Origin of the sequence: Salinicola sp. MH3R3-1, assembly GCF_001937155.1 — a bacterium.
Lineage (GTDB): Bacteria > Pseudomonadota > Gammaproteobacteria > Pseudomonadales > Halomonadaceae > Salinicola > Salinicola halophyticus.
Genome location: NZ_MSDP01000008.1, coordinates 1 through 115343, shown reverse-complemented (window position 1 = coordinate 115343; position 115343 = coordinate 1). Strand labels below are relative to the sequence as shown.

The window sequence follows — 115343 nt, the reverse complement described above, 5'->3', positions numbered from 1 at the left end:
ATGATCGGCTTCCAGCACGATGGCGGTGCAAGCGTCACCGAAGATGAAATGGCTATCCCGATCACGAAAGTTGAGATGCGCGGAACAGATCTCGGGATTGACCACCAGCACCCGCTCCAGGCTGCCGGCACGAATGGCATTGGTCGCCATGTCGATGGCAAACGTCGCGCTGGAACAGGCCACGTTCATGTCGAAGGCGTAGCCGCCGGCACCGAGCGCCGCCTGCAGCTCGACGGCCACGGCCGGGTATGGCCGCTGCAGATTGGAACAGGCGACGATGATCAGGTCGAGCTGGTCGGCACGGACCCCGGCCTCGTCCAGCGCCTGACGGGCCGCTTCCATGCCCATTTCGGCCTGCACCGACAGCGTATCGTTGGCCCGCTCGGGAATCCGCGGGCGCATCCGTTCGGGGTCCAGAATGCCGCTGGCTTCCATCACGTAGCGACTTTCGATACCCGACGCCTTGACGATGAAGGCTTCACTGGAGTGCGCCAACGATTCGCGCTCGCCGCGTGCGATGGCTTCCGCCTGACGGGTATTTTCCGCATCGACCCAGGCATTGAAGCTGGCGACCAGCTCGGCGTTGCCAATCGAATCCGGCGGCGTGAACAGGCCAGTCGCGGTAATCACGGCTTGCGTCATTGACTCTCATCTCCCGCGGCCTCTGCCGCTATTACGGTTTACGTGTTCCCACTTGCGGTGGATGCACTGAAGCGAATCCGGCCGCTCACACGGTCTGCCCGGTGATCTCCTGCCAGCGGCGTGCCAGACGTTTTTCCGATACGGTTTCGAGCGTGCCCAACTGCTGCGCGAATAGCGAGACGCGCCACTCCTGCAGCCACCAGCCGAATTCGACCAGCTCGGCATCGACGATACCGTCGCGGTGCGTACTCTGGCGGCGGGCGTCGACCCGGGCTTCCCAGGCCTGGACCTGCTGCATCGACAACTGATCGCGACGCAGATCGCGGGGCGCCTTCTCGAGCCGGAGCTCTGCCGCCTCCAGATAGCGCGGATAGTGCGACAACCACGCACCGGCATCACGTACGAAACCGGGGTAGACGAGACGCTGCATCTGCGCCTTGAGGTCACTGTAGGTGAGGGCGAGCGATAGCGTGACATTGCCTTTCAATGCCTTGGTCACCGCCAGATGCGCCTTGAGCGCCTTGTCGATATCGTCCAACAGCGCTTCGGCGTAGGCCACCAGCTCACCGCGCCAGGCCTCGAGGCGAATCTCGAAAGCCTCGCGGGAGCGCGGCAACGGATCGGCGGCCACCGTCTGCGCCAGACACGCATCGATCAGGTCACGGGCAAGCTGTTCCCGAGTCCCAACCTTGGCGAACAGCAGCGCGCACTGCTTGAGCGCGGGCAACTCACGCTGGATGTAGCGCAGGGTATCGGGGAGCCGACGCCGCGCCAGCTGAACGATACCGTCGCGATGGGCGGCCTCGGCGCGTTGCGCATGATCGAACCAGGCGATCTGCAGCCCATCCCCTTCTGCGACCATGGCAGGATAGACCTCGACCTGAATGCCGGCCTGGCTGGTGGTGCGTGATGCCGGCAGCGCCTTCTCGGGAAAATCTTCGAGGCGTTCAGCGGTCTCTTTCGGGGTTTCCGCCATCGCCCTGGCCCCTTCCGCAGCAGCCTCGCCGAAACGCGTCTGCAGCGCGCGCAGGTCGCGCCCCTCGCCCAGCACCTTGCCATTGTGATCGACCACGCGCAGGTTCATCACCAGATGCGGATCGAGCTGATCGCGGCGCCAGGACGATGCTTCCAGGCGTGTGCCGGTCTTGATTCGCAGAAACTCCCCCAGCGCCTCCTCGACCGGACGCTGATCCGGTACCAGGGTCGCCAGCGCGGCATCGACCCAGTCCGGAATCGGCACCACCTGCCGGCGCATGGCCTTGGGCAGTGCCTTGAGCAGTGCAATGCACTTTTCCCGCAACAGCCCTGGCACCAGCCAGGACAAACGGCCTTCCGGTAATTGGGCGAGCATCACCGCCGGTACGGTCAGCGTGACGCCGTCATCGCTGGCCCCGGGCGCGAAGTGGTAACTCAACGGGTAACGGACGCCATTGAACGTCAGCTCATTGGGATACTGCTCGACGCTGACGTCGTCGGCCTCTCGCGCCATCAGCGCGGCCTTGTCCAGCTTCAGAATGTCCGGCGACTCGCGCTCGGCGAGCTTGCGCCAGTTCTCGAAGCTGCGTCCGCCAGCGATCCCCGCCGGCACCCGCTCGTCGTAAAACGCGAAGAGCGTTTCCTCGTCGATCAGGATGTCGCGCTTGCGGGCCCGGTCCTCGAGATTCTCGACCTCGGCGACCATCGCCCGGTTGTGCTCGAAAAACGCGGCCCTGGTCTGATAGTCCCCTTCCACCAGCGCGCGGCGCAGGAATATCTCGCGCGCTTCCTGTGGATTCACCTTGGCATAGTCGACCCGGCGACCGGTGACGATCGGCAGTCCGAACAGCGTGACCTGCTCCAGCGCCACGACCTGGGCGCGCTTGCGCTCCCAATGCGGTTCGCTGTAGGTACGCTTGATCAGATGCGCCGCCTGCGGCTCGATCCACTCCGGCTTGATTCTCGCCGCATCGCGAGCGTAAAGGCGGCTGGTTTCCACCATCTCCCCGGCCATGACCCATTTGGGCGGCTTGCGTGACAGCCCGGATGCCGGATGAATCAGAAAGCGTCGATTCCGCGCGCCCAGAAACTCGCGACTCTCCGGCTGCAACTGCCCCAGGTTGGAGAGCAGACCGGCGAGCAGCGCCTGGTGCAGGCGCTGGGTATCGACCTTGGGCAGGCCCTCGGGCTCGCCGTTCGCGGTGGCGCCAGCAGTCTCCGCGACGCCGTTCGCCGTCGTCGTATCGCCCTCGGGCGGGGACGCCGGTGCGTCCTCGCGAGGCTGCATGGCGGATGACAGCTCGAGTTTCATCTCGCGGGTCAGTTGACGCAGCTGGCGGTAGGTATCGTGCCACTCGCGCAGACGCAGATAGTTGAGATACTGGTCGCGACACCAGCGTCGCAGCTGGCTGCCGGAGAGCGTCTCGCGCATGGCATCGAAGCCGTGCCACAGATTGAGCCAGGCTACGAAATCGGAGTTGGGATCCTCCCACTGCTTGTGGCGCTGATCGGCGGCCTGGCGCTTGTCCGCCGGCCGCTCGCGAGGATCCTGGGCTGCCAGCGCGCTGACCACGATCAGTACCTCACGCAGACAGCCGAACTGTTCTCCCGCCAGCACCATCCGCGCCAGACGCGGGTCGATCGGCAGCCGCGCCAGCTGTCGCCCCAGGTCGGTGATACGTTCACCACCATCGACCGCGCCCAGCTCGAACAGCAGCCGATAGCCATCCTTGACGAAACGCGCATCCGGCGCATCGACGAACGGAAAATCGAATACATCGCCGAGCCTGAGCGACAGCATCGACAGGATCACCGAGGCCAGGTTGGTGCGCTGAATCTCGGGTTCGGTGAACTCGGGGCGCGAGAGAAAGTCCTCTTCGCTGTAGAGTCGCAGGCAGACGCCCTCGGCCACGCGCCCGCAGCGCCCCTTGCGCTGATTGGCACTGGCCTGGCTGACCGGCTCGATCGGCAGCCGCTGGACCTTGGCGCGCGCACTGTAACGGCTCATGCGGACCAGGCCCGGGTCGATGACGTAGCGTATCCCCGGTACTGTCAGCGACGTCTCGGCGACGTTGGTGGACAGCACGATGCGCCGCCCCGCGTGGGACTGGAACACCCGATTCTGCTCGGCGTTGGAGAGCCGCGCGTACAGCGGCAGAATTTCGGTGCTCTTGAGCTCGGCTCGGCGCAAAAGGTCCGCGGTCTCGCGGATGTCCCGCTCGCCGGGCAGGAAGATCAGAATGTCCCGCGGCCCGCCGTACCAGCGTTTCTCGCGCTCGATGCGTTCGATCTCGTCGACCGCCGCCAGAATCCCTTCCTGTAGCGTCAGATCCTCTTCTTCCCGCGATTCGCGCACCAGCGGGCGGTAGTGCACCTCCACCGGAAAGGCGCGGCCGGATACTTCCACCACCGGTGCCGGCCGGGTCTCGCCGCCGCGCTCGATGGCGAAATGACGCGACAGCCGGTCGACGTCGATGGTCGCCGAGGTGATGATCACCTTGAGATCGGGCCGCCGCGCCGTCAGGCGTTTGAGATAGCCGAGCAGGAAATCGATGTTGAGGCTGCGCTCGTGGGCCTCATCGATGATGATCGCCTCGTAGCGCATGAGATCCGGGTCGTGCTGCGTCTCGGCCAGCAGAATGCCGTCGGTCATCAGCTTGACCAGCGTGTCGTCGCTACTCTGGTCGGTGAAGCGCACCTGATAGCCGACCTGTTCGCCGAGCGGCACCCGAAGCTCCTCGGCCAGGCGCGAGGCCACCGAGCGCGCCGCCAGCCGGCGTGGCTGCGTGTGGCCGATCATCCCGCGCCGACCCAGCCCCAGCTCCAGGCAAAGCTTGGGTAGCTGGGTGGTCTTGCCGGAGCCGGTCTCGCCTGCCACGACCACGACCTGATGTTCGCGCAGCGCTTCGAGAATGGTCTCGCGCCTAGCGGCGACCGGCAGCGATTCAGGATATTCGAGCGTCACCGGTTGGCGCCGACGCCGCTCGACGGCCTCACTGGAAGCTGTCAGGCGTGCTTCGATCTCCTTCAGCGATCGATCGATCGGCTTGCCGTCACGGGCACGCCGAGCCAGGCGCTCGAGCCGCTGGCGCTGTTCATGGGCGTCGCGAAGCAGGCAGGCGTCCAGGCGAGTTTGCAGATCATTCAGGGCTTGCAGAGACGGGGAAGCGATAGCGCTCAAGAGATCCTCTACGTCGGCGAAACAACGGCGAAAACGGGTTCGTCACCAAAGGCGGTGACGAACCCGTCATTGTAGCGCCGTCAGCGGATCAACTCACGTCCGAAGAGGAATGACCCGTTTTCGCCGGCTTTTCATCGGGTGTTTCACCGGGCTTTTTATCGACCTTTGCACCGCTGTTTTCACCGGCCCTGTCATCAAGCTTGCCGGATCGCGGAGAGGCGCCGTTCGATGACGCGTCACGCAGCTCCCGCCGCAGCACCTTGCCGACGTTGCTCTTGGGCAGTTCATCGCGCAGTTCCACGAACTTGGGCACCTTGTAGCCGGTCATCTCCTTCTTGCACCACTGACGAAGCGCTTGAGGATCGAGGCTGTCATTGCGGGCGACCACGAACAGCTTGACCGCCTCGCCGGTCTCCTCGTCGGGCACCCCGACCGCGGCGACTTCGACGACATCGGGATGGCTCGCGACGACCTCCTCGATCTCGTTGGGGTAGACGTTGAAGCCGGAGACCAGAATCATGTCTTTCTTGCGATCGACGATCTTGACGTAGCCATCGTCGAGAATCTGGGCCATATCCCCGGTGCGCAGCCAGCCATCGGCGTCCAACGTCTTGGCGGTATCCTCCGGGCGGTTCCAGTAGCCCTTCATGACCTGCGGGCCCTTGACGCAAAGCTCGCCCTTCTCGCCACGCGGCAATGCGCGACCCTCGTCATCAATGACCTGAATCGCGGTGCCGGGCACCGGTTTGCCGATGGTGCCGATCTGCGGGGCTTCCGGCGGGTTGACCAACGCGATCGGCGAGGTTTCGGTCAAGCCGTAGCCTTCGACGATGCCCAGGCCGGTAGCCTGCTCCCAGCGCTGCGCCACGGTGGGCGTCAGGGCCATGCCTCCGGAAATCGTCAGCTTGAGGCGGGAAAAGTCGAGCGCCTTGAAGTCATCACGCTGACACAGCGCATTGAACAGGGTGTTGAGTCCGACGAACACGGTGAACGGCGTCTTGGACAGCGTCTTGACGAAGCCCTCGATATCGCGCGGATTGGGAATCAGAATGTTGTGATGCCCGGAAACCATCGCGAACAGGCAGTTCACCGTGAAGGTGTAGATGTGATAGCACGGCAGCGGCGCAATGATCGTTTCCTCTCCTTCGACCAGCGTCTTGCCCACTACCTGCTGGGTCTGCAGCATGTTGGCGATCAGATTGCGATGGGTCAGCATCGCGCCCTTGGCGACGCCGGTGGTCCCGCCAGTGTACTGCAGCGCCGCCACATCATCGCCGCGGCTGGCCACGACCTTGGCCGAATGTCGGCTGCCGGCGGAGAGCGCATCTCGAAAGCTCACCGCGGCGGGCAGCGAATAGGCCGGCACCAGTTTCTTGACATGGCGTACCACACCGTTGACCACCAATCGCTTGGGCCACGGATGTAGATCCGCCATTTCGGTCACGTAGACATGGCGAATGTCGGTCTGATCGAGCACCTTTTCCAGCTTGTGCGCCATGTTGGCCAGCACCAGCACGGCCTTGACGCCCGCGTCACGAAACTGGTGGCGCATCTCGCGCTCGGTGTAGAGCGGGTTGGTGTTGACTACCACGAGACCCGCGCGCAGGGCGCCGAATACCGCGACGGGGAACTGCAGGACGTTGGGCAGCTGTATCGCGATTCGATCGCCGGGCTCCAGGTCGGTCTCCCGTTGCAGCCAGGCGGCAAAGTGGCCCGAGAGCCGATCGATGTCACGATAGTGCAAGGTATGACCCAGACAGCTGAAGGCAGGCTTGTCCGCAAAGCGGCGGCACGCTTCGGCGATGATATCGTTGATCGACTCGAACGCCTCCATGCCCTCCAGCGGCGCTCCCGTTTCGATGCACGGGCTGACGCTATCGCTCATAGGATCTCCTTGATTCGTGACGGTTATCGTCCTTATAACAGGATCACGACGGCAAGGCGCTGCCACCAAGGTGGTAGGCGAGCGGCAGCGCTGCCTAGCGGAGCCCGATTCACATCGATCTTGCCATCAGGTCCGAGCTTCGATCGAGCTGGCGATGGGTGCTCGAGCCCGACGCTCAGATCGATGGCTCCGAGCGTCGAGCCAGCCGGCGGCGCTTGACCGCGCCCCGCCAGCGTAGCAGCACCCACAGCAGCAGGATGATCGCGATGACGATCCACGTTACCGGACGCTGCGCGTAGGTCTCCAGGTAAGGTTTGGCGATCCGCCACCCCTGCCGAGTCTTGTCGACCGCGATGTCGGCCATCTGCGAGGCGGTCAGGCCATCGAGAAAGGCGTCACTCTCCTCGTCGCCGCTGCCCACGCTATCGTCCTGCTGGCGAGATTCGCTGACGATACCGCGATCGAGATCCGCACCGCTCAGACCGACGGCGGCGTCGGGATTGAGCCGCACCACCGGCAGATCGAAGTGCAGCGTGCGACCCTCGACCTGCGCCTCCGCGACGATCTTGACAGGCAGTGACTCGTTGGGATCTGTCTGAGGCACGTCGATCGTCCACTCACGATCCCCGGTCTGGCGCACGTCGAGCGACCGGCCGGTGAGACTCGCGCTGAGCTGGGTGTTGTCGACGTTGAGATCCGGATGATTGGCGCGAACCACGATTTGGGTGCCATCCGGGCTCAGCACGGCACTCAAGGCCGCCACCACGTTGACCGTTTGCACCTGCTGGCGAATCATCTGGTCGCTGCGGGCGGTAATGGTCAGGCGCGCGTTGCCGAGCTGCTCGACGCCCGGCAGCTCTCCACGGAAATGATCATCGGACGCCGACAGCGGCGTCTCGGCGAGCGAGGCGCCATCGAGATCACGTAGCTCGGCGTTAACGCTCAGCCCCTCGGGACGCGCGTCGGCGTCGAGCGTCTTGCCGTCGGCTTCCAGCCATACCTCCAGCGGCGTCGAGAAACCGCGATACAGCGTTGCCGGGAGCTGGTCGCCACGCAGCACGGTGTCGGCCTGAATGCCGATACGGCTATCGGCACCGATATCGCCCTCGATCTGCCATTGGCCCGGCGTCGGGTCGGGTACGGTGATCAGGTCGTAGCGGTCGCTACTCTGCCACTCCACGGAACCCGGGTGATCATCGCGCGAGTAACGTCGACCGTCGGGACCGACCAACACCGGCGAATCCACGCCCGGCGCGTGAAACAGCAAGGCGTTGAACTCATCGATATCGTCATCGACGCTGAAGCGCTGCTGCTCGTCGAGGGGTATCTGATCACCGGGCAGAATCCGATCGAGCACATCGAGGAACGCCCGCAACAGCTCCTCGGGCGTATTGGCGACGGCTGCCAGCCCGCCGGTGGTCTGGGCGACCTGCTCGAGCAGCGGCAAGTCGACATTGTCGGAGAGCGCGATGGGATGAACGACGACGCCGCGCGACGCCAGTTCCGGCGACAGCTCGCGGATGATTCGCTGGCGCGACGCGTTGTCGTGGCCGGCCTTGTCGCTACCGGAAGCCGGCAGATCGACCATGCCATCGGTCAACAGGATCAGATGGCGATTGGCGCTATCCGGGCCGGCATCCGCTACCTGACGCAGCGCGCGTTCGATATCGGTGAACTGCTGATAGTCGGTCAGTTGCGGCGCCATGTCGCTGGCACGCTGACGCCAGGTATCGGCCACATCGCCGCTGGGCAGCGGATTGGAGACCGTCGTGCCGAACGTCCAGATCGACCCCCGGGCGCTCGGCGGCAGCAGCGTCGCGGCAAGCCCCAGGGCTTCGGCACGAAGATTGTGGGGGTCGTTGTGCTTCATGCTGCCGGATACGTCGACGACCATTCGCACGTCCGGCGCGGACTGCGCCGACGCCCAGGTGGGAAGAAGCCCTGCCATCAGAGTCACGATCAACAGCAACGCCCGCATTTCTCGCATCCTTGTCGAAACCCGTATCAGAACGCGACGAGAATCGCCCCGTCCGCTCATTCATCGTCTTGCGATCAGTTGACGACCGGCTCGCGCCGACCGGCCGACCTGCCTCGTCCCGCATCGCGCCGGCCGGGCGCGCGCTTCGCGTCTGTCCTGGCCCGCGCGTCGGCATGCCGGCGCTGTACCGGTTTGCGCCGACCGCCCGGGCCGGCGTCGCTATCGTCGTCATCGCGGCGGCGTAGCAGGCGCCACGCCAACAGCCCCAGCGCGCCGCCGATAACCGCGCCCGCCAGCAACAGAGGAGAGGCGCCGGCAACCTGCCCGCCGTCGTGCTGAACCACCCCTACCGCCATTACCACGATAGCCGGCGCCAGACCGGAGTAGGTTTGGCCCGGCTCGAGTAGCGGCAGCGAGAACGGTGCCACCATCCACAAGCTACCGGCGACGACGCCTACCAGCACCAGTCGCGGCAGCAGCGGCAACAGCCGTACGCCCAGATAACCGGTGACCAGAACGATCAGAGACAGTACGCCGTAACTCAGCCAGAGTTGCGGCAGGGAATCGGAAAACAGCATGGTAGTGACTCTCGATTCATACGATTTGTGCCATGGTACACTTCAGGCCGAAAAAGCACAGCTCAAGCCAGGAAGCACGGTCGCACAGGCGCCCCGCCCGGTCCTCGCGTCGACGCGCCGCCTCCCTGACCGGTGGTAAACTCCTGGCTGTCGTGAGGCAAAGCTTTCTTTCCGATCGATGCTTCGAACGTCATCGCGGCACGGGCTTGTCATCGCCCGAACTCATCGCCGTCCGAACTCTTTACACACGCCGGGTTCGCCGCACCCCGCTCGCAAGGATTCTGCCCGATCATGACCCGCTCGCAGACGACATCGACGCCTCCCGCGATTCACTTTCGTCGCAGTGACGACCCCGATTGGCACTGGCTGGAGTCGCGCGACGATCCTCAGGTCAAGGCTTTCCTCCGGGCTGCCAACCGTGAAAGCGATGTCTTTTTCGCGCCTCTGAAGGCCCTTGAAGAGGCGCTCTATGAAGGCCATCTGGCACGGCGCGAGCTTCAGGTCACCGGCTTGCCGACGGCGCTGGAACGCTTTCGCTACTGGAGCGAGATCGCCAGCGATGCCGATTATCCGCTGTGGTGGCGCCAGACGCTGGACAGCACCACCGCTCCCGAGCTGCTGCTCGATCTCGAGGCCCGCTCACAGGCCCACGATTTTCTCGAGCTCGGCGACATGGCGATCTCCTCGGACGAGGAGTGGCTGGCCTGGACCGAAGACGCCAGCGGCAACGAATATTTCGATCTCTACCTGAAGCGCTTGCCGGACGGCGAACCGCAACGACTGCGCCGACGCATCGGGCCGGACCTGGTATGGGCGGAAGACAATCGCACCCTGTTCTTCACGCGTTACGACGCCACCCAGCGTCCGGCCAGCGTGTGGCTGTTGCGCCCCGAGGACGATCACAGCGTGAAGATCTTTGAGGAGACCGACGTCGAATTCTGGGTCGGGCTGGGCAAGACCCGCTCGCGTCAGTGGCTGATGCTGGAGACCGCCTCGAAGGACACCGCCGAATGTCATCTGATCCCGGCCCATGCCCCGCTGACGCCGCCGGCATGCGTACGGCCGCGAGAGACCGGGGTCGAATATGCCCTCGAGCATCGTGCCGATACCTTCTATGTGCTGCACAACCGCGACGGCTCCCATTTCCGGCTGGACAGCGCGCCGGTCGCGCGTCCGGATGCCTGGACGCCGCTGATCCCGCACCGCGATGACGTCACGCTCGAAGGGGTCGACGCCTTCGGCTGGGGCCTGGTCGTCACCGAGCGCGACCATCACGAGGCACAGGTCTATCTGCGCGTGATCGAGCTCGCGCACGATGCCGAGCCCTCCAGTGAAGAGCCTGCCAGTGTCGCGCTGACGGCGAACGAAACGCCCGGTACGCGACTCCCTTTATTCGATGCGCCCTGCAGCCTGGCGCTCGGCGACACCCCGGATTTCCATACCCGCAAGCTGCTTCTGCGCGAGGAGTCCTTCACTCTGCCGGGGCGCTGGATCGAGCACGATCTCGACAGCGGCGAACAGCGCCTGCTCAAGGCTCAGCCTCTGCATGGCGACCTACGGCCAGAGGATCTGGCCTGTCGCCGGCTCTGGGCAGAGGGCCACGACGGCGAACGCATACCCGTTTCGGTGGTTGCAAGAGCCGACAGGCTCGGCCAGTCACCGATGCCGACGCTACTCTACGGCTATGGCGCCTATGGCGAAGTGCTGGATCCCTGGTTCTCGATTGCGCGTCTAGAATTGCTCTCACGCGGCGTCGCGTTCGCCGTCGCCCATGTCCGCGGTGGCGGTGATCGTGGCGAACCGTGGTATCTGGCGGGCAAACTCGAGCATAAGGAAAACAGCTTCAAGGACTTTCTGGCGGCACGCCATGCGCTGGTAGGAGAAGGGCTTTCCGACCCTGGTCGAATCGCGGCCTACGGCGCCAGTGCCGGCGGTCTGCTGGTCGGGGCGAGTCTCAATATCGAGCCGGAGGCATTCTGCGCGGCCGTACTCGACGTGCCGTTCGTCGATGTACTGCGCACCATGGAAAACCCCGATCTACCGCTGACCACCGCTGAGTACACCGAATGGGGCAACCCGGACGAGCCCGCCGCGCGGCGACGCATTCGCGACTATTCACCGCTCGACAATCTCACCGCCCAGCCCTACCCCAGCGTACTGCTGCAGGGGAGCTGGCACGATTCGCGCGTTCCGTACTGGGAGCCCGCCAAGCTCTACGCGCGCATGACCGAGCTTGGCAGCGCCAGGGGGCCGATCGTTCTACGAACCGACATGGCGGCCGGACACGGCGGCGCCTCGGGTCGATTCAAGGCGTGGCGGGATAACGCGCGTCAGGATGCTTTCGTGCTGTGGGCCCTGGGATTAGGGATTAGGGATTAGGGATTAGGGCAGAGACTGGATGCGGCATCGCCTGGCTCGCCCGAAAAGCCGGCCGCGATCGCCTAGCGGAACGATCGCTAACCCCATCATGGCCCGCGTGGCCGAGCGCAGGCGGTTTTCAGACAAAACCTAGGGCCGTTCGTCGAGCGGAATGATGTCGATAATATGCGCCTCGTAGTCGGCCTCATCGACCTCGGCCTCGCTGACGCCAAAGTGGCGCACGCTCATCTGACGTTCGTGCATGCGGCGATCATTGCCGCTGCGCAACGGATGCCAGCTCGCCAGCTTGCGTCCCTCGGCAAGACGTCGATAAGCGCAGCTGTGCGGTAGCCAGTGGAATTCATCGATATTATCGAGACTGAGCTGAGTGCACTCCGGCACCTTTTCAAATCGGTTGTCGTAGTCGCTGCAGCGACAGCTACCGATGTCCAGCAGTCGGCAAGCCACATTGAGCGTGGCGACATCGCCGGTATCCGCGTCTTCCATCTTGACCAGGCAGCACTTGCCGCAACCGTCGCAAAGCGCCTCCCATTCGGGTTGCGTCAGTTCCTCGAGAGAAAAGCGCTCCCAGAATCGTTCGCGCATATCGATTTCCTCACAGGGCTTGTGAACAGGGCTTGTGAACAGGGCTTGTGAACAGGGCTTGGAAACAGGGCTTGGGAACGGACCTTTGGCACCAGGCGTTGCAGTGAATCTGGGCCAGATCCCTCAGGATCACCCATCTCGCGGAGTGAACAGGTCCAGCATTACCGGATCCTTGGCCGGCGGCATCTGCAGATAGAAGCCCCGCTCGCGGATCGCCGCCAGCACGTGGACCACATCGACGCGAGCCAGCGGACGCTCGGGCCGCAGCAACATCGTCATTACGGCAATCGGCGGACCAAACTGCTCGCGCAACGCCGGTGGCACCGGCGTCATGCCCTGGGCCTTGTCGAGATAGAGATACATCTCGTCGCGTCTCGGGCTCTTGACCACCTCGCAGATCAATCGATCCGCGACGCTTGGGTCGACATTGGAGTCGTTGACGCCCGGGTGCGAGTCGCTCACGCCGTGGCCTGCTCGGCGAGCGCCTGCTGCCATGGCGCCGAAAGCTGCTCTCCGCGCCAGCCACTCGGCAACGGCAACGGTGCCTGGCTGATATGAGCGCCGACCAGCGCTTCCATTTCCGCCCGATTGGCGAGACGCTCCGGCGCTACACCCAGCGCCTCGGCGCGCGCCTGAACCACCTGTTTCAATGCCTTCAGTCGGCGCTTGAACGCAGAGGTGGTCGGCACCGGCAGCGGTTCGCCAAGATCGGATTCGTCACGATGATGAGCCGTCTTCACCAGCGCCAGCAGAGCGTCGCCCTCGCGCTTGATCAGACCAGGTGTCATGCCGTCGATGGCCGCCAGCTCATAACGATTCTGGGGCATCGCTTCGGCGATCGCGAACAGCAGATTGTCTTTGACCAGCCACCCGCGCGGCACGTCGCGACGCCGCACCTCAGCCTCGCGCCAGAGCGTGAGTTCGCGGTACGCTTCGACCTGGCGCGGCGTCAGGCGCCATAGCTGACGATGCCGGGTGTACCACTGCTCGTGAGCAGCCTCATCGCGACCCAGACTCAGCGCCGCGCACTCCTCTGCGAGCCAATCTTCGCGCCCCAGCTGAATCAGCGCCTGACGCTGCTGTTCCCAGATCGCCGGGAGAAACACCACATCGAGCGCGGCGTAATCGAGCTGGGCCGGCGTCAACGGCCTGTCGAGCCAGTTGGAACGCGTCTCTTCCTTGGGCAGATCGACATTGCAGCGCTGCGCTACCAGCCGTCGATAGCCCATTGCCGCATCGGTGCCCAGAAAAGATTCGGCAACCTGCGTATCCACCAGTGGCGCCAGCGTGACGCCCGCCCACAGCGACAGCACGTCGAGATCCTCGCTACACGCGTGAATCAGCTTCAGCGGCCCTCCGCTCAGCAGCTGCTGGAACGCCTCGCTGACCGCCACCGCCTGCGGATCGATCAGGTAGACCACGTCTCCCGCCGTCAGCTGAAGCAGCGCCGGCACTGGAAAGAAACTGGATTCACGGAAGAACTCGGTATCCAGCGCCACGACATCCGCCGTGATCAGTGCATCGTGAGCAGCCTGCAACCCTTCCGGGGTATCGACCCAATGTAGCGAATACTCAAAACTCATTCAGGTTCCTTGCGGCCACGCGCGCGACCCGTGGCAGGCCACGAGGTGGCCGGTCTCGGCAAAAGCGCGGGCATCGCGGCAATGTCTCATTCGTGGGAAAACGGCTGCCGACCCTGGAACGCTCGGCTCAAGGTGCCACCGTCGACGTACTCGAGCTCGCCACCCATGGGCACACCATAGGCCAGACGTGAAACGGTCGCTTCGCGACCCACCAGATGCTCGGAGATGTAGTGCGCGGTCGCTTCGCCCTCGATGGTCGGGTTGGTCGCCAAGATGATCTCGCTGACGGTTTCGTGGGAGAGGCGCAGCTCCAGCTGGTCCAGGCCGATATCGTCGGGCCCGATGCCGTCGAGCGGCGAAAGATGACCGTGCAGCACGAAATACTGGCCGCGATACCCTCCGGCCTGCTCGATCGCCAGCATGTCGGCCGGCGACTCGACGACGCAGAGCAGCGCCGAATCGCGACGCGGATCCTGGCAGACGCCACACAGCGTCTCTTCGGTCAACGTGCGACATCGTTCGCAATAGCCGACCCGTTCGATCGCCTGGGTCAGCGCCTCGGAAAGCCGCCGCCCACCGTCGCGATCGCGCTCCAGCAGATGCAGTGCCATGCGCTGAGCGGTCTTCGGTCCGACACCGGGCAGAACTCGCAGACTCTCCAGCAATTGCTCGACCAGCGGAGAAAAGCTCATCAGAACGGCAGCTTCATCCCGGCGGGCAGGTCGAGCCCGGACGAGACCTCTTCCATCCGTGCCTTGGACTGGGTCTCGACCTTGCGTGAGGCGTCGTTGACCGCCGCCGCCAGCAGATCCTCGAGCAGCTCCTTGTCTTCCTGCATCAGCGACGGATCGATCTCGACCCGGCTGACATCATGACGGCCGTTCATGGTGACCTTGATCATGCCGGCCCCGGCCTCACCCGACACTTCCATCTGGGCGATCTCTTCCTGAACCTGCTGCATCTTTTCCTGCATTTCCTGAGCCTGCTTCATCAGGTTGCCCATGCCACCCTTGAACATGACGAACTCCTTCGAGATTGAATCCATGGCTTGCGAGCGTCACACACGCGCGGTGGTGACGCTCTCTTCGATCAAACGGGCGCCGAAACGCGCCTCCAGTTCCTGAATATGCGGGTCACCCCGGAGCGCTTCAACGGCACGGAGATGGCGTTCGCGTGACTCGCGGTCGCGCTTGGCCTTGGCGGTCTCGCGAGCGCCATCCAGCTCGGCGACATCGATCTCGAGGCGGCGGACATAGCCGAGCCCCGCCAGGGCCTTGCGGATACGTTCGACATGAAGCTCCGACAGCATCGCCGACTGCCCCGGATCCAGCGTGATCTTGAGCAGGCTGCCATCGTCGCTGTCGACGACGCAGTGCGCAGCAAGATTGCGGGTCAGGCCGCCGATGTCGAGCTGATCGAACTGCGCCAGCCACCGCGCGTGATCGAGCGGCTCCGTCGCGGCGGCCGCAGCCGTCTGGGCGATCGGTTCGCGCTCGTCGACCGCCGATGCGAGTTGCGGCGTCGCTTCGACCTCACCATTCGACGTTGGCGGAGACGGCGCCAATTCGGTCTGTGGCGCAGGCGCAGTGTGCGACAGCGAATCCGCCCGCTCTGCCCAGGCGTAAGCATCGCTATCGACACTGGCGCCGTTATCGAAACTATCGCCGTCGTCGAAATTGGCGTTGCTGTCGAATTCGGTTTCGGTAGCGAAATCGCTCTCGGTCTTGATATTGCCGGCACCATCATCGTCGTGGTCGTCATCGACGCGATCCGCGGCATCGACGGAGTCACCGGATGGCGCGTCTGCCGACGTGGATTCCGGCCCCCGAGCCGCCGGGGAGACCGGCGTTTCCGGCGCTAACACCCCTTCTCGCCGCGCCTCGACGGGCTCGGCATCGGTCGCCCAGGGCGGCCGGTCATCCATCGCCGGCGGGCTGTCATTCGTCACCGACTGGGCCGGGGCGACACTCTGCTCGACCTGATCCTCCGCTTGAGCGGGTTCTTCACCCTGACCGGTCGCTGTCTCGATCTCCTCTCGTTGACCAGGCCGTGACTGGCCCGTTTCTGACGGACCGCCTTCTGAGCTAGCAATTTCTGACTTAGCACCTTCTGACTGATCTACCGCTGACGGTGCAACCTCAGGCCGATTCATCTCCTGATGGCCGGGCGCCGGCTGGCTCGCGGTTTGGCGCGCCACTTCGGGCTGCCCGCCGGCGTGCTGGCTGCCCCGCAGCGGCAGATCGGTCTGCGGCGGTGTCGGCACGCCCTGAGGCCGGAACGCCAGCATGCGCAGCAGCGTCATTTCCAGCGCCGAGCGGGTATCCGGGGCGTTGTCGATGTCTCCTCGCCCCTGCAGCGCGATCTGGTAATAGAGCTGAACGTCTTCCGCCGTGAAGCGTCCGGCCAGTGCCAGCAGTTCGTCGCGATCGCCGTGGCCATTGTCCAGGGCGCCGGGAACCATCTGCGCGATGGCCAGACGATGCATCAGCCCGGACAGTTCATCGAGCACACCGGCAAAATCGGGCCCCTGTTCTGCCAGCGCCGCGACCTCGGCCAGCAGCTGTTCGGCGTCGACATCCGCCAGCGCCTGGGCCAGCGCGATGAGATGCGCGTGGTCCAGCGTGCCGAGCATGGCGGCCACGTCTTCGCGCCGCACCTCGCCGTCACCAAAGGCGATGGCCTGATCGGTCAGGCTCATGGCATCGCGCATCGAGCCGTCGGCCGCCTTGCCGAGCAGCCACAACGCCTGGGGATCGAAAGCGACCTGCTCGGCTTCGAGAACACGGGTCAGATGCTCGACGACCCGTTCCGGCGGCATGTTCTTGAGCGTGAACTGCAGGCAGCGCGAAAGCACCGTCACCGGCAGCTTCTGCGGATCGGTGGTCGCCAGCAGAAATTTGACGTGGGGCGGCGGCTCTTCCAGCGTCTTGAGCAGCGCGTTGAAACTGTGCGTCGACAGCATGTGCACCTCATCGATGAGGTACACCTTGTAACGCCCCTGGGTCGGAGCGTACTGCACGTTGTCCAGCAGTTCGCGGGTATCTTCCACCTTGGTGCGCGAGGCGGCGTCGACCTCGATCAGATCGACGAAACGGCCGCTGTCGATATCGCGGCAGGTCTGGCACTGGCCACACGGCCTCGACGTTACGCCTTGCTCGCAGTTGAGACACTTGGCCAGAATTCGCGCCAGCGTCGTCTTGCCGACGCCGCGGGTACCGGTGAACAGATAGGCGTGATGCAATCGCCCCTGATCGAGCGCATTGACCAGCGCACGGCTGACATGCTCCTGACCGACCAGTTCGTGGAAGGTACGCGGGCGCCATTTACGGGCCAGAACCTGATAACTCATGCGGCGCGATACTCCTCGCTGATAGGCTCGCGGCTAGGCGTGATCGAAAGGAGTCGGCGCGGGCACGATCAAGGCTCATATCGAAACCACGGTCGAAACGTGCGTGCCCAGCGTCGATGATCCGGAAGATCCGACGGTGATCGGGCCATTCTAGCAGGGTCGGGAGAAAACTGACGAGGCGGGAGGCAGCGACTTGGTCGCCTGAATCAATCCATAGCGGGCCAAATTGCACAGAGGCTCAAAATGGAGGCGGCCCCGACCAGCCACATCCCGGCACACGCGACCACCACTACCGTTGCTCCCTTCCGGGCCTGGCGGGGTTTGCGGTTTTGCGTTGCGGGAGGACCGGTAAGGGCCACCATAGCTCGATTCATCTATGACCGATCTAGCAATGACATGGATGAGATCGAAAGCCGACAAAGCCTGTCTCTTCAAGACGTTGCCGAGCGGGGCGTACTATACCAGCGCGATTGCCGGCCGGCAACCGGTGACCGGGATAGCGCTAGTCGATTCGCGCGGATTTTGCCGACTCGATCCACACCTAGGCCGATCCCAGGCCGATCCCGGGCTGACGATGCCCGGCCTGACGATGCCCAGCTCATCGGATCGATGGCTTCACCCGCGGCAAAGGAGTGCTATGGTGAATGACGCCCAACATCCCTATTTCACCGGGAGCTTCAGCATGGAATATCGTCGTCTCGGCCGCACCGGCCTCAAGGTTTCTCCTTTATGTCTCGGCACCATGACCTACGGCACGCCCCAGTGGCGCGACTGGGTTCTGGACGACAGTCAGAGCCGCCCTTTCATCCAGCAGGCACTGGATGCCGGGATCAATTTCTTCGACACCGCCGACATGTATTCTGACGGCGAGTCGGAACGCGTCGTCGGCAAGGCACTGAAGGATTTCGCGCGGCGGGAAGAGGTCGTGCTGGCGACCAAGGTCTACAACCCGACCGGCAATAAATCTCCCAACGAGCGCGGGCTGTCGCGCAAGCACATCCACCACGCCATCGATGCCTCGCTCGAACGCCTGGGCATGGATTACGTCGATCTCTACCAGACCCATCGCTGGGATTACGACACGCCCATCGAAGAAACCATGGAAGCGCTCCATGAGGTCGTCAAGGCGGGCAAGGCACGCTACATCGGCGCATCCAGCATGCACGCCTGGCAGTTCGCCAAGGCTCAGCACGTTGCCGAGCGCAATGGCTGGACGAAGTTCGCGACGATGCAGCCGATGGTCAACCTGATCTACCGCGAGGAAGAGCGCGAGATGATTCCGCAGTGCCTCGACCAGGGCGTGGGTGTCATTCCCTGGAGCCCGCTGGCTCGCGGCATTCTCGCCGGCAGCAAGCCGGTAGGCAGCGAAGGCAGCACTACCCGCGCCAAGAGCGATGAGCAGATGCGCAATTGGAAGCTAGGCCTCGATCGCGACACCCCGGTGATCGAGGCGCTGCAGAAGGTCGCCGAGTCCCGCAACGTTTCGCCCGCGCAGATCGCGCTGGCCTGGGTGCTGCAAAAGCCCGGCATTACCGCACCGATCGTCGGCGCCAGCAAATCGCATCATCTGGATCAGGCGCTGGCCGCACTGGAGATCACGCTGACGGCGGACGAGGTCCGGCAGCTCGAGGCGCCCTACGTGCCGCACGAGGTCGTGGGATTCGAGTAAGTCGTGGGATTCGAGTAGTCGTCGGATCCGAGTAGTCCTGGGAATCGATAGCTGCGGGCTTCGAACAGCCGCGGCTTCGACCAGGCGTTCGCAGGCGCCGGCCCGGCCCGAGTGGCGGATCGCCATGGGCAGTGGCATCATGCCATGAGTTGTCAAAAGATCGTCATGGTCCCCAGAAACAGCGAGGTAGTGCACGCTAATGTTTGAGAAGATCGAGCGGGTTCCCGGAGACGCCATCCTTGGACTGATCGAAGCTTACAATCAGGATTCCAATCCGCAGAAGGTCGATCTCGGGGTCGGCGTCTATCGAGATCCCGATGGTCACACCCCGATCATGCGCGCGGTGAAACAGGCGGAGGCGCGCCTGCTGAAGAGCGAGACGACCAAGAGCTATATCGGCTCTCACGGTGATCCGCGCTACGGCAAGGCGATTCTGCCGCTGGTGCTGGGTGCCGGCTCACCGGTGCTGGCCGCCAACCGCGCCAGTGCCACCCAGTCACCGGGCGGCACTGGCGCGCTGCGTCTGGCGGCGGATTTCATCCGTACCCAGCTGCCGGGCAAGAGTGTGTGGCTCTCCAACCCGACCTGGCCCAATCATATCGGCATCTTCGAAGGCGCCGAGATTCCGATCCAGCGCTACCCCTACGTCGATGCCGATAATCGTCTCGATTTCGACGGCATGCTGGCGGCGCTCAAGCAGATCCCGCAGGGCGATGTCGTTCTGCTCCACGCCTGTTGCCACAACCCGTCCGGCTTCGATCTGAATCAGGATCAATGGCGTCAGGTGCTGGCCGTCGTCCAGGAGCGCGAGCTGCTGCCGCTGGTCGACTTCGCCTATCAGGGTTTCGGTGACGGTCTGGATGTCGACGCTTTCGGCGCCCGCCTGCTGGCCGACAATCTCGACGAGATGCTGATCACCAGCTCCTGCTCTAAGAACTTCGGTCTTTACCGCGAGCGCACCGGCTGCCTGATCGTGATTGCCAAGACCGCCGAGCAGATGGAGAACGTTCGCTCCCAGATGGCGATCGTCGCCCGCGAAAACTACTCCACGCCACCGTCTCACGGCGCTGCCATCGTGGTCGACATCCTCGAGTCAGAGGAACTGACCCAGCTCTGGAAAAGCGAACTGACCGAGATGTGCGATCGCATCAATACGCTGCGTCGCGATCTGGTCGATTCGCTCAAACCCTACGGGCTCGATCAGCGCTTCGCTCACGTGGCCGAGCAGCGCGGCATGTTCTCCTACACCGGCCTCTCCACCGAGCAGGTCAAGCGTCTGCGCGACGAGTTCAGCATCTATATGGTTGGCTCGGGCCGGGCCAACGTTGCCGGCTTCACTAGCGAGAACCTGCCCTACGTGGCCAAGGCGATCGCAGCGGTGGTCGACTGAACCTGATCCGGCGTGGAAATAACGTGGCAGATCGAAAAAATCCCGGCCTAGGCCGGGATTTTTGCGTCATGAAGCCATCGATGTCTCGTACGTTAACGGCATGACGTCGTGAGCGTGATGGCAGGCGAACATCATTCGGTCAGCGTATCGGTGCCCATCGCCTGCTCGAACCGCTCTCGCGTGACACCGCCCGCTGTGGAATCACCGAGCTGCTGAAACATCGTCTGCTGATTGGCGCTGACGGCTTCTTCCTCGTCGATCACGCCATCACCGTCGACATCGAGCTGGTCGAAGCTCAGCGCATTGGGTCGCTGATCGACCGGCGTCTGGGCGCCGCCATCGGTGAAGCCGGCATTCTCTCGCCCCACGCCCCCGGACTTCTCGATCGAGTCGTGATCGACCTGCGACGCATTGGCCGGTGCTTGAGGCTCGTCGCTATCCTGCTGAACGGCGATGCTGGAATCATTGGCACCGCCTCCACTTTCCTGTTCCTGCTCCTGATTCTGGCTCTGGGCCTGAGCCCAGACCGGCAATGTCAGGCCGCCGGCCAGCAAACCCACCCACAGGCAAGACGCCAGTCGCCTACCCATCGTTCGCGTACGCATCGCTATTCCTCTTGAGACGGTAACGCTCCTGAGACCCACGGAAGTGGCAAAAATTCAGGCGTCACTCATCCCATTTCGGTGCGAACGAAGGATTGGCCTGGCGGTCGCCCCGATCGAGACGGTCGATCTGCTCGATCTCGTCGTCGCTGAGACGAATGTCGATCGCCTCGAGGTTCGACTTCTGATTGGCCGGTTTGGTCGAGGACGGAATCACGATGATATCCCGCGCCGCGAGCCAGGCCAGGGCGATTTGCGCCGGAGAGGCGTCATGGGCCTCGGCGATGCGCTTGAGTACGGGATCGTCCATCACCTTGCCCACCGCCAGCGGCATGTAGGCGGTCACATCCAGGCCTTTCGCCTGACAGTGTTCGACCAGCTTTCGATTGGCCAGAAACGGATGCACCTCGATCTGGTTGGTAACGATGTTCTCGCCGCCCGGCAGGCCGAGGGCTTCATCGATCTGAGCAACGGTGAAGTTGGAAACACCGATATATCGGGTGAGGCCGCGGGCTCGGACAGCATCGAGCGCGGCGATGGTATCGGCCATCGGCACCTCGTCATCGGGTGACGGCCAGTGAATCAGGACCAGATCGAGCTGCTCGAGGCCGAAGTTCTCCAGGCTTTGTTCGACGGCGGCAGTCAACGCCTTCGGCTCGAGCTTGTCCCACCAGATCTTGGTCGTGATGAACAGCTCGTCCCGAGCAATGCCGCTTTGCCGAATCGCCTTGCCCACGGCGACTTCGTTTTCGTACATCTGAGCGCTGTCGAGGTGGCGATAGCCGAGCTCGAGCGCCGAGGTCACCGAATCGATCACCGCCTGTTCCTTGAGGCGATAGGTTCCCAGGCCGGGTTGCGGCAGAATATGACGTGCCATGAACATTCTCCTTGGATTCGAGATCGATGGGGCCGAACGACGACTGAAGAAGTGCAGACGAAAAACGACGTCTTCAAGCCCCACCCGCTCTCCATGCTAGACTGAAGTTCGACTTCCTGCCCGGATCGAGGCATGCCAGAAACTCAGCCGTCATCTACCGATCACCGCCGCTCGGCGCTTCCCGATAAAGATCGCTCCGCTCCGGGTCAATCCGGTACTCGGCAAGCCAACGTCGTACTCGTCGGCAACGGTGATTGCCATCTTCACATTGCCGCCCATGCCCAACGTCTCGCTCGGCAAGGCGCCAACGTGACACTGGTGACGCGGCAGGACTTCGCCTTCCCCGATTGGCTCGGCGGCATGCTCGGCGGCGAGTGGCAGCTCGATGATGTCCGCCTGCCCGCGGCTCGTATCGCCGTCCACGGTGGCACCCATCTTGTGGCGGAAGTGCTGGAAGTCGATCGGCAGCATCGCCGGATCACGCTCGATGATGGTCGTCAGCTCGACTATGACTGGCTATCGGTCGATCTCCCCCCGGTCGTCGACGAACATGCCATTCCCGGCTTCTACACCGCCAAGGGTGTATTCACCGCCTCGGCCGACGACCTGTGGTCGTTACGCCAGCGACTGGAAACGCAACTTGCCGATGCGGCAGCCGATCTGCCCAGCGTTGCGGTCATCGGTGACGGCCCGGCCGGTGTCGAACTCGCGGCCAACCTGCTGGCGCTGGGCGAGCGCTACGGCCGCCGGCTGCCGGTCACGCTGATCGACAACGACCGTCGCCCTATCCCCGGCGCCTGCCGACGCGCCAACCGCTGGTTGATGCAAAGACTCCTTCGTCGAGGGCTGCGTCTGGAGCTGGTAGCAACGGCGACCCGCTATGATCGCAATCAGTTGATTCTGGACGACGGCAGCGCGGTCGATGCCGACCTGCTGCTGGTGACCGATCATCTACGACCGTCGCCGGCGCTGGCATTGTTCAACCTGACCCGCGACGAGAGCGGCGGGTTTGCCGTCGATACGAGGCTGCGCAGCCAACAGGACCCATGCCTGTTTCTGGCGAGAGAGAATCCCGCCGGACTCGCCGAGATGCCGACGGCGCGAGAGCGTGCCGCCCTGCTGCTGGAATCACTGAGTCAGGCGATCAGCGGGGAAGCCCGCACGCTTCACTATGATCAGTTCGAACGCTGGAAGGCGCTTAATCTGGGTGACCTGCGCGATATCGCCTGGCGCGGTTCGCTGTGGTGTCGCGGTCGCTGGGTTCGGCGCTGGAAGCATCGCCGCGACCGCCGGGAAGTGACGCGTTATCTGGGTAACGCGTGAAGGCAGCGCTCGAAATGGGGATGGATATTCAGAATAAAGCCATCGAAGAATCGATGGCTAAGCCAGCGCTAATTACCCAACACATTGGTTGTCGCTTTCTTTGACGCTTTTGCAGCCTTCTTCTCTTTCGCTGTCAGTAGAGGTTTCTTCTTGGCGTTTTTCTTGCTGTCCTGTCCTTTACTCATGACCTATTCCTCACAAACCTACAGCCAATGTTGCCAACCCGACTGCTGGGCTACGAACTGATTCATCAGACGGTCAAGCTGACGCGACAACCAGTATGGCCCTATGCACGATCAATAGACAGAGATGGGAATACAGAGAAATAGCCCGCCGGCTGTCGACGTCCAGAAATGACAAAGCCCAGAAACGACAAAGCCCAGACACGACAAAGCCCCAGCGAAAACGCCAGAGCTTCGTCTGCAATCTGAATCCCGCCGTTGCGGCCTTTGCCCAGGTCAGTAACGGCTTGCCGAAGACCACGGGTCGAAGACGCCGGGTCGAACCCGAGCCGACAGCTACAGCAGCTTCAGACCCCGTTCGAGATCGGCCTTGAGATCATCCAGCGTTTCCAGCCCGACCGCGATGCGGATCAAGCCGTCACGGATACCGGCGGAGGCGCGCTGTTCGTCGGTGAGACGGCCATGGGTAGTCGTGCCGGGATGAGTGATCGTCGTCTTGACGTCGCCCAGATTGCCGGTAATCGACATCACGCGCGTATTGTCGATGACCTTCCATGCGGCCTCCTGGCCGCCCTTCACCTCGATGCCCATGACGGCGCCGAATCCCTTCTGCTGACGCTTGGCCAATGCGTGCTGGGGATGGCTCTCGAGGCCGCTGTAATAGACACGCTCGATGGCAGGTTGGGATTCGAGCCATTGGGCAAATGCCAGCGCATTGCGACTATGGGCATCCATGCGCAGGCTGAGCGTTTCCAGGCCCTTGAGAAATATCCAGGCGTTGAACGGACTCATGCACGGACCACAGGTGCGCACCACGCCGTAAAGCTGCTCGAGCTCGGCGTTGCGACCCACCACGGCGCCGCCGATCGCCCGCCCCTGACCATCGAGATACTTGGTGGCGGAGTGAATGACCAGATCGGCACCCAGATCCAGCGGCCGCTGCAAAACGGGGGTCAGGAAGCAGTTGTCGATCGCAAGCCAAGCGCCGTGTCGGTGCGCCAGCTCGGCCAGCGCCGCGACGTCGACCAGCTCGTTGAGCGGATTGGAAGGCGTCTCGGCGAACAGCAGCCGGGTATTGGGCGTGATCGCCGCTTCCCATTGCGCCAGATCGTTCAACTCGACATAGCGCGGCACGACGCCGAACTTGGCCAGATACTTGTCGAACAGGGCAATGGTCGAACCGAACACCGAACGCGAGACGATCACCTCGTCGCCGGCTTTCAGCAACGCCAACACGGTTGAGAGAATCGCCGCCATCCCCGAGCTGGTGGCAACGCAACGTTCGCCGCCCTCGAGGGCAGCCAGACGCTGTTCGAAGTTGCGCACTGTCGGGTTGGTGAAGCGGGAGTAGACGTTGCCGGGCTCCTCGCCCTTGAACTTGCGCGCCGCTTCCGCCGCGCTGCCGTAGACGAAGCTGGATGTCGGGAAGATCGGCTCGCCGTGCTCCTGCTCGTGAGTACGCTCATGCCCCGCGCGAATGGCCAGCGTCTCCAGGCCTAATGTTTCCGAGCCCGGCGTTTCCAACCCCGGCGTGAGATCGTCGTCAAAACTCATCCAGCAGCTCCCGAAAAGACAGGACCCGGTCAAGGTATCACCGGGCCGAAAGGTTCAATCGTCTGGGCTATCAGTCGTCTTCGCTATCATTATGCAGATCGACGACGGCGTTGAGGCTCTCGCGACCGGATTTGGCGGCGTCGTTTCGTGCCGCTTCCAGCGCCGCCAGATAGGCATCGTCGACATCGCCGGTGACGTAGTTGCCGTCGAACACCGAACAGTCGAAATCGTCGAGCGCCGGATTGACCTCGCGGCAGGCCGCCTTGAGATCCTCCAGATCCTGGTAGATCAGCCGATCAGCGCCGATCAGCTCACCGACTTCGGCATCGGTACGCCCGTGAGCGACCAGTTCGGTGGCCACCGGCATGTCGATACCATAGACGTTGGGATAGCGCACCGCCGGTGCCGCCGAGGCGAAATAGACCTTGTTGGCGCCGGCGTCCCGCGCCATCTGGATGATCTGCTTGCAGGTCGTCCCGCGCACGATCGAGTCGTCCACCAGCATCACGTTCTTGCCGGCGAATTCGCTGGCAATGGCGTTGAGCTTCTGGCGGACCGACTTCTTGCGCTGGGTCTGGCCCGGCATGATGAACGTCCGGCCGATATAGCGGTTCTTCATGAAGCCTTCGCGGAAGGTCACTCCGATGTGCTGGGCCAGTTCCAGCGCCGTGGTCCGCGAGGTATCGGGAATCGGGATCACCACGTCGATGTCGTGATCCGGCCATTCGCGCTGGATGCGATCGCCCAGCTTGCGGCCCATCTGCATCCGGGTGCCGTAAACATAGGCACCGTCGAGCATGGAATCGGGCCGCGCCAGATAGACGTGCTCGAAGATACACGGCGTCAGACGCGACTTCTCGGCACACAGCTGGGTATGGATATTGTTATCCATGTCGACGAAGATCGCCTCGCCCGGCGCCAGATCCCGCACCAGTTCGAAGCCGGCCACGTCGAGCGCCACCGATTCGGAGGCGATCATCACGTCCTGGCCCTCCGCGGTCTCACGGGTGCCGTAGACCACCGGGCGGATACCGTGCGGATCACGAAACGCCACCAGGCCAAAGCCGTTGATGATCGACACGGCAGCGTAGCCGCCACTGCAACGACGGTGGACGCGCCGAACGGCATCGAAGATGTCTTCCGGCGTCAATGTCACGCCCTGCTTGCCCAACTCGTGGGCAAACACGTTGAGCAGCACCTCGGAATCGGAGCTGGTGTTGATATGACGCAGGTCCGAGGAGAACAGCTCCTGCTTGAGCTGGTCGGAGTTGGTCAGATTGCCGTTGTGGGCCAACGTGATGCCATAGGGGGAATTGACGTAGAACGGCTGGGATTCGGCCTCGCTCGCCGTTCCGGCGGTCGGGTAGCGCACATGGCCGATACCCACATGGCCCTGCAGACGCTTCATGTGACGCGTATGAAACACGTCACGCACCAGCCCGTTGTTCTTGCGCAGCAGAAAGCGACCCTCATCCCAGGTCATCATGCCGGCGGCATCCTGTCCGCGGTGCTGCAAAACCGTCAACGCGTCATAGATCAACTGATTGACCGCTTCATTGGCCATGAGGCCTACGATACCGCACATGCCGCCTTACCTCGCTTGGTCGCGCCCCTTTCAGGGAGCCGGTTTCTCGGCCGGAACAGGAACGTCAATCGTCACTCCTTTCCCGTCCCGACTGTATGAAGAGCTGGATGAAGAGTTGTATGAAGATCTGTGTGAAGGTCTGGGTAAAGCGCTGTCGCTTCCCGGCAGCGTCATCGGCAACTGCCGCATGGCGTCCTCGGCGGCCGTGGCATCGACATCCCAACTCTGCAACTGCACGACCGCCCATTCGCGTAGCGATTCGAACGACGGTCGCAACTGCGCCTGTTGCCACGCTCCCAGCTGCGTCAGCGGTGTCAGCCCGATGACCACCGTGACGATAATCAGAATCGCCGCACCGCGAGCCAGACCGAAGATCGCCCCGGCCACGCGGTTGAAAAAGCCCATGCCGACCCATTCGATCGCCGCATTGAGCAGCCGGATGATGAAACCGCAGATCATCACCACGATGAAGATGACCAGCACGAACCCCAGTACCAGTCGCGCATCGGGATGCGAGATGTAGGGTTCCAGCAGATCGGCGATCGGTTTGGCGAAGACCCGTGCCGCGAGCAGCGCCACGATCCAGGCACCAAGTCCCAACGCCTCCCTCACCAGGCCGCGCATGAAACCTGCCAGCATCGATACCGTCAATACCAGCAGGAAGGCATAGTCGAGCCAGGTCAATGTCATCAGCTACCCGGTTTGCGGATCAGCAGCCCTTGGATGTTGGCCGCCTGCTTGAGCTCGGCGCGAGCTTTCTCGCCCGCGTCCGACGACTCGAAAGGCCCGACGTACACCGTGGTCAGATTATTGTCCCGGGGCTGCGAATAGGCCGTAAAGCCCTGATCCTTGAGCTTCGCCGCCAGTCGTGTGGCGTTGCCGGACTGGCCGAAACTGCCGACCTGTACCACCCAGCCGCCGTCGCTGCTCGCCGAAGTGCGTTCCGGCGTAGACGCCTGCTGCGTCGAAGGCTGCTGCGTCGAGGCCGGTTTGCTCGGTTCCGGTTCGGGCTGCGTCTGCTCGGCCTGCGAGATATCAGCGATCGGGTCGTCCGAACTACCGCTGCCGGTGGCAGCATTCCCCTTGCCGAACGAATCTTCGCTACCGGCATTCAACTGGCTGCGAGTATCCGGCTCGGGCACCGGGTTGCTGCCGACACGGTCATCGCTGGAATTCCTGCTGGCGCTGTCCGGATTACCAGAACCCTGGCTACCCGAACTCTGGCTACCCGAGCCTTGGCTACCACCGTCGGCGACCGAGGTCGGAGGCTGTGGCGACTCGATGATGCGCTGACGCGTTTCTCCGCCACCGACCGGCTGCTCGATGACCATGACGGGCCCGGGCTCCTGCTGACGCGGCTCGGGGTCATCGAACAGCATCGGCAGAAAAATGGCCCCCAATGCGACGAGTATGACCGCGCCGCTGATACGTTCACGCCATCCATATTTCATAGGACCTGGACCTCCTTGATAGCACCTGGAACTCCTTAGACAGGCTTCGACAGCCAGTGATCGACTTCACCGCAATTCGTCATCCCGTGGCGTCTGGAACGCTTCGAGCGCGCCAGCGACAGTCAGAAACGAACCGCATACTAACACTTCTTCATCGGGGGCAAGCCGAGATAGCAACCAGTCGACGGCCGCTGCCGGGGACGAGGCCGGTGACAACGCCTGCGCGCCCACGCAAGCGATGATTTCAGCCAGCTCCTCGCCTGAACGACCCCGCGGTCCCGGCAGTCCCACCGGCAGCCACACATCGATCACGGGTTGCAGTGCTTCGACCAGCGCTTCGGCGTCCTTGTCCTTGAGCACACCGAGCAGGCCGATACGCCGCGCAGGCTGCGGACGCCGCGCGAGGCGCGAGGCCACATATCGAGCTGCGTGAGGATTATGGGCCACGTCAAAGCACCAATCCCCTTGCCACTGCAGCCTGCCAGCCAGCCCAACATCGGACATCGCCATTCGGGACTCGGCAGTCCGCGGCGTCACACCGCAGAGGTCCAGCGTCTGAAGCGCGACGGCGGCATTGTCGAGCGGCAGGCCGGGATCGGGCAAGCTATCGAGGTGATAGCGATCGCCCGAACCCGCTCGGCCCTGCCAGCGCCACGTCCCATCGCCGCCCTCGACATGATCGAAATCCCGGCCGAGCCAGTAATCGTTCACGGCCAGCGCTTCGATCCGCTGCGAGATACTGGCGGGCAATTCACGGCTACCGAGCACCGCCGGCTTCGACTGCCGCAGGATGCCGGCTTTCTCGAAGCCGATCCCGTCGAGATCGGTGCCGAGAAAATCCGCATGATCCTGAGCAATGGTAGTGATGACGGCGACATCGCTGTCGATCACGTTGACCGCATCCAGGCGCCCGCCAAGTCCGACTTCGAGAATGGCGAGATCGGGACGGGCCTCACTGATCGCCACCAGCGCTGCCAGCGTGCCCGCTTCGAAATAGGTCAGACTGATGGGCTCGCCGGCCAGGCGTGCCGTCTCGACACGTTCGAAGCCGTCGATCAGGGTGGCGTCATCGGCCGCCACGCCGTCGAAACAGAGACGCTCGTTGTAGCGCAGCAGATGAGGCGAGGTATAGCTGGCCGTGGTCAGGCCGTGCGCCCGCGCCAGCCGTTCGAGCATGGCCACGGTGGAACCCTTGCCGTTGGTTCCGGCAACGGCCACCACGCGCTGCGCAATCGGCCGGTCGCTCAAACCCAGCCGGGCGGCGACGACCGCCACCCGATCGAGCCCCATATCGATGGCGACGGGATGCTGACGCTCAAGACGCGTCAGCCAGTCGTTGAGGGTGGCGCTCATTAATGAAGAGCCCTTAACGCGGTGCCTGGGAAGCTTTCGGTTCTTCGGTCAGCGGCGAGAAATCCGGCGATTCTTCTGCCGCCTGACCGATCGCCGGCTGATGCGTCAGCTTGCGCAGAATGCTGCCCAGCCGCTCACGCAGCTCGGTCCGCGAAACGATCATGTCGACGGTGCCGTGCTCGAGCAGAAATTCGCTGCGCTGGAAGCCTTCCGGCAACGTTTCGCGCACGGTCTGCTCGATGACGCGAGGACCGGCAAAACCGATCAGCGCGTTGGGTTCCGCCACGTTGAGATCGCCCAGCATCGCCAGCGAGGCCGAGACACCGCCGAAGACCGGATCCGTCAGCACGGAGATGTAGGGCACACCCGCCAGCTTGAGCTTCTCCAGCGCCGCGGAGGTCTTGGCCATCTGCATCAGCGAGAACAGCGCTTCCTGCATGCGCGCGCCACCGGAAGCGGCAAAGCAGACCAGCGGGATCTCGTTCTCGAGCGCCAGCGTAGCGGCTCGCACGAACTTCTCGCCGACCACGGCACCCATGGAGCCGCCCATGAACGAAAACTCGAACGCCACCGCCACCACGGGCAGGCCATCGAGCGTGCCGCGCATGGCGATCAGCGCATCGTTCTCGTCGGTCGCTTTCTGGGCCGACGTCAGGCGATCCTTGTACTTCTTGGAATCGCGGAACTTGAGTCGATCGTTCGGCTGAAGATCGCCCGCGATCTCTTCACGCCCTTCGGCATCGAGGAACCAGTTGAGGCGCTTGCGCGCTGTCAGCCGCAGATGATGCTGACACTTGGGGCAAACGTTCTGGTGCTTTTCCAGCTCGGGGAGATAGAGCACCGCTTCACAGTTCGGGCACTTGCGCCACAGGCCGTCCGGCACGCTGGCGCGGCGGTCGTTGCGCTGGGTGCGGCTCATCGACGGGACGATCTTGTCTAGCCAGCTCATGTCAGGAACGATTCCCTATTTGCCAAAAGAGAAAGTGGTAACCAAAGCCATCACGAAAACGGCTGTCACGCAGACTTCGAATACCGAATGATATCAAATCGACGGCGTCGCCTCATTGGGCCGCCTCACGGTCGAGCGCTTCGCGCATTTCGCCGAGAATCGACTTCAGCGCGGCGGGTATCGACGCCGGGTCATCGGCGCGCTCGGCGATACGGCCAACCAGCGCGCTACCCACGATCACACCGTCGGCAACCCGGCCGATGGCCGCCGCGGTAGCGCCGTCGCGAATGCCGAAACCGACGCATAGCGGCAGCTCGGTGACGCGACGAAGCTTTGCCAGCTGCTCGCCGACGGCGTCGGCATCCAGCGTGGCGGCTCCGGTCACACCCTTGAGCGATACGTAGTAGAGATAGCCTTCGCCATGCTCGCAGATCGCCTTGGCTCGCGCGTCGGAGGTCGTCGGCGCCAGCAGGAAAATCGACTGCAGCCCGTGTTCGGCGAACAGCGCGGCGTTGTCGCCAGCCTCTTCAGGCGGCATGTCGACCACCAGTACGCCGTCGACGCCGGAAGCCTGGGCCTGACGCGTGAAGACGTCGTAGCCCATCCGCTCGATGGGATTGAGATACCCCATCAGCACCACTGGCGTGTCATCGTCGCGCTGGCGAAACTCGGCGACCATCTCCAGCACGTGCTGCAGTCGCGTACCGTGCTTGAGCGCTCTCTCGCAGGCCTTCTGGATCACCGGGCCGTCGGCCATCGGATCGGAGAACGGTACGCCGAGCTCGATCACATCGGCACCGGCTTCCACGCAGGCGTGCATGAAATCGACCGTGTGCGCGGGCGCCGGGTCGCCAGCGGTGATATAGGGAATGAGCGCCGTGAGACCCTGGGCCTTGAGCGCCGCGAAACGCCGGTCGATGCGGTTGGATACGGTTCGATTCATGTCGACCCCAGTCAAAATTCGATGCCGTCGAGTTTGGCGACGGTGTGAATATCCTTGTCGCCACGGCCGGAAAGGTTGACGACGATATGCTGGTCCGGCGACATCTCCCCCGCCAGCTTCTTGGCGTGTGCCAGGGCATGCGCGGATTCCAGAGCCGGCATGATGCCCTCGACCAGCGTCAACTCGCGGAACGCCGCCAGCACCTCGTTGTCGTCCGCCGCCACGTAACGGACGCGGCCGACATCCTTCCACAGCGCATGCTCGGGACCCACGCCGGGGTAATCCAGGCCGGCGGAGATCGACTGCGTATCGGCGACCTGACCACCTTCGTCGGACATCAGGTAGGTCCGGTTGCCGTGCAGCACGCCGCGCGGCGCGTTGGCGGTCAACGGCGCGGCGTGGCGTCCGGTGGCAACGCCTTCACCGCCGGCCTCGACGCCATACATGATGACATCGTCATCCTCGACGAACGGGTAAAACAGCCCCATGGCGTTGGAACCGCCACCGACACAGGCAACCAGCGCGTCCGGCAGCCGGCCGATCTGTTCCAGCGATTGCTGGCGCGCTTCGCGGCCGACGATGGCGCTGAAGTCACGCACCAGCATCGGATACGGATGCGGCCCCGCCACTGTGCCGATGATATAGAAGGTGTCGTCGACGTTGGTCACCCAGTCACGCAGCGCTTCATTCATCGCGTCCTTAAGCGTGCGCGAGCCGGACTCCACCGGCACCACCTTGGCGCCCAGCAGATGCATGCGGTAGACGTTGAGCTTCTGACGCTCGACGTCTTCGGCGCCCATGTAGATTTCGCACTTGAGCCCCAGCCGCGCGGCGACCGTGGCCGTGGCGACGCCGTGCTGGCCGGCGCCGGTCTCGGCGATCACTCGGGGCTTGCCGGACTTCTTGGCCAGCAGGGCCTGACCGATGGTGTTGTTCACCTTGTGCGCGCCGGTGTGATTCAGATCTTCGCGCTTGAGCCAGATCTGGGCGCCGCCGATCTCGCGAGACCAGCGCTCGGCGTGATAGAGCGGCGACGGCCGGCCGACGTAATGCTTCAGATCACGGTCGAACTCGGCCTGGAATTCGGGATCGTCCTTGAGGCTCGCGTAGATGGTCTCGAGCTCTTCGAGGGCGAAACTCAGGGTCTCGGAAACGAAGCGGCCACCGTAAGGGCCGAAGTGGCCGCGAGCGTCCGGAAGTTGCGTCAAGTCGTGGAATCGGCTCACGAAGGGACCCTCATGATGTGGCGGATGAATGGGGAGCAAGGGAGTCGGCCGCGGACGGCGCCCCCACGAGCGAGGCGTTGACTGCCTGCACCCGTTCGCAGAAGGCGCGGACCCGCAGCGGGTCCTTGATGCCTTTCTGGGTTGTCGCGGCGTGAACGGCATCGTTGGCGTCGACCGCAGCGGTCACGTCATGGGGCTCTGCGGCACCCAGCGCCTCGACCCCGCCGGAAACATCGACCGCATAGGGTCGTACCTGCGCCACCGCGTCGGCAACGTTGTCCGGCGTCAACCCCCCAGCGAGGATAACAGGTTTTGCCAGATCGCCGGGGATGCGGCGCCAGTCGAACGTCTCGCCTGTGCCACCCGGAACGCCGGGACGATAGGCATCGAGCAACAGGGCACCGGCGCCGGCATAGGTTGCCGCCGCGGCGTGGAGATCTAGCTCGTCACGCATGCGTAGCGCCTTGATCCAGGGCTTGCCGAAGCGCGCGCAGAAATCTGGCGATTCGTCGCCATGAAACTGCAGCAGATCGAGATATGGTAGGCAGACCTCGACATCCGCAACGCTCGGGTCGACGAACAGACCCACACGCGTCACGAAGGGCGACACCGTAGCACTCAGTGCCGCCAGCGTATCGGTATCGATCGCCCGCGCGCTGCCGTCCCACATCACGAAACCCAGCGCATCGGCCCCGGCGGCGACGGTCACGGCGATGTCTTCGCGGCGGGTCATGCCGCATATCTTGATTCTGACCGGGTTCATGAAGAAACCTCCAGATCCGCCTGGGGATGGTGGTCGACGACCCGCCCCTGGTCATCGATCCACTTCGGCCACACCCGCCGGCGGCGCATCAGCGGGGTGTCGGGTATCTCGCCACGTTCGCCGGTCCACTCACCCAGGAAGGCCAGCAGATTCGGCCCCACCGGTTCTTCCGGCAGCTCGAAGCGCTCATCGTAGCGTACATCGACGAAATGCAGCCCGCAGGCCGGCGCGGTGACATCGCCATGCCTGCGATCCCGCAGCGCCAACAGGCGTGCCGGATAGTCCTCGTCCTGGTCGCCACGGCCGACCGCCACCAGCACGCCGGCAAGGTTGCGAATCATGTGGTGAAGAAATGCGTTGGCCTGGACGTCGATCATCACCAGCGGCCCGAAACGACGGACGTCGATGAAGTGTAGATGACGAATGGGAACGTTCGACTGACAGCTGGCCGCCCGGTAGCTCGAGAAATCGTGCTCGCCGATCAACGCCTGGGCGGCCCGATGCATGCGATCGGCATCCAGCGGCTCTCGACACCAGGTGACGTTGTGACGCTCCATGACCGGTCGCGTCGGCTGGTTGAGAATGACGTAGCGGTAACGCCTGGCCAGTGCCGAGAACCGCGAATGAAAGTCGTCGGCAATCGGGGTCAACCAGCGCACTGCGATATCCCGCGGCAATTTGGCATTGGCACCGTAGAGCCACGCTTTCTGGGACCGCAGCACCGGCGCATCGAAGTGAACGATCTGACGCGTGGCATGGACGCCGCTATCGGTTCGCCCGCTGCAGAGAACACGCACCGGCGCGTCGGCGATCTTGCTCAATGCGGTCTCGAGCGCGCCCTGCACCGAGGCGGCGTGGCGCAAGCGCTGCCAGCCGCAGTAATGCGTGCCATCGTACTCGACGCCAAGGGCCATGCGGCCGCTCAGTGGCTGGTTGTCGTCCTGCCGGGAGAAAAACGCCATCGAAACCTGTGCAGCCCAAAGTCGTTAGGGGCACTCATTATCCCGATGCGACGACTGGAATTCCAGCGCCTCAACGTCCCACTCTGCGGGAACGTTGCGCAGTCCACCCGAAGGCTTGTTGGTCGGAGGCCTCGAAACCGCCCCGTGCGCGCTGTGTGCGCCGCCGTCGCGACCCGCGTTCCAGGACGCGTGACCGTCGAGCGGTGCGGCTTGCGGGTCGTCGTCAACGCTCTCCATTTCAACGGGCTCGAGAGAGAGCGCCGAAAAATCGAGGGTCGACCGTGGCGGCGTCTCGTTCGCCACTGCGGATGACGCGTCCCGTGCGGGAGATGAACCGGAAGCAGATGGCAGTATTTCGTCGTCGGCGGTGACGTTCAACTCCAGCGTCGGCGCTTGGTAATCGATACTCGGAGCCGTCAACGACGTTTCCGCCATCTCCGGCGAGCCTGACCAGTCATCATCGAACAGCCCTGATACCGGCTCCTGTCGATTATCGCGGGCCGGAAGTCGAAAATCGGCGGCGTGCATCTCGGGTGACGCGGCCTGGGACTCGAACAGCGCATCGACGTCTCGCGCGTTGCCGCTCCAGACATGATGGTTGTCGAACTCGTTCCTGTTCGCGTTTTTGTCCTCGTCCGAGTTCTCGCCAGCGCGCCTCTCCTCGGCCTCAGCTTCGGCGTCGACTGCCGTCGCTTCCTGCCAGCTCTCCTCGACGTATCGCGCGCGGTAATCGTCGACCAACGCCTGCCCTTCGCGACGCTGCTCCGGCGAGGCGTCATCGCCAAAGCCGGCTAGCGTCTCATCCAACGCCTCCATCTCCCGCAGTTCGCCCAGCGCTCTCAGCAGCCCCAGACGGAGATGCGCATCTTCGGCCTGCGCCAGCTGCCGTCGAAGCCAGTCGCGCGCTTCCGCATGACGGCCGTAGGCCATATAGATATCGGCCTGACTGATCGAGGCGGAATCGGAATCGCCGGCGACGGGACGGCGCGACGCGGCTGCCGGCTTCGACAACGTCTCGGCCGGTGACGTCTTGGACGCTGGCGTCGCCGATGACAAGGACGACGATGATGTTTCGACGTGGCCGGCGCGTTGACGGCGGCGTTGCCAGGCCCATAGCCCCAGCAACAGGATCAATATCGCACCGCCGATCCAGTCGAGATTTTCCAGCAGACGCTGCGACCATGATGATGACGGCGGCGCCCCCGGGGTCGCCGCCGCGGCATCGGCAACGACTGCCGATGTCGCCACCTTGACCATCGTGTCCTTGACGCTTTGTCGATCAGAGGGCGACTCATCAGAGCCAGATCCACCGACGCCCGATTGGTCAGATCTTGCCACGTCGGCCGCCGCCGGTGGCGTACCGACGGCGGCCAGTGCGCCCTGCAGCGCGTCGCGCTCGGCCTGCAAGCTGGCGATCGTCGCGCGCTGACGCTCGGTTTCGGCGTCAAGGTCGGATACCTGCTGCTGCAGCGTCGCGAGCCGCGCCGAGAGCTGCGAGCCGGATGAGTCACCGGCCGCGGACGAGATCGCCGTGCCGGATGTCGCCGAAGTCGCCCTCTGACCCACGATGTCGATGAGCGGCCGGCCGTCTTCGGTTCTCGATAGCCCGGCGAGGGTCGCGGCGGCGTCGCGCCGAGACATTGCGGCGACGTCGTCGGACGCCGGCACGTCGAGACTGACCCCCACGCGCAGTCGATCGATGTCACCCTGAACGAAAGCCGCAGGGTTGGACTGGAACAGCGCCACCATCAGCGACTGACGGCTCACGCCGGGCTTCGGCAGCAGCGAGGCCGCCAACGTCGACAGCGAGTCTCCGGGGCGAACGATCACCTGCCCGGGCCAAGCCGACGATCCGCGCCGGGCCTGCCCTAGAGACCTATTCCCGGTAACGGCGACGGATACCGGCATGGCATCGGTCGCCGACGATGCTACCGCCTGGCGGCGTGGCGAGTGGCTGCGATCGCCCTCGATCAAGGGCGGAGTACTGGCGTAATCGACCGGGTCGAACAGCAGTGAAATCTCCCGCTGCCACTGTCCCGCCGGCCAGGTGACGACCATCAGCAGATCGAGAAAGGGCTCCTTGACGCGGCGTGGGCTTTCCAGCACCACGCTGAGCGCACTGCCTTCTCGCACGACCTTGGCCGACACCGTATCCGTCAACGCACTCCGGGTCAGCCCGGACTGGCGATAGGCGGCATCGTCGGCGATCGTCACCGATATCTGCGACGCTTCGATGCCGCTGCCATCGGTCAGCGGCAACACGACATACAATGGCCGGTTGAGCGGCGAAAGCTGTTGCGGTTCACCGACGCCGAGCGCGTGAACCGACGACGCCAGCGTCAAACAGAGCCAGCCAACCACGAATGTGAGCCATTGCCGCATGTCGTTTCCCGCCCTCGCAGTGGAGTCCTTATCGACTCCCTCATCGGCAAGCGCTCAGTAAACTTTAACATTGCGTAACAAGTTGGCGCGGTGGAGCAACTCGAACGCCAAGGGCCGGCATAAGCGCAAAAAGCCCTACCAGCTTTGCTGACAGGGCTTGGCGAAACTCGAATGATGCTCAGGCGCGTTCGCGCAGAATCTTGAGCATTCGCTTGAGCGGCTCGGCAGCGCCCCACAACAGCTGGTCGCCAACGCTGAACGCGGTCAGGTACTCACCGCCCATGGCGAGCTTGCGCAGACGCCCCACCGGGATGGTCAAGGTGCCGCTGACCGCCGCCGGGGTCAGCTGCTCGAGGGTCGCGTCCTTCTCGTTGGGCACGACCTGGACCCAGTCATTGTGCTTGGCCAGCCGGTCCTCGATCTCGTCGATCGGGACGTCCTGCCTGAGCTTGATGGTGAAGGCCTGACTGTGCGAGCGCATCGCGCCGATTCGCACGCAAAGCCCATCGATGGGGATCGGGTTGGCACCGGTGGCGAGAATCTTGTTGGTCTCGACGCCGCCTTTCCACTCTTCCTTGCTCTGGCCGTTGTCCATCGCCTTGTCGATCCACGGCAACAGGCTGCCGGCCAGCGGCGCGCCGAAGTTATCGACCGGGAACTGACTGCCGCGCATGTTGGCGGTGACATCGCGGTCGATATCCAGAATCGCGCTGGACGGCGTCGCCAGATCCTTGGCGACCGCCGAATGCAACGCGCCCATCTGTCCGATCAGTTCGCGCATGTGCTTGGCGCCGGAACCCGAAGCGGCCTGATAGGTCATCGAGGTCATCCACTCGATCATGTTGGCCTCGAACAACCCACCCAGGCCCATCAGCATCAGGCTGACAGTGCAGTTGCCGCCGACGAAAGTCCTGGCGCCCTTGGCCAACTGCGCGTCGATCACCTGACGGTTGACGGGGTCGAGCACGATGGTCGCCTCGTCCGCCATGCGCAGCGTGCTGGCCGCGTCGATCCAGTAGCCTTTCCAGCCGGCCTCGCGCAGCGGCTTGTAGACCGCGCCGGTGTAGTCGCCGCCCTGACAGGTGACGATCACGTCCATCGCCTTGAGCGACTCGATATCGTTGGCGTCCTTCAATGCCGGTACGTCGACGCCGATGCTCGGCCCGGCCTGGCCGGCCTGGGAGGTGGAGAAGAACACCGGCTCGATCCCGGCGAAATCGTTGTCGTCCAGCATGCGCTGCATCAGCACGGAACCGACCATCCCGCGCCAGCCGACGAATCCGACTTTCAACATAGTTGGCGTACCCCGAAGCGTTTTTGAATGTCCTGAATCGACACGACGACCCGTTCGAGTCGTCGCATCCTGTCAATCTTGAAAGCGCATTATAGCGCATCGGCGGCGAAGTTCCGTCCGATGGCGACGCGCTCAGGCCTCGGCGAATGCCGCCAGTACCGCATCCCCCATTTCGCTGGTGGAAACCTGGCGGGTGCCCGGATAGGCGATATCCGCCGTGCGCAGGCCCTGATCCAGCACCTGACCGACAGCGCGCTCGATGCGCTCGGCAAGCTGAGGCTCCCCCAGCGAATAGCGCAGCATCATCGCCACCGACAGAATCGTCGCCAGCGGATTGGCCAGGCCCTGACCGGCGATATCCGGCGCGCTACCGTGGCAGGGTTCGTACATGCCCTGCTGACGCTCGTTGAGCGACGCCGATGGCAGCATGCCGATCGAACCGGTGAGCATGGCGGCGGCGTCGGAGAGAATGTCGCCGAACATGTTGCCGGTGACCACCACGTCGAACTGCTTGGGCGCGCGCACCAGCTGCATGGCGGCGTTGTCGACGTACATGTGCGACAGCTCGACGTCGGGATATTCCGGCGCCAGGCGGTTCATCACTTCGCGCCACAGAATGGTGACTTCGAGCACATTGGCCTTGTCCACCGAGCAGAGCTTCTTGCCACGCTTCTGCGCCATCTCGAAGGCGACGCGGCCGATGCGCTCGATCTCGGACTCGGAATAGACGTAGGTGTTGAAACCGACGCGCTCGCCGTTACGCTCCTCGATGCCGCGCGGCTGGCCGAAGTAGATGCCGCCGGTGAGCTCGCGCACGATCATGATGTCGAGCCCGGAAACCACTTCCGGCTTCAGCGTCGAGGCTTCGGCCAACTGCGGATAGAGCAGCGCCGGGCGCAGATTGCCGAACAGATTGAGATTCTTGCGCAGTCCCAGCAGGCCCTTCTCGGGGCGCTTGCTCAAATCTTCCAGCGTGTCCCATTTCGGGCCGCCGACGGCGCCGAGCAGAATCGCGTCCGCCGCCTTGGCTTTGACTAGCGTCGACTCGGGCAGCGGATCGCCCTCGGCATCAAAGCCGGCACCGCCGACCAGCGCCTCTTCCAGTTCGGCGTCCAGCCCGGCTTCGCGGCAGGCATTCAGAATCTTGACCGCCTCGGCGGTAATTTCCGGGCCGATACCATCACCGGGCAACACCAGAATCTTCTTACTCATGCATTGTCCTCAAGCGTGTTCCTTGATTTGTCACTTCGTGGCCCACAGCACCAGCATATCCGTGGTGAAGGAGCCGTCATCGCTGATCTCGAAGGCATCGCGCACTTCCTGACCGACATCGCGCTGCAGGTGGCGAATGGCATCGCGCATCACATCCGGGGTACGCATCCGCGCAATCCAGGTCTCGAAATCCAGGCGCAGGCGCTGGCGCGAGCTGGACGTCATCACCAGCCCCGCTTCACCGACCATCTGCGCCCATTCGCTCGGGGCGTAGTCGCGCACATGACTGGTGTCGCGCAGCATCTCGACGGTCTGCAGGAAGCTATCGAACAGCGGCTGCTCGGACGCCGAGACGTCGATGAATGCCGCCAGCCCACCCGGCTTCAACACCCGTCTCGCTTCGCGCAGCGCCAGCCCGACGTCGCGCCAGTGGTGGGCGGAGAAGCGGCTGCAAACCACGTCGAAACTGTCGTCCGCGAACGGCAGCGACTCGGCGATACCCTGCACCGTGCGGATATTGGTGAATCCACGCTCGATGGCCGCCTCGCCGACCACCGCAAGCATTCGCGGCGACAGGTCGTAGGCCACGACCTCCGCCGCCAGATCCGAAAGTTGGAAGCTGACATGACCGGCACCGCAGCCGAGATCCAGCACGCGAGGCGCATCGACTGGCGCGTCGAGCTGGCCGATGCGTTCGCGAAGCTGCGCGAACTCTTCACCCTGGGCATGCACCTGACTCGACAGGTAAGCCGCAGCCTGGCCTCCGAACTGGCGCTCGACGACGGCGCTGTGGTCGCCGTGCCCTTTCACGTCAGGCATCCCGGAACAACCAGGGGTTCGCCGGACGATGGCGGCTCTCGAAATCGCGAATGGCCCCGGACTGCTCGAGGGTCAGGCCGATGTCGTCGAGCCCTTCCAGCAGGCAGTGCTTGCGGAACGCATCGACCTCGAACGGGATCGCCTCGCCGCTCGGTGTGGTGATCGTCTGCCCCTCGAGATCGATGTCGAGGCGATAGCCTTCCACGGCTTCGGTCTCCTGGAACAGCCGATCGACGGTGGCCTCGTCGAGAGCGATCAACAGGATCCCGTTCTTGAACGAGTTGTTGTAGAAGATGTCGGCAAAGCTCGGCGCGATCACCACGCGGAAACCGAAATCATCCAGCGCCCAGGGCGCGTGCTCGCGCGAGCTGCCGCAACCGAAATTGCGCCGCGCCAGCAGCACCTGCGCATCGCGATAGCGCGACTGGTTGAGCACGAAATCCGGATTGAGCGGACGGCCCGTGGCGTCCTGGCCCGGGTACCCTTCGTCGAGATAGCGCAGCTCATCGAACAGGTTGGGGCCGAAGCCGGTGCGCTTGATCGACTTCAGAAACTGTTTGGGAATGATCAAATCGGTATCGACATTGGCGCGATCGAGCGGTGCGACCAGGCCCTGCAGGCGTTCGAACTTTTTCATTGTCTGGCCTCCTCAGGCACTCATCGCGTCGGCGCGATCATAGTCATAGCTGCGAACATCCACGAAGTGGCCTTCGATGGCAGCTGCCGCCGCCATTGCCGGGCTCACCAGATGGGTGCGCCCACCGTAGCCCTGCCGTCCTTCGAAGTTGCGGTTGGACGTCGACGCGCAGCGCTCGCCGGCGCCCAGCTTGTCGGCGTTCATCGCCAGACACATCGAACAGCCCGGCTCGCGCCATTCGAAGCCCGCCTCGACAAAGATCCTGTCGAGCCCTTCGGCTTCGGCCAGACGTTTCACCAGTCCGGAGCCGGGCACCACCATCGCCAGCTGGATGTTGTCGGCAACCTTGCGCCCTCTCGCCACCTTGGCCGCCTCGCGCAGGTCCTCGATCCGCGAGTTGGTGCAGGAGCCGATGAACACCTTGTCGAGCTGGATATCGGTGATCTTCTGTCCGGCGCTCAACCCCATGTACTCCAGCGCGCGGGCCATGCCCTGGGTGACGGTTTCATCGGCGACGCTGGCCGGATCCGGCACTTCGGCGGAGACGTTGACGACCATTTCCGGGCTGGTGCCCCAGGTCACCTGCGGCTCGATCTCGGCGGCGTCGAGCTCGACGATCTTGTCGAAATGCGCGCCTTCGTCGGAAACCAGATCCCGCCACGCCTCGACCGCCGCCGACCACTGTTCGGCCGTCGGTGCATAGGGGCGGCCTTTGAGGTAGTCGATGGTGTTGTCGTCCACCGCCACCAGCCCGACGCGGGCGCCGGCCTCGATCGCCATGTTGCAGATCGTCATGCGACCTTCCATGGAGAGATCGCGGATCGCACTGCCGGCGAATTCGATGGCGTAGCCGGTGCCGCCAGCGGTACCGATGCGCCCGATGATCGCCAGCACGACATCCTTGGCGGTGACGCCGAGCCCCAGCTTGCCCTCGACGCGCACCTGCATGTTCTTCATCTTCTGGGCGATCAGACACTGCGTCGCCAGCACGTGCTCGACTTCGGAGGTGCCGATGCCGTGAGAGAGCGCGGCGAAGGCGCCGTGCGTTGCGGTGTGCGAGTCGCCGCAGACCACGGTCATGCCCGGCAGCGTGGCGCCCTGTTCCGGCCCGACCACGTGGACGATACCCTGGCGCTCGTCGTTGATCCGGAACTCCTCGATCTCGAAGCTCTCGCAGTTGGCATCCAGCGTTTCCACCTGAATTCGCGACACGTCGTCGAGAATCCCGGCGTTACCGGCGCTGCGCTCCTTGAGCGTGGTCGGCACGTTGTGGTCCGGCGTCGCCAGATTGGCATCGCGACGCCACGGCTTGCGCCCGGCCAGACGCAGTCCCTCGAACGCCTGGGGCGACGTGACTTCGTGCAGCAGGTGACGATCGATGTAGATCAGCGCGGAACCGTCATCGCGCTGGGTCACCAAATGCTGCGCCCACAGCTTGTCGTAGAGCGTCTGGCTTGCCATGTGTGTCATCTCCTCCGTCACGCTATCTCTCGCAACTTGTGTGACGTAACGCTTGCGAATCGAGACGTCATCTGACGCCGCGAATGATTGGATAGCCAAGATACGGCGCCTTCATTCATAAAATCAATTCATCTTGATTATGCTTTGGATTCCATAACAGAATTAACAAATTTATCAGTCGGGGATTGCTGCCATGGACACCCAGAGCCTGCAGGCTTTTATCGCGGTCGCCGATACGGCGTCGTTCTCGCTGGCCGGGGAGCAACTGCATCTGACCCAGCCAGCAATCAGCAAACGTATCGCCACGCTGGAACATCAGACCGGCGCCCGACTCTTCGATCGGATCAATCGGCGCGTCAGCCTGACCGAGGCCGGTCGGCTGCTGCTGCCCCGCGCACGGCAGATTCTGCAACTGGTCGAGGACAGTCGCCGGACGCTGAGCAATCTGAGCGGCAGCGTCGAGGGCAGTCTGACGCTCGCCACCAGCCACCACGTCGGCCTGCACCGGCTGCCACCGATCCTCAAGGCCTTTACCCAGCGCTACCCCGACGTCGATCTGGATCTGCGCTTTCTCGATTCCGAGCAGGCCTATCACGGCGTCGTCGCCGGCGAGATCGAGCTGGCCGTGGTGACGCTGTCACCGCACCCCAACCCGCAGGTCGAATCGGTCCCGGTGTGGATCGACCAGCTACGCTTCGTGGCGGCGCCCGAACACCCGCTGACGACGCGCGGCGAGCTGCCGCTATCGACACTGGTGAACTATCCGGCGGTACTGCCGGGGCCGCTCACGTTTACTCGCGACATCGTGGTGGGTTCGTTCAATCGGGCCGGGCTGGCAATCGATGTAGCACTCTCCACCAACTACCTGGAGACGCTGAAAATGATGGCGGGTATCGGTCTGGGCTGGAGCGTGCTGCCGGAGAGCATGATCGACGAGGAGATCGCGGTACTAGCGGTGTCGCATCCGCCGATCGAGCGTCGGCTGGGCTATCTGGTGCACAAGGGCCGCACGCTCTCCAATGCCGGACATGCGATGATCGCGGAACTGGAAAGCGCACGAACCCCAAAACCGACACCGAGCGACTACGCTTAGCCCCGCGTATTCAAGATACCGCCATTCAAGACGCATCCCTTCGAGATGCGCTCATTCAAGCAAAAGGAGTCGCCTCGCATGGCGCAGGACGAGCAGGACGCGCCCAGCCACTCGGCAGCGCAGGACGAGGCCGCCACCAAACCGCTGCGGCTGGGCCTGGTGCCGGCGCCGGAACTGCCGGAACGGGTTGCCAATCAAATCGCCGGAGAGCTACCTGACCTCCTCAAGCGCCACACCGACGACCGCCACGACTGGCAGGTCGAGTGCGTGACCGATGCGCTTGTCGGCGCTGATGACGGCGCTGCGGATGTGATCGAGCAGGCAGCGCAGCTCAAACGTGACAGGGACTGGCATTATGTGGTCTGCATTACCGACCTGCCGCTGTTTCTGAATGATCGACTAACGGTCGCCGAAGCCAGCGGAGACCGGGGCGTCAGCCTTATCTCCCAGCCAGCGCTGGGCGCCTCTCCGCTAAAGCGACGTTTGCGTGAAGCCATTCTCCAGCTGATCAATGAAATGCATCACGGTAGCGATGATGAGGATCGGGAGCGTCAGCAACAGCACCTGGACAGTAACGCCGAGGCGCGGAATCAGAGCGGCATTCGCAACAGTAGCTCGCGGCACTTGATGAGCTGGGGGCCGGCCGAATGGCTGGCACCAATCCAGCGCGAGACATCGAACGATAGCGGTGAAGACGGCTGCGAGGTGCGCTTCGTCAGCGCAGCTCGCTGGCGCGGCCATGCCAGACTGCTCTGCGGCATGATGAGAGCCAACCGCCCCTGGTCGATACTGCCTGCGTTCCGCCGAATCATCGCCGTGGCCTTCGCCACCGGCGCCTATGCCCTGATCTCGCCCGGCCTATGGCAACTCAGCGCAGCATACGGGTTCTCCCGCTCCGCCATTCTGATGGTCGCCGCCATCGCGGCCATGGTGGTCTGGTTGATCGTCGATCACGGGTTGTGGGAGCCGCAACAACATACCGCCTCGAGTCGGCTAACGCGGCTTTACAACCTGACCACGGTGCTGACCTTGGCGGCAGGGGTCAGCTGCTACTACGCGATACTGTTCTTGCTGTTTCTCGTCGCCGCCATTCTGCTCGTGCCGTCCAGCCTGTTTGAGTCGACGGTGAGCCAATCGATCAGTTGGCTCAGTTTCCCCGCTCTGGCGTGGTTCGCCACCTCGATTGCGACCGTCGGCGGCTCACTGGGCTCCAGCCTTGAGAGCGACGAAACGATCCGCAGCGCTACCTATGGCTACCGTCAGCAGTTGCGCCAGCGCAAGGTCAAGGAGCGACAAGCCGAGGACCAAGAGCAAGAGGCCCGGGAAAAAGACGAGCAAAAGAAAGGCGAGCAAAAGAAAGAAGAAGACACGCGGAATCAGGCAGAAAGGCAGGCCAGAGCATCGCGAAAACACCAACAGGATGACCAGTCGCCTTGATCACGACACCCGCCGGATGGCAGGCATCGTGCTACATCACACGGCGACTCTCGATCAGCGCTGGCCGAGGCGCGGCGTCTCGACGTGGACGTCGGCGTTCTGGGCGCGATGGCGCAGCAGGTGATCCATCAGCGTCAGCGCCATCATCGCCTCGGCGATCGGCGTGGCACGGATGCCGACACAAGGATCGTGACGCCCTTTGGTCACCACCTCCACCGGCTCGCCGTGCACGTCGATTGAGCGCCCCGGCTGGGTGATGCTGGAGGTCGGCTTCAGTGCCAGATGGGCGACGATCGGCTGGCCGCTGGAGATGCCGCCAAGCACCCCGCCTGCGTGATTGGAGAGGAAGCCTTGCGGGGTCATTTCATCGCGATGCTCGCTGCCGCGTTGGGCGACGACATCGAAGCCATCGCCGATCTCTACCCCTTTCACCGCATTGATGCTCATCAGCCCGTGAGCCAGATCGGCGTCCAGCCGATCGAAGACCGGTTCGCCCAGCCCCACCGGTACGCCCTCGGCGACGACCGTGATCTTTGCGCCCACCGAATCCTGATCGCGGCGTAGCTGGTCCATGTAGGCTTCGAGCTCGGGCAGCCTGTCCGGATCCGGACAGAAGAACGGATTGTCGTCCACGCCATCCCAGCTCTTGAAGTCGATCTCGATGGGGCCGAGCTGGCTCATGTAGCCGCGCACCTGAATGCCCTGCCCGGCCAGCCATGCCTTGGCGATGGCGCCGGCGGCCACGCGCATGGCGGTTTCGCGGGCGCTGGAGCGGCCGCCCCCGCGATAGTCGCGAATGCCGTACTTGTGGTGATAGGTGTAGTCGGCGTGTGCCGGACGAAACTGCTCGGCAATCTTGGAGTAGTCCTTGGAGCGCTGATCGGTGTTCTCGATCATCAGCCCGATCGGCGTACCCGTGGTTCGGCCCTCGAACACGCCGGACAGGATCTTGACCTGGTCCGGCTCGCGGCGCTGAGTGGTGTGGCGCGAGGAACCCGGCCGACGGCGATCCAGATCGTGCTGCAGGTCCGCCTCGCTGAGCTCGAGTCCCGGCGGGCAACCATCGACGATAGCGCCCAGCGCGGGGCCGTGGCTCTCACCGAAAGTGGTGACGGTGAACAGTTTGCCGAAGGTGTTGCCGGACATGCGCGATCCTCAGGAAAGAGATGAAAATATCGGTTCAGGCCGAGGGAGTGGCAGCGAACTGATCGGCGTAGCTATCGAGATCCTCGGCGCTGAGCGCGAAGACCCCTTCGCCGCCGCGCTCGAACTCCAGCCAAAGGAATGGTACCTCGGGGAAGGCCGCCTCCAGATGGCGCTGCGAGTTGCCCACCTCGACGATCAGCATGCCACCGTCGTTCAGATAGGTCCGGGCTTCACGCAGAATGCGCCGGACGATATCGAGCCCGTCGCGACCGGCACCCAGCGCCAGGCCCGGCTCATGGCGATACTCCGCCGGCATCGTCGCCAGATCGCGCGTATCGACATAAGGCGGGTTGCTGACGATCAGATCGTAATGCTGACCGGCCACACCCTCGAACAGATCGGAGGCCACCGCGCGAACGCGCCGACCGACATCATGCCGTACGATATTCGCCTTGGCGACCTCGAGTGCCTCGATGCTGATATCGACCAGATCCACTTCGCAGGTCGGCAGATGGAGCGCGGTGGCAATGCCCATGCAGCCGGAGCCGGTGCACAGATCGAGCACTCGTCCCGGAGGCGTCTCGTCGAACCAGGCCGCAAACCCCTGCTCGATCAATTCGGCGGTGGGCGAACGCGGAATCAGCACGCGCTCGTCGACCTCGAACGGGAAGCCGGCAAAAAAGGCCTCGCCGAGCAGGTATGGCAGCGGCCGGCGCGTTTCGATCCGGCTCCTCACTAGCGCGACGATACGTTGGCGCTCGACACCCAGCAGGCGCGCGTCGAGCACCGCTGGATCGATATCCCACGGCAGATGCAGCGCACCCAGCACCAGCGCCACCGCTTCGTCCCAGGCGCTGTCGGTGCCATGGCCGAAATGCAGTCGATGCGCGTGGAATTCGGTGGTGGCCCAGCGCAGGCAGTCGCGCACGCTGAACAGGTCTTCGACGATGGCTTCGTCGGCTAGCGTCAGGGTCGACTGCGGTGAGGACATCGGCAGGGCTCGCATCTGGCTGGAAAACGGACGACGATTGTACGCGCAAGGCTCACGCGTTCACAGTCGGCCATGCCCCGACGACCGGAATCGGGTACCCTTTTGCCCGCTGAACGACTCAAGCCATCGAGACCGCGATCCGCAGAGGCACGGCCATGACGAACTCCACCGGCGATGACGACCATCGCTTCGCCAATCACGACCGTCCCGACCGCCATGACAAGCCTGACAGCGCCTTTCGCGACGCGCTGGAAGCGGCCGGTATCCGGCGACTCAAGGTCAACCGGGCGCAGACCGGCCGGCCGCGGCGCAACGAACTCAATACCGGCGCCCGTCGCGAAGCGGCGGAACAGGCCCCGCCGCAGGTTCAGTCGAAGCTGTCGGACGGCGGCGTCGAAGCGGTCACGCCGCATCAGAGACTCGAGTTCTCGATTCCGGATCTGCCCCAGCGTACTTTTGCCCAGCTCAAGAAAGGCCACATCGCCTGGGAAGGTGGACTCGATCTGCACGGCTACACGCTCGACGAAGCCCGTGTCGAGCTCGAAAGCTTCATCAACGATGCCATCGCCGCCCGCGCTCGCTGCGTGCTGGTGGTTCACGGCAAGGCACGCGGCTATCGCGGCAGCGGTGCGGATTACCCAGTGATCAAGAGCCACGTCAACGGCTGGCTCAAGAACTGGTCGCGGGTGCTGGCGTTCTGTTCGGCGAACGAGGTCGACGGCGGCACCGGCGCGCTCTACGTACTGCTGCGCACCCGCGCCGATGCCAGTAGCTGAAAAAGCATTCAGACGGCGCTGATCAACCTGCCGAGCGAGATGGGCAAGATGGAGCGCAAGGCTCGCGCCGGCGGCCCTGCAGTGCTTCCGTCAACCGTGCCGCTTGGGCGACGACAATGGCAGCGGTAGCCGCCCCTGCGGATCGCCGCTGCTGGCAGGATGGCGGTGGTGATCGATCGGCTCGGCGGCAACGGCCGTGCAGTCCCGTCCTTGTTCGTGTCGATCCAGGGCCTGGGCGGTGAGATAGCGTCCGAGCTCGATCAGCGCCTCGGCGCGATGAAATTCGTAGGCACCGCAGACGCTCTTGGGCACCTCGATCAGAATGTCCGGCGGGTAGCCGGCGATCTTGTACTTGGCCAGCGCTGCCTGGGTAATGTCGAACGAGGCCAGCATCATGTCGAGCTTGCTCCAGGCGCGTTCGGTCTGACTCGACCAGCTGCCGTTGTCCGCCAACTCATCGTCGTCGCCGAATGAAAAAACCATGCCCTGCACACGTGTCCGCACGTTCTTCAGCCATCCGCTGAAACTCTTTCCTTCGGCTTGGCGCTCGATCTCGCGCGCCTGCTCCTGAGCCGCCTGATCGGCGGGCAACAATTCTTCCAGGGTGACTTGCCTCGGTGTCTGCGCCGTCGCGTTGACCGCCAGCACGATGTCCGCTTCGACGGAGACCGTGGGAATGATCGGGAGCGGATTCAGCAGACCACCGTCGACCAGCACATGGCCGTTCTCCTGAACCGGAGTAATGATCCCCGGCACCGCGATCGAGGCCCGAATCGCTCTCAACAGCGGGCCTTTCTGGAACCAGACCTCACGCTGACGGTTGAGGTCGGTCGCCACCGCGGTAAACGGCATCGGCAGATCTTCGATGCGGATATCCCCGACCAGCGATTCGAGCTTGGTCATCACCTTGCCGGCGCGCATGGCACCCATGGCGCTCCAGGTGATATCGACCAGACGCAGCACGTCGAAATAGTCCAGCCGACAGACCCAGTCCCGATACCCCTCGAGCTTGCCGGCGGCGTAGATGCCGCCGATCAAGGCGCCCATCGAGCAGCCGGAAATCGAGACGATTTCGTAGCCACGTGCCTCGAGCTCCTCGATCACGCCGATATGGGCATAGCCTCGCGCGCCTCCACTTCCCAGTACCAACGACACTCGAGGTTTCATGACAGGGACTCCCCGGTGATCGATTGATGCCAGCGTACGATTTCCGACGTCACTTGCGCTACTCTGACGCGCTCCAGATGCAGGTGATGCCCGCCGGAGACGATTCGCCGCTCGAGCCGGTCGATTCGTCGACACGCCTCGCCGAGATAGGGGCGCTCGTTCAATACGCCGCCGGTCGCCTGCAACAGCAGCACCGGCGCGCGAATGGCCGCAACCGTTGCCAGCATCTGCGCCGAGGTCCAACGCAACAGCGACGGCTGGACAAGACGGCGGTCGGTGCGCCAGTGATAGCGCCCATCTTCACAGCTGACCAGGTTACGCTCGACGATTGGCCGCGCGGTATCGGCATCGATCCGAGTGACTCCGCCCCGAACCCGCGCCGCCACGGCGTCGTCGATGCTCGCATAGCCGCCGCTGGCGCTACGTTCAGCGCTATCTCCAGCACGACGTCCAGCGCTACGTCCAGCGTTACGTCCAGCACTATGCGGCGGCGGCGGCCGCCGGCGCGCGCGCAATGCCGCCTGCAGCTGCGCCACCGTCTCGTCGGGTTCGCTGGTGGTCGAGGCCAGCCCGTCGATCAACACTAGCCGGCCGACCCGCTCCGGTGCGGCGGCCGCGATCAGAGTGGCCACGCCCGCGCCCATCGAGTGGCCGACAAGCGTTGTCGCGCGCAGATCCAGTACGTCCAGGGCATCGAGAACATCGGGCACGTAGCCCCACAGCGGATAGTCGGCCCGCGCGCCCCGGTGCGGGGAGTGGCCGTGCCCCGGCAGATCCAGCGCCACCAGCCGAATGCCCAGCGCCGTGACCAAGGCGGGCGCCAACCGGGAAAAGGTCGCCGCGTTGTCCAGCCAGCCATGCAGGGCCACCCAGGTAGGCGCGCCCTCCTCACCCCAGCTCAACGCTGCCAGCCGATCGTCTCCCAGCACCAGCGTCCGCGGCCTCATGCCGAGGCCTCGAGAATGCCATCGGCCGCGTCCAGAATCGCCTGGCGAGTGGCCTGAGGGTGCTCGAACGGAAACATGTGCCCACCCGGTACACAGCGGATTCGAACGCCCAGGCGCGTGAGCGTCCGCCGACGTTTGGGAGTCAGCAGATCGGAATCTTCACCGGCGATGACCGTCAATGGCACCTGGAGCTTGCGCAGCACCGAGGTGAGGTGATCCGGTAAATGGCGAAACACCGCCGCTTCCGTGCGGGGCGCGTAGAGCAGTCTGGCGGCACCGCTGTCGTCGTCGAGGGTCGTCGCGCCGGTGACATAGTCGTCCATCGCGGTCTCGGTGAAGCCCTGAAACAGCGAACGCCGGCGCAGCGACGCTGCCATGGCGTCGCGGCTGGGCCAGGTCTCGCGACGACGCAGCGTCTTGCCGGCCGGCGTGACGCGATCGACGAAACCTGCCAGTTTGGCGAATTTCAGCATCCAGGCGTCTCGCCCCAGCAGCAAAGGCGGATCCAGCGCAATGACGGCGCGAAAGTGCTGGGGCGCCTTGACGGCGGCCATGATCGACAGCACACCGCCCATGGAGTGGCCCACGGCGACGACCGGTTTCGCTAACGGCTCGATGGCCGAGAGATACTCTTCACGCAGCGCCAGCCAGTTGCGCCCGACCGGGAACGCCGGGTCATGCGCCAGGCGATCCAGCGGATGCAGCTCGAAGTGCGACGCCAACGGCTGCAACAGCGTCCGGTAACTGGCGCCGGTGAAACCATTGGCATGGGCGAAGACCAGTGGGTAACGCAGCATCGACATCTGAATTCCCTTAGACTATCGGCGATAAAAACAGTCGTCGATGAACCGATCGACTGTCATAACTGACGATTGTAAAAAATTAACGACTTCCGTCGAACGTCATTGCCGGGGTAGTGACGCTCCACCCGACTTCAACCAAGGATTGTACTGTGTCTCGCAAAGGAACCCATCGTGATACCCGTCTGCGTAACCGATTATTCTGGGCCGTGCTGGTCGCGGCACTGATCATCGGCTTCTGGCTAGTGCGCGGCGGAGACTGATTCATGGGGCTGCTCGCGGCTTTCACCCACACCCTGGAAATCACGCTCCCGGTATTTCTGATGGTGTTTCTCGGCCTGGGGCTCAAGCGCCTCGGCTGGATCGACTCGCACTTCATCACTACCGCATCGATGCTGGTGTTCAAGGTCACCATGCCGGCGCTGCTATTTCTGAGCATCGTCAAGGCCGACCTCAGCCGCGCCCTGCAGCCGGAGCTGATCGGCTACTTCATCGGCTACACCGTCATCAGTTTTCTACTGGCCTGGGCCTGGGCAGTCTGGCGACACCCGCGTGTCGAGCGCGGTATCTTCACTCAGGGCGCGTTTCGCGCCAACAACGGCATCGTCGGCCTCGCCCTGGCCGCCGGCCAGTACGGTGATTACGGACTCTCCGTCGGCGGCGTGCTGGCCGGCGCGGTCATCGTCATCTACAACGTCCTCTCGGTGTTCATCCTGTCGCTTTACAGCGATGACGTGGCCACGGATTTCCGAAGCCTGGTCAAGAACCTGGCCAGAAATCCGCTGATCCTGAGCGTCGTCTTCGCGATCCCGGTGGCACTATCCGGCCTCGAGCTGCCCGGCTGGATCATGACGTCGGGTGGCTATCTCGCCGGCATGTCACTGCCGTTGGGACTGATCTGCATCGGCGGCACGCTCTCGATCAGCGCGTTCAAGCGCAGCAGCACCATCGCCCTGGACGCCAGCCTGTGGAAGCTGGTGTGGGTACCGCTGTTCGGGGTGCTCGGTGCCCTCGCCGTGGGCATTCAGGGGCCGGCGCTGGGAATTCTCTTCCTCTACCTGGGCTGCCCCGGCGCCGCAGCCAGCTTCGTCATGGCCAAGGCGTTCAAGAGCAACGACAAACTGGCGGCCAACATCATCGTCATCACCACGTTCGCCTCGATGTTCACCCTGAGCCTGGGGCTGTTCGTGCTGAAGTGGCTAGGATTGACATAGGGCTTTGAAAGAGGGCTTTGAAAGAGGGCTTTGAAAGAGGGCTTTTAAAGAGGGCTTTTAAAGAGGGCTTTGAGACACCGATTGATACCGCAATAACGGCCACCGCTGCCGGACGAGCATGCCGTACAAAAAAGGGCCGCTCTCTCGAGCGGCCCTGGTCGTTTCGTCGTTGGCTGGAACCCGGCGATCGAGATCAGCCTTCGCGCTCGCCATCGAGCAGGCGGCGCAGCTTCAACGGATTGCCGTCGCGAATGGCTTCCGGCAGCAGCGCCTCGGGCAGATCCTGATAGCAGACCGGCCGCAGAAAGCGAAAGATCGCCGCCGTGCCGACCGATGTCGACCGAGCGTCGGAAGTCGCCGGAAACGGGCCACCATGAACCATCGCGTGGCTCACTTCGACACCGGTCGGCCAGCCGTTGGCCATCACCCGACCGGCCTTGCGCTCGAGCGTCGGTAGCAACCGCCTGGCGGTATCGACGTCCGCATCATCCATCTGCAACGTTGCGGTCAGTTGACCTTCCAGCGCCTCGGCAACGCGCTTGACCTCAGCCGAATCACGGCAGGCGACGATCAGCGAGGAAGCCCCGAAGATCTCGGCCTGCAGCGCCTCATCGCCGATCAGATCTTCGCCGGTCGCCATGAAGAGACCGCTCTGGCACTGATAGGCACCTTCGCCGATCCGGCCGCGCGCCAATTCACGCACCTTGGCATTGGCAGCCAGCGCCGAAACGCCGCGGCCGTAGGCCTCGTGAATGCCGGGCGTGAGCATCGTCTGGGCGGTGCTGTTTCTGACGGCCTCCGCCGCCGCCTCGACGAACGCGTCGAGATCCGGCCCCTCGATGGCGATCACCAGGCCCGGATTGGTGCAGAACTGGCCGGCGCCCATGTTGAGTGAGCCGACGAACGACTCGGCCAATGCCTTGCCGCGCGCCTTCAACGCCGCCGGCAGCAGGAAAACCGGATTGATGCTGCTCATCTCGGCGTAGAACGGAATCGGCTCCGGGCGACTCTGGGCGATCTCCAGCAGCGCCAATCCGCCCTTGCGCGATCCGGTAAACCCACCCGCCTTGATGCGCGGATCGGCAATCAGCGCCTGGCCGACTTCGAAGCTCGAATCGTGCAGCATCGAGAAGACTCCTTCCGGCAGGCCGCACTTGTTGACCGCCGCCTGCACGGCACGCCCGACCAGCTCGCAGGTGCCGGGGTGCGCCGGATGCGCCTTGACCACCACCGGGCAGCCCGCGGCCAGCGCCGATGCGGTATCACCACCGGCAACGGAGAACGCCAGCGGAAAGTTGCTGGCACCGAAGACGGCTACCGGACCCAGCGCGACATGACGCTGGCGCAGATCGACCCGCGGCATCGGTTGGCGATCCGGCAGCGCCGGATCGATGCGGACATCGAGCCATTCGCCGGCCCGCACGGTCTTGGCGAATAGACGCAGCTGGCCGCAGGTGCGGCCGCGCTCGCCTTGGATACGGCCCAGAGGCAGACCGGACTCGGCCACGGCCTGTTCGATCAACGCATCGCCGATCGCCTCGATTTCATCGGCGATCGTCTCGAGAAACGTGGCGCGATCCTCGAGCGACGATTCGCGATAGTTGTCGAATGCCGACCAGGCCAGTTCGCAGGCTCGTGCCACGTCTTCATGCGTGCCGCCGAAGAACTCGGTCGGCAAACGTTCGCCGGTGGCCGGGTTGATCGCCACGATCGGATCGCGACTGCCTTTGACGGTTTGCTGTCCAATCAGTAGTTCACCGGTCAGATTCACGTTACCTCCTAGCAGAATACTCGAATGAAGCATTGATGAAGCGAGAGCACGCTCGGGCGAGGGTTGCTGGAACATGACGATGCTCGATTCCAGCGATGCCGAACGTGGCGACGAAGACTGCGATGATGCCGCGAATGCGCAAAATCGGGTGTCGAGAGGCTTGCAGCAACAGGACACCGCCACCCTGAAGAATGGCAGTGCAATCCAACGGCACTTCGATCATGTCAGTTCGAATGATCATCCGAACCGGTGCAGCCTCACGCTTGCGGCCTGTCCTGGTACACAGCGTAGTTGTCATACGCCCGCTGAAGATGGCGATACATGGCATCACGGGCGGTTTCCGCCTCGCCGTTGACTATCGCCTGCAGAATATCGGCGTGCTCGCGAGCGACCCTTTCAAGATAGTAAGATACGGCTTCGGGGTCGAGCTCTACCGATAACAGCTTGGTGCGGGGGATGGCGCCTTCATTGAGCTGATCGTACAGCGAGACGAAGAACGGATTGTGCGTGGCTTCAACGATGGCCCGGTGAAAGACGTAGTCTTCATGACGCGCCTGACTACCCGAATCGCAGGCGGCCAGAAACTGTTCATGAGCCGCCTGCATCGCTGCCACGTTTTCCGGCGTGCGTCGTTCGGCAGCCAGCGACGCGGCCTGGGAATCCAGCGTCATGCGCAGTTCCAGCACGTGCAGAATATCTTCCACCGTGTTGGCGCTGATGCGCCTGGCCGGGAATTGATGCTCGGGGGCAGAACGCAGAACGCGCGTGCCGATACCCCGACGCGTCTCGACCAGCCCCATCGACTTGAGATGGGCAATCGCCTCGCGCACTGCGGTCCGGCTGACGCCGAACATGTCGCACAGTTGGCTCTCGGTCGGCAACTTATCCCCCACCGAGATGCGACCCTGAGTGATCAGAGCCTCCAACTGCCGGGCAATCTGGCGCGAAAGACTCTCCTGAGAGGAGATGCGCTTGATCTCCCAAGCCTGGGTCTGCTCCATCGTGCTGCCTACCTTATTGAATGTCTTGTCCGACACGGAATCTGTGATCGCCCTGCGCGGTCATTGCGGTAAAACGTTCGAGACAGCATACCAGTTTGATCCATCCAGGCACGGGATCACGTTTCGTCGTCGGGATGCCCCAGGGTCACGAACTTGCCGCCCTGATAGATGACGGCCGGGTCATCCGGATCCTGCGGGGACGCTGCCGCTTCGGCCTCGACTTCGGCTCGCCACGGCGCCGAGCTCTCCTGCGGCGCCCAGCCCAGAAACTGGGCATGACGGTTGTCCCACCATTGCTCGTCGTTGTCGGAGACGCCGTAGATCACGGTGTACCTCAGCTTGGGTGCCGTGAACGCACGCTCGAGTAGCGCGACGAAGTCCTGCACGCCCAGCCAGGTTGCCAGCATGCGGGTATCCTTGGGCTTGGGAAAGCAGGAGCCGATGCGCACGCTAAGCGTCTCGATCGCGAATTTATCGAAGTAGAGACTCGCCAGATCCTCGCCGAAGCACTTGGAGACGCCATAGAGCGAATCCGGCCGACGCGCTACCTGGGTATCGATTCTTGTCGTGCGCGGATAGTAGCCGATGGTGTGGTTCGAGCTGGCGAACACGATGCGCGGCTTGCCCTGCTTGCGCGCGGCCTCATAGAGGTTGTAGGCCCCGATGATATTGGCCTGCAGGATCCCTTCCCACGGTTTTTCCACCGAGATACCGCCGAGGTGAACGATACCGTCGCAGCCGCTGACGAGTTTTTCCACCGCCGACGCGTCGGCCAGATCGCAGCTGACGATCTCCTCGTGCGTCTCGGCATCATTGATCGCCTCGATGTCAGACAGGCGAACTTGATGGGCCAGCTTCGAGAGATACGGACGGATAGCCTGCCCCACGCCACCGGCGGCGCCGGTCACCAATAATCGATTCAGCATGTTTGGGTCTTCTCCTGATTGAGTGAGATGTCGAATGATCCAAAGGCCGGAGTGCCTTACCGAATCACTGCAGCAACTCGGGCAAGGTCAGCGAGATGGCCGGCACGTAGGTGACCAGCATCAACACCACGAACAACGCCAGATAGAACGGCCAGATGGTCTTCACTGTCTGTTCGATCTTGATGCCGCCGATCGCGCTACCGACGAACAGACACCCACCAACCGGCGGCGTGCACAGCCCGATGCCCAGATTCATCATCATCAGGATGCCGAACTGGATCGGGTCCATGCCGAACTGCTGCGCCACCGGCAGAAAGATCGGCGTGCAGATCAGAATCAGCGGCGCCATGTCCATGATCATGCCCAGCGCCAATAGCAGCAGATTGAGCATCAGCAACACGACAATGGGATTGTCGGAGAACGAGGTCAGCGCATTGGCCAGCATTTCCGGCACGTTATACAGCGCCAGCAGATACGAAAACGCCGAGGCACAGCCGACCAGAATCATCACCAGCGCGGTCGTCTTGACCGCCTGATAGACCGCCTTCTTGAATGAGGCCCAGCGAAGCTCGCGATAGACCAGCCCGGTGACGACGATGGCGTAGATGGCGCCGAACGCGCCGGATTCGGTCACCGTGAGGATCCCGGACAGTACACCCCCGACGATGATCACCGCGGTCAACAGCCCCGGCAAGGACGCGATAAAGCTGATCAACAGCGCGTACCACCCCGGGAAAGGTTCGCCCCCGTAGCCGCGTTTGACCGCTACCAGATAGGCCGCCACCGCCAGCGCCAGGCACATCAGAATACCGGGGACGATACCCGCGACGAAAAGCTGGGTGACCGAAATGCCGCCACCGGCTGCCACTGCGTAGAGAATCATGTTGTGGCTGGGCGGAATCACGACGCCGGCGATGGAAGACGTCACCGTCACGTTGACTGCGTAGTCGGTGTCGTAGCCTTTCTCCTTCATCACCGGAATCAGGATCGAGCCCAGCGCAGACGTATCGGCGACCGCGGATCCGGAGATGCCGCCGAACAGCATCGAAGAGGTCACGTTGACCATTCCCAGACCGCCGCGGACACGCCCGACGGCTGCCGAGGCGAAGCGCACCAGACGTGTCGAGATGCCGCCGTGCAACATCAGCTCGCCGGCAAAGATGAAGAACGGAATCGCCAGCAACGAGAACACCGAAATGCCGGAAACGATTCGCTGGAATCCCACGAATAGCGGCAATCCCTCGTAGAGGAACGTCACGATCGAAGCCAGCCCCACCGCAAACGCGATCGGTGCTCCTACGATCAGCCCGAGAAGAAAGACGCCGAAAAGAATGGCTAGTCCCATGATGTCAGCTCCCTGCCCGGCCGGTGCGCGTGATGCGTTGAATGAAATTGGCGCAGGTGAAGACCACCAGAAGCACGCCACAAGCGACCAGAGGCGCAGCACGCCAGCTCTCGGAAAGCCCGATCATCGGGATCGGTCGGCCTGCATTGCTCAGCATCATCAGCCACCCCTGCCAAGCCATGAACCCTCCGAAAAGCAGCACGAATCCGTCGGAAATGGCATGCATGATCACGCGCGGAATTCTGGGCGCGCCCTCGCGCAGAAAGTCGATACTCAGGTGGGAGTTGAATCGGACGCCGGCGCCTGCACCCAGGCAAGTGATGTAGCCCACAATCAACAGCGAGGACTGCTCGATCCAGGTCGGCGTGTCATTGAGCACGTAACGACCAAACACCAGCCATCCGAAAGAAAAAATCAAGAACACCAGTAATACGCCTGCAACGATCAGACACAACCGCGCCAGACCGTCCAGCAACCTGTCTGGCAACGCATCGGAATTGGCAGACGAATTCGGGACGTTATCCACGATGGGTTTCCCTGATTGATGTCGGAGACAAACAACGGACCCCCGAAGATCGGGGGTCCGTCACGATTGAAGCGTTTACTGGGTATTGCGAATGTCGTCGATCAGCGATTCGAGGTCGGGGTGCTTCTTGATGAATGCCTGATAAATCGGCTCCATGCGCTTCTGGAATGCCGCCTTGTCCTCTACCTCGTTGACCTTGACGCCAGCCGCCTCGACCTTCTCGCGGCTCTCCTTCGCCCCTTTCTCCCACAGTTCCCGCTGCTCTTTGGCCGCATTTTCCGCCGCCGTACGCACGATGGATTGATCCTCGTCAGACAGCTCTTCCCAGCTGGATTTTGCGACACACAGGCACTCGGGGATGATCAGGTGACCGGTCTCGGAGTAGTACTTGGCAACCTCGTAATGGTTGCTGGATTCGAATGACGGAAAATTGTTCTCGGCACCGTCGATGACGCCGGTCTTGAGCGATTGAAACACCTCGCCGTAGGACATCGGCGTGGCGTTGCCGCCCAGCGCATCGACCATGTCCACGTAGAGGTCATTGTTCATGACGCGCAGCTTGAGCCCTTTCACGTCATCCGGTTCATTGATGGCATGATCGGTATTATAAAAACTACGAGCACCGGAGCCGAACCACGACAGCGCAATCAGGTCCTTTTTCGCCAGGGCATCCGCAAAACGCTGGCCGATCTTTCCATCCATCACGCGATACATCTGGTCGACGCTGTTGAACAGAAAAGGCAGAGACAATACGTCGGTTTCGGGCACGATGGGACCCATCGGCCCCATATTGAAATTACCGAAATCCAGAGCGCCGCTACGGGCCTGATCGATCGCATCGGGCTGATCACCCAGTACCGCATTGTTGTAGATTCGGGGATTGATTCGTCCGTCGGTATTCTTGGAAACTTCCTCGTCGAACGATTTCAATGCCACAGAGTTGGGGTAGCCGTCAGGATGCACGTTCCACCCCCGCCAATCTTCCGCGTGCGCGGGAAAGGCCGCGACAGATAACGCCCCGGCGACAGCTACAGCAGGTAAGGAAGCGGAAATATTGTTCCAGAAACGTTGTGTCATCATATGACTCCCTCGCTTGATTCAAGCGAATTGTGATTATCGAAACGTAGGATGCCATACATCATACTTGCCCAATATTAGACTTTGGAATTGACGGCCAAGCCGTCGGGCATCAAAGCATGATAAGTATTAGTTTTTTCTTTAAATCATCTTAAAAACAACGAAATAGCGCCGACACCAACCAGCCTTTATCGACGCCGCACGTTGACGTCGGCCTACCCTGAAACGCGCTCGACGAGCAAAGAACAGAATCCCGAGATGCTGTCCTAACGTATCGACATTGGCCCATGACTCCCTGAACGGTTTTAACGCACCAGCGCCGGGCGCTTGGGATCGAACGACCAACCGTCGATCAGGTACTGCATGGCCATCGCGTCGTTACGGCTTCGTACATCCAGCGTTTTATAAAGCGCGTGTGCTTGCGTCACCTGGGCCATGTCGAGCTTGATCCCCAGCCCCGGCGCTTTCGGAACGCTCAGCTTGCCGCCGCGGATCTGATAAGGCTCTTCGGTCAGGCGCTGACCGTCCTGCCAGATCCAGTGGGTATCAATGGCCGTGATGTTACCGGGGCACGCCGCCGCCACGTGCGTCATCATCGCCAGTGAGACATCGAAGTGATTGTTGGAGTGCGAGCCCCAGGTCATCCCCCACTCGTCACACAGCTCACCGACCATCACCGCACCCTGCATGGTCCAGAAATGGCAGTCCGCCAGCGGAATATCGACGGCGTTGAGCGCCACCGCGTACTGCAGCTGCTTGAAATCGGTGGCGATCATGTTGGTTGCCGTCGGCAGCCCGGTCCGCTTCTTGAACTCGGCCATCACCTCACGCCCGGACCAGCTCTCTTCCTGGCCACAGGGATCCTCGGCATAGCTGAGAAGATGCTTGATCGGATCGAGAATCCTGACCGCCTCGTCGAGTTTCCACGCCCCATTGGGGTCCAGCGTCAACCGGGCTTCGGGGAAGGCGTCGTGCAGGGCTCGAATGCAATCGGCCTCCTCTTCGCCGCGCAGCACACCTCCCTTGAGCTTGAAGTCCTTGAAGCCGTAGCGTTCATAGGCCGCCTTGGCCAGGCTGGCTACCGAATCCGGGGTCAGCGCTTCCCGGCAACGAACCTCATCCCAGGCGTCGACCGGGTCTCGAGGCTTGGGATACGGCAGGTCGGTCTTGTCGGGATCCCCGAGCAGGAACAGATAGCCCAACGCCTCGACCTCGTCGCGCTGACGACCGAAGCGACCCAGCAGATCGGCGACCGGCTGACCCAGCGTCTGACCGTAAAGGTCGAACAGGGCCGATTCGATGGCAGTCAACACATGGACGGCGACGCGCAGATCGAAGGTCTGACGGCCCCTCTCCTCGCGGCCGTTACCGGCCAGCAGCAATCGCGAGCGATTGAGCGTCTGCTTGACCTCGTTGACTCTCGAGCCTTCGACCAGCGAACGACACTGTTCCAGGCCTTTGAGAATACCTTCGCTGGACGGAATCTCGCCGACGCCCTGGTTGCCGGCATCGTCTTCGAGAATCAGCAGACAGCGAATGAACCAAGGCGCATGGCCACCGCTCAGGTTGAGCAAAAAACTGTCGTACCCGGCGACCGGCATCACGGTCATCTTGGTCACTTTGGGGAAATTCATGTTCATGCTCCAGATGACTTAGGGATCAAGCTCGCTTGCCGAATTCGGCGCTATCGACCGTCCACTTGCGCGCCTGTTCGGTCAGCGTGATGCCCAGACCCGGGCGATCCGGCACCACCATGCGGCCGTCGCGCGTTTCCAGCCGCTCGTTGAACAGCGGCTCCAGCCAGTCGAAGTGCTCGACCCAAGGCTCGGCCGGATAGGCGGCGGCCAGGTGGAGATGGATTTCCATCGCGAAGTGCGGTGCCAACTGAAGGCCGGCGGCATCGGCCAGCGTCGCCAGCTTCAGGAACTGGGTAATCCCGCCGATACGCGGCGCATCCGGCTGAATGATATCGGCGCTGCGGTGCTTGATCAGCTCCATATGTTCGCCCACGCTCGCCAGCATCTCGCCGGTCGCGATCGGGGTGTCCAGCGCCGCGGCCAACGCGGCATGCCCCTCGACGTCGTAGGCATCCAGCGGCTCCTCGATCCACACCAGGTTGTACTGTTCCATGACGCGACCGAAGCGCAGCGCCGTCGCGCGGTCCCACTGCTGGTTGGCGTCGATCATCAGCGGCACATCGTCACCGAGATGCTTGCGCACGGCTTCGACACGCTGGAGATCGATCCGCATGTCGGGCTGGCCCACCTTGATCTTGACGCCCTTGATGCCGTTCTCCAGCGATCGCGTCGCGTTCTCCTTGACCTCTTCGATCGGCGTATGCAGGAAGCCGCCGGAAGTGTTGTAGCACTGCACGGAATCGCGATACGCGCCCAGCAGCTTGGCCAGTGGCAGACCCGCGCGCTTGGCCTTGAGATCCCACAAACCGACATCGACCGAGGCAATGGCCTGGGTCGACAGACCGCTACGCCCCACCGAGGCCCCGGCCCAGACCAGTTTCTGCCACAGCTTGCCGGTGTCGTTGGGATCTTCGCCCAGAATCGCCGGGGCAATTTCCTTGGCGTGGGCGAACTGGCCGTAGCCGCCGGCACGCTTGGAGTAGCTGAAACCGATGCCCTGATGACCATCACGTGTTTCGATCTCGGTGAACAAAAACGAGACTTCGGTCATCGGCTTCTGACGTCCGGTCAGCACCTTGGCATCACTGATGGGCGTCGCCAGCGGCAACAGCACGTGAGAGAAACGGATCCAGCTGATGGCATCGTTGGACATCGGACTACCTCATTGACGTGACTGAGAGGATGGCCTCCCGACTTGCCCGATAACGATGATGATTGCGCTATCACCGTGGCATCGAACATCTGATGGCTTGGAATGTTAGCGCAATCAATTTGTATGACAAAGCGCCTGCCAGTTAATTACGACCAAAGGATGACAATTTACTACCGCGCCATCGAAGGAGGCGCCGACGCGGCTCGGGCCGTCATTCAGGTAGTGTCTCGATCGACGATCTCGAATCCGATATCCAGCGTTTGCCCCGCCCGTTGGAACGTCGGTTGCGCCATGCGCTGCAGCAGATGTTCGGCCGCACGCAGGCCGATGGCAGCCCCGTCGATACGGACGGTACTCAACGCGGGAAAGCTGGCAGCGGCATAGCTGCTGTCGCCGAAGCCCATGATTGCCAACTCTCCCGGCACCGACAACCCGCGACTTTGCGCCTCCGCCAGAACGCCGAGGGCGAGGATATCCGAGCTGCAGACGATGGCGTCCAGCGAATGCTGATCGAGCAGTTCGGCGCTCTTTTCCCGCCCCCAGGGCATGCTCGAGGGCGTACCGACCTCTCGCAGCTGATACGCCCCTTCTCCTGCCCGTTCCAGTGCCGAGACGAAACCGGCGACACGCCGTCTGGCGCGAGAATCGTCGGCGCTGATGAGTCCGAAGCGACGACAGCCCCGCGACAGCAGATGCTCGGCCACGTCGCGGCCTACCGACTCGTGGGAGAAGCCGACCAGCATGTCCAACGGGTCATCGGTCATGTCCCAGATCTCGACCAGCGGTACCTGGGCCGACTGGAGGCGCTGACGGGTCAGCGGCGAGTGGCGACAGCCGGTGAGAACAATTCCGTCAGGGCGGCGGCTCAGCACCGTCTCGAGAATCGTCTCTTCCTGTTCCGGGGTATAGCCGACTAGGCCCAGCAGCACTTGGTAGCCCTGAGGCGACAGCGCGCCCATGACCGTCTGCACGACTTCGGCAAACAGTGAATGCGCGACCGTGGGCACTAGCAGCGCGACCAGCCGGCTTCGGCTCGAGGCCAGGGCACCGGCGACCCGATTGGGCACGTAGCCGGTCTCCAGCACCGCTTGCTGCACCCGCAGCCGCGTACTCTCGCTCACCAGTTCAGGCCGGTTGAGCGCACGCGACACCGTCATCGGCGCCACGCCCGCAACGCGCGCCACATCGGTCAAGCGCGCGCTACCGGTCGAACGCGACGAGCGATATGTCCCGCCGCTATCGTCCATAAAAATGATTACCCACTCGGCTATCCTTCGACTCGGCTATCCTGCGACTCGGCTGCTTTTCAACTCTATCCTTCAACTCGAAACCCAATTTGGCCGACCTCATGGCAGGCCTCGCCCAGCGGGGCCTGGTAGCGCCATCATTTAATCACGGCCCATCCCGCTTGAGATCCATAGGCTGCCCCATTCGATTCAACGATGGGGCGGAGAGACGAACACCTTCAGGCTTGCGCAACCTGCCGCCCAGACGTCGGCCTCAAGCAAGGCGATTCCCGCCGTCGGAAACCCCACGCCCGCGCTGGCCGAACCATCTACCAGCCGCCCCGTCAGAAGACCAACCAGCGGCATATGGCTGACGAGGATCAGTGGCCGCGAAACGTCCATCTGGGTCAGCCGTTCGACCAGCGCACCAACATCGTCATCCGGCGTCACGCCTTCGATCGTGTCGGTGTCGCCGTGCATGGCATCGGCGATGGCCTGCGCTGTCTGCTGGGCCCGGTGATAGGGACTCGACCAGATCGTCGCACCGGTGAGCGCTGGGCGTGATGCCAGCCAATGGCCGGCGCTCTGCGCTTCCTGCTCACCGCGTCGGGTCAGCCGCCGCTCGGAATCGGGGTTTCCCGGCGCCGCCTCTCCGTGTCTGACGATCGCGAGCCAGCCCATCACTCGACGTCCGGGCCCAGCTCATGGGCACGAGATACCGCTTCCCGAGACAGCATGAACTCGACGTCACTGCTCTGCTCGCTCACCATCAGCGCCTTGGCCATGTCCTTGGCCGGAACGCCGCCGAACATCACCTGATAGAGCCCCTGCGCCAACGGCATGTAGATGTCTTCCTGACGGGCCTTCTCGCACACCAGCTTGACCGTATTGACCCCTTCCGCCACCTGGCCAAGCACGTCGATGGCGGAATCGAGGTCATGCCCCTGACCCAGGGCGAAGCCGACGCGGTAATTGCGCGAGAGTTCCGAAGAGCAGGTGACGATCAGATCGCCGACGCCGGAGAGCCCCAGAAAGGTCATCGGATTGGCGCCGAGCGCGACCGCGAATCGGCTCATTTCCGCCAGCGCACGCGTCATCAACATGCTGCGCGTGTTCTCGCCCATACCCAGCGCGGCCGCCATGCCGGCGGCGATGGCATAGATGTTCTTGAGCGAGCCGCCGAGCTCCGCGCCATAGCGATCGTTGCCGGCATAGACGCGGAAATAGCTGCACCCCAGCGCTGCCTGAACGTAGGCGCGCGTGACCGGGTCGTCGCTGGCGATCACCGTCGCCGTGAGATGCTTCTGCGCGATCTCGGCCGCCAGATTCGGGCCGGAAAGCGCGCCGATATGCGAGGAGCCGGTCTCTTCTTCGATCACCTGGCTCATCAATTTGAAACCGTCGGCTTCGATGCCTTTGGTCGTGCTGACCAGAATCTGCTCGGGACGCAAATGAGGTCGTACCTGCTGAAGCACGGTGCGAAACGCCTTGGAAGGAATCGCGATGAACACCACGGCGGCTTCGGCGACCGTCAGGGCCAGATCGGTGGACGCCACCACCGCCGGATTGATCGAATAGTCGGGCAGATAGCGGCCGTTGCGATGCTCGCGGTTGATCTGTTCGACCAGGGCTTCATCGCGCAACCACTGGCGGACCTCGGCGCCGTTGTCGGCGGCGATACTGGCGATAGCGGTACCGAAGCTGCCCCCGCCGAGTACCGCGACCTGCATGCGTTGTTCTGATCCGTTTTTATCTGACCCGTTTGTATCTGACCTAGTTGTATCCGACATGGCCGTTCCATTGACGATGAGCGATACCCCATAGTGTAACGAAAAAACGCCCCGAAAACGGGGCGTTGATCATGGCGAGACGCTCGGTTCAGCGGTAGATGGACTTCGCTAGTCGATCATCCCCACCAGCGAATCGATACTGGACCGGGCGTCGCCGTAGAGCATGCGCGTGTTGTCCTTGAAGAACAGCGGATTCTCGATCCCCGAGTAGCCGGTGCCCTGCCCGCGTTTGCAGACAAAGACCTGCTTCGATTCCCAGACCTTCAGCACCGGCATGCCGGCGATCGGGCTCGCGGGATCTTCCTGCGCCGCGGGATTGACGATGTCGTTGGAGCCGATGACGATCACCACGTCAGTGCTGGCGAAATCATCGTTGATCTCGTCCATTTCCAGCACGATGTCGTATGGGACGCGCGCTTCCGCCAGCAGCACGTTCATGTGCCCTGGCAGGCGCCCGGCAACCGGATGGATGCCGAATCGCACCTCCTTCCCTGCCGCGCGCAGTTTGCGCACCAGATCGCTGACTGCGCTCTGCGCCTGAGCCACGGCCATGCCATAGCCCGGCACGATGATCACGCTATCGGCATCGTTCAAGGCGCTCGCCACGCCGCCGGCGTCGATCGCAATCTGCTCGCCCTCGATCTCGGCAGCGGGCCCCTGAGTGCCACCGAAGCCGCCCACGATGACGCTGACGAAATTGCGGTTCATCGCCTTGCACATGATGTAGGAGAGAATCGCCCCGGAAGACCCTACCAGCGCGCCGGTCACGATCAGCAGATCATTGGACAGCGTGAACCCGATCGCCGCAGCGGCCCACCCCGAGTAGCTGTTGAGCATCGAGACAACCACCGGCATGTCGGCCCCACCGATACCCATGATCAGATGCCAGCCGATGAAGAATGCCAGCGCCGCCAGTAGCACTAGCGTCCAGAAACCGGCGCCGTTGAAATAGGCGATGGCCAGCACCAGGCACAGCGCTACCGCGCCAGCGTTGAGCAGATGCCCGCCGGGCAGCTTTTGCGGCTTGCCGCCGATCTTGCCGGCCAGCTTGGCGAACGCCACCACCGAGCCGGTGAAGGTGACCGCGCCGATGAACACCCCCAGCACCACTTCGCCCTGCAGGAAAGAGAGCTCCGCCGGGGTCTTCTGGGCCAGGGTCGAGGCAAACGCCGACAGCCCGTCGAAGGATACGCCGGCCGTTTGCATCGCCACGACGCGGGCACGTTCAAGCTCGGCGTTCCAGCCGATGAAGACCGCGGCCAACCCGACGAAGCTATGCAGCGCTGCCACCAGTTGCGGCATCTCGGTCATCTCGACCTTACGCGACAGCCAGACCCCGATCAGACCGCCAATCAGCATCATCGGAATCAGCCAGCCGTAGCCGCCGACATTGGGCCCCAGCGCAGTGAAAACCACGGCGATCGCCATCCCGACGATGCCATACCATACCGCGCGCTTGGCCTTTTCCTGATTGCTCAACCCCCCCAGGGAGAGGATGAACAGCACACTCGCCGCGATCGCCGCGGCGGAAACGAACTCATGTTGCAACATATCGATTCTCCGCGGATCAGGATTTCTGGAACATGGCGAGCATACGGCGGGTCACCAGGAAGCCGCCGACAATATTGATCGAGGCGATCAGCACGGATATCCCGGCCAATAGCCCGACCAGCCAGCTTCCGGAGCCGATCTGCAACACGGCACCCAGAATCACGATCCCCGAGATCGCATTGGTCACCGCCATCAGCGGCGTATGCAGCGAATGGCTGACGTTCCAGATCACCTGAAACCCGACGAAACAGGCCAGCGCAAAGACGATGAAGTGCTGCATGAACGACGCCGGCGCCATCAGCCCCAGCAGCCACATCAGGACGCCGCCCGCGACCAGCATGCCGATCTGACGCCGGCTCTGGGCCAGGAACGAGGCATGCTCGGCCGCCTTCTTCTCTTCGGGCGTCGGCTCCTTGGTCTTCGGCTTGGGCTTGGCCGCCGCAATCGCCTTCACCTTGGGCGGCGGTGGCGGGAAGGTGATGTCACCGCCATGGGTCGCCGTGGCGCCGCGGATGACGTCGTCGTCCATGTCGTGAACGATCACGCCATCCTTTTCCGGCGTCAGATCGGTCAACATGTGGCGGATGTTGGTGGCGTAAAGCAGCGACGCCTGCGTCGCCATCCGCGAAGGGAAATCGGTATAGCCGACCACGATCACGCCGTTGCCGGTGACGACGCGCTCATCCATCACGGTCAGATCGCAGTTGCCGCCCTTCTCGGCAGCCAGATCGATGATCACGGAGCCGGGCTTCATCAGTGCAACCATGTCTTCGAGCCACAGTTTCGGCGCCGGCCGGCCCGGGATCAGCGCGGTGGTGATGACGATATCCACCTCCGGGGCCTGCTCGCGGAACAGCGCCAGCTGCTTTTCGCGAAACTCGGGGCTCGAAGGCGCCGCGTAGCCGCCGCTACCCGAGCCGTCCTGACTGTCCTCGAAATCGAGAAACAGGAACTCGGCGCCCATCGATTCGATCTGTTCCGCCACCTCCGGACGAACATCGAAGGCGCGAACCACCGCGCCCAGACTGGTTGCGGTGCCGATCGCCGCCAGTCCGGCAACGCCGGCACCGACGATCAGCACCTTGGCCGGCGGCACCTTGCCGGCCGCCGTCACCTGGCCGGTGAAGAAGCGCCCGAACTGGCTACCCGCTTCGATCACGGCACGATAACCGGCGATATTGGCGGTGCTGGAAAGCGCGTCCATCTTCTGGGCCCGCGAGATACGCGGGACCATGTCCATGGCGACAACCGTCGCGCCCTTGGCACGGCAGCGCTCGAGATTTTCCTCGTTCTGCGCCGGCCAGAAGAACGTGATCAGTGTCTGACCTTTCCGCAGCTGCTCGATCTCCGCTTCGACCGGCTCCCGAACCTTGATCACGACGTCCGCTTCGCTCCACAGTGCATTCGCGCCGTCAATGACGGTGACGCCGGCATCGCGATATGTCTCGTCGCTGAACCCGGCGAGCGCGCCGGCACCGCTCTCGATCAGGCACTCGTGCCCCAGCTTCTGGATCTGCTGCGCGCTTTCGGGCGTCAGCGCCACTCGCGCTTCTCCTTTGGCGAGCTCCTTGGGCGCTCCAATCTTCATTCGCTGCTCTCCCGATGGTCAGCCATGCATCGACACTCCTTGCTGTGCATCTCGATAACGCGCGGTTCCCTGCCCTCAAGGCGATAACGCCGTAGCGGGGAGAGATCGTCGTCAGTTAATCAACGCGATAGACAATCACTGCGATAGGTGATGACAGTTTTCCGGAGAACGACCAAGGGGATCAAGCGATTAGGAGGAAAACCAACCCGGCCAATAACTTATGGCAGGCATAATAAAAGCGTTATATTTAAATTCTTCGCCAACCCGTTGTTTTAAATATCAAAACCCGGACCCCTGATTTCCGTTATCCAACTTATAACGAATGACTTATCACTAAAAAATGCCGGCTCGAGAACCGGCACTATTCAATGATCGGGACGGTCGGAATCTTTACGACGAGCAGGAGAGGCAAACCGGCGGCGCGCTGGGAAGCGGCGCCTCGGCCCAGACATCCATCCCCGGGCGACGCGTGAAGGGTGACGAGAGCAACTCGCGGAATGTCTGCAGCGGGCGGGTATCGCCTTCCTGCGCGGCCTCGATCACCTGCTGGGCGAGATGGGTACGCAGGATGTAGAACGGATTGACCCGACGCATGGCCGCCAGCCGTTCCGTCTCTCCCCGAGACTCCTGCGCGAGACGCTGCCGGTAGCGCTCGAGCCAGGCATCTAGCGGACTATCCGGCCCTGCGCTTTCGATTTCCGCGGTCAGCGACAGGCCGCCGACGACGTCCTGGTCACTCAATGCGCGGAAACTCCGGTGGAAGTCGGCCCGCGAACTCTCGAGCAGCGACAGCCAATCCTCGATCAACGCCCCATCGGCCTCGTGCTCGGTCTCGAGCCCGAGACGCCCGCGCATCAGGATCGCGTACGCCGCCTGCAACGTGGGCTCGTAGCTGTCCAGTATCTCGCGCAGCCGTTCCACTTCGATCAAGGGCGTCAATGACTGGCCCAGCACGGTCAGATTCCACAACCCTACGCCGGGCTGCTGATCGAAGGCGTAGCGTCCGGTCGCATCGGTGTGGTTGGGCGTCAGATTGGATTCGAAGCGATCCATGAAGGCATAGGGACCGTAGTCCAGCGTCAAGCCCAGAATCGACATGTTGTCCGTGTTCATCACCGCATGAACGAAGCCGTAGGCTTGCCAACGGGCGATCAGTTCCGCGGTTCGCGTCACCACGTCCTGGAACAGCGCTTCCAGCGGGGCGGGCTCCTGCGCGAGATCGGGGCGATGGCGATCGATGACGTGGCGCATCAGGCGATCGATATCTTCGACGCGCTGCTGCTGATAAAGCCATTCGAAGTGGCCGAAACGTACGTGACTCTCGGCCAGTCGCAGCAGCGTGGCACCCGGCTCGACGCGCTCCCGCATGACTTTTTCGCCGTTGACGGCAACGGCCAGGGCCAGGGTGGTCGGGATCTTGAGCCCGGCCATCGCCTCGCCGGCGAGATATTCGCGTATCGAGGAGCGCAGCACCGCGCGGCCGTCGCCGAAGCGCGAATAAGGTGTCTGTCCCGCGCCCTTGAGATGCAGGTCGACAGGGCCCAGCGGCGGCGTCGCCTCGCCGAGCAGCAGGCCGCGACCGTCACCCAGCGCCGGATTATAGGTGCCGAACTGGTGGCCGGTATATTTCTGGGCCAGCGGATCCATGCCCTCCAGCAGCTGCTCGCCACTCATCAGCGCGGTCAACCGCTGGCGATCGATATCATCCACCTCCAGCCCAAGCCGCGTCGCGCCGAGCGGGCTGACATCGAGCAGCCGCGTATCGCGCCTCGGAGTGGGCATTACGCGAGTGAAAAAGTCGTCGGGGAAGCGGGACCAGACATTATCGAAGGTCAGTGCCTCGAGGGACGTTTCGCTGGCCATGATGGCCTCCTCGGGTTGGCAGAAAAGTCGCTGTAGTCTAGCTCAACTGGGCGAACACACACGAACGGCCAGTCACGATGGGCAACCGGCGCCGATCAGGCACGGGGTTGGTTAGGTCACGGGGTCGATTAGGCACAGGAGCCCCATAGCGGCCATAGCGGCCGCGCGGGGAGAAAACAATAGCCGGGAAAGCCGTCAGGCCGGGCTATCGGCCGCGAACGAGCTGTCGGCGCCATGGGTGCGTATCAACTCACCGTTGGTGCGCAGCAGCGACAACAGCTGACTTTGGTAGCCGGGTGACGTCGAGTAGTTGTGCAACGTGCCGATCAGCTTTTCGGCGGAGATCGACTTGCCGGTCGCGGCCAGCGCGGCCCGTTGTCCACGAAGCTGAGCATAGGCGCGGTGGGTATTCAGGTTATGCAGATAGGCGCCGACACCGTCGCGGACGCTATCGAATACCTGAAAGCGGCGTGACGTACCCTGCTGCGCGATACCGCAGCCGGCGCTGAAACAGCGCATGCCGAACAGGTTGTTGCTCTCCTTCGCCAGCCGTGAGGTTCCCCAGCCGGACTCTTCCACGGCCTGGATCACGACCATTTCCAGCGGTACGGTGTTGACCCTTGTCAGCAACGCCTGGCTGACCTTGCCGGGCGAGCACTGCACGCCATAGTCATCGCATAGCCGAGCCAGCCGCTGCTTCTCGTCCGCGGTCAGGGGATTGATGCGCGTATGTACGCCGACCAGCCAATTCCGATCGCGCTGAATACGCGCATTTTCCGCCTGCACCAGCGGTACCAGCATACTCAGGAAGGCAGCCTTGCGTTCAGGTCCGGCCTTGAGCTCGGCCAGATCCGGAAGCTCGGTGACCGGGTCCAGCGCGGGCGGCTGAACACGCGTATCCAGCGTCGCCACGGTCCGGGAGGAAGCCGGCACGGTTTCGGATATCGACTCGGCATGAGCGGCTATCGGAAACGTTGCCATAGTGACCACCAGACAGAGTCCCGCAACTCGCGTCGCGACACTGTGGCAGCGCTTTACGCCTGCCGCGTCGTGGCACCGATCTCGAGTCATGAAGCGTGCGAAGGGTGAAAAAGAGAGCCGGGTAAAAACCGGCAGGAAGGATCGCGACATACTCGCGCCTCCGTCGAGAAGAAGACGGCAGATTAACAACAAATAGCCGCCGGGTTGAGGAAAAAACGTGCAAGATGAGTATTTTCATCAACGAGACGGCCGGCCACGAGGGCCGGCCACGAGGGCCGGCCGTCAAGGTTCAGAAACGACTCAGATGAAGATGATCAAGCACTTAGCAGTGCGTTGAGGCGCTTGACGTAAGCCGCCGGATCATCAAGATGGCCGCCCTCGGCAATGACCGCCTGATCGAGAAGAATACGCGCCAGATCGTCGAAATTGCCCCCTTCTGTACCTTCGAGGCGCGATACCAGCGCATGATCGGGGTTGAGCTCGAGAATCGGCTTCACCTCCGGCAGCGGCTGCCCCGCCGCCTCCATCATGCGCCGCATCTGAAAGCCCATTTCATGCTCCGGCAGCACCACGCAGGCCGGCGAGTCGGTCAGGCGATGGGTCACCCGCACTTCCTGCACTTCCTCGCCGAGTGCCTCTCGTACACGTTTGACCAGGTCTTCCTTGGATTTGGCAGTTTCCTGCTGGGCCTGCTTCTCGGCTTCGTCGGCCATGTCGTCGAGTTCCAGGTCGCCCTTGGCCACGTCGGCAAAGGACTTGCCGTCGAACTCGGTGAGGTGGCTCATCAGCCACTCATCGACCCGATCATGCAGCAGCAGGACTTCGATGCCCTTCTTGCGGAATATCTCGAGGTGCGGGCTGTGGCTCGCGGCCTTGAACCCGTCGGCAACGATGTAATAGATCTTCTGCTGGCCTTCCTTCATGCGGCCGACATAGTCCGCAAGCGACTGATCCTGCGTCGTGCTGTCGGTATGCGTGGTCGAGAAGCGCAGCAGCCCGGAGATCTTGTCGCGATTGGCGTAGTCTTCCGCCGGTCCTTCCTTCAACACGTCGCCGAACGTGTTCCAGAAGGTCTGATACGCCTCGCTGTCTTTCGACAGCTTCTTGAGCATGTCCAGCCCGCGTTTGGTCAACGCGGACTTCATCGAGTCGACCTGCGGCGATTTCTGCAGCAGCTCGCGGGAAACGTTCAGCGGCAGGTCGCGGGAATCCAGCACGCCCTTGATGAAGCGCAGATAGAGCGGCAGGAACGCCTCGGCATCGTCCATGATGAAGACGCGCTGGACGTAGAGCTTGAGCCCGCGCACCCCGTCCCGCTGGTAGAGATCGAACGGTGCACGCTCGGGAACGTAGAGCAGGCTGGTGTACTCGAGCTTGCCTTCGACCTTGTTGTGACTCCAGATCAACGGATCGCTGAAGTCGTGCGAGATGTGCTTGTAGAAGGCCTTGTATTCGTCATCGCCGATCTCGGCCTTGGGACGCACCCACAGCGCCGTCGCCTCGTTGACGGTCTCCCAACTGACGGTCTCGCTGCCCTCGATCTCGTTGCCCTCTTCGTCGCGCGCCTTCTCGACCTTGGGCATGCGTACCGGCACATCGATATGATCGGAGTACTTGCGCACCAGGTTCTTGAGACGGAACTCGTCGGCGAACTCCTTGGCGTCGTCCTTCAGATGCAGCACGATCTCGGTGCCGCGCTGGGCATAGTCGACGTCGGCAATCGTGAATTCGCCCTCGCCCTTGGAGCGCCACTCGATGCCCTGATCGCTGTCGGCTCGACGAGTGCGCACCACCATCTCGTCGGCGACGATAAAGCCGGAATAGAACCCGACACCGAACTGACCGATCAGTTTGGCATCCTTCTGCTTTTCGCCGGAGAGCTGCTTGAGAAAGTCGGCGGTGCCGCTCTTGGCAATAGTACCCAGGTTCTGGATGACTTCGTCACGATTCATGCCGATACCGGTATCGCGAACGGTCACCGTGCCCGCTTCGGCATCGTGCTCGACCTCGACACGGAGTTCGGCATCGCCCGCGTAGAGCCCGTCATTCTCCAGCGCCTCGTAGCGCAGTTTGTCGCAGGCGTCCGCCGAATTGGAGATCAGCTCACGCAGGAAAATTTCCCGATTGGAATACAGGGAGTGAATCATCAAGTGGAGAAGCTGCTTGACTTCTGTCTGGAAGCCGAGCGTTTCTTCTTGAGTCGCGGTAGTCATTGACGAGCCTCTTGACGCTATTACGAAATTAAGACGGATCCGAAATTAAGACGGACAAAACAAGATGTTCAGCGATATGGGGCTGGCTTTTCCCATTTCAAGCCAGCCCGTCAATCCGCAACGACTTCCTCATCGTCGATGCCTTTCCAACGCCGATAATCGCCCATCGCGCGGTCGACCCGCGTCAACAGCCAGCCCACGATGAAAACATCGTCGACCAGCCCGATGATCATCAGGAAATCGGGAATCAGGTCCAGCGGCGACACCAGATAGATGAGTGCTGCAGCCATCCACCCGAAGGCGGCCCAGGGAATCGGGCGATAACGACCCCGAAAGACATCCATGCACATCGGCCCGAAAACCCGGAACGCGCGGCCGATACGGGCCAGGGCGCCACCGCGCTGCTTGAGGCGGGAAAACTGTGTCACAAAACGCCAGGGATTCATGGGAGAACCTCCGATCAGGATGTTGGGCGCAGAAGCACTCGATCGACGCCGGCCTGGAACTTAAATGGTCACGATCCGGTCAGGATTCAACATCGGCACCTCGAAAGACCGTGGAAGAGTGTGGAAGACCGTCCAGATCGCCGCGACGCCCCCCTGTCGTCTTCGATCGCCACGTATCGAGGCGCTGGCCCGAACAGAGATCGGCGATGACGTCTTGCAGCCGAATTCAAATCTTCGCCGTCAAACACTACCCAAGCCGGCCCCCATCGGCGACGATGGGCGCTGAGTCGACGTCGCTTCGATGCGCGTCGCGATGCCCCCTTCGTGACGCGGACTTGCCAGGAGCGCGACCCGTACAAGCACGCGCGTTGAAGAATAGCGCTTCGAGAAAGAGAGAGACCCAATGCCCGCATTGCCTATCCGCAGACGTTGGTTGAGCTGGTGCCTGGCCGGCGCCATGGGCGTCAGCGCCGTCGCCAACGGTGCCGTTTCGCCCACGGTGAACGCCAGCAGCGATCAGGCCATGAAGCAGGCGCTGGACGCCGCCCGCGACCGGCGCTGGAACGATATCGATGACGCCGCCATTCAGGATCACGTCCTGGCGGGCTATGTGGAATATCACCGCCTTCGTGCCCGGCTTTCCAGCGCTACGGCGGCTCAGGTCAACGATTTCATCGTGCGCTACGGTGACTCGCCGCTGGCCGACTGGATGCGCGGCTCGGCGCAGACACAATTTGGCAAGATGGGACGCTTCGACGATCTGCTGGCCATCAGCGATGGCGAACCCTCGGGCACCATCCGGCAATGCTACTACTACACCGCACTGCTCGATCGTGAACCGGCCAAGGCCGCCGCCGGCGGCGAAGCGCTATGGCATGTCGGCGCCTCCCAGCCCGCGGCCTGTGATTCGCTGTTCTCGACCCTCGAGGATCGCGGCGTGTTGACCGACGAGGACACCTGGGAGCGCATGATGCTGGCCTGGGAAAACGGCCAGAGCGGCCTGGTCACCTATCTCGGGCGAGATCTCGATGATTCCTGGCAGCGAGCGATCGATAGCTTCGATGACGTCCGCGGCAACTACGCCGACGTCACCCGGATTCCACTGGATCTCGGCCCCGATGGCCAGGCCAGCGGGGCACTGATTGCCGCGACGATGCATGGCCTGACCCGGGCCGACACCGAGGCTTCTCTGGAAGCGTGGCGCAAGATTTCCGCCCACGTTTCACTCAGCGAAGATCAGCGTGACCGGATCGAGCATGACCTGGCGTTCTATTCGATGGTTCGCGATGTCGGCAATAATCAGGGCTGGGTCGATACGACGCTGCCGCGCTTGGCGGATGCCGATCTGATCGAGCTGCGGATTCGCAATGCGGTCACCGAGGGCAATTGGGCCAACGTCGCCCGCTGGAGCGAAGCGCTGCCACCGGAGGTACGCGCCGAGGCTCATTGGCAGTACTGGCTCGGCCGCGCGAGCGAGGCGATGGGCGATGACGCCAAGGCGCACCAGGCCTACCAGTTGGCGGCACAGGATCGCAGCTTCTTCGGTTTCGCTGCCGCCGACCGCCTGGGGCAGCCCTATCAACTGCAGATGGCCAATACCGAGGTCACGACGCTTCAGCGAGAACTGACGAATATGCTGCCCGTCGTACAGCGCACGGAAGCGTTGATGCGAATCGGCGAAGACGGGCTGGCCCGCAGCGAATGGTACACCGCCGCCGCCAGAGACACGCCGGCTCAGGCCGAAGCGCTGGCCGATTACGCGATTCGCCAGGGTTGGTACGGCATGGCGATTCAGACCACTATCGCCGCCAAGCAGTGGGATGCGCTACCGTGGCGATTCCCGGCCGCCTATCGAGATTCGTTCCTGAAATGGGGCGAAACCAACCAGGTCGATCCCTACCTACTGATGGGCATTGCTCGCCGCGAGAGCGCGTTCAATCCGCTTGCCGCATCACCGGTCGGCGCGCGGGGCCTGATGCAACTGATGCCCGGCACCGCCGATCACGTCGCTCGCGAACTGGGGATCAGCGCGCCCAACACATCCGAGCTTTTCGAACCCCAGCTGAACATTCGTCTCGGCAGCACTTACATTCGCTCGATGCTGGAGCGCTACCGCGGCAATCGAATCGCCGCGACAGCCGCCTACAATGCCGGCCCCCAGCGAGTCGATCGTTGGCTGAACAGTGCACCGCCCGAGTTCGATCGTTTCGTCGAGAGCATTCCGTTCCGCGAAACTCGTGACTACGTACAGGCCGTGCTGGCGTATCGGGTGATATTCGAAAGCCTCGCCAAGCAGGGCAGCACTCAAGGCGTCGCCATGCTGTCCCCGGCCGAGAGTCAAGGCAACTACGACCCGACGCTGATCGCACGTAACTGAGGCCGGGCCTCTCCAGGCACCGTTCGACAGCGAAACGCCCCGACTGTCCACGAATCAGCTCAACGGCTGAGTCAAGGACAGCATCGGGGCGCTTTTTCGGCGGGACTCGAGAATAACGGGTCTATCGAGTCGATCTACACAAGCCAGATACCGATGCCGGCTCCGCCAGCTAGCGTGACGCCGAGCCCCATCAGCATCATCAGGCCGTCCCCCGCCGTCAGCCCCAACGCCATGATCGCGATCGCCAGCGCCGGTATGGCTGCCGCGAACGGCAGCAGTTCCAGCGGGATCATTCCCAATCCGAGTACGACCATCAGCAGCGCCAGCAGACGCTGGGTCATATCCCCCATCAGCCAGCGCAGTCTCGGCTGCAGGAAGCGATCGATACGTCGGGTCCAAGGCTTGGCACGCTGCGTGACGCGATGCCAGCGATCGTGACTGACGCCCCGCTCACCCAACGCCTTGGGCAGCCAAGGACTCTTGCGTCCGAACACCAGTTGAATCGCCATCAACGCAATGAAGGTACCGCAGACGCTGGGCACTCCCGGAACGCCGCCAGTGGGTAACAACGCAATCAGCGCCGGCAGCAGCACCACCGGGCCGAAACCTCTGGCGTTGAAGGTATCGATAATATCCTGCAGCGTGATGGTGTCGTCCTCGACCTGACGGTCGAGCGTTTCGAAAATAGCGGTCAGCTTCAGGCGCTCCGCCATGCGTCACCTCCTTGTGACATCGTCTGTAACACTGCTCCACGGGCCCGTTCCATCAAATCGCCCGCAACATTGATCCGCAATATCATCGCGCAAGATCAAAATATCGATTGGAACGGGTATCCGCGAGGCAGCCGTATCGGCTCCGACGGGCCTTAAAGCCCGCGGCGCGCATGCTTGAGCGAAATCTGATCGTTGAGCGTCCAGAAATCATAGAGTATGCCGATCAGGAACAACCCCCCGGTCAACAGATAGATCAGGCCGGTGATCCATTTGCCCATGTACATTCGATGAATGCCGAACAGACCCAGGAACGTCAGCAGGATCCAGCCCAGCGTGTAGCTTATCGGCCCGGATCGAAAGCGTAGATCGGCCTGCCGATCCATGCTCGGAATGAGGAACAGATCGATCAGCCAACCGATGCCGAACAACCCCAGCGTCAGAAACCATAGGGTCCCGGTGACCGGTTTGCCGTAGTAAAAACGATGGGCTCCCGTAAATCCGAAGATCCACAGCAGATAACCGATGATCTTGCTGTGCGTGTCGTTGAGACTGATTTCGCGTTGCACCACGCAGACTACTCCTGACTTTTTCGATGACTGAAAACAATTGGCCACAGCCATGATTGGCTGTCACGGCCCCTCCTCCTCGAGGTGAGCGACAGCTTACCCGAGACACCCGCCATGACGCATGCCCCGTTAGCACTTCAAAGCATCGATACCCACGGCCAATAGTGTCAGCGTGCCCGGGATCGTGCAGTGGCCTTCCCGCAACGCCGTCGAATATGACAGCGATATATCAATCTTCTTTAAAAGCGTTAATAAAACCATACCGCATGCCGCGATCAACTTGAAAAAACGGCCTGACCGACAGTAGACGCCAACAAAATTTCCCTCTATGGTTCAAAAGCGGGGCATGGAAAAGGTTCTATCAAAGTCAAGCCATTCGCGCTTGTCGAGGTATGGCCACCAATGCAACATCCGTTGCGTAGGTTTGCAGGCAGAATGTCGTCGGTTGTTAGTCGATCTCGTCCAACTCCTAGTGCGCATTCCCCTTGGTCGGACCACGCATTTCGGGCATCCCCCGGGAGGCTCGGTTACATCACTATGCAAGTTAAGGATATCGACAATGGCAACCGGCACTGTGAAGTGGTTCAACGACACCAAAGGCTACGGTTTCATCTCCCCCGACGATGGTGGTGATGACCTGTTCGCACACTTCTCCGAAATCCAGGCTGACGGCTTCAAGACGCTGCAGGACGGTCAGAAGGTCACCTTCGACGTCACGCAGGGAAAAAAGGGCCTTCAAGCCGCCAACATCAAGGTATCTGGTTAATCCCAGTCAAGGGTCACAGACGTGGAAGCTTCGGCCCATGGCCCGACCGCCTTGAACAAAGCCCACCTAACGGTGGGCTTTTTTGTTCACGATCCAGTGGCGCTCAAGCAGAGAGATGTTTGGCGGCCAGGCTCAGGGTTCGCCGATGTCCTCGTTCCAGACTGTCGGATAGGCCGCGATGAACTGCGTCATCATTTCGCGGCAGGCGGGGTCATCGAGAACTTCGATCTCGACGCCGCGTTCGCGCAGCAGCGCCTCTTCGCCCATGAAAGTACGGTTCTCGCCGATGACGACCCGAGGTATGCCGTATAAAAGGATCGCCCCGCTACACATCGAACAGGGGGACAGCGTCGTGTAGAGCACCGAATCACGGTAGACCGAGGCGGATCGCCGACCGGCGTTTTCCAGCGCGTCCATCTCCCCGTGCAAAATGGCGCTTCCCTTCTGTTGGCGCTGATTGTGCCCGCGACCGATGATCTCGCCCCGGTACACCAGCACGGAGCCGATCGGCACGCCGCCATTCTCGAGACCACGCTTCGCCTGGTCGATCGCTGCCTGCATGAAGTCGTCCATTCCGGCTCTCCTCTCTAATCGCTGGTCGATCAACACCTGCCTCTTGTGCCCATTGCATCGCGCTCCCCGCTTTGCATCCACGTCTCTGGGTGGACCTTTTGCGAGGTCTGCCGTCAGGCGGGAGGATGTAACAGGGGACAGTTCTCCGGGACCACCAACGGCAACGCATCACGGTCCAGCGAGGCGCGAAAGCGCTCGTAGCGCCGTGGTTCACCGTCGAGGTTCAGGGGAAAGGCGCCGTTACTGTCGAACTCGACCCAAGGCACACGCAGATAGCGCACGAACTCGCCGTCCTGAGGCAGATTCTCGAGTTCATCGATGATCCGTTTCAGATCGCCCAGCGAGTTGAAATGACGCACGAACAGCAACTCGAGCAGGCCGTCGTCCAGCCTGGCCGAAGGTGCCAGCCGTTGACCGCCGCCGGCCTGGGAGCCGTTACCGATCGCCAGCATGAACAGCGGAACTCGTGCCTCGCCGTCCGGCCAGCGCATATGCCCTTCATAGGGTTGGTAATTCCAGGCCTTCAGCATGCCCATCAACGAATAGGCGCCGCCACCCAGAAGCCGCTTCAGCCCTACCGGGGTCGAGGTGGTGATCTCCGCCCCGAAACCGCCGGAGGCGACATTGATGAAAGGCTCGTCATCGAGCTTGCCGACGTCAACCTGGCGGATGTCACCCGTCAGCGCCAACTCCAGCGCGTCTCGCGGCGCCATCGGCACGTTCAAACCAGTGGCGAAATCATTGGCGCTTCCCAATGGCAGGATGCCCAATGCTGGTCGCCGTTCGGGAGTCTGACGCATCAATCCCGCGACGATCTCATTGATCGAACCATCTCCGCCCCCGGCAACGATTCGCGTGGCCCCGGCTGCGACGGCATCATCGACCAGCCAGTTGCCATCACCGCCTTCCCAGGTCACTCGAACCCGAAGCTCGTGCCCCTCTCGACGCAGAGACTCGACCGTCTCCCGAATCTCCGGCTGTTGCGCGGATTTACCGTTAAGAATCAACCATGTGCTGTCCTTGCCATGACTGGCCATACCAATCGCTTCCTTTCCCGGGGCCGACCGATCACCGTCGTCGTGCCATCATCTTTCGCGGCTTCGCTGCCGCCAATTGCTTCATTCTAGCGTGTTCCGCTCATATCGTTGTCGGACTCGTTAAACCACACTCCAACGCAGCACTAGGTTACCCGACGTGCCGACGAACGACCGGCGGTCGTGCATGGCGTGTGGCGTACCGCAAGCAACGCGGCTGTGACAGTGCCTATTAAGAATCTTTCCGTCTACAAGGCCTCACTCGCTGGAATTGGCATTTTCCGTTACTCGCTTTGCCAACACCCACAGGACGATCCCGCCTCCGCTGCAAATCAATGCCAACGATACCTGCGGTGCCAATGGCGTCATCAGCAATAGCGTTGCCAGCGTCGCACCGCCGCCCAGCTGAATCGAGCCCAACAGCGCCGCTGCCGTCCCCGCACGTTCGGGAAACGGCTCCAACGCCAGGCTCGCCGCGGCACCCAAGACCATCGAAAAGCCTATCGAAAGCAACGCTATGGGCCCCATGAAGGTCACGACCGATACCGGCACGCTTCCATACAGACAGCCGATCAGGACACCGCCACCAACGACGACGATCAGCCCCCGCTGCACGGTCGACTTCCTTCCCCAGCGCACCATCAATCGGGGCACGATGAAAAACGCCACCGTACTCACCAGTGCGTTGCCCCCGAACCACAGGCTGAAGACCCACTCCGGTTGGCGCAAACGGTCCATCATCACCACCGGCGCGGCCGAGACGTAGACCAGAATGGCCGCCATCATCGTGCTGACGAGAATGGCGTAATAGAGGAATCGCCGGTTGAAAAGCACCGGTCGATAACGTGACCAACGATAGAGGCGCTTTTCGATAAGCGTCCCGGGCGGCCGGGTCTCGCCGAAGCGCCAATAGGCGCTGAGCCACAACAGCCCTGCGAAGCCGGTCATGAACGCGAAGTTACTGCGCCATCCCAGTGCGACGGTCAGCGCCCCGCCCATCACCGGTGCCAGTGACGGTACCAGCGTGAGTGAACCATTAAGATAGCTGTAAAGCTTGGCGCCCTCGGTCGGCGTATAGCCGTCACGGACGGCGGCGAAGGCCACGGTGACGGAAGCGCAGGCGCCCAGTCCCTGAAGTATTCGCGAGAAGTACAGCATCTCGATCGAGATCGCGGTCATCCCGATCAGCGCCGCCACCATATAGATGGCGACGCCGCCCAGCAGCACCGGGCGCCGCCCGAAACGGTCGGTCAGCGGACCAACCAGCAGTTGCCCAACGCCGACGCTCATCAGGAATAGCGTGATGGTCAACTGCAGCGCCGCGTAGGAACGCTCGAACTCACCGGCCATGGCGGTCAATGCCGGCAGATAGATATCAATCGCCAAGGGCGACAGCATCACCGCGCCCATCAGTATCCAGAAAGCCGGACGCTTCTCGCGTGCCTGCATCATTACCTCGCCGCCATGTCAGGAGCGCCTACTCTATCGGCTGGCAAGGGAATGACAACCATTCTCGACATCAATCTCCGGTGGGCGAAAGCTGAAACTCCAGCAGGCGATCATGGTCGCGCAGATCGGCGGCCAGCGGCGGGATATACTTGCGATCGTGGGTTCTCAGCATCATGCGGTATTCGAACTGGCGGCCGTCGTCGCGCGTGCGATAGCTCAGGCTTTCGATCTTGAATCGGTGCGACGCCATCAGATCGTGAATCTGCGTTTCAGCCATCACCGCCTGACTGTCGAATCGCAACACGCAGCGGGCGAATATCCGGCTGGGCATCCGCGCCTCCACCATCCGGAACAGGGAGAGCGTCAACAGCGTTACTACCGTCGCCAATACCGCCGGAAACAGAAACCCGATGCCATAAAGAATACCCAGCGCCGACGTTATCCAGATCGAGGCGGCGGTCGTCAGCCCTCGGACCGTCAAACCCTCCTTGAAAATCACCCCGGCGCCCAGGAACCCGATCCCGGTCATGATGCCCTGTGCCATGCGTGTAGGGTCCGTACGGATCGTGGCTTCCGGCACCGCTGTACCCAACCACTGCCACTGATACATCGTGACCATCATCAGCAGCGCCGAGGAGACGCAGACCAGCGCATGGGTACGGAACCCCGCCGGGCGCCCATGAAAGGTGCGCTCCAGCCCGATCAGGCTGCCGGCCAGCCAGGCCATTCCCAAATGCGTCAGCATCGTCCACGATTCCGGCGACATGCTTGGCTATCTCCTTGTCTCGTTTACGACTATCGTTTCGTTCAAGACTATCGTCTCGTTCATGACTGTCGTTTCAGCATAGTGCTTGCCGCCAGCCGTCGCAGCCTACCCTGACGGTAATGCGCGCTGCCGACGCGACCTTTTACCTCGCTACGAAGGAATGCAAGCTTGAGTAAACACCACAGCCTCACCCCGCCCAGCCGTGTCAGAGAGGAAGAGGACGAACACGATCTCCAGCTCAATGGCGAAGATCTACCCTCGAAAGCGGCGGCCGTACACGAATCCATTCGCGAGGAAGGCGAAAAGGAGTTGAGCCGCACCGTATCGGCACTGCTCTGGTCTGCCATCGCCGCCGGCCTATCGATGAGCTTTTCGATGCTGGCGAAAGGCCTGCTGCATGCGCGTCTACCGGATAGCGATATCGGGTTTCTGGTCGAATCACTGGGCTACACGGTAGGCTTTCTGGTGGTGATCATGGCCCGTCAGCAGCTCTTTACCGAGAACACTGTTACCGCGGTATTACCCGTAATGAGCCAACCGCGGTTCGGTAAATTCGTCTGCCTGCTTCGCCTGTGGGGGGTAGTGCTGATCGGCAACCTGGTCGGCGTCGCGGTTTCCGCATGGGCGATTCTGGCCCTGCCGATCTTCTCGATGCAGACCCACGAGGCATTTCTCTCTCTGGGCGAACACATCCTCGAGAACACGCCGATGCAGATGTTCTCGAAGGGTATCGTGGCCGGCTGGATGATCGCGACCATGGTCTGGCTGCTGCCGAGCGCGGGCAGCGCCAAGATCTGGGTGATTCTGATCGTGACCTACCTCGTCGCCATCGGCGGATTCACGCATATCATCGTCGGCTCGACCGAAGTGATGTATCTGGTCTTCTCCGGTCACGCGAGCTGGGCGGAATATCTGTTCCGATTCGGCCTGCCGACGCTACTCGGCAACCTCGTCGGCGGCACTTTCATCTTCGCCCTGATCAGCCACGCCCAGATCCGCAGCGATAGCGACAACTGATTGCCGTTGGTCGACGACAATGACAGAGGGAAAACGCAGACGGGGCGCCCAATGGGCGCCCCGTCTGCATTTCCGGCAAGCCTGATGAGCCGTTACAGCGCTCGCGCCGCTTCGCGTGCCTCGCTCAGCTCGGCAGTCGTCGCCAAGTTGATCCCGGCAATCAGCGCCTTCAGCGAGGCACTGACGGTGTCACTGTCCTCGGCCACGGCGCACACACGCTGCCCGTCGACGTTGAGCTGGACGAAGGCGATGGCATTGGCCTCGCTGTCACCTCCCAGTGAATGCTCTGCGTAGTCGACGATACCGACGCTGATGCCGGAATGCTTCTGCCACGCATCGGTAAACGACGACATCGCGCCATTACCCTTGCCCGAGAGCCGCAGCGTCTCGGCGCCTTGCCAAAGGGTTACTTCGATCCCCTCGTCCTGGCCCTTGGACAGGCGATAGTCGGCCAGCGACAACGGCGCTTCACAGGTGAAGTGATCGAACATCACCTGGCGAATCATCTCGCTGGAAAGCTCGCTGGCCCGCGTCTCGCTTTCCTGCTGCACGTAAGGTGCCAGCGCCAGCATCATCCAGCGCGGCAGGCTGATGCCGTAATCGCGCTCGAGCAGGAATGCCATGCCGCCCTTGCCGGACTGACTGTTGACCCGAATGACCGCCTGATAGTCGCGACCGATGTCGTGCGGATCGATGGGCAGGTAGGCGACCTGCCAGGGTTCGTCCGGCTGCTGATGCTTGAGCGACTTGCGAATCGCATCCTGATGGCTGCCCGAAAAAGCGGTGTAGACCATCTCGCCGACCCACGGGTGGCGCGGATGAATCGGAATGCTGGTGCACTCATTGACCACTTCGATGATCTCGTCCGGCCGCGACAGATCGAGCTCCGGATCGATGCCCTGGCTATAGAGGTTCATCGCCAGCGTGACGATATCCATGTTGCCGGTACGCTCGCCGTTGCCCAGCAGCGTGCCCTCGACGCGCTCCGCACCGGCCAGCAGCGCCAGTTCCGCGGAGGCCACCGCACCGCCACGATCATTGTGGGTATGGATCGAGATGATGACGCTGTCGCGATTCTTGATGTGCTGGCAGAAGTATTCGATCTGATCGGCGTGATGATGCGGCCCCGCCACCTCCACCGTGGTCGGCAGGTTGAGGATGCACTTGTTGGTCGGTGTCGGCTGCCATACGTCCATGACCGCTTCGCAGATCCGCAACGAGAAGTCGATTTCGGTGCTGGAGAAGCTCTCGGGGGTATATTCGAAGCGCCACTCCACCTCCGGATAACGCTCGGAATAGGTCTTGACCCAGGTCGCGCCCTGTACCGCGATATCGACGATGCCGTCGCGGTCCATCTCGAACACCCGTTCGCGCTGTACGGTCGAAGTGGAGTTGTAGAGATGAACGATGGCACGCTTGGCGCCGACCAGCGATTCGAAGGTCTTTTCGATCAGGTGTTCGCGGCACTGCACCAGTACGGCGATGGTGACGTCGTCGGGGATCTGGCCATCATCGATCAGCCAACGCACGAAGTCATAATCGGGCTGGCTCGCCGACGGGAACCCGACCATCACCTCCTTGATCCCGACCTTGACGATCTGGTGCCAGAAGCGCTTCTTCTGCTCCACGCTCATCGGCTCCAGTAGCGCCTGGTTGCCATCGCGCAGGTCTTCGCTGACCCAGATCGGTGCGTGATCGAGATCACGGTCCGGCCATTGGCGATCGAAGGCGGGTACGCGGGGCGCTGGACGGTATTTTCTATGATCAAAGGCGCGATGATCGGAAGCAGACATGGTGAAATTCCTGAAGGTGAAGAATTCGGCGCGTTTCGACCGCTAATGGCAGTCCGGTCGTCGTGCCGCAAGGGGGATATCCCTGCGGGCGGCTCCGCTGCTCGTGGCGGCGGCTCTGGACGACAGCCACAGTGTAAAACGTTTCCTGCGGCAGTTTATTGCGAAAGAAAGCGCTAACCGAAGCATATTGGCATAAAATTGCCGAGAATATTCAAATTCAGGTAGAAATCACCCATGAGCCCGCCGGCGCCGCTAGCCCTGGATCGATACGATCGACGCATACTCGAACTCCTCCAGCAGGAGGGGCGTATCAGCAATCAGGAACTGGCCGACCGTATCGGCCTTTCGCCCTCCCCCTGCCTGCGACGCGTCAGGGCGCTGGAAGAGAATGGCCTGATCGTGCGATATCGCGCCGATGTCGACGCGCGTCATCTGGGTTACCAGCTGATGGCGCTACTGCATATTTCGATGGATCTTCACACCCCGGAGCGCTTCGACAACTTCGAGCGCCACATTCGAGAAGTGCCCAACGTCATCGAGTGCCTGATCATCACCGGTCAGGCGGCGGACTTCCAGCTCAAGATTCTGGTGCGCGACATGGACGACTACCAGCATCTACTTCTGCACGTCATCAACCGCATCGAGGGCGTCACCGGCGCCCATACCAGTTTCGTCCTGCGGCGCGTGTTCGAGAATCGCGGCGTGCCGGTGGAGCTCTGACCCCGTATCTGCCCCTGAGCCCCTGAATGGCAGAAGTGCCCCGCGCCGCGCGAATTAGGCCATACTCATGCATGACGACGCCCGACCGATCACAACACAGGAAAATGCAATGTCTCTTCGCCGTACCCTGCTCGCCTCGCTGCTGCCGCTGGCCGCCGCCATCCTGACGCCGGCACAGGCTCAGCAGTCGAGCGAACCACAGGTCGATACCGAGCAGTTCCAGTCCTGGGAAGTGCGCTGCCCCAAGGGCGGTGAGCGCCAGAGCTGCGTGATGAGCCAGATGGTCAGCAACCCGGACAGCGACGACTCGCTGATGCGCGCCATGGTCGGCCTTCCGGCTCAGGCCGACGGTCCGGTCATGGTCTTCCTGCTACCGCTGGGCGTGCGTCTGGCACCGGGTATCCAGCTTCAGGTGGACAACAACGAGCCGGTGGGCATGCCCTATCAGGTCTGCCTGCAACAAGGCTGCCGCGCCAATCTGGCGCTGTCGCCGCAGTTGCTCGCTCAGCTGCGCGGCGGCAACAAGGCCACCGTCAGCGTCATCGCCCCCGACGGCAAGCGGCTCGACATGGACCTGTCGCTGATGGGCTTCACCAGCGCCAGCCAGCGAATCGCCTCGCAGTAAAGGGCCCCGCTTCCGCATGCGAGATGTCAGGCCCGGCGCCCTGCGCTGGGCCGCATCGGCGGGCCCATCCCGACGGCGTACTGTCGGCGCTGTTCGCCAGCTCCCATTAGACGATTGCGCAATTGTCGGGCCGTGATGTCTGAGTTAAGACTTTGCATGCAAAGTTCATCTTGAAGACTCACTTTCAAAGACAAGCATGCCCAGCGAGGTCATCATGAAACGATCCAGCGCGCCCCGTCATCTCAGCCTGCTGTTGTCCGCCGCCGTTCTGGCCTCGCCACTGGCATGGGCGGATTATCCCGAAAAGCCGATCACCCTGATCGTGCCCTGGGCGGCAGGCGGCGGTACCGATGCAACCGCCCGCATCATCGCCTCCTCGCTGGAGGAGCAGCTCGGCCAGACGATCAACGTCCAGAACCGAACCGGTGGCAGTGGCGTCGTCGGCCATACCGCGATTGCCAACGCCAAACCGGACGGTTACACCCTGGGCCTGGCGACCGTCGAAGTCGCGATGATGCACTGGCAAGGGCTGACCGACCTGACCTATCAGGATTTCACGCCGATCGCGCAGATCAACTTCGACTCCGCCAGTCTCTCGGTCGCTGACGACTCGGCGTTCAAGGGTCTCGAAGACTTCGTGACCAAGGTCAAGGACAACCCGCAAGGCACCTATACGGCATCCGGTACCGGCCTGGGCGGCATCTGGCACGTGGCACTCAACGGTTTTCTGATGGATCAGGACATTGCCGCCGGGAAGATTACCTGGATTCCCAGCCAGGGTTCGGCGCCGGCCATGACCGAGCTGGCGTCCGACAGTATTGACCTGGTGGCATCTTCACTGCCGGAAGCCAGATCGATGATCGACGCCGGAGAACTTCACAGCCTCGGCGTCATGACCCCTGAAAGACTCGAAGGCTTTCCCGATATCCCCACCTTCAAGGAGCAGATCGGGAGTGATTTCACGCTCGGCGCCTGGCGTGGCATTGTCGGACCCAAAGGGATGGATGAAGACGTGGTGGCAACGCTGGAAGACGCCCTCAAGAAAGCCTACGACAGCGACGCCTATCAGAACTTCATGGCCAAACAGGGTTACGGCGTGGTGTGGCGAGACGCCGATGACTTCGCGCAGTTGATGGCCGAAGACGACGAGAAGTTCGGCAAGATCATGGGCGAGATGGGACTGACGAACTAGATCGCTACCGCGACATGGGCATGAGTGAACCGACAACCCTAGAATAGGGTTCTTCTCGAGGATAGGGTTTATCCTCAGGATAATGTCTGTTCCATCCGGGCCGGCGCAGCAAATGCCCGGTCCGTCTTGTTTCTTTTCCCCAGCCACGACAGGAAGCCGTAGCCATGCAACTGCCAGAGAATCCATTCAAACGCTCGCTCGATGGCAATACACGCTATGGCTGCTGGGCCGGGTTCGGTACCGGCTACGCGACCGAGATTCTTGCCACTACCGGCTTTGACTGGCTGCTGATCGACGGCGAACATGCGCCCAATACGGTGCCCTCCGTACTGGCCCAGTTGCAGGCTATCGCTCCCTATGCGATCGCCCCCGATACCATCACCCCTAATACCATCACCCCCAATACCATCATGACCTATGCCTGCGCCCCGGTGGTGCGAACCGTCAACCACGACCCGGCCCTGATCAAGCAGCTACTCGATATCGGCGCCCAGACGTTGATGATTCCCATGGTCGACACGGCCGAGCAGGCGGCGAAGCTGGTGGCGGCGACCCGCTATCCGCCTCACGGTTTCCGGGGTGTCGGGGGCGGTCTGACCCGGGCGACGCGCTGGGACAGCGTCGAGGATTACCTGGCACGCGCCCATGAAGAACTCTGTCTGGTGGTGCAGGTGGAATCTCAGAGCGGCGTCGATAACGCCGAAGCGATCGCGGCCACCGAGGGTGTCGATGCCGTCTTCGTCGGCCCGGTGGATCTCTCCACCGGTGTCGGTCACGCCGGCAACCCCAACCATCCGGACGTGCAAAAGATGATTCGTCACACGCTCGAGGTCACCCATGCCGCCGGCAAGGCGGCCGGCATCCTCGCGCCTGCCGAGGCGGATGCCAAACGGTATGCCGAATGGGGGTTCGATTTCATCGCCGTCGGCATCGATATCAGCCTGCTGCACCAGGCCGCCATCGAAACGATTTCCCGCTACAAGCCGGACACGCCCAAACCCAGGTCGAGCCTGGGATATTGAAGCAGCGAGAGGCATGATCGCCCGGTGACGTCGGATAAAAAACGCGCTCCGTGGAGCGCGTTCGCTATCCGCCTTATCAACCGATCAACCCTCACGCATAGGTGTTGATCTGCGTTCCCACACTACCGGACGAGGCCAGCTCGGCTGTCGGTGCCACGGAAGACATCAGCTGCTCGATGTGCGAGGCCTGCCCATCGAGAGACTTCTTCAGCAGGCTGTTCTGCGCTTCCTGGCCCTGATTGAAATTCTGCAGCGCCAACGCTGTGCCGACGGCGGCATTGACTGCGGTATCCATCGCAAACTCCTTGATCTGAAGGAAGGTGATGCGTCCACCTGTCTTACGGTTTTGTCGATCTTTCGGTCCATCCACTCGGGTATCGGCCGATCCGGGCATCAACTTTAGCCATCGACGATCGACATGATCCGATAGACGACGGCCGCCGCACCGGAAACGCGCTGACCTATCGGCTACGCTTGCCCGTGGGATTTCACACCAAGGAAAGTTCGATGCTCAAGCTCCTGCCCACGACCGCGCTCGCCTTGTTGACCGTCACCGCCTTGAGCGCCTGCCAGCAACACGACTCCCCGACTCGGGATGACGGCGTCTCCACCCAGGCATTCCACACCGCGGATTATCCGCTGAGCGTGACATATGACACCGAATTGACGCGTGTCGATGGCGAGGCGTCCAGCTACTTCGACAACGGTGGCTGGCAACTCGAAGATGACGCACCCGGTGATCGATTGATCCTGTTGAAGCTGCCCGAGTCCGACGAGATCACCACGGCGCTATGGCGCCTCGGGGCGAGCGATGACGCGAGCGCCGTCGACCATTGCCTGACCGTGCCGGCCAACGCCCAGGCGATGTCGTCGAAAACGACCATCGGCGGGAAAGCCTTCAGTGGATTCACCCTCGGCGACGCGGGCATGAGTCATTTCCAGAACGCCGAGGGCTATCGCGCCATGATCGATGGCCGCTGCTACGCCATCGACCTGATCGTCCAGGGCACCAACGGCGAAGTCTACGACCCGCCGCGCAAGGCTCCGTTTTCCGTGGATGACGCCATGAGTCGGCTGCGCTCGATCAATGACGGGGTTTCGTTCGACCGCGAATGAGGCTCAGGCGGGACCGGATGTCGCGTTTAGCCGGCCTGGCGCAGCCGCGGGGCATCGCCATGAAGCGGCTGGTAAACTGCGAGCGCTCGTTCCAAGGATTGAATCACCCATGAAGACCATCGGAGCCCACGTCAGCGCCGCAGGCGGTGTCGATCAGGCAGTGAGTCGCGCCACCAAAATCGGTGCCAACGCCTTTGCCCTGTTCACCAAGAATCAGCGCCAATGGAACGCCAAGCCGTTGGAAGAGACCACGATAGAGGCGTTCAAGACGGCCTGTCGCGAGCAGGGATTCGGCCCGGACCAGATCCTTCCTCACGACAGTTACCTGATCAACCTGGGTCATCCGGAAGCCGACGGGCTGGCCAAGTCTCGGGCTGCATTCCTCGATGAGTGCCAGCGCTGCGAACAGCTGGGACTGACACTGCTCAACTTCCATCCAGGCAGTCATCTCAAGAAAATCAGCGAACGCGACTGCCTGGCGCGAATCGCGGAGTCGATCAACGAGGCGCACGCGGCCACTCATTCCGTCGTCGCCGTGATCGAAAACACGGCCGGGCAAGGCTCCAATCTCGGTTTTCGCTTCGAACAGCTGGCCGAGATCATCGAACAGGTGGACGACAAGAATCGCGTCGGCGCCTGCATCGATACCTGCCACGCCTTCGCCGCCGGCTACGATCTGCGCACCGAAGACGCCGCCGTCGCCATGCTCGATGAATTCGAGCATATCGTCGGCATCCGATATCTGCGTGGCATGCACCTCAACGACGCCAAGAGCGAATTCGGCAGTCGCGTCGATCGTCATCACAGCCTGGGCAAGGGCAATATCGGGCTCCCCGGATTCACCGCCTTGATGCGCGACAGCCGCACCGACGGCATCCCGCTGATTCTCGAAACCGTCGAGCCGGCCATCTGGCCCCAGGAGATCCAGTGGCTGCGCGATCAGCAGCACACCGTCTGAGCGTGCCCTATCTGATTCCCAAACCCGAGTCTCGAACTCGCTTTCCAGGCCTGGCCCGCGAAAGCTGGCTCTGACACCACTTAGCTCCAAGGAACTGCTCGACATGGATGGATTCTTCAACTGGCTCGGCGAAGCGATCGGTAACGTGATTCGCACCGTGGTCAATGGCCTGCATGCCGTCTTCGGCAATCTATGGCAGGCAATCGACGGTTTCGTCGACGGTTTGACCGGTTCGCTCGGCATCAACGACTCGATCTTCAGCATCGTCGTGCTGGTGATTGGCGTTTTGCTGCTGCTCAACGGCATCCGGTCGCTGATTCGGGGCGGCGTCGTCGGCGGTATCGTCTGGCTGCTGCTCGGCCTGCTGATACTCAGCTGGCTGATCCGCTGAGCTGAATATCCGCGACTCGCGAGCTATTGCCCATTCCTGTTTGATCGGCGATCCAAACTTGTCATCGCTGGCCTCGTCTACCACCTTGAAGTCGCAGGGCCGCATTGATTAGCGGCCTATCGACGGCAAGTCCTGCCGTCCTTCCTCTCGAGGAAACAGGCCAAGGAGGCAAAATCGATGAGTCAGTCACTCAAATCGCAGCAAAACGGCGTCGACGTTTACAATCAGTTCATTGGCGGCCAGTGGCTTACCGGCGACGGCGAGCTGCTGGACGTGCTCAACCCGGCGACCGGCGACGTCATCGCCCGCGCCCAGCTGGCCGATGAAAAACTCGCGGATCAGGCCCTCCAGGCCGCCCAGAAGGCGTTTCCGGCCTGGTCGCGCAAGACCGCCGTCGAGCGCGCCGATTATCTTTATCGCCTGGTCGAACTGCTTCAGGAAAACCGCGAGCGTCTGGCTCGCCTGATCACCACCGAACAGGGCAAGCCGCTGTCGGAGGCGGATGCCGACGTCGGGATGTGCTGCGATCTGATCCGCTTCGCGGCGGAGAACACCCGGCGGCTCGAGGGCGACATCATCCCCGCGGACGATCCCGACGAGCAGATCTGGATCCAGAAAGTGCCGCATGGCGTGGTCGTGGGGATCACAGCCTGGAACTTCCCCGCGGCGCTGATCGGGCGCAAGCTCGGGCCGGCGCTGGCGGCGGGCAACACCATCGTGCTCAAGCCGTCCGAAGAGACGCCGCTGACGGCGCTGGAGATCGTCGAGCTGGCGCGCCAGGCAGGCATTCCCGATGGCGTGGTCAATCTGGTCAACGGCCGCGGACGCGAGATCGGCAATCACCTGATCACAAGCCCGATCACCCAACTGGTGAGCATGACCGGTAGCGTGCGCGGTGGCCGCGAGATCAACAAGGCCGCCGCCGAGCATCTCAAGATTGTAAGGCTCGAGCTGGGCGGCAAGGCGCCGTTCATCGTTATGGACGACGCCGATCTCGACCCGGCCGTCGATGCCGCCATCGCCTCGCGCTACAACAACTGCGGACAGGTCTGTACCTGCAACGAACGCATGTACGTGCAGTCAGGCATCTACGATCGCTTCCTGGAGCGTTTCAAGCAGCGTGTCGAGGCGCTCAAGGTCGGCAACCCGTTGACCGACAATGACGTCGACATGGGGCCGAAGATCAACGCCGCCGAACTCGACAAGATCCACGACATGGTCGAGCACGCCCAGAGCCAGGGCGCGACGCTGTTGACCGGCGGCAAACGTCTGACCGGCGGCGACTACGACAAGGGCAACTACTATGCCCCGACGATCCTCACCAATGTCGACAACGACATGGATATCATGAAAGACGAGATCTTCGGTCCGGTCGCACCAATCATGAAAGTGGACAGTTTCGAGCAGGCAATGGAGTACGCCAACGCTTCGGAATACGGCCTATCCGCCTATGTGTTCACCCAGAACGTAACGCAGCTGATGGCGCTGACCCGCGAGCTCGACTTCGGCGAAATCTACGTCAACCGTGGCGGCGGCGAGTCGGTTCAGGGTTTCCACAAGGGCTACCGCAACAGCGGGCTGGGCGGCGAAGACGGCAAGTACGGCCTCGAAGCCTACGTCAAGAGCAAGACGATGTACGTGCACTATTCATAACGTCCACGTCCACCACGTACGACGCATCATGCACTATGCTGCGTGACAGTCTGGTTCAGCTTCACGTTCCAGCCATGCAACGGGCCGCCAATGGCGGCCCGTTGTCGTTGGCGGCTATTGCTGATTCCACGACAGCAGCACGTGGTCACGATAACACCACACGATGAGCACACCGGCGACGAGCATGACGAGCGCCACCGCCAGAAGTATCGATCCCGTCGCCCAAAAACCGGCCGTCACGCTCACGATCAGCCCACCGAGCGGCTGGGTAAGATTGTTGAGCATTACCACCAAACCGGTCGTCTTGCCGAAGTCTTCCGGCGGAATGACCCGACGGCGCAGGCTGCGAATCGACACGCTGAACATCTTGTCGAAGCCCACCACCAGCAGGAATCCCAGCGCGTAGAGCCAGGACATGGCGGTCACGCTTACCATCAGCCCGCCCAGCGCCATCGCCGTATACGCCACCAGCCCCAGCCGATCCGCCGGAATCAGCGATCTTGCAGTGAACAGCAGCACCAGGACAGTGGCCAGCGCGCCGCCGGCCTGCAAGGCACCGTAGTAGATTTCGCCATGGCCCTGAATGCCGGTGACTATCGCCGGCGCCGTTGCCAGCAGCGTCCCCAGCAGCAGATTGACGGCCATCGCCAGCCCGATCGATGCCGGCAAAGCGGGACTGGTTCTCAGGTGACGGCCAGCGATCAACAGCGCCCGATACCCGTTGGGCGAAGCCGATCGTGGTACCGGAAGCTCGGGCCGGGCCACACGTTGCCATCGCCACACCGTGATATCGCTCAGCAAAAACCCGAGCGCGATGACCACTACCACCACTTCCCATTCAAGTTGGGCCAACAGCGCTGCCGCGAACACCGGGCCAAGTACCGTGCCCAATTGATCGAACAGCTGGGCGTGGGAGATCAGCCTTTCGTAGCGCGCCGAACCGAACGCCTGCACCAGTAGCATTTCTCGCGCCATCACGCCCTGGGTCGACAGCACGCCGACCACGGCCGACAGTCCGATCAGCCACGCCACATGGGGCAGTGCCAGATATCCCAGGATCGCGAACACGCAGGTGGCCATGCGCCAGCGCTGACTCAGCCGCAGCAGAAGATCGTTACGATGGCGATCGCAAAGCTGGCCGCACAGCGGAAATGCCACGAAGCGCGGCAGGGTCTCGAAGAAGAACGCCAGACCCGACCAGGCGACGCTGCCGGTGAGCTGATAGATCACCAGCGGCACCAGGAACAGCAGCATCTGGTCGGCCAGTCGCGATAGCAGCAGCGACACGAAGAAGTGGTGGTTGGAAGATATCATCTGTCCCGCAGCCTCGCCTAAATGACCGGAAATGTCGAGAGTTCCTCGGTCATCGGCCCAGACCCGCCCCTGACAGATGGCTCAGGAACTGACTGAACGCCGGCGTCTCATAACCTTTGCGCCAGGCCAGCTGAGTCTTCACGCGGCACAGGGGCGTCACATCGAGCGTCTCGGGTATCTTCATGGTGTCGAGAACGCTCTCCGGCAGCACCGTCACGCAACGGCCGGTGCTGGCGAGGGCCACCATCACGTGATACGAGGATGTCTCCTGGACCGTCCAGTCATCGCTTTCCGGCAAATTCAAGGTCTCTTCCGCGATACGCCGGTAGGTGCAACCCGGTGGAAATGCCGCCAGCGTTCTCAACGTAGAATCCTGCAGGTCGGCAATCCCCTTCGGCGACAGCAACAACAGCGACTCCTCCCAGGCGTCCTGGAACACGAGATCGAGAACCTCCAACCGATCCGACCATTCACTGCCGAGAAACGACGGCGGGATCGCCAGGAATGCGCAGTCGATTCGCCCCGAACGAACATCGTCCATCAGCGTCATCGAGGGTCCGGTCCGGAGCTCCAGGCGCACCTCGGGGAATGCCGCATCGAAGCTCGCCAGGCAGTCCGGCAGGCGACTGGCGGCAGTCGCTTCCATGCTTCCGATACGGATCGTGCCCGGGGCTCGACCGCCGGTCACCACGTGCATCGATTCGGCCCGCAGCGCGAGCAGCTTCTCGGCATAGTCGAGAAACATCTCACCCGAGTGCGACAGCGAGATCCGCTTGCCAGTGCGTACCAGCAGATCGATACCGAGGCTCGCCTCCAGCTTCTGCAGCTTGGTCGTCACGTTCGAGGGGCTCTTGCCCAGACGCCTCGCGGCACCGGTCACGCTCAGCTCCCTGGCGACGCAGACGAAAATCCTGAGCGATTCGAAATCATCCATGTCGCCTGCCTCGCCGGGCCGAGTATCGATGCCCGCCCGTCATGTCAGCGCGGCCTTGACGTCCTCGAGAGAGACTTCCGTTCTCATCTTCAGCGTATCCGGCGCCAGCTCTTTCTCCGACAGACTGTTCAGCCAGGCCCGCCTCGGCGTGGCGCGATAGAAACGCTTGATTCCATCGCCCAGAAAGCTCGTCAGATCGACCGTGTCATCGGGGTACAGCAGGCGGAACGCCTTCTCGGCCTCGTCGATATCCGCGACCTCGCCGGCCTCACACTGCAGATAGATGCCGCGCAGGTTATTCGTCCCTCTGGTGCGGGTCGAGTCGTAGAACGTGAGAAAAGCCCGGGGATTGGCCGCAATGTTGTGTGAATGCACGGCCTCCTTCCATGAGGACCAGTAGAACGTCAACGCCGAGTCGGGTATGGCCGTCACCGGGGTGTTCCAGGGCACATCGTCCCGGGAGGTCGCGATATTGGCGTAGAGACAATTCGCCAGTAAGTCGGCGCTGCGTTCAGCAAGATCAATGGACATCACGTCACCTGTATTTTCATATCGAGAACGAAAACAATAATTCATTCTCAATAAGAGAACAATAGGGGCGCGCGTGAACGCGAACCGATCATCGAAAGCGTTGCCAGACGATTCGTGTATATCGTTCGTGCGCCGCTCATTCCCCGCTCATGCCTCCGGATACAGGCTGCTCGAAGGCACGAAAAGGCCGCTACGGATAGCGGCCTGGATTCCAGCGAGAGAGCCCTGTCAGACCGTTACACGGAACGGCCCCATGAAACGGTTTCGTAAAGCGGTTCCATAAATGCCCTGTGCGCTACCGCACCATCAGGCATCCGCCAGCGCGCGCTCGACCATTTCGAACACATTGGGCGACAGTTTCTCGGCGCGGATACGCTCGAGTTCGGCTTTCATCAACGCCTGACGCGTCTCGTCGAAACGCTGCCAGCGGGTCAGCGGCGTGATGATGCGTGCGGCAATCTCCGGATTGAGGCGATTGAGCTCGATCACGACATCTGCCAGCAGTTTGTAACCTTCGCCATCGAGGCGATGGAAATTGATCCGGTTCTGGGCAAAGGCACCGACCAGCGCGCGCACCTTGTTGGGATTCTTCATCGAGAACAGCGGATGTCCCATCAGGAAGCGAACGCGTTCGAGCACATCGGCCTGCGGGCGAGTGACCTGGATCGTGAACCACTGATCCATGACCAGCGGATCGTGGGCCCACTTCTCGCCGAACGCCTTGAGCGCCGGTTCGGCCAGATCGGTGCGATCGCTGTGCGCCAGCAAGGTAAGCGCGGCACGCACATCGGTCATGTTGGCACTCTGCTCCAGCTGTTGCTGCGTCAGGCTGACGGCCTCGTCGTTCTCGATGCTCATCAGATAGGCGAGTGCGACGTTCTTGAGACGCCGCTGAGCGATCTGCTCCGGTGTGGGCGCGTAGGGCTCTTCGCTCAGATTGTCACGATAGACGGCGAGGAAATCGTCGCGCAGCTGCCAGGCCAGCGACTGACGCACGAACTCCCGCGCGGCGTGAATCGCATCGACATCGACCATCGGCTGCTGTTCGGCGATATACGCTGCCGACGGCAGCGTCAGCATCTCCGCCAGCACCGCCTTGTCGTCGCCAGGTTCGTTGAGCAGGCTGCGATAGGCCTCGATCAGGCGACTGTCCATCACCTTCTCGACGCCGTTACGGTGCGCCGCGATCAGATCGTCCAGCGCCAGCAGGGTCAGACGCTGACCGGCGTCCCAGCGGTTGAAACCATCGGTGTCGTGGGTCAGCAGGAACGCCAGCTCCTCCCGCGAATACGGGTAGCGAAGCTTCACCGGCGCGGAGAAACCGCGCAGCAACGACGGCACCGGCGCCTCCTCGACATCGGTGAACACGAAGGTCTGCTCCGCTTCACGCAGATGGATGACCGCGTCCTTGCCCAGTTTCTCGCTCTCGCCGTCTTCACCGCTCAGCGTCAAGGTCAGATCGTGGCCGGATTTGGTCCCGACCAGACCCAGCCGCACCGGAATGTGCAGTGGCAGCTTTTCGTGCTGGCCCGGGGTTGCCGGCGTGCGCTGAGACAGGCGCAGGTGATAGTTGCCCGTGGCGTAATCGTATTCGCCATGGGCATCGATCTCCGGCGTTCCCGCCTGGGAATACCAGCGCATGAACTGATCGAGATCCAGCCCGGATACCTCTGCCATGCAGCCGACGAAATCCTCGATCGTCACTGCCTGACCGTCGAAGCGTTCGAAGTAGAGATCGCTGCCACGCCGGAAGTCTTCCCAGCCCAGCAGGTGTCGCAACATGCGCACCACCTCGGCACCCTTCTCGTAGATGGTCAGGGTGTAGAAATTGGAGATCTCGATGTAGTGATCGGGCCGGATTGGGTGGGCAGTCGGGCCGGCGTCTTCGGCGAACTGCGCGGTGCGGAAGAACGAGACGTCCTCGATCCGCTTGACCGGCGCCGAGTTGACGTCGGCGGAGAAAGTCTGGTCGCGGAAGACGGTGAAGCCTTCCTTCAACGACAGTTGAAACCAGTCTCGGCAGGTGACGCGGTTGCCCGACCAGTTATGAAAATACTCGTGGGCGACGATACCCTCGACCCGCTGGAAGGTCGCATCGGTGGCGGTCTGCGGATGGGTCAGCACCGCCGCCGAGTTGAAGATGTTGAGCCCCTTGTTCTCCATCGCGCCCATGTTGAAGTCGTTGACGGCGACGATCATGAAGCGGTCGAGATCGTACTCGCGGCCGTAGGTCTCTTCGTCCCACTGCATCGAACGCTTGAGCGACGCCATGGCGTGCTCGGTCTTGTCGAGATTCTCCGCCTCGACCCAGATCTGCAGCAAGACGTCGCGACCACTCATCGTGGTGTAGTGGTCCTCGACTTTTTCCAGGCTGCCTGCAACCAGCGCGAACAGATAGCTGGGCTTGGGGTGCGGATCTTCCCAAGTCACGAAATGACGACCGTTGGGCAGCTCGCCCTGCTCCACCGGGTTGCCGTTGGAAAGCAGCACCGGCATCGACTCGCGATCGCCGATCAGCGTGGTCGAGAACGTCGCCATCACGTCCGGCCGATCGGGATAGAACGTGATTCGGCGAAAGCCTTCCGGCTCGCACTGGGTACAGAACATGCCGTTGGAGCGGTACAGGCCTTCCAGCGCGGTGTTGGCGTCGGGGTCGATCTCGACTTCGGTATCGAGCAGAAAGCGCTCCGGCACCGTGGGGATGGTCAGCGTCTCGTCGCCGACCGTGAACTCGTCGGCGTCCAGCATCTGGCCGTCGATCGCGACGCTGATCAGTTTGATCTGCTCACCCGCCAGCTCCAGCGGCAGGCCGGCCCCATTCTCGTTTGGCTCGCGACCAGGGTGACGTTCCACGTGCAAGCGTGCCTTGACCCGGGTGGCAGACGGCTCGAGATCGAAGCTGAGCTCGGTGTGCGTGACGCGGTACGCCGGCGGCAGATAATCCTTGAGATAGGTCGCTTGCATCTCAGACATGGCAACGCTCCTTGCAGAAATGGGTAGGTCGAATCGGCGGAGCGCATCAGAGAACCGAACCCGGATCACGGGATCGAGTCCGTCGTAATTCATCGATGCCCCTGCCGATCGACGATCGGACACCATTCTACCCGCGTGGCCGGCGCAATATCGAATCGCTGACGTGGCTATGGATAGTCAAGGCTCTGGGTAGCCGTGGCTAGAATGCCAGGAAGGGAAACAGCGGCAGCCGTCGAGGGGTCAACGTCGCTCGGAGGCATCTTCCGACCAGACGCCGCGCACCGGGCACTGCAGGCTAGGTAGCGGGCGCGTCACGATCCAGACCGCGAGCCCGGCAAGACCCACGATCAGGCCGATCTTGAGCGGCCAGTGGGAAACGGTAAAAGCGATGATCGCACACGACACGCTGAGCATGACCACGGCCATGATCTTGGCGTGCTTGGGGATGGCGCGCTCCCGCTCCCAGGACTGGATCGGCGGACCGAAGCGCGGGTGATTGCGAATCCAGTTGGCGAACCGGGGAGAGCCTCGGGAAGCCAGCCAGACCGCCGCCAGCATGAAACACGTGGTCGGCATCACCGGCAGAAAGAGACCGATCACGCCCAGCGCGAAGCTGATGGCGGCCAAGGTGACATAAATGGCATTACGCATGCCGGACATCCCCACTCCGGTGTGTCGATAGCGCCACCCGAGAGCGACGCCAGAACAGGTAGTGTAAACCAGCCCCGGTCACCCGCTCCAATGTCCAGCCATGGAAAAGGCCAATGTCGGCGGTAGAAAGACCGACCATTCACATGGCGGCGGTTAGTATCGCCCGGCCATCCGGTCTGGGCACGCTGGGGCTGAATAGCGAGACAGCTGCTGCCGCACTCCGCCCATGCTTTCACGCTTCATGCCCCGCTTCAGGGTGAGTAATTATCCATGACGCGCTGATACTGACTCGGCGCCGCACCGATGTGACGACGAAAGAAACGGGTAAAATGCCCCTGCTCGGAGAAGCCCAGCTCCTGAGCCAGATTGCCTAGAGAGCCTTGGCGGTTATCGGCCAGCCACTGAAACGCCGAACTCATGCGCCCCATGTTGGCCAGCATCTGAGGGGTCATCCCCGTGGTTTTTTTGAACAGCGAGAAGAAATGCGCGCGTGATAGTCCACACTGTCGAGCAATCAGATCGAGATCCAGCTCGCCCGGCGCGGATTCGAGAATGAGCCCGATGCCTCGTCGTATACGGACGTCGTAGAAATCGCCCGCAGTACCCGCCTTCAATCTGGCCAGATGATGCCAATCGGAGTGCTTTTCGACGATCGATATCAAGAGATCGAACAGCAGGCTCTCCATTTTTTCCCGGGGCATCGGCCCAAACCCGAGCATCTCGCCGATCAGGATATCTGCCTGACGACGCATGCGAGGGGTCAGTTCGATACACGGCTGTGCGAAAAAATCGGGGCGAGCGCTGGTCGAGAGATCCGTTTGAAGCGCTGCGAGCCAGCGTGGTTCGATATACAGTGCCAGAATCACACTTTCGGATACGCCGGCCTGGTGGTCGTAATAGTGAGGTTCCCAGGCGTTGACGAGCACGGCGGTGTCATCGGTGAGCGGTAGTCGACGCCCGCGCACCGAGAAATAGGTGTTCTGCCCGGTGGCCTTGATGAGGACGTGACACTCAGAATGGGCATGAGGCACCAGCGGCTCGTCCATATCCAACAAGGCGATTCGTCCGAACCCCCCATGAAAGATTCGATAAGCATTCGACATAGTGCCTCTCGGTCATCCCGATTATGTTGATGGCCAACGCCCCACAATATCATTCCGAAGCCGATCCAACGGTGGCATTGGACCAAAGATGAAACCGCTCACGAAGCGATGATTAGCTGACGTCACGCCATCCCGATCTCGCCAGGCACCACCGCGCCTGCCTTTCACCGATGCACCGCCTAGACCCGGCTGCCGTCGACAGGAGCGTTCTCGCTCGGCGTTGCCGATACGCCGTCGACGGGGGCCTCGCGCAATATGGCCGATACTGCGATGCCAGCGACCAACGCCCAGAATGGTGAACTGATTCCCAACAGACTCAATTTGCTCATCGCCACTACCAGGGCCACGAAGGCCCCGATTTGATAACCGGACTGTTTGTTGAAGGCTTGCTGGAAAGCCGCCAGCAGCACACCGATCATCGCCACACCGGCAACACTGGCAATCAACGCCTTGGGCAGCGCCATGATCAGCGGCACCGCACCGCCCGCGAACAACCCGAAGGCGCAAAACAGCACGCCATTGACCAGCGTCGCGCCATAACGCTTTTCACGGTCGGCGCCGGCTTGATCGGAGGCGCAGATCGCCGTCATCGGTCCGGCAATGTTGGCGTTGTGCCCGCCGAGCAGCCCGGCCACAATGCCGCCGATGCCGCTGATGATCGTCATCGCGTTGACCGGCGGCCGATATCCCTCGGCCAGCAAGACGCCCGTCGCCTGGGCGTTTTCCGCCCCAAGCACCAGCGCTGCCAGCGGGATCGATATTGCCACGAAGGCATCGAACGAGAAATTCGGCCAGGTGAACTGTGGCGCCACCATCGCGATATCCACGCCGCCGGTCTGGATGGCACCCGTGAAATAGGCCATCAGAAAGCCCACTACCGCAGCGACCAGTACCGGCGGAACGGACTTCAAAAAGCGTGATGTCAGAAAGAAGGCAACGAGCGCCATTCCGGCAATCAGCGGCGCGGCGCCCACCGAGTCGACGGCCCCGACGCCGAAGCGAATCAACGCCCCGGCGATCATCGCCATGACGATCGGCATGGGCAGCCAGCGCATGATGCGCCCTACCCAGCCGCTGAGGCCCAGCAGAAGCACGATGAGGCCACTCAAGATGAACGCCCCGACCGCCTCGGCGAACGGTACCGTTACCAGTGCGGCGCTCATGATCGCCGCCCCCGGGATGGAATAGGCTCCCGTGATGGGTTGGCGATATCTAAGCGCCATGATCAAGCTGATTAGACCGCCGAGAAAATAGACCGCAAATAGCCACGCCACCGTCTGCCCATTGGTCAGATGTCCCGCGTTCGCCGCACTGATCACGATCAGCGCGGGTCCCGAGCAACCGAACAGCGCTGCAACGATTCCGGTACTGATGGACTTGAAGGAAAGAGCCGAACGCAGGTCTTTCCCCCAATGGATACGGTCTCCTCCCGGCAACGCAGCCCGGGTATCTTTTTGAGACATGGCGTGACTCCTCGTTATCGTTTTCTAGTTATCGTGTCGTTGCTGGTGAGCATTCAGCGGTCGCCGAATTTACTCCCCGCGGAACACCGCCTTGCGTTTGGCATGAAAGGCTTCGACCCCTTCGCGGAAGTCATTCGAGCTGCGCAGACGGCTGTAGCAGTGGCCTTCCATCTCGATGGCAACCGACAGCGGCGAGTCTTCGTTGTCGTTGATCAGCTTCTTGGCGGTGCGCTGTGCCAGCGGCGAAAAGCGACGCAACTCCTCGACCAGCGAGCGGGTGGCGGCTTCCAACTGATCATCCGGCACGCATTCGGTAGCGATACCCCACTCCAGAGCCTGCACCCCAGTAATGCGCTTGGCGCGCATGACCATGTGCTTGGTGCGGGTGATGCCGATGATCTTCTGCAGTCGAGCGGAGCCGCCGGATCCCGGAATCTGGCCCAGGTTCTGCTCGGGCAGGGCGTAGCGTGTGGTTTCGGAGGCGATGCGGAAATCACACGCCAGCGAAAGTTCGAAGCCGACGCCGAAGGTGTAACCGCGATTGGCGACGATGACCGGCTTCTCGCACCGTGCCGGTGCCGCCACGTTCCACGCCAGCTTGGAGACATGTTCCGGCGAAGCCTCCAGAAACCCCTTGATGTCACCGCCGCTGGAGAAATGCTCTCCTTCGGCACGCAACACGATGACTCGCACATCGTCGTGGCCGTCGAGCGCCTCGAATACCTGCCGCAGCACCTCCCGCTGCGACATGGCGATCACGTTGAGCGGCGGACGATTGAGAACAATATCGGCCCGCTCGTGATCGGCATCGACTTGCACCTCGAAGCCGTCGAACTCGGAAGCCAGAAAATCCTTGATCGCGGGTTGAGTCATGACAGTTCCTTGATTGGGTTGAATCGTGAGCGGGTCGTGGATCGGATCGAACGTGAATCGGACGCGAACCGGCAGTTAGTCGGTGGCCAGGGAGTCGGCGCGGTCATCGAGGAGCACGCGACGCAGGACCTTGCCAACGGCGGATTTGGGAATGTCTTCGACGAAGATGTAGCGGCGCGGGCGTTTGAAGCGTGTGAGGCCAGCTTCGTTGCAGTGCTCGCTCAGAGCGTTTTCGTCCACCGCGCCACGCACCTTGACGAACGCCGTGACGATTTGGCCCCACTGCTCGTCGGGCAGCCCGGCGACCACCACTTCCTCGACCTGCGGATGCAGCGAGAGCACGTTCTCGATCTCGGCGGGGCTGACGTTCTCGCCGCCGGTGATGATCAGGTCGTCGACACGGCCGGTGACGAAAAGATCGCCGTCCTCGTCCAGATAGCCCATGTCGCTGGTGAAGTACCATCCATCGCGGAGCGACTTCTGGTCGGCTTCGGGGCGCCGCCAATATCCCGAAAAAGCCTCGTCTCCGGCCAGATCGGCGATGATTTCACCCTCCTGTCCCGCCGGCAGGACTTCGTCGGGGGATGCCGCATCGACCGGCACCACCCGGATGCGTTGATTGAGCGAGGCGCGACCGGAGGAGCCCGGCTTGCGGTTGGCTCGTTGATCGATGGTGAACGTGTATATCTCTGAGCAGCCGTAGTGATTGACGAACAGACTCGGCTCAAAGGCGGCTTCGACGCGGGCCATCAGTCCAGCGCTCATCGCCGCCCCGGCGAAACCGATCTTGTCGACGCTGGCCACACGCTCGGCACGGAAGGTCGGATGCTCGATCAGCATGTGATAGAGCGTGGGAACGAGATAGAGGTTGGTCACCCGATCGCGCTCGATCGCTTCCAATGTGGCTTCCGGGTCGAAGCGCGGCACGCAGACGAAGGCGCCATCGATCAGCGCCATCGACAACAGCGAACGTACCCCCATGGTGTGATAGAGGGGCATGACGCCTAGCGTGCGTTCGTCGTGGCGATAAAGATTCTGGGCCACGTGCGCCATCGCCGCAGCGCGCTCCGCTTGATGCGTTCGCGGTACGCCCTTGGGCCTTCCGCTCGTGCCCGAGGTATAGAGCATCAGCGAGATATCTTCGGGTCGAGCGCGACACAGCGTCTCGCCCTGCCCGCCGAGCAGCGACTCGAATGCCACCGCCGCGTCGTCGCCGCAGCCGCCCACCGCGATACGAGAAATGGCGTAGGCTTCCTCGCAGGCCAGAACTGCCTCGGCGCCTGCGGCATCGAACGCGACGCCACGGGCCTCGGCGTCTTCCAGACAGTAGCGCACGTCCCGGTCCGTCGAGCGCCAGTTGATCGGGGTGACGATAATGCCGGCAAACTGACAGGCCCAATGCAGCGTTGCCATCTGCCAACGGTTTTGCATTACCACGATCAGATGGTCTCCACGGCCCAGCCCCAATGCTTCCAGCCCGCGTGCCACGCTCTGGATATCCTCGAGCCATTCGGCGTAGCTGCGCCGGAACTCACCATCCGTGATCGCTATCGACCGCGGACGTCGTTCTACCGTTGCGAGAAAACTGCGGCCAAGGTCGAACATTAGGGTGCCTCCTGTCGGTTGTTCTGTCTGGCCCGGGCCACTGCCAGCACGGCCTGGACGATGCCGGTGTAACCGGTACAGCGGCAGAGATGACCCGACAGCATGTCGCGCACCTCGGCTTCGCTCGGGTCCGTCACGCGGCCTAGAAATTCGTGGCAGGACATCAGTATCCCCGCCGTGCAGAATCCGCATTGCAGAGCGTGATGTTCCCGAAACGCGTGCTGCAGATCGTTGAGCTCGCCCTCTTTTGCCAACGACTCGATCGTTTCCACACGACGGCCTTCGACTTGTACGGCGAGCATCAGGCACGATCGTGTGGCGCGTCCGTCGACCATCACGGTGCAGGCGCCACATACGCCATGCTCACATCCGACGTGTGTCCCGGTAGCGCCGAGCGAGTGCCGCAGGAAGTCACACAGCTGCGTGCGCGGTTCGGCATAGGCACTGCGCTCGCGACCATTGAGCGTTAGCGTGACGCGATAGCGTTCATCGAGCCGGACGTACATCGGCGGTCTCCTCCTGGACGATCTCTTCGGTCATCAGTCGCCGTCCCATTTCTCGTACCAGGTGACGGCGGTAAGTGGCAGAGGCGTGAATGTCGTCCTGCGCCTCGAGAGACCAGGCCAACGTGTTGAGGGCGTCGTCGAGGTCGATGTCGCGGGGAATGCGTCGCACCACGGGCCGGTCAGCAACGCCGCCCACGCCGAGGCGGTATTCGGTTTCGCCGATGTCGACAGCCAAGGCGACGATGGCGAAATCACCATGGCGCATGGCGACCTCCTGGAAGCGATAGCGGTGCCCTGCCTTGCTGAGCGGAAAGCGCACTTCGGTGATCAATTCTTGGGGACGTCGAGCGGTGGTCAAGACCCCCTGAAAGAAGTCCTCCCCGGTCACGCGACGCGGTTTACCACGCTTCGTCTCCAGCACCACTTCACCGCCCAGCGTGGCGAGGCATAGCGGCAGCTCGGCACTGGGGTCGGCATGCGCGATGGATCCGCAGACGGTGCCGCGATTGCGGGTCTGGAAATGGCCGATCCAGGGCAGCATCTGTGCCAGCAGCGGCACTTCGTCAGCGAGTGCGGCGTACTCCGCCAGTTCGGCCTGGGTGGTGGCAGCACCTACCGCAAGATAACCGTCGCGTCGCTCGATATAACGCAGCTCGTCGACGGCACTGATGTCGATCAGCACCCGGGGCTGACTCAGGCGCATGTTGAGTACGGCCATCAGCGATTGGCCGCCGGCGATGATTCGAGCATCTTCCCCGCGTTCGACCAGTTGCTCGATGGCCTCGCGCCGGGTCGTGGGTCGGTAGTAATCGAAGGCAGCTGGTTTCATTGGTCACCTCCGCGCTTGCCGGTCAGAGCGCGCAATCGTTGCCATAGCGATCCTTTGCTCGTGCTGCCACTCAACCGTTGCGAGAGCCGCGAGAAGATCTGACCGATGAGCATCTTCGAGGCGCTGGAGAGCATGCGTCCGCCCACCGAAGCGATCTTGCCGCCCACCGTCACCTCGTAGTCGTAGTCCAGGCGGGTCTTTCCGCCTTCGATTTCGCTGAATCGAATTTTTGCCGCCCCAGCGGCATCGCCCATCCCGCTCTTGCCAGCACCGGAGAGACGCAGCGAGTGCGGTGGCTCGAGTTCGGTCAATTCGACCCGGGCGTCGAAGCGGGCCCGGATCATGCCGACACCGACGGTGACGTCGGCGCGATAAGTGTTGTCGCCGGTCAGTTCCAGAGAATGGCAGCCTGGAATCATGGCTTTCAGTGTGTCGGGGTCGAGAATGCTGTCGAAAACGTGCTGCGGCGACGCGGGAATTTCGACACTGTCACTGGCGCTCAGCTTGGAACCTCCACCCGTCGACGCCTGCGCGCTCTCTTCAGCCACACCTTCCGGCCTTGGCGGTTCCTCGATCCCCATCAGCATGCGGACTTTCGATGGCGTCAACGGCAGCTCGATGGCCCCCGGTTCGACCGCGTCACCCAGCGCATCTGCTACCGCGTTGGCAATGCACACCGGCGTACTCATGTTGTTGCCTTCACCGACGCCTTTCGCCCCAAGCGGCGTGAATGGGGAGGGCGTTTCCATGTGCAGAATGGTCGGATCCGGCACTTCAACGGTCGTGGGGATCAGGTAATCGGCCAGCGTGCCCGAGGCAAAGCTGCCATCCTCGTTGTAATGGAAGGCTTCGTAGAGCGCGGCACCTACCGCCTGAGCGAAAGCGCCGCGCACCTGCCCGTCCACCAGCTGCGGATTGAGCATGCGTCCGGCGTCATGCAGCGTGACGTAGCGGTCGATTGTCACGCGACCGGTAAGCGAATCGAGCTCCACGCCGCAATAATCGAAAATGAAGCCGTAGCAGAGCGAGCTGTTGATACGCTCGTCGTCATCGGGCGCCGTCAGTTCGGCCGGCGTCCAGAAGGCGGTTTCGCGCAACCCGCCCGTTTCACCTTCAGGCAGCGTTCCCGGCGCCCAGTGAGTCGCGCCGGCGAGACGCTGAAATGACGTGGAGTGGACACCGTCGGCGGTATAGATTCGCCCATAGCCGAAGCGGATGTCCTCGACCGACACCTGCCACTGTTGCGCGGCGATGGCGTCCAGACGCGCACGAATCTTGAGCGCCGCGTTATGGACGGCGCCAGCCACCGCACCGGCAAAACGACTGGAATAGTTGCCCGAGGCGATCGACCAGGCATCCTTGCCGGTATCGAGCTCTACATCGACACGGATGCTTTCGAGGGAAATTCCCAACACGTCGGCGACCACCTGGGCCGCGACGGTTCGATGCCCCTGACCTTGGGGCGTGGAAGAGACGTGGACGCTGACGCTACCCAGCGGGTCGACACTGATGGTGGCGGTACTCACCGCTCCGTTCTTGGGCCCGGCACGACGACGCTCCTCCGGCATCTGCGCCATGGTGATGTAACCCATGTTGGAGATCGACGGCTCCACGGCCACCGTATAGCCGATTCCGTAATGGCGACCTTCGCGACGGGCAGACTCCCGACGCTGGCGCAACTCTTCGAGGCCGCCCTGCTCGACACCAAGTTCGATACCGCGTCGATAATCACCGGAATCCAGTAGCGCCCCGGCGGCGCAGCGATAGGGAAAAGCCTCGGTGGGCACCAAGTTGCGACGAATCACATCGAGCGGGTCAAGATCCAGCGTCACGGCAATACGCTGCATCAGTCGCTCCAGTGCAAAGTAGACCTGAGGCCCGCCGAACCCACGATTGAGGCCGGTCGGCATCTTGTTGGTCATGACGATACGGTTGCGAACCTGAAGGTGATGAATGTCGTAAGCGCCAGTGAGATTGCCGTGCATTCGATAGGTGGTGGCAGGCTCCGGGGCCCGTAGATAGGCACCGCAATCATCGAGCTGATCGAAACGCAAGGCCGAGACACGCCCGTCGCTCGCAAAGGCCGCTTCAATCGTGGTGACTCGGTTGGTGGCCGACGATGCGCCCTGCAAATGCTCGTGCCGATCCTCGACCCACTTTACCGGCGCCCCGACCTTGCGTGCCGCCAGCCCCATCATCACGACATAAGGAAAGACGCCCTGCTTGATCCCGAAGCTGCCGCCGGAATCCGGCGGCGTACGCAGTCGAAGACGATTGGCGGGCACCTGCAGGGCACGCGCCATCACCGAATGAATCGCGTAGGGCCCCTGGAAATTGGCCATGACGTCGTAGCCACCCTCCGCGGGATCGTACTGACCCAGAACGACGTAGCACTCGATCGGCGTGCAGGCACTACGGGGGTAGCGCACCTTGAGGGAAAGTCTGTGCGCTGCCTGCTCGAAAGCGGTATCCGCATCGCCATAATTGAAATAACGATCATTGACGACGTTACTGCCGACGGCCTCGTGCAGTACGCTGGCGTCATCGTTAGTGGCCATTTCGGGATCGATGGAGACGCCAAGAACGTCGTATTCGACCTCGACGGATTCGAGGGCGTCCTCGGCTAGATAACGGTCCTCGGCGATGATCACCGCCACCGGTTCACCGACGTAGCGAACCTTATCGACCGCCAGACACCAGTGCTCCATGGGCTGACGTACCCCCACGGGAAACGGTGCCGCCCAGCGTTTGACGTCCTCGCCAGTCAGCACACCTCGCACGCCCGGTATCTGCAAGGCAGCCTCTATCACGACTCGCTGGATTCTGGCGTGCGCATGGGGCGACCGAACGACCGCCGCATGCAGTGTTCCCGGCGGGACGGCGAGATCGTCAGCGTAGCGCCCCAATCCTCGCAACAACGCCTCGTCCTCGACGCGCGGCTGGCGCTTGCCGACGTAGGAGTGCGGCTGCTGATGATGAAGCAGTGTTGCTGAATTCATCGACGACTCCTCGATGGGCGTGAAGCTGTGCCGAGGAGTCTATGATCGCGGACGATTTCGATGCATTGCCGATCGATACGGAGTTTATCCGCAGAGTCGGATCGTTTGCCGCCGAGTCTGATTTCAAGACTAAAGTCTGACGCTACCGATCATCGGAGATCGACGAGCGACTTCGACTCGGGTACGACGACGAGAACAAAGGACAGCATGGAAAGCGCAAAATAGAAGGCGAGGCGACAAGGAGGCGAAGAAAGACAAGGATGGAAAAACGGGCCAGCCAGTCGAGAGCGGGCCCGAGGGGCTGGAAAATCAGTCACGAAAGTTATCGTATTGAAGCGGAAGGTCCGGGCCGTCCTCTCCCTTGAGCAGCGCGATGGCCTGTTGCAGGTCGTCGCGCTTCTTGCCGCTGACGCGGACCTTGTCACCCTGGATCGCGGGCTGCACCTTGAGTTTCGAATCTTTCAACAGCTTGACGATCGCCTTGGCGTCCGGCTGCTCGAGCCCCTGCTTGAGCTTGACCTGCTGGCGCGCCTTGACGCCGGAAGTCTGGGCATCCTCGATTTCCATGCAGCGCGGATCGATGCCTCGCGCGATCAGCTTGTTGCGCAGCACATCGATCATCTGCTGCAGCTGGAACTCGGCGTCCGCCTCGAGCGAGACGGTCTCGCCTTCCAGCGCAAAGCTGGCATCGACGCCGCGAAAGTCGAAACGGGTCTGAATCTCCCGGTTCGCCTGATCGACGGCATTGGTCGCTTCGTGACGATCGAATTCGGAAACGATGTCGAAAGATGGCATGTCAATCCTCCTTGAAAAAGGGCCTGTGTGCGGCCGAAGTCAGTCTTCAAGCGCCGCAGCCGGTATTTCGGCCGACTCGAGTCGCTTGTCCATCTGCCAGGCGGCGCAGCCGTCGGCATAGTAGTCGTCCAGCCAGCGGCGCGCGTTGAATCCCATCCGCCGGTAGAGCCCCATCGCCACGCGATTGTCGGCACGGACCTCCAGCAAGAGGCGTTGGCTGCCCCGCTCGCGGGCGGCATCTTCGAGCGCCTGGAGTAGCTCCCGGCCGAGCCCGGTACCGCGAGCGACGGGGTCGACGCAGAAAGAGTAAAGTCTGGCCGTCACGCTGTTGCGCCGAAACAGCAGCGTGCCATAGCCAACGACGCGCTGATCGTCGCTGACCGCCAGCAGATTGACGGCGTTGGCACGGGTCAACAGATGCGCGAGTTGGCGGCGGCTAAAACGGTCGTCGTCAAAGCAACGCTCTTCCAATTGATACAGGGCGTCGCAATCGGCGGGCAGGCCGGGACGAAGCGTGCGGCGCAGGCGTGCGCTCTCATCTGGGATTTCGGTGGCGGGCGGCCCTTCGGCGGCATTCATTCGACGAACTCTCTCGACGTGCTTTTTTTGACTTGCGCTTTCGTCATGCCATCCCGGCATGCTGTCTCGACGGCGCTGACCAATCGAGCCGAAATTATTTCATGCCGGCAACGGCTTGTCGTCGACTTCGCATCACTGCAAGCTGTTTTCCCTTGCAGTTCCGGCTGCATTTTCGTATCAACGCCGAATACTCTCGGGCAACGTCGAAAAAGGAGTCACCCATTCATGTCTCGCCTGCGTATCGTCGTTGACCGCATCACCGACTGGCAACCTTATTACCCTTCCGAGGACCTGACCGCCGCCGACGACTTTCTGGCCCTGGCGGGTTCGGCCGCGACCGATGATGCCACTCACGTCATCAATCTGTGCGCCAACCTCGACTATCTGGAAACCGGCTATTACGTCTCGCTGCTGGCGCAGGCCCGCGATCAACGTGTTCTACCCAGCGTCGAAACGCTCAACCAGTTGTCACGCAAGGCGCTGATCGACATGCAACTGGCAGCGATCGACCCGTTGCTGATGGAGCTGGACAAGCGCGGCGTACTCGCGGGAGACACCTTCACGCTGCGCGTCTTCTTCGGCGAATGCCTCGCGCCTGAGCTGCAACGCCTGGCGCGCCGCCTGTTCGAGCGCCTGCCTCATCCACTGCTGGAGGCCCGTTTCGAGAAGCGCCAGAGCGTCTGGCGCCTGACGCGTCTCAAGCCTCTGGCGCTGACGGCGTTGCAGCCCGAGGAGGAAGATCGATTCGCGACGGCGTTGAACCGTCACTCCACCCGGGTCTGGCGAACACCGCGAGCGCGGCGTCGTTATCGCTTCGATCTGGCGATACTGATCGATCCGCAGGAGGCTTTGCCGCCCAGCAACCGAGGCGCGATCAAGCGCTTCATTCGTGCCGGACGACGCCTGGGTATCGATGTCAGCCTGATCACCCACCGCGACGCCGGCCGGCTGGCCGAATTCGATGCCCTGTTCATCCGCGAGACGACCCGGCTAGATCATCACACCTATCGCATGGCCAAGAAGGCCGAACATGAAGGCCTGGTCGTGATCGACGATCCGCAGTCGATCCTGCGCTGCACCAACAAGATTTTCCTCCACGAGCTGCTGGGCACCCACAAGATCCCCGCGCCTCGGGGCCAGCTGCTGTATCGCGGCGACATGAAACGGCTCGACGAAAAACTCGCACACCTGGAGTACCCACTGGTACTGAAAGTGCCGGACGGCGCCTTTTCCAAGGGCGTGGTCAAGATTCGCTCGCGGGAGGAGCTGGTCGCCGAGGCGCCCAAGCTGTTCGAGTCGTCCGCCCTGCTGCTGCTGCAGGAGTGGCTGCCCACCGATTTCGACTGGCGCATCGGGGTGCTGGACGGCCAGATGCTGTTCGCCAGTCGCTATTACATGGCGCGGGGCCACTGGCAGATCTACGACCACTCCAGCGGCAAGACCCGTAGCGGCGGATTCACCACCCACGATCTTTCCGAAGTACCGCCACCGGTGGTCAAGGCGGCGCTGCGGGCGACCAAGCTGATCGGCAACGGCCTTTACGGTGTCGATCTCAAGCAGATCGGCGACCGCGTGGTGGTCATCGAGGTCAACGACAACCCCAACCTGGATGCCGGCGTGGAGGATCTCGTACTGAAGGACGCGCTCTACGAGCAGGTCATGGCGGTATTCCTGAAACGCATGGAGCGTCAGCTCGAGCACAAACCGCGCTGACGGGCCTGCCGGCTCGGGCTAGGCCACTTCGGGCTAGATCACCCGGGGCTAGTTCACCCGGGGCTAGTTCACCCGGGGCTAGTTCACCTCGGACTATGTCAGCCCCGGGGCATTCAGCTCGAAGCGCTCCAGCTCAGGCCGCTTCCGCGCTCGCGGACACCTGATAGCCGGCGAATTTGCGCAGGTTGATGACGCCGGTATCGAGAATCAGGTACTGCCCCTTGAGGCCCAGCAAGGTGCCCTCGATCGACGGTGTCTTGTCGAAATTCAATGACACGATCTTGCGCGGCCATTCGAGAACGGGATAGTCGATCGCCAGCGGCGCGACGTCGTCGACCGTCTGGATCGCCTCTTCACCGAAACGCCGGCGCAAGGCTGCGAGCCCCGGCGCAAGCTCGGTCAGCAGGCGATCGCGCTCGGCCAGCAGATCGAGCGGTTCGACCTCGCCCTTGAGCATCGCTCGCCAGTTGGTGCGATCGGAGACATGCGACTTGAACAGCGTTTCCACCATGCCCGACTGCTGGCGCGTATCGACATCGAGAATCGGCAACGCCTGGATCGCGCCCTGATCCAGCCAGCGCGTCGGCATGTTGGTACCCCGCGTAATGCCGACCTTGAGGCCCGAAGCATTGGCCAGGTAGACGGTGTGGGGGCGGAAACAGTGGCGTTCGCCCCAGGCCGGGTCGCGACAGGTGCCCTGGAAATAGTGACAGGTCTCCGGGCGCATCATGCACAGATCGCAATGCGCCAGCGAGGTAAAACAGGGATAACAATGGCCCTGACCGAAGCTCTTGCGCGTGGCTCGCCCGCACTCGACGCAGTGAATCTGGCCGCTGGAATGCAAGCGAATACGCTGCCCCACCCAGCCGTTGATCGCCACACGCTGTTCGCCGGTGCGCAGATGATAGTCGGCTCGGCCAGTCTCCGTCGGCAGCCGGATATCGAGCTTGCGCAGCTGGCCGCTGGCGGCCTGGCCCTCGTGTCGTGAATCGGGCCGACCCAGAATCAGTTGATCCATTTGACCGCGGCTTCCTCGGCCGACGAATGGCTGCCGGAAGCACACTCGTTGCGCTCCAGGTATCCCACGCGCTGGTCCGCAGGCACGTCATGGATCATTTCATACTTGATCACCGCTTCCAGGCAGAGCTCGGTCTGCTCGGGGCTCAAGCGGCGACCATCGGGCCATTTCCGCAGCTGGATGGCCTGCTTGAAGTTCTCGTACATCTCTACCGTCATCTGCGCGACCATGCGGTCGAAATTCATCTCGCTCACTGATTGTCTCCTGAAGAGCTCTCTCCTGAAACGTCGTGGCCGCCGCCCGACGCGTTGCGGCTGGCGAACCAACCCATCACCAGCCCGACCAGCAATCCGCCCAGATGCGCCTCGTTGGCGACGTTGCCAAAGCCGACCGCATCCCCCAGCCCCGTCATGGTGAAGACCATCCAGCCCAGCATGAAGACCATCAACATCTGCGGCACGAAAAATCCGCTGCCCGGCCGGCGGCGAGATAGCAGCCACACGTAACCCAGCAGCGCATAGTCGACCCCTGACATGCCCCCGAACAGCACGGTGCCGGTGAAATATTGCGCGAGGTTGGAAAACAGTGCCGCGACCAGAACGATAACGCCGAGCCGACGCCAGCCCTGGACCGACTCGACCTGGCGGCCGAAATACCACACCCACAGCATGTTGAAGATCAGATGCATCCAGCCGAAGTGCAAAAGCGCTGGCGTGAACAGCCGCCATATCTGTCCACCGGCCAAGGTATCGGTGACCAGATCGCCCGGCACGATTCGCTGACCCACCACGTCCAGCGGAACGATGACAAGCGCACGGACGATGGCGTCGCCGGCGAATGTCATGGCGAGAAAAATCGCCACGCAGACGGCAATCAGGCCGGCGGCAAACGGCGCCTGGCCGAACGCCTGCCCGGTGACGCTGGGCCGACGCCGAGGCGCGGCACGGGTCGCTGACGCGTCCAGCTCGCCGCGATGCCAGAGTTCGATCAGCCGGGCGGCCTCATCGCGCTGCTCGGGATCGGCCAGCCACAATACCTGCTGATTTTCCTGCTGGGTAAAACGATGCCCGATATGGTGTGCCCATAGCGCCTGCCGCAACGGACGCGTATCCAGGTCACCAGGCAGCTCGAGAAGTTTGTACATGAAAGAGATCCGACTCACTTGCCGAGAGAATAGCGAAACATCGACTCCGGAAACGCTCGTGACGTTTGACCACGAACGCGAGCATCGATGCCGGCAGGCATCCATACCAAAACGAATCCGAGCGGCCATTCTACAGAGCCGACAAAGAAAAATCCGGCGGTAGGCCGCCGGATAAGAGCAAGGGATCATTCAAGGGAACACTGACTTTGAGGACCTCGGGTGGCGGTAGTTCCCGGAAGGCTCGAAAAAATTCCGATTCTTTCTCCCTCTCGATCGAGTTTTTCCCAAAAGTATCTTCGAATCAAAAACCTGCAGCCGTGTAAAAAAATGCAAAACTCAGGATCGCGAAGACGTCAGTCCCGAATGCCCTCCTTCGATACATCGACCCAGACGAAACGATTGGCATCGAGCCGCTGCTCCCCTTCCCAACGGTAAGCCACCAACCGGCCGTGCTTCACCGCGCTGTAATCGAGGCAGGCGATGTTGGCCCGCGGCAGCGCCGGCACGCCCTGGCACCAGTAATGACCGACGAACAGCGGCGGCGCCGATTCCGGATAGAAAGCCAGCCGCTCTCGCTCTGCAGCGCTCAGCGGCCTATCTTCGAGCGCCGGCGGCAGGTTGTCGGGTTGAAATACCACATCGCCATAGGTGTGCGGGTTTCGGCACCAGAAATGCGCTCGAAACGAGCGCCGCGTGAAGCCATCGCGGGACCGAATCTCGACCCCGGGTGGCAGTGGCATCTGCGTGCCGCGGGTCAGCCGATCCATGACCCGATGGGCAAAACTGCCGGGGGACGTCGACTCGGTCAGAAAAGCGCGGTCGATACGGGCGTCGGGGCGGCGTGCGAGAAAAGCGTCGACCAAGGGCTCGTCCCAGCAAGCGTGAACCACCCGCAGCCCTTCCAGGTCGAGACACAGCGGCAGCGTCATGAACCAGGCAAGACAGGTTTCCCACTCCATCGGAAAGGCGTGAAACTGTTCCAGCGTCCGCTCGATGATGCGGTGGTTGCGCGGCGTATGCTCGCGCAGCCAGTCGCGTTCGCTATCGCTGGGTGCCTGGTGGCAGTAGGCCAGGGCGTTGTACTCGTGGTTGCCCATCACGATGTGCGCCTCGCCAGCGTCGACCATCCCCTTGGCGATGGAAACTGCAAGCCGGATGTTGGGGCCACGATCGATCAGATCCCCCAGAAAGATCACCTGGCGGCGGGGATGACGAAATACACCGTCTTCCGCCCGATAGCCGAGCTTCTCGAGCAGCCTGACCAGGCTCCGACCGCAGCCGTGAACATCCCCGATCAGATCATAGCCATCGACCTCGCGTTGCTGGGCCATGTCAGTCTCCCAGCCTGCTGCTCCATCCCAGCTTGGAACGGCAGGCCTCGAAGAAACTGTGTCCGCGCGGATGGATCAGCGTCAGGCGCTCGGCGTGGCGACGAACGTAGAGCACGTCGTCGGGCTTGCAGACGACACGGGTCTGACCGTCGCAGCTGACATGCGGATAGGCCTGATTGATATCGCCGATCTGCACCCGGATCTCGCTGGCCGCATCGATCACGATCGGCCGGCTGGAGAGCGTGTGCGGGAACATCGGCACCAGCGTGATGGCTTCCAGCCCCGGATGCACGATCGGCCCGCCGCCGGATAGCGCATAAGCCGTGGAGCCGGTCGGCGTCGCCATGATCAGGCCGTCGGATCGCTGTGAGTAGACGAAACGATCGTCGACGAACAGTTCGAACTCGATCATCCGTGCGGCCTTGCCGGGATGCACGACGACATCGTTGAGGCTGGTGCCGGAGCCGATCAGTCGTTCGCCGCGATAGAGTTCCGCCTCGAGCAGGAAGCGGCGCTCGGTGTCGTACTGGCCGTCCAGCACCTCGGCCACTTTCTGTTCGACCTCGTCCGGCAGAATGTCGGTCAGAAAGCCCAGCCGTCCACGATTGATGCCGAGCACCGGTACCGCGCTGTGACATAGCGTTCTCGCCGCGCCGAGCAGACTGCCATCGCCCCCCACCACGATCACCAGATCACACAGCGTACCCAGCTCTCGACGCCGGGCTTCACCGTGGCGATGGCCGGGAAGCAGCGCGGCGGTACGATCCTCGATCACAAGATCGAGACCACGACGCTCGAGAAAGATCATCAGACGCTTGAGCGTCTCGACGACCTTGTCGCTGCCCAGGCGGCCAATCAGACCGATGGTGTTGAACGATTCCATACAAGGTGTCTCTCGCGGCGTGACGGCCGGCCATTATGCTGGCTGCTCTCGTCCGCCGGCAAACGAGGCTCGGATGCGGGCAAAAAAAGCAGGATAGTTTCTCTGCTAACTTCTAAAAATCCTTTATACTTTAGCCGGCCTGGCATGTGGAATACGGGCAAGCGTAGCCACACCATCGAGCTGTTTCGTCGATGTTTTTTGGCCTGATGCAATATCAGAGCAACGCAGAAGCAGCCGCCAGGTGCACCAAACCGCTCTCATCAGGAGACAACAACCTCATGTCCCAATCTCGATCATTCAGGGCGGGCATCATCGTGCTGCTGCTGGGCTCGCTCGTCGGGCTCGCCGTGTCACTTTATGCCTATTTCACTCCGCTGACCGGGGTCAACGGCACGCTCGGCGCGCTGGTCGTCATTCTCTCGACGATCGCACTGGTCGTTTTGACGCTGGTGCTGGCACCGCTGTCATGCCGTAGCGGCCGCGTCGCGCTGCGCGTGCTGATCCTGCTGGCGCTCGTCGGCACCGGCTTCGCTGGGCTGCTGCTGCATCAGTGGTGGCTGACGGCCGCCATGGTGGTTGGCCTTATCGGTCTGCTGATGGACATGGCCAGCCCGACCGCCTCCACCAAAACAGTTCATTCATGAGGAGCCGATTCATGCCCATACCCTCGCCGACACTGTCCATACCCACGCTGAAAGCTACGGCACAGCGGCTGGGAATGGCCACGGCACTCGCGCTCTTGATCGCTCCCGCTCCACTGCTGGCGCAAGATCAGCCCACCGAATCCAATCAGTCTTCGGCCAATAGCAGTGCCGATGATTCATCAGCCGGAACTCAGGGCGCCACTCAGTCCGATGCCGCTCAGAGCGAGTCGACTCAAAGCGATTCGACTCAGAGCGATTCGACTCAGAGCGATTCGACTCAGAGCGATTCG

The 115343-nt window shown here is 62.5% G+C and carries 99 protein-coding genes, 1 other RNA gene and 1 pseudogene (1 of these 101 running past the window's edge); 22 read left to right on the top strand and 79 right to left on the bottom strand.

Annotated features, from left to right (window positions below):
- The 5 genes from BTW08_RS06570 to BTW08_RS06550 form a co-directional block, all read right to left on the bottom strand.
- On the bottom strand, nt 1-642 hold the 5' portion of the coding sequence (locus BTW08_RS06570; RefSeq protein WP_075561725.1) for a beta-ketoacyl-ACP synthase III. It extends 489 nt beyond the left edge of the window; only the first 642 of its 1131 coding nucleotides appear in the window; its start codon is at nt 640-642; the stop codon falls past the left edge of the window.
- 85 nt (nt 643-727) lie between these two features.
- Nucleotides 728-4789 carry an ATP-dependent RNA helicase HrpA gene (hrpA, locus tag BTW08_RS06565; RefSeq protein ID WP_246837666.1) on the bottom strand — a complete coding sequence of 1354 codons (4062 nt, stop codon included), beginning with the start codon at nt 4787-4789 and terminating at the stop codon, nt 728-730.
- Nucleotides 4790-4886: 97 nt separating this feature from the next.
- Complete coding sequence (locus BTW08_RS06560; RefSeq protein WP_083627726.1) at nt 4887-6683, bottom strand: AMP-binding protein; 1797 nt, start codon at nt 6681-6683, stop codon at nt 4887-4889.
- A gap of 175 nt (nt 6684-6858) precedes the next feature.
- Complete coding sequence (locus tag BTW08_RS06555; protein ID WP_168170639.1) at nt 6859-8661, bottom strand: vWA domain-containing protein; 1803 nt, start codon at nt 8659-8661, stop codon at nt 6859-6861.
- Between the two features lie 74 nt (nt 8662-8735).
- Nucleotides 8736-9239, bottom strand: a complete 504-nt coding sequence (locus BTW08_RS06550) for a hypothetical protein (protein ID WP_075561723.1) — start codon at nt 9237-9239, stop codon at nt 8736-8738.
- Nucleotides 9240-9530: 291 nt separating this feature from the next.
- On the opposite strand from BTW08_RS06550, the gene BTW08_RS06545 reads away from it, so the two are divergent.
- Nucleotides 9531-11618: a prolyl oligopeptidase family serine peptidase gene (locus BTW08_RS06545; protein ID WP_075561722.1), complete on the top strand. Its 2088-nt coding sequence runs from the start codon at nt 9531-9533 to the stop codon at nt 11616-11618.
- Nucleotides 11619-11747: 129 nt separating this feature from the next.
- On the opposite strand, the gene BTW08_RS06540 is transcribed toward BTW08_RS06545, so the two are convergent.
- From BTW08_RS06540 to ffs, 7 genes are all read right to left on the bottom strand, one after another.
- Nucleotides 11748-12203 (bottom strand): YcgN family cysteine cluster protein, encoded by a 456-nt coding sequence (locus tag BTW08_RS06540; RefSeq protein WP_075561721.1) that lies wholly within the window; start codon nt 12201-12203, stop codon nt 11748-11750.
- Nucleotides 12204-12332: 129 nt separating this feature from the next.
- Complete coding sequence (locus BTW08_RS06535) at nt 12333-12665, bottom strand: YcgL domain-containing protein (protein WP_075561720.1); 333 nt, start codon at nt 12663-12665, stop codon at nt 12333-12335.
- A complete protein-coding gene (locus tag BTW08_RS06530) occupies nt 12662-13786 on the bottom strand; it encodes an HRDC domain-containing protein (RefSeq protein WP_075561719.1) in 1125 nt (374 codons plus the stop codon). Before BTW08_RS06530 ends, BTW08_RS06535 begins: the two co-directional genes overlap by 4 nt.
- A gap of 86 nt (nt 13787-13872) precedes the next feature.
- Nucleotides 13873-14478: a recombination mediator RecR gene (gene recR / locus BTW08_RS06525; RefSeq protein WP_075561718.1), complete on the bottom strand. Its 606-nt coding sequence runs from the start codon at nt 14476-14478 to the stop codon at nt 13873-13875.
- Nucleotides 14478-14804 (bottom strand): YbaB/EbfC family nucleoid-associated protein, encoded by a 327-nt coding sequence (locus BTW08_RS06520; RefSeq protein WP_075561717.1) that lies wholly within the window; start codon nt 14802-14804, stop codon nt 14478-14480. The genes recR and BTW08_RS06520 overlap by 1 nt, the downstream gene beginning before the upstream one ends.
- Before the next feature lie 39 nt (nt 14805-14843).
- Nucleotides 14844-17135 (bottom strand): DNA polymerase III subunit gamma/tau, encoded by a 2292-nt coding sequence (gene dnaX / locus BTW08_RS06515; RefSeq protein WP_075561716.1) that lies wholly within the window; start codon nt 17133-17135, stop codon nt 14844-14846.
- A 254-nt stretch (nt 17136-17389) separates the two neighbouring features.
- Nucleotides 17390-17486: signal recognition particle sRNA small type (gene ffs, locus BTW08_RS06510), an RNA gene on the bottom strand.
- Nucleotides 17487-17775: 289 nt separating this feature from the next.
- On the opposite strand from ffs, the gene BTW08_RS06505 reads away from it, so the two are divergent.
- Nucleotides 17776-18804 (top strand): aldo/keto reductase, encoded by a 1029-nt coding sequence (locus BTW08_RS06505; protein WP_246837662.1) that lies wholly within the window; start codon nt 17776-17778, stop codon nt 18802-18804.
- Between the two features lie 199 nt (nt 18805-19003).
- Complete coding sequence (locus BTW08_RS06500; protein WP_075561715.1) at nt 19004-20194, top strand: amino acid aminotransferase; 1191 nt, start codon at nt 19004-19006, stop codon at nt 20192-20194.
- A gap of 131 nt (nt 20195-20325) precedes the next feature.
- On the opposite strand, the gene BTW08_RS06495 is transcribed toward BTW08_RS06500, so the two are convergent.
- Complete coding sequence (locus tag BTW08_RS06495; RefSeq protein WP_075561714.1) at nt 20326-20799, bottom strand: EF-hand domain-containing protein; 474 nt, start codon at nt 20797-20799, stop codon at nt 20326-20328.
- A gap of 61 nt (nt 20800-20860) precedes the next feature.
- On the bottom strand, nt 20861-21679 hold the full coding sequence (gene dkgB, locus BTW08_RS06490; RefSeq protein ID WP_075561713.1) for a 2,5-didehydrogluconate reductase DkgB: 819 nt from the start codon (nt 21677-21679) through the stop codon (nt 20861-20863).
- 126 nt (nt 21680-21805) lie between these two features.
- Between dkgB and BTW08_RS06485 the strand changes: the two genes are divergently transcribed.
- A complete protein-coding gene (locus BTW08_RS06485; RefSeq protein WP_075561712.1) occupies nt 21806-22996 on the top strand; it encodes an FAD-dependent oxidoreductase in 1191 nt (396 codons plus the stop codon).
- 518 nt (nt 22997-23514) lie between these two features.
- Here the strand turns inward: BTW08_RS06485 and BTW08_RS06480 are convergent.
- From BTW08_RS06480 to leuC, 16 genes and pseudogenes are all read right to left on the bottom strand, one after another.
- Nucleotides 23515-24732 (bottom strand): O-succinylhomoserine sulfhydrylase, encoded by a 1218-nt coding sequence (locus BTW08_RS06480; protein ID WP_075561711.1) that lies wholly within the window; start codon nt 24730-24732, stop codon nt 23515-23517.
- Between the two features lie 70 nt (nt 24733-24802).
- Complete coding sequence (purF, locus tag BTW08_RS06475) at nt 24803-26317, bottom strand: amidophosphoribosyltransferase (RefSeq protein WP_075561710.1); 1515 nt, start codon at nt 26315-26317, stop codon at nt 24803-24805.
- Between the two features lie 30 nt (nt 26318-26347).
- Nucleotides 26348-27007 (bottom strand): CvpA family protein, encoded by a 660-nt coding sequence (locus BTW08_RS06470; RefSeq protein ID WP_083627723.1) that lies wholly within the window; start codon nt 27005-27007, stop codon nt 26348-26350.
- Nucleotides 27007-27768: an SPOR domain-containing protein gene (locus BTW08_RS06465; protein WP_075561709.1), complete on the bottom strand. Its 762-nt coding sequence runs from the start codon at nt 27766-27768 to the stop codon at nt 27007-27009. Before BTW08_RS06465 ends, BTW08_RS06470 begins: the two co-directional genes overlap by 1 nt.
- Nucleotides 27769-27834: 66 nt before the next feature.
- Nucleotides 27835-29121, bottom strand: a complete 1287-nt coding sequence (locus BTW08_RS06460) for a folylpolyglutamate synthase/dihydrofolate synthase family protein (protein ID WP_075561708.1) — start codon at nt 29119-29121, stop codon at nt 27835-27837.
- A gap of 13 nt (nt 29122-29134) precedes the next feature.
- Nucleotides 29135-30070, bottom strand: coding sequence for an acetyl-CoA carboxylase, carboxyltransferase subunit beta (accD, locus tag BTW08_RS06455; RefSeq protein WP_075561707.1), 936 nt, complete (start codon nt 30068-30070; stop codon nt 29135-29137).
- 112 nt (nt 30071-30182) lie between these two features.
- Complete coding sequence (gene trpA / locus BTW08_RS06450) at nt 30183-31013, bottom strand: tryptophan synthase subunit alpha (protein WP_075561706.1); 831 nt, start codon at nt 31011-31013, stop codon at nt 30183-30185.
- Nucleotides 31014-31024: 11 nt separating this feature from the next.
- The gene (gene trpB / locus BTW08_RS06445; RefSeq protein WP_075561705.1) at nt 31025-32239 is read right to left on the bottom strand and encodes a tryptophan synthase subunit beta; all 1215 of its coding nucleotides are present in this window, start codon (nt 32237-32239) and stop codon (nt 31025-31027) included.
- 88 nt (nt 32240-32327) lie between these two features.
- Nucleotides 32328-33002 (bottom strand): annotated as a pseudogene (locus tag BTW08_RS06440) (phosphoribosylanthranilate isomerase); the annotation flags it as partial.
- Complete coding sequence (gene truA / locus BTW08_RS06435) at nt 32999-33964, bottom strand: tRNA pseudouridine(38-40) synthase TruA (protein WP_075561704.1); 966 nt, start codon at nt 33962-33964, stop codon at nt 32999-33001. The pseudogene BTW08_RS06440 and the gene truA, both read right to left, overlap by 4 nt.
- 24 nt (nt 33965-33988) lie before the next feature.
- On the bottom strand, nt 33989-36346 hold the full coding sequence (locus BTW08_RS06430) for a FimV/HubP family polar landmark protein (protein WP_075561703.1): 2358 nt from the start codon (nt 36344-36346) through the stop codon (nt 33989-33991).
- Between the two features lie 178 nt (nt 36347-36524).
- Entirely contained in the window at nt 36525-37640 is a 1116-nt protein-coding gene (gene asd / locus BTW08_RS06425) for an aspartate-semialdehyde dehydrogenase (RefSeq protein WP_075561702.1), read from the bottom strand.
- A 132-nt stretch (nt 37641-37772) separates the two neighbouring features.
- Nucleotides 37773-38852, bottom strand: coding sequence for a 3-isopropylmalate dehydrogenase (leuB, locus tag BTW08_RS06420; protein ID WP_075561701.1), 1080 nt, complete (start codon nt 38850-38852; stop codon nt 37773-37775).
- A gap of 30 nt (nt 38853-38882) precedes the next feature.
- Entirely contained in the window at nt 38883-39671 is a 789-nt protein-coding gene (locus BTW08_RS06415; protein WP_075561700.1) for a class I SAM-dependent methyltransferase, read from the bottom strand.
- A complete protein-coding gene (gene leuD / locus BTW08_RS06410; RefSeq protein WP_075561699.1) occupies nt 39664-40308 on the bottom strand; it encodes a 3-isopropylmalate dehydratase small subunit in 645 nt (214 codons plus the stop codon). Before leuD ends, BTW08_RS06415 begins: the two co-directional genes overlap by 8 nt.
- A 12-nt stretch (nt 40309-40320) precedes the next feature.
- A complete protein-coding gene (gene leuC / locus BTW08_RS06405) occupies nt 40321-41769 on the bottom strand; it encodes a 3-isopropylmalate dehydratase large subunit (protein ID WP_075561698.1) in 1449 nt (482 codons plus the stop codon).
- A 193-nt stretch (nt 41770-41962) separates the two neighbouring features.
- Here leuC and BTW08_RS06400 point away from each other — a divergent pair, with 193 nt between their 5' ends.
- Complete coding sequence (locus BTW08_RS06400) at nt 41963-42862, top strand: LysR family transcriptional regulator (protein WP_075561697.1); 900 nt, start codon at nt 41963-41965, stop codon at nt 42860-42862.
- Between the two features lie 78 nt (nt 42863-42940).
- Nucleotides 42941-44299: a Yip1 family protein gene (locus BTW08_RS06395; protein ID WP_083627720.1), complete on the top strand. Its 1359-nt coding sequence runs from the start codon at nt 42941-42943 to the stop codon at nt 44297-44299.
- 54 nt (nt 44300-44353) lie between these two features.
- Here the strand turns inward: BTW08_RS06395 and aroC are convergent, their stop codons facing one another.
- Nucleotides 44354-45445 (bottom strand): chorismate synthase, encoded by a 1092-nt coding sequence (aroC, locus tag BTW08_RS06390; RefSeq protein ID WP_075561696.1) that lies wholly within the window; start codon nt 45443-45445, stop codon nt 44354-44356.
- A gap of 34 nt (nt 45446-45479) precedes the next feature.
- Nucleotides 45480-46436, bottom strand: coding sequence for a 50S ribosomal protein L3 N(5)-glutamine methyltransferase (gene prmB, locus BTW08_RS06385; protein WP_075561695.1), 957 nt, complete (start codon nt 46434-46436; stop codon nt 45480-45482).
- Nucleotides 46437-46591: 155 nt separating this feature from the next.
- Here prmB and BTW08_RS06380 point away from each other — a divergent pair, with 155 nt between their 5' ends.
- Complete coding sequence (locus tag BTW08_RS06380; protein WP_083627718.1) at nt 46592-47212, top strand: Smr/MutS family protein; 621 nt, start codon at nt 46592-46594, stop codon at nt 47210-47212.
- A gap of 90 nt (nt 47213-47302) precedes the next feature.
- On the opposite strand, the gene BTW08_RS06375 is transcribed toward BTW08_RS06380, so the two are convergent.
- The 3 genes from BTW08_RS06375 to BTW08_RS06365 are packed head-to-tail and all read right to left on the bottom strand — an operon-like array spanning nt 47303 to nt 50129.
- Nucleotides 47303-48379, bottom strand: a complete 1077-nt coding sequence (locus tag BTW08_RS06375; protein WP_075561694.1) for a patatin-like phospholipase family protein — start codon at nt 48377-48379, stop codon at nt 47303-47305.
- Nucleotides 48376-49326, bottom strand: coding sequence for an alpha/beta hydrolase (locus tag BTW08_RS06370; protein ID WP_075561693.1), 951 nt, complete (start codon nt 49324-49326; stop codon nt 48376-48378). The genes BTW08_RS06375 and BTW08_RS06370 overlap by 4 nt, the downstream gene beginning before the upstream one ends.
- Entirely contained in the window at nt 49323-50129 is an 807-nt protein-coding gene (locus BTW08_RS06365; protein ID WP_075561692.1) for an alpha/beta hydrolase, read from the bottom strand. The genes BTW08_RS06370 and BTW08_RS06365 overlap by 4 nt, the downstream gene beginning before the upstream one ends.
- A gap of 263 nt (nt 50130-50392) precedes the next feature.
- On the opposite strand from BTW08_RS06365, the gene BTW08_RS06360 reads away from it, so the two are divergent.
- Nucleotides 50393-51340 (top strand): AEC family transporter, encoded by a 948-nt coding sequence (locus tag BTW08_RS06360; RefSeq protein ID WP_075561691.1) that lies wholly within the window; start codon nt 50393-50395, stop codon nt 51338-51340.
- A 193-nt stretch (nt 51341-51533) separates the two neighbouring features.
- On the opposite strand, the gene BTW08_RS06355 is transcribed toward BTW08_RS06360, so the two are convergent.
- From BTW08_RS06355 to BTW08_RS06270, 17 genes are all read right to left on the bottom strand, one after another.
- Entirely contained in the window at nt 51534-53111 is a 1578-nt protein-coding gene (locus tag BTW08_RS06355) for an aldehyde dehydrogenase (NADP(+)) (protein ID WP_075561690.1), read from the bottom strand.
- Between the two features lie 257 nt (nt 53112-53368).
- Entirely contained in the window at nt 53369-54148 is a 780-nt protein-coding gene (locus tag BTW08_RS06345) for a FadR/GntR family transcriptional regulator (protein WP_246837661.1), read from the bottom strand.
- A gap of 80 nt (nt 54149-54228) precedes the next feature.
- Nucleotides 54229-55038, bottom strand: a complete 810-nt coding sequence (locus BTW08_RS06340) for an NAD(P)-dependent oxidoreductase (protein ID WP_075561687.1) — start codon at nt 55036-55038, stop codon at nt 54229-54231.
- 64 nt (nt 55039-55102) lie between these two features.
- Nucleotides 55103-56383 carry a TRAP transporter large permease gene (locus BTW08_RS06335; protein WP_075561686.1) on the bottom strand — a complete coding sequence of 427 codons (1281 nt, stop codon included), beginning with the start codon at nt 56381-56383 and terminating at the stop codon, nt 55103-55105.
- A 4-nt stretch (nt 56384-56387) separates the two neighbouring features.
- The gene (locus BTW08_RS06330; protein ID WP_075561685.1) at nt 56388-56909 is read right to left on the bottom strand and encodes a TRAP transporter small permease; all 522 of its coding nucleotides are present in this window, start codon (nt 56907-56909) and stop codon (nt 56388-56390) included.
- Between the two features lie 75 nt (nt 56910-56984).
- Nucleotides 56985-57989 (bottom strand): TRAP transporter substrate-binding protein, encoded by a 1005-nt coding sequence (locus tag BTW08_RS06325; protein WP_075561684.1) that lies wholly within the window; start codon nt 57987-57989, stop codon nt 56985-56987.
- Between the two features lie 302 nt (nt 57990-58291).
- Nucleotides 58292-59620 carry an enolase C-terminal domain-like protein gene (locus BTW08_RS06320; RefSeq protein WP_075561683.1) on the bottom strand — a complete coding sequence of 443 codons (1329 nt, stop codon included), beginning with the start codon at nt 59618-59620 and terminating at the stop codon, nt 58292-58294.
- A gap of 25 nt (nt 59621-59645) precedes the next feature.
- Nucleotides 59646-60776: a mandelate racemase/muconate lactonizing enzyme family protein gene (locus BTW08_RS06315; RefSeq protein WP_075561682.1), complete on the bottom strand. Its 1131-nt coding sequence runs from the start codon at nt 60774-60776 to the stop codon at nt 59646-59648.
- 215 nt (nt 60777-60991) lie between these two features.
- Nucleotides 60992-61960 (bottom strand): LacI family DNA-binding transcriptional regulator, encoded by a 969-nt coding sequence (locus BTW08_RS06310; RefSeq protein WP_246837665.1) that lies wholly within the window; start codon nt 61958-61960, stop codon nt 60992-60994.
- A gap of 252 nt (nt 61961-62212) precedes the next feature.
- Nucleotides 62213-62683: a phosphohistidine phosphatase SixA gene (gene sixA / locus BTW08_RS06305; protein ID WP_075561680.1), complete on the bottom strand. Its 471-nt coding sequence runs from the start codon at nt 62681-62683 to the stop codon at nt 62213-62215.
- Nucleotides 62683-63732, bottom strand: a complete 1050-nt coding sequence (locus tag BTW08_RS06300; RefSeq protein WP_139313589.1) for an NAD(P)H-dependent glycerol-3-phosphate dehydrogenase — start codon at nt 63730-63732, stop codon at nt 62683-62685. Before BTW08_RS06300 ends, sixA begins: the two co-directional genes overlap by 1 nt.
- Before the next feature lie 168 nt (nt 63733-63900).
- The gene (locus tag BTW08_RS06295; protein WP_075561678.1) at nt 63901-65343 is read right to left on the bottom strand and encodes an NAD(P)(+) transhydrogenase (Re/Si-specific) subunit beta; all 1443 of its coding nucleotides are present in this window, start codon (nt 65341-65343) and stop codon (nt 63901-63903) included.
- A gap of 16 nt (nt 65344-65359) precedes the next feature.
- Nucleotides 65360-66931, bottom strand: a complete 1572-nt coding sequence (locus BTW08_RS06290; protein WP_075561677.1) for a Re/Si-specific NAD(P)(+) transhydrogenase subunit alpha — start codon at nt 66929-66931, stop codon at nt 65360-65362.
- Between the two features lie 390 nt (nt 66932-67321).
- Entirely contained in the window at nt 67322-68794 is a 1473-nt protein-coding gene (locus tag BTW08_RS06285; RefSeq protein WP_075561676.1) for a protein adenylyltransferase SelO, read from the bottom strand.
- Between the two features lie 195 nt (nt 68795-68989).
- Nucleotides 68990-69775 carry a glucosaminidase domain-containing protein gene (locus BTW08_RS06280; protein WP_083627717.1) on the bottom strand — a complete coding sequence of 262 codons (786 nt, stop codon included), beginning with the start codon at nt 69773-69775 and terminating at the stop codon, nt 68990-68992.
- Between the two features lie 314 nt (nt 69776-70089).
- On the bottom strand, nt 70090-71988 hold the full coding sequence (htpG, locus tag BTW08_RS06275; protein WP_075561675.1) for a molecular chaperone HtpG: 1899 nt from the start codon (nt 71986-71988) through the stop codon (nt 70090-70092).
- 110 nt (nt 71989-72098) lie between these two features.
- On the bottom strand, nt 72099-72434 hold the full coding sequence (locus tag BTW08_RS06270) for a YkvA family protein (protein ID WP_075561674.1): 336 nt from the start codon (nt 72432-72434) through the stop codon (nt 72099-72101).
- Nucleotides 72435-72837: 403 nt separating this feature from the next.
- Between BTW08_RS06270 and BTW08_RS06260 the strand changes: the two genes are divergently transcribed.
- Entirely contained in the window at nt 72838-74811 is a 1974-nt protein-coding gene (locus BTW08_RS06260) for a transglycosylase SLT domain-containing protein (RefSeq protein ID WP_075561672.1), read from the top strand.
- Between the two features lie 134 nt (nt 74812-74945).
- Here BTW08_RS06260 and BTW08_RS06255 read toward each other — a convergent pair whose 3' ends face one another.
- A complete protein-coding gene (locus BTW08_RS06255) occupies nt 74946-75524 on the bottom strand; it encodes an exopolysaccharide biosynthesis protein (RefSeq protein WP_075561671.1) in 579 nt (192 codons plus the stop codon).
- A 152-nt stretch (nt 75525-75676) separates the two neighbouring features.
- Nucleotides 75677-76093, bottom strand: coding sequence for a TM2 domain-containing protein (locus BTW08_RS06250; RefSeq protein WP_246837660.1), 417 nt, complete (start codon nt 76091-76093; stop codon nt 75677-75679).
- A gap of 556 nt (nt 76094-76649) precedes the next feature.
- Between BTW08_RS06250 and BTW08_RS06245 the strand changes: the two genes are divergently transcribed.
- Nucleotides 76650-76856, top strand: a complete 207-nt coding sequence (locus BTW08_RS06245; RefSeq protein WP_071232112.1) for a cold-shock protein — start codon at nt 76650-76652, stop codon at nt 76854-76856.
- Nucleotides 76857-76988: 132 nt separating this feature from the next.
- Here the strand turns inward: BTW08_RS06245 and BTW08_RS06240 are convergent, their stop codons facing one another.
- The 4 genes from BTW08_RS06240 to BTW08_RS06225 form a co-directional block, all read right to left on the bottom strand.
- Nucleotides 76989-77429, bottom strand: coding sequence for a nucleoside deaminase (locus BTW08_RS06240; protein WP_075561669.1), 441 nt, complete (start codon nt 77427-77429; stop codon nt 76989-76991).
- A 113-nt stretch (nt 77430-77542) separates the two neighbouring features.
- Nucleotides 77543-78466, bottom strand: a complete 924-nt coding sequence (gene yegS, locus BTW08_RS06235; protein WP_075561668.1) for a lipid kinase YegS — start codon at nt 78464-78466, stop codon at nt 77543-77545.
- Between the two features lie 255 nt (nt 78467-78721).
- Nucleotides 78722-79912, bottom strand: a complete 1191-nt coding sequence (locus BTW08_RS06230) for a multidrug effflux MFS transporter (RefSeq protein ID WP_075561667.1) — start codon at nt 79910-79912, stop codon at nt 78722-78724.
- 70 nt (nt 79913-79982) lie between these two features.
- The gene (locus BTW08_RS06225; RefSeq protein WP_075561666.1) at nt 79983-80678 is read right to left on the bottom strand and encodes an MgtC/SapB family protein; all 696 of its coding nucleotides are present in this window, start codon (nt 80676-80678) and stop codon (nt 79983-79985) included.
- A gap of 168 nt (nt 80679-80846) precedes the next feature.
- Here BTW08_RS06225 and BTW08_RS06220 point away from each other — a divergent pair, with 168 nt between their 5' ends.
- The gene (locus BTW08_RS06220) at nt 80847-81695 is read left to right on the top strand and encodes a formate/nitrite transporter family protein (protein ID WP_075561665.1); all 849 of its coding nucleotides are present in this window, start codon (nt 80847-80849) and stop codon (nt 81693-81695) included.
- Between the two features lie 92 nt (nt 81696-81787).
- Here the strand turns inward: BTW08_RS06220 and BTW08_RS06215 are convergent, their stop codons facing one another.
- A complete protein-coding gene (locus tag BTW08_RS06215) occupies nt 81788-83488 on the bottom strand; it encodes a 2-isopropylmalate synthase (RefSeq protein WP_075561664.1) in 1701 nt (566 codons plus the stop codon).
- Nucleotides 83489-83722: 234 nt separating this feature from the next.
- On the opposite strand from BTW08_RS06215, the gene BTW08_RS06210 reads away from it, so the two are divergent.
- From BTW08_RS06210 to BTW08_RS06195, 4 genes are all read left to right on the top strand, one after another.
- A complete protein-coding gene (locus BTW08_RS06210; RefSeq protein WP_075561663.1) occupies nt 83723-84208 on the top strand; it encodes an Lrp/AsnC family transcriptional regulator in 486 nt (161 codons plus the stop codon).
- A 109-nt stretch (nt 84209-84317) separates the two neighbouring features.
- Nucleotides 84318-84833, top strand: a complete 516-nt coding sequence (locus BTW08_RS06205; protein ID WP_075561662.1) for an invasion associated locus B family protein — start codon at nt 84318-84320, stop codon at nt 84831-84833.
- Nucleotides 84834-85047: 214 nt separating this feature from the next.
- Nucleotides 85048-86025 (top strand): tripartite tricarboxylate transporter substrate binding protein, encoded by a 978-nt coding sequence (locus tag BTW08_RS06200; protein WP_083627729.1) that lies wholly within the window; start codon nt 85048-85050, stop codon nt 86023-86025.
- Between the two features lie 164 nt (nt 86026-86189).
- Entirely contained in the window at nt 86190-87047 is an 858-nt protein-coding gene (locus tag BTW08_RS06195; RefSeq protein ID WP_075561661.1) for an HpcH/HpaI aldolase/citrate lyase family protein, read from the top strand.
- A 91-nt stretch (nt 87048-87138) separates the two neighbouring features.
- Here the strand turns inward: BTW08_RS06195 and BTW08_RS06190 are convergent, their stop codons facing one another.
- Nucleotides 87139-87342: a putative motility protein gene (locus BTW08_RS06190; protein ID WP_075561660.1), complete on the bottom strand. Its 204-nt coding sequence runs from the start codon at nt 87340-87342 to the stop codon at nt 87139-87141.
- A gap of 212 nt (nt 87343-87554) precedes the next feature.
- On the opposite strand from BTW08_RS06190, the gene BTW08_RS06185 reads away from it, so the two are divergent.
- The 4 genes from BTW08_RS06185 (at nt 87555) to aldA (ending at nt 91165) form a co-directional block, all read left to right on the top strand.
- A complete protein-coding gene (locus tag BTW08_RS06185; RefSeq protein ID WP_075561659.1) occupies nt 87555-88163 on the top strand; it encodes a hypothetical protein in 609 nt (202 codons plus the stop codon).
- Nucleotides 88164-88272: 109 nt separating this feature from the next.
- Nucleotides 88273-89121, top strand: coding sequence for a deoxyribonuclease IV (nfo, locus tag BTW08_RS06180; protein ID WP_075561658.1), 849 nt, complete (start codon nt 88273-88275; stop codon nt 89119-89121).
- 103 nt (nt 89122-89224) lie between these two features.
- Nucleotides 89225-89512, top strand: coding sequence for a hypothetical protein (locus BTW08_RS06175; RefSeq protein WP_075561657.1), 288 nt, complete (start codon nt 89225-89227; stop codon nt 89510-89512).
- 177 nt (nt 89513-89689) lie between these two features.
- Nucleotides 89690-91165, top strand: a complete 1476-nt coding sequence (gene aldA / locus BTW08_RS06170; RefSeq protein ID WP_075561656.1) for an aldehyde dehydrogenase — start codon at nt 89690-89692, stop codon at nt 91163-91165.
- A 114-nt stretch (nt 91166-91279) separates the two neighbouring features.
- Here the strand turns inward: aldA and BTW08_RS06165 are convergent, their stop codons facing one another.
- The 14 genes from BTW08_RS06165 to BTW08_RS06100 all read right to left on the bottom strand — a co-directional run bounded on the left by BTW08_RS06165 (nt 91280) and on the right by BTW08_RS06100 (nt 108320).
- Nucleotides 91280-92479, bottom strand: coding sequence for an MFS transporter (locus tag BTW08_RS06165; protein WP_075561655.1), 1200 nt, complete (start codon nt 92477-92479; stop codon nt 91280-91282).
- A 49-nt stretch (nt 92480-92528) separates the two neighbouring features.
- Entirely contained in the window at nt 92529-93413 is an 885-nt protein-coding gene (locus BTW08_RS06160) for a LysR family transcriptional regulator (protein WP_075561654.1), read from the bottom strand.
- 39 nt (nt 93414-93452) lie between these two features.
- On the bottom strand, nt 93453-93944 hold the full coding sequence (locus BTW08_RS06155) for a pyridoxamine 5'-phosphate oxidase family protein (RefSeq protein WP_075561653.1): 492 nt from the start codon (nt 93942-93944) through the stop codon (nt 93453-93455).
- A gap of 306 nt (nt 93945-94250) precedes the next feature.
- Nucleotides 94251-96917 (bottom strand): aminopeptidase N, encoded by a 2667-nt coding sequence (gene pepN / locus BTW08_RS06150; protein WP_075561652.1) that lies wholly within the window; start codon nt 96915-96917, stop codon nt 94251-94253.
- 240 nt (nt 96918-97157) lie between these two features.
- On the bottom strand, nt 97158-97568 hold the full coding sequence (locus BTW08_RS06145; RefSeq protein WP_342588596.1) for a YbaN family protein: 411 nt from the start codon (nt 97566-97568) through the stop codon (nt 97158-97160).
- Between the two features lie 251 nt (nt 97569-97819).
- A complete protein-coding gene (locus BTW08_RS06140) occupies nt 97820-98614 on the bottom strand; it encodes an AraC family transcriptional regulator (RefSeq protein WP_246837664.1) in 795 nt (264 codons plus the stop codon).
- A gap of 236 nt (nt 98615-98850) precedes the next feature.
- Nucleotides 98851-100134, bottom strand: coding sequence for a benzoate/H(+) symporter BenE family transporter (locus tag BTW08_RS06135; protein ID WP_083627715.1), 1284 nt, complete (start codon nt 100132-100134; stop codon nt 98851-98853).
- 69 nt (nt 100135-100203) lie between these two features.
- Nucleotides 100204-101007 (bottom strand): enoyl-CoA hydratase/isomerase family protein, encoded by an 804-nt coding sequence (locus BTW08_RS06130; protein WP_075561649.1) that lies wholly within the window; start codon nt 101005-101007, stop codon nt 100204-100206.
- A gap of 75 nt (nt 101008-101082) precedes the next feature.
- On the bottom strand, nt 101083-102612 hold the full coding sequence (locus BTW08_RS06125; protein ID WP_075561648.1) for an AMP-binding protein: 1530 nt from the start codon (nt 102610-102612) through the stop codon (nt 101083-101085).
- Nucleotides 102612-103118, bottom strand: coding sequence for a (2Fe-2S)-binding protein (locus tag BTW08_RS06120; protein WP_075561647.1), 507 nt, complete (start codon nt 103116-103118; stop codon nt 102612-102614). The genes BTW08_RS06125 and BTW08_RS06120 overlap by 1 nt, the downstream gene beginning before the upstream one ends.
- Nucleotides 103099-103947, bottom strand: coding sequence for an FAD binding domain-containing protein (locus BTW08_RS06115; RefSeq protein ID WP_075561646.1), 849 nt, complete (start codon nt 103945-103947; stop codon nt 103099-103101). Before BTW08_RS06115 ends, BTW08_RS06120 begins: the two co-directional genes overlap by 20 nt.
- The gene (locus tag BTW08_RS06110; RefSeq protein ID WP_075561645.1) at nt 103944-106946 is read right to left on the bottom strand and encodes a molybdopterin cofactor-binding domain-containing protein; all 3003 of its coding nucleotides are present in this window, start codon (nt 106944-106946) and stop codon (nt 103944-103946) included. The genes BTW08_RS06115 and BTW08_RS06110 overlap by 4 nt, the downstream gene beginning before the upstream one ends.
- A gap of 309 nt (nt 106947-107255) precedes the next feature.
- Nucleotides 107256-107741 carry a YajQ family cyclic di-GMP-binding protein gene (locus tag BTW08_RS06105; RefSeq protein ID WP_075561644.1) on the bottom strand — a complete coding sequence of 162 codons (486 nt, stop codon included), beginning with the start codon at nt 107739-107741 and terminating at the stop codon, nt 107256-107258.
- Between the two features lie 39 nt (nt 107742-107780).
- A complete protein-coding gene (locus BTW08_RS06100) occupies nt 107781-108320 on the bottom strand; it encodes a GNAT family N-acetyltransferase (RefSeq protein ID WP_083627714.1) in 540 nt (179 codons plus the stop codon).
- Between the two features lie 225 nt (nt 108321-108545).
- On the opposite strand from BTW08_RS06100, the gene BTW08_RS06095 reads away from it, so the two are divergent.
- Nucleotides 108546-110033, top strand: a complete 1488-nt coding sequence (locus BTW08_RS06095; protein WP_075561643.1) for a RimK family protein — start codon at nt 108546-108548, stop codon at nt 110031-110033.
- Between the two features lie 133 nt (nt 110034-110166).
- Here the strand turns inward: BTW08_RS06095 and BTW08_RS06090 are convergent, their stop codons facing one another.
- The 5 genes from BTW08_RS06090 to BTW08_RS06070 form a co-directional block, all read right to left on the bottom strand.
- Entirely contained in the window at nt 110167-111051 is an 885-nt protein-coding gene (locus BTW08_RS06090) for a DUF2797 domain-containing protein (protein WP_075561642.1), read from the bottom strand.
- Entirely contained in the window at nt 111039-111305 is a 267-nt protein-coding gene (locus BTW08_RS06085) for a DUF1315 family protein (protein ID WP_075561641.1), read from the bottom strand. Before BTW08_RS06085 ends, BTW08_RS06090 begins: the two co-directional genes overlap by 13 nt.
- Complete coding sequence (locus BTW08_RS06080; RefSeq protein ID WP_075561640.1) at nt 111302-112195, bottom strand: rhomboid family intramembrane serine protease; 894 nt, start codon at nt 112193-112195, stop codon at nt 111302-111304. The genes BTW08_RS06085 and BTW08_RS06080 overlap by 4 nt, the downstream gene beginning before the upstream one ends.
- Nucleotides 112196-112548: 353 nt before the next feature.
- On the bottom strand, nt 112549-113526 hold the full coding sequence (locus BTW08_RS06075; protein WP_075561639.1) for a metallophosphoesterase: 978 nt from the start codon (nt 113524-113526) through the stop codon (nt 112549-112551).
- Nucleotide 113527: 1 nt separating this feature from the next.
- Entirely contained in the window at nt 113528-114409 is an 882-nt protein-coding gene (locus BTW08_RS06070) for an NAD(+) kinase (protein WP_075561638.1), read from the bottom strand.
- A gap of 278 nt (nt 114410-114687) precedes the next feature.
- Here BTW08_RS06070 and BTW08_RS06065 point away from each other — a divergent pair, with 278 nt between their 5' ends.
- Nucleotides 114688-115053, top strand: a complete 366-nt coding sequence (locus BTW08_RS06065) for a hypothetical protein (protein ID WP_075561637.1) — start codon at nt 114688-114690, stop codon at nt 115051-115053.
- Nucleotides 115054-115064: 11 nt separating this feature from the next.
- The coding region (locus BTW08_RS06060) for a hypothetical protein (RefSeq protein ID WP_210403204.1) at nt 115065-115343 on the top strand (279 nt) is incomplete at its 3' end.

Coding starts and splice junctions, on each gene's coding strand:
- pepN (WP_075561652.1), bottom strand. CDS start 96,917: ATGTCTGAGATGCAAGCGACCTATCTCAAGGATTATCTGCCGCCGGCG.
- trpA (WP_075561706.1), bottom strand. CDS start 31,013: ATGAATCGAACCGTATCCAACCGCATCGACCGGCGTTTCGCGGCGCTC.
- BTW08_RS06105 (WP_075561644.1), bottom strand. CDS start 107,741: ATGCCATCTTTCGACATCGTTTCCGAATTCGATCGTCACGAAGCGACC.
- BTW08_RS06155 (WP_075561653.1), bottom strand. CDS start 93,944: ATGTCCATTGATCTTGCTGAACGCAGCGCCGACTTACTGGCGAATTGT.
- BTW08_RS06195 (WP_075561661.1), top strand. CDS start 86,190: ATGCAACTGCCAGAGAATCCATTCAAACGCTCGCTCGATGGCAATACA.
- htpG (WP_075561675.1), bottom strand. CDS start 71,988: ATGACTACCGCGACTCAAGAAGAAACGCTCGGCTTCCAGACAGAAGTC.
- BTW08_RS06130 (WP_075561649.1), bottom strand. CDS start 101,007: ATGACTCAACCCGCGATCAAGGATTTTCTGGCTTCCGAGTTCGACGGC.
- BTW08_RS06225 (WP_075561666.1), bottom strand. CDS start 80,678: ATGTCGCCGGAATCGTGGACGATGCTGACGCATTTGGGAATGGCCTGG.
- dnaX (WP_075561716.1), bottom strand. CDS start 17,135: ATGAGTTATCAGGTTCTGGCCCGTAAATGGCGCCCGCGTACCTTCCAC.
- BTW08_RS06315 (WP_075561682.1), bottom strand. CDS start 60,776: ATGTCCAACGATGCCATCAGCTGGATCCGTTTCTCTCACGTGCTGTTG.
- leuB (WP_075561701.1), bottom strand. CDS start 38,852: ATGAGTAAGAAGATTCTGGTGTTGCCCGGTGATGGTATCGGCCCGGAA.
- BTW08_RS06065 (WP_075561637.1), top strand. CDS start 114,688: ATGTCCCAATCTCGATCATTCAGGGCGGGCATCATCGTGCTGCTGCTG.
- sixA (WP_075561680.1), bottom strand. CDS start 62,683: ATGGGCTGGCTCGCGATCGTCAGACACGGAGAGGCGGCGCCGGGAAAC.
- asd (WP_075561702.1), bottom strand. CDS start 37,640: ATGTTGAAAGTCGGATTCGTCGGCTGGCGCGGGATGGTCGGTTCCGTG.
- BTW08_RS06395 (WP_083627720.1), top strand. CDS start 42,941: ATGGCGCAGGACGAGCAGGACGCGCCCAGCCACTCGGCAGCGCAGGAC.
- BTW08_RS06295 (WP_075561678.1), bottom strand. CDS start 65,343: ATGTTGCAACATGAGTTCGTTTCCGCCGCGGCGATCGCGGCGAGTGTG.
- accD (WP_075561707.1), bottom strand. CDS start 30,070: ATGAGCTGGCTAGACAAGATCGTCCCGTCGATGAGCCGCACCCAGCGC.
- BTW08_RS06370 (WP_075561693.1), bottom strand. CDS start 49,326: ATGAGGCCGCGGACGCTGGTGCTGGGAGACGATCGGCTGGCAGCGTTG.
- BTW08_RS06185 (WP_075561659.1), top strand. CDS start 87,555: ATGCTCAAGCTCCTGCCCACGACCGCGCTCGCCTTGTTGACCGTCACC.
- BTW08_RS06120 (WP_075561647.1), bottom strand. CDS start 103,118: ATGTACGTCCGGCTCGATGAACGCTATCGCGTCACGCTAACGCTCAAT.
- BTW08_RS06145 (WP_342588596.1), bottom strand. CDS start 97,568: ATGCGTAATGCCATTTATGTCACCTTGGCCGCCATCAGCTTCGCGCTG.
- BTW08_RS06135 (WP_083627715.1), bottom strand. CDS start 100,134: ATGTCTCAAAAAGATACCCGGGCTGCGTTGCCGGGAGGAGACCGTATC.
- BTW08_RS06430 (WP_075561703.1), bottom strand. CDS start 36,346: ATGCGGCAATGGCTCACATTCGTGGTTGGCTGGCTCTGTTTGACGCTG.
- BTW08_RS06285 (WP_075561676.1), bottom strand. CDS start 68,794: ATGGCCAGCGAAACGTCCCTCGAGGCACTGACCTTCGATAATGTCTGG.
- nfo (WP_075561658.1), top strand. CDS start 88,273: ATGAAGACCATCGGAGCCCACGTCAGCGCCGCAGGCGGTGTCGATCAG.
- BTW08_RS06160 (WP_075561654.1), bottom strand. CDS start 93,413: ATGGATGATTTCGAATCGCTCAGGATTTTCGTCTGCGTCGCCAGGGAG.
- BTW08_RS06070 (WP_075561638.1), bottom strand. CDS start 114,409: ATGGAATCGTTCAACACCATCGGTCTGATTGGCCGCCTGGGCAGCGAC.
- recR (WP_075561718.1), bottom strand. CDS start 14,478: ATGAGCTTTTCTCCGCTGGTCGAGCAATTGCTGGAGAGTCTGCGAGTT.
- BTW08_RS06560 (WP_083627726.1), bottom strand. CDS start 6,683: ATGAGCGATAGCGTCAGCCCGTGCATCGAAACGGGAGCGCCGCTGGAG.
- BTW08_RS06165 (WP_075561655.1), bottom strand. CDS start 92,479: ATGATATCTTCCAACCACCACTTCTTCGTGTCGCTGCTGCTATCGCGA.
- BTW08_RS06365 (WP_075561692.1), bottom strand. CDS start 50,129: ATGTCGATGCTGCGTTACCCACTGGTCTTCGCCCATGCCAATGGTTTC.
- BTW08_RS06400 (WP_075561697.1), top strand. CDS start 41,963: ATGGACACCCAGAGCCTGCAGGCTTTTATCGCGGTCGCCGATACGGCG.
- BTW08_RS06550 (WP_075561723.1), bottom strand. CDS start 9,239: ATGCTGTTTTCCGATTCCCTGCCGCAACTCTGGCTGAGTTACGGCGTA.
- BTW08_RS06460 (WP_075561708.1), bottom strand. CDS start 29,121: ATGAGCGCCACCCTCAACGACTGGCTGACGCGTCTTGAGCGTCAGCAT.
- BTW08_RS06480 (WP_075561711.1), bottom strand. CDS start 24,732: ATGAGTTTTGACGACGATCTCACGCCGGGGTTGGAAACGCCGGGCTCG.
- BTW08_RS06500 (WP_075561715.1), top strand. CDS start 19,004: ATGTTTGAGAAGATCGAGCGGGTTCCCGGAGACGCCATCCTTGGACTG.
- BTW08_RS06335 (WP_075561686.1), bottom strand. CDS start 56,383: ATGGGACTAGCCATTCTTTTCGGCGTCTTTCTTCTCGGGCTGATCGTA.
- BTW08_RS06095 (WP_075561643.1), top strand. CDS start 108,546: ATGTCTCGCCTGCGTATCGTCGTTGACCGCATCACCGACTGGCAACCT.
- BTW08_RS06415 (WP_075561700.1), bottom strand. CDS start 39,671: ATGCCTGACGTGAAAGGGCACGGCGACCACAGCGCCGTCGTCGAGCGC.
- BTW08_RS06470 (WP_083627723.1), bottom strand. CDS start 27,007: ATGACATTGACCTGGCTCGACTATGCCTTCCTGCTGGTATTGACGGTA.
- BTW08_RS06090 (WP_075561642.1), bottom strand. CDS start 111,051: ATGGATCAACTGATTCTGGGTCGGCCCGATTCACGACACGAGGGCCAG.
- BTW08_RS06320 (WP_075561683.1), bottom strand. CDS start 59,620: ATGAATTTCCCCAAAGTGACCAAGATGACCGTGATGCCGGTCGCCGGG.
- BTW08_RS06240 (WP_075561669.1), bottom strand. CDS start 77,429: ATGGACGACTTCATGCAGGCAGCGATCGACCAGGCGAAGCGTGGTCTC.
- BTW08_RS06245 (WP_071232112.1), top strand. CDS start 76,650: ATGGCAACCGGCACTGTGAAGTGGTTCAACGACACCAAAGGCTACGGT.
- BTW08_RS06255 (WP_075561671.1), bottom strand. CDS start 75,524: ATGGCGGAGCGCCTGAAGCTGACCGCTATTTTCGAAACGCTCGACCGT.
- BTW08_RS06110 (WP_075561645.1), bottom strand. CDS start 106,946: ATGAATTCAGCAACACTGCTTCATCATCAGCAGCCGCACTCCTACGTC.
- aroC (WP_075561696.1), bottom strand. CDS start 45,445: ATGTCCGGCAACACCTTCGGCAAACTGTTCACCGTCACCACTTTCGGT.
- BTW08_RS06555 (WP_168170639.1), bottom strand. CDS start 8,661: ATGCGGGCGTTGCTGTTGATCGTGACTCTGATGGCAGGGCTTCTTCCC.
- BTW08_RS06125 (WP_075561648.1), bottom strand. CDS start 102,612: ATGTTCGACCTTGGCCGCAGTTTTCTCGCAACGGTAGAACGACGTCCG.
- BTW08_RS06210 (WP_075561663.1), top strand. CDS start 83,723: ATGAGCCCGCCGGCGCCGCTAGCCCTGGATCGATACGATCGACGCATA.
- BTW08_RS06215 (WP_075561664.1), bottom strand. CDS start 83,488: ATGTCTGCTTCCGATCATCGCGCCTTTGATCATAGAAAATACCGTCCA.
- purF (WP_075561710.1), bottom strand. CDS start 26,317: ATGTGCGGTATCGTAGGCCTCATGGCCAATGAAGCGGTCAATCAGTTG.
- BTW08_RS06360 (WP_075561691.1), top strand. CDS start 50,393: ATGGGGCTGCTCGCGGCTTTCACCCACACCCTGGAAATCACGCTCCCG.
- BTW08_RS06485 (WP_075561712.1), top strand. CDS start 21,806: ATGCCAGAAACTCAGCCGTCATCTACCGATCACCGCCGCTCGGCGCTT.
- BTW08_RS06290 (WP_075561677.1), bottom strand. CDS start 66,931: ATGAAGATTGGAGCGCCCAAGGAGCTCGCCAAAGGAGAAGCGCGAGTG.
- BTW08_RS06140 (WP_246837664.1), bottom strand. CDS start 98,614: ATGGACGAGCCGCTGGTGCCTCATGCCCATTCTGAGTGTCACGTCCTC.
- BTW08_RS06260 (WP_075561672.1), top strand. CDS start 72,838: ATGCCCGCATTGCCTATCCGCAGACGTTGGTTGAGCTGGTGCCTGGCC.
- BTW08_RS06495 (WP_075561714.1), bottom strand. CDS start 20,799: ATGCGTACGCGAACGATGGGTAGGCGACTGGCGTCTTGCCTGTGGGTG.
- BTW08_RS06520 (WP_075561717.1), bottom strand. CDS start 14,804: ATGTTCAAGGGTGGCATGGGCAACCTGATGAAGCAGGCTCAGGAAATG.
- BTW08_RS06340 (WP_075561687.1), bottom strand. CDS start 55,038: ATGCTGAATCGATTATTGGTGACCGGCGCCGCCGGTGGCGTGGGGCAG.
- BTW08_RS06325 (WP_075561684.1), bottom strand. CDS start 57,989: ATGATGACACAACGTTTCTGGAACAATATTTCCGCTTCCTTACCTGCT.
- BTW08_RS06200 (WP_083627729.1), top strand. CDS start 85,048: ATGAAACGATCCAGCGCGCCCCGTCATCTCAGCCTGCTGTTGTCCGCC.
- BTW08_RS06375 (WP_075561694.1), bottom strand. CDS start 48,379: ATGAAACCTCGAGTGTCGTTGGTACTGGGAAGTGGAGGCGCGCGAGGC.
- BTW08_RS06205 (WP_075561662.1), top strand. CDS start 84,318: ATGTCTCTTCGCCGTACCCTGCTCGCCTCGCTGCTGCCGCTGGCCGCC.
- BTW08_RS06115 (WP_075561646.1), bottom strand. CDS start 103,947: ATGAAACCAGCTGCCTTCGATTACTACCGACCCACGACCCGGCGCGAG.
- BTW08_RS06080 (WP_075561640.1), bottom strand. CDS start 112,195: ATGTACAAACTTCTCGAGCTGCCTGGTGACCTGGATACGCGTCCGTTG.
- BTW08_RS06530 (WP_075561719.1), bottom strand. CDS start 13,786: ATGAGTTTTGAGTATTCGCTACATTGGGTCGATACCCCGGAAGGGTTG.
- leuC (WP_075561698.1), bottom strand. CDS start 41,769: ATGGCAAGCCAGACGCTCTACGACAAGCTGTGGGCGCAGCATTTGGTG.
- BTW08_RS06300 (WP_139313589.1), bottom strand. CDS start 63,732: ATGCAGGTCGCGGTACTCGGCGGGGGCAGCTTCGGTACCGCTATCGCC.
- BTW08_RS06100 (WP_083627714.1), bottom strand. CDS start 108,320: ATGAATGCCGCCGAAGGGCCGCCCGCCACCGAAATCCCAGATGAGAGC.
- yegS (WP_075561668.1), bottom strand. CDS start 78,466: ATGGCCAGTCATGGCAAGGACAGCACATGGTTGATTCTTAACGGTAAA.
- aldA (WP_075561656.1), top strand. CDS start 89,690: ATGAGTCAGTCACTCAAATCGCAGCAAAACGGCGTCGACGTTTACAAT.
- BTW08_RS06280 (WP_083627717.1), bottom strand. CDS start 69,775: ATGGCAACGTTTCCGATAGCCGCTCATGCCGAGTCGATATCCGAAACC.
- truA (WP_075561704.1), bottom strand. CDS start 33,964: ATGGCGTTTTTCTCCCGGCAGGACGACAACCAGCCACTGAGCGGCCGC.
- BTW08_RS06540 (WP_075561721.1), bottom strand. CDS start 12,203: ATGCGCGAACGATTCTGGGAGCGCTTTTCTCTCGAGGAACTGACGCAA.
- BTW08_RS06190 (WP_075561660.1), bottom strand. CDS start 87,342: ATGGATACCGCAGTCAATGCCGCCGTCGGCACAGCGTTGGCGCTGCAG.
- dkgB (WP_075561713.1), bottom strand. CDS start 21,679: ATGTTCATGGCACGTCATATTCTGCCGCAACCCGGCCTGGGAACCTAT.
- BTW08_RS06270 (WP_075561674.1), bottom strand. CDS start 72,434: ATGAATCCCTGGCGTTTTGTGACACAGTTTTCCCGCCTCAAGCAGCGC.
- prmB (WP_075561695.1), bottom strand. CDS start 46,436: ATGTCCTCACCGCAGTCGACCCTGACGCTAGCCGACGAAGCCATCGTC.
- BTW08_RS06545 (WP_075561722.1), top strand. CDS start 9,531: ATGACCCGCTCGCAGACGACATCGACGCCTCCCGCGATTCACTTTCGT.
- BTW08_RS06380 (WP_083627718.1), top strand. CDS start 46,592: ATGACGAACTCCACCGGCGATGACGACCATCGCTTCGCCAATCACGAC.
- BTW08_RS06230 (WP_075561667.1), bottom strand. CDS start 79,912: ATGCAGGCACGCGAGAAGCGTCCGGCTTTCTGGATACTGATGGGCGCG.
- leuD (WP_075561699.1), bottom strand. CDS start 40,308: ATGAAAAAGTTCGAACGCCTGCAGGGCCTGGTCGCACCGCTCGATCGC.
- BTW08_RS06175 (WP_075561657.1), top strand. CDS start 89,225: ATGGATGGATTCTTCAACTGGCTCGGCGAAGCGATCGGTAACGTGATT.
- BTW08_RS06075 (WP_075561639.1), bottom strand. CDS start 113,526: ATGGCCCAGCAACGCGAGGTCGATGGCTATGATCTGATCGGGGATGTT.
- BTW08_RS06465 (WP_075561709.1), bottom strand. CDS start 27,768: ATGAAATATGGATGGCGTGAACGTATCAGCGGCGCGGTCATACTCGTC.